Below are 114,153 nucleotides of genomic sequence, written 5' to 3'. Positions count from 1 at the left end.
GCCGGTCACCGGCACGACGCCCGGGCGGTGGATCACGGTCCAACGCGCGCCGCGGTAGTGGACACTGCCCGTGCCGTCGGGCAACCAGGCCTCCACCATCACGGTCTCGCCGATGTCCATGTTCACGTTGCGGTTGGCGCGCGCCGGCGGGCCATTGGCGCGGCGTCCGCGCAGCAGGTGCCAACCCAGCACCGCGCCGCCGCCGACGGCCGCGGCTACCACGGTCTGTTGCACGGTCCCGGCACCCAGGTGGGCTGCGATGGCCGCAGCGGCGAAGCCCAGCGCCAGCATCAGCAGGTAGAAGGTGCCGGTGAGCAGTTCGGCGACGATGGCGCCGCCGGCGACAAGCCACCAGATCGTTGCATCGGCCATGGAGTCTCCAGTCGGCGTGTTGTGTGGGCTACGCCACATTTTCGGGCAAAAGCGGGCCCTTCCGAAGAGCATTCACATTATTTCCTTACACTTCGCGCCTGTTTTGATCTTTTGACTTTTCTGGCCGGAGGCCGCCCATGAAGTTTCGTTTTCCCATCGTCATCATCGACGAGGACTTTCGCTCCGAGAACACCTCGGGCCTGGGCATCCGCGCCCTGGCCCAGGCCATCGAGAGCGAAGGTTTTGAAGTCCTGGGCGTGACCAGCTACGGCGACCTCTCGCAGTTCGCCCAGCAGCAAAGCCGTGCCAGCGCCTTCATCCTGTCGATCGACGACGAGGAGTTCTCGCCCGGGCCGGACCTCGACCCCGCGGTGCTGAACCTGCGCCACTTCATCGAGGAAGTGCGCCGCAAGAACCTGGATGTGCCGATCTACGTCTACGGCGAGACCAAGACCTCGCGCCACATCCCGAACGACATCCTGCGCGAGTTGCACGGCTTCATCCACATGTTCGAGGATACGCCGGAGTTCGTGGCGCGCCACATCATCCGCGAGGCCAAGAGCTACCTTGAAGGCGTGCAGCCACCGTTCTTCAAGGCACTGCTCGACTACGCCGAGGACGGTTCCTATTCCTGGCACTGCCCCGGCCACTCCGGCGGCGTGGCTTTCTTGAAGAGCCCCGTGGGCCAGATGTTCCACCAGTTCTTCGGCGAGAACATGCTGCGCGCCGACGTCTGCAACGCGGTGGAGGAATTGGGCCAGCTGCTGGACCACACCGGCCCGATCGCGGCCAGCGAACGCAATGCGGCGCGCATCTTCAACGCCGACCATTGTTTCTTCGTGACCAACGGCACGAGCACCAGCAACAAGATGGTTTGGCACCACACGGTGGCGCCGGGCGACGTGGTGGTGGTGGACCGCAACTGCCACAAGTCGAACCTGCACGCGATCATCATGACCGGCGCGATCCCGGTGTTCCTCAAGCCCACGCGCAACCACTTCGGTATCATCGGGCCGATCCCGAAGAGCGAATTCGAGCCCGCTGCCATCAAGGCCAAGATCCGTGCCAATCCGCTGCTGCAGCATGTCGATGCCGACACCGTGAAGCCGCGCATCCTGACGCTCACGCAAAGCACCTACGACGGCGTGCTGTACAACACCGAGACCATCAAAGGCATGCTCGACGGCTACGTGGAGAACCTGCATTTCGACGAAGCGTGGCTGCCGCACGCGGCCTTCCATCCGTTCTACGGCACCTACCACTCGATGGGCAAGAAACGTATCCGGCCCAAACACGCCGTGGTGTATTCGACGCAGTCGATCCACAAGCTGCTGGCCGGCATCAGCCAGGCCAGCCATGTGCTGATCCAGGACTCGCAGAACGTGAAGCTCGACCGGCACCTGTTCAACGAAGCCTACCTGATGCACACCAGCACCAGCCCGCAGTACAGCATCATCGCCAGCTGCGACGTGGCCGCGGCCATGATGGAGCCGCCCGGCGGCACCGCGCTGGTGGAGGAAAGCATCGCCGAGGCACTCGATTTCCGCCGCGCCATGCGCAAGGTCGACGAGGAATACGGCGACGACTGGTGGTTCAAGGTCTGGGGGCCGGACAAGCTGGTGGAGGAGGGCATCGGTCGCGCCACCGACTGGATCATCAAGGGTGAATCCAAGTCCAACGCCAAGGCCAACTGGCACGGCTTCGGCAAGATGGCCACCGGCTTCAACATGCTCGACCCGATCAAGTCGACCATCGTCACGCCCGGCCTGGATTTGAACGGCAAGTTCGCCAAGACCGGCATTCCGGCCAGCATCGTCACCAAGTTCCTGGCCGAGCACGGCGTGGTGGTGGAGAAGACGGGCCTCTACAGCTTCTTCATCATGTTCACCATCGGCATCACCAAGGGCCGCTGGAACAGCATGCTCACGGCGCTGCAGCAGTTCAAGGACGACTATGCCAAGAACCAGCCGATGTGGCGCATCCTGCCCGAGTTCTGCCAGCAGCACCCGCGCTACGAGAAGATGGGCCTGGCCGACCTGTGCCAGCACGTGCACAACTTGTATGCGAAGTACGACATTGCGCGGCTGACCACCGACATGTACCTGAGTGACCTCACGCCGGCCATGAAGCCGAGCGACGCCTACGCGCACATCGCACTGCGCAAGACCGAGCGCGTGGAGATCGACCACCTGGAGGGCCGCATCACCGTGGGCCTGGTCACGCCGTACCCGCCGGGCATCCCGTTGCTCATCCCGGGCGAGGTCTTCAACAAGAAGATCGTCGACTACCTGAAGTTCTCGCGCGAATTCAACAGCCAATGCCCAGGCTTCGAGACCGATATCCACGGCCTGGTCGAGGAGCACGGCGAGGACGGTCGGCTGCGTTATTACGCCGACTGCGTGCGGGCGTGATCACCCCGTCGTGTGGATCGATGCAGGTTTGCACCGACGAAGGTATTTGTAATCAATAGTAAAGTAGCCGCTTGAATCCCCGATAAACCGGAAGGGTCGCGCAGCAGTCCGAAGGCGGGTCGCTGGCGCGCCGACACTGAAAGGGCAGTGGATGACGGAAGCGGTCCCGCCGGCGCGGTTGCGGTGGCGGATGTTGGTTCAGATTGCCACGGTCGTTGCCAGTGGGTTGATCATCCTTGCGCTGGCGTTCCTGCAGCGGTCGCAGAGCGAGGTCTTCACCAGCAACCTGACCAAGGTGCGCGACTTCCGCGCGGCGCGCATCGAACTCGGGAGCAGCCTGCTGCGTCTTGGCTGGAATGCCCCATCCCCCGGGGCGATCACCGATGGCGCTGAGGGTGCCGGCGTCCTGCAGGCCCTGTCGCGCATCGAAGACAGCCTGCGGCGGTTCGACGCCGATCCCGACGGCATGACCCGACTGGTCGAAATGCGGGTCGACGAGCTACGCCGCGAGCTGCCGATCGGCAACGCTGCGGCCTCCGCCATCGATGCGGTCCAGCTGAAGACTGGCTACGTGGCGCTTGAACAGGCCATGGGGCGGCTGGACAGCTACAACTCCGGCCAGTTGCGCGCGTTGATGGACAGACAGAAGCTGCAATCCAACCTCGGTGTCGGCGCTGCGCTGGTGTTGCTGGCCTCGGTCGGCATCTTCGTGCTGCGCAACCATGGCCGGCTTAACCGCGTGGAATCCGATCTGCGCGAAAGCGAGAACCAGTTGCGCCAGATGGTGGAGCTGATGCCGCAAATGGTCTGGAGTTGCGACGCACAGGGCCAGTGCGACTACCTCAGCAGCCGCTGGGCCGGCTTCGCCGGGTCACCGGTGGAACACTACCTTGGCGAAGGCTGGCTGGAACTGATCCACCCCGACGATCGCGACCGTGTCTACCAATACTGGAAGGCGATCGTGGCGGCGGGCAGCAACTCCCAGCAGGAATTCCGGCTGCGGCGGCACGACGGCGTGTACCGTTGGTTCGACGTGCGCGGCGGCCTGGTGTTCGACGTGAACGGCCAGCCCTACAAATGGTTCGGCTCCTGTACCGACATCACCGAGCGCAAGATGTTCGAGACCGAGTTGACCCAGCACCGCGACAAACTGGAGGAAGAAGTCGAGCAGCGTACGGCCGCGCTGGTGTCGGCGCTGGAAGAGCGCAGCAAGACGCAGCAGCGCATGCACGAACTCATCGTCAAGCTGCGCGAGGCCGAGATCTTCGTGCGCATGGTGGCCGACAACGTGCCCGGCCGTATCGCCTACTGGGACCAGTCCATGCGCTGCCGCTTCGTGAATCGCCGCTACGCGATGTGGTTCGGCCTGGCGCCCGAAGCCTTGGTCGACCGAACCATGACCGAGGTGCGGGGTGCCGAATATTTCGATCGCTACGAGGCGCGCATCCGGGCTGCGCTGGCCGGCGAGTCGCAGGACTACGAACGCGAGGAATACAGCGTCGACGGGGAACACGCCGTGACGCGCGTGCAGTACCTGCCCGACCTGCGCGACGGCCAGGTGCTCGGCTTCTTCGTGCTGACGACCGACATCACGCGGCACAAGCATGCCGAACAGCTACTGCAACTGAGCAATCAGCAACTCGCCGAGGCCCGTGACCGCGCCGATTCGGCCAACCGCGCCAAGAGCAACTTCCTGGCCAACATGAGCCATGAAATCCGCACGCCGATGAACGCCATCCTGGGCCTGACGCACCTGCTGCGCCGTGACATCCAGGATCCGACCCACCAGGCGCGCCTGGCCAAGGTCTCCAGTGTGGCCAATCACCTGCTGCAGGTCATCAACGACATCCTCGACCTGTCGAAGATCGAGGCCGGCAAGCTGTCGCTGGAGAACGTCGATTTCTCGCTGGACGCGCTGCTCACCCGCACCTGCAGCATGGTGCTGGACGTCGCCCGCGAGAAGGGGCTCGAGGTGGTGCTCGACACGGGGCATATCCCGGACCGCCTCAACGGCGACCCGACGCGGCTGATGCAGGCCTTGCTCAACGTGCTCAGCAATGCCGTCAAGTTCACCGAGCGCGGCTCGGTGTTGCTGCGTGCCGAACTGCTGAGCCAGGAGGACACCAGCCTGCTGATCCGCTTCGAGGTGCGCGACACCGGCATCGGCATCGACCCGGCCATGCTGCCGCTGTTGTTCACGCCCTTCGTGCAGGCCGACGGCTCGAGCACGCGGCGTCATGGCGGCACGGGCCTGGGGCTGACCATCACCCGGCACATCGCCGAACTCATGGAGGGACAGGCCGGCGGGGAAAGCCTGCCCGGCAAGGGCAGCCGATTCTGGATCAGTGTGCGGCTGCGTCCTGCCCAGCAGGCTCAAGCGCAGGCGGCGCCGGTCCTCAAGGGCCTGCGCTGCCTGCTGGTCGACGATCTGCCCGATGCGCGGGCCGCCATGGCCGAAATGTTGCGCGGCCTCGGCCTGCGCACCGATGTCGCGGGCAGCGGCGAGGAAGCCTTGCACCTGGTGGGCGCTGCACGGGCGGCCGACGACCCCTATGCCGTGGTGGTGCTGGATTGGGCCATGCCTGGCATGGATGGCATCGAGACAGCCAGGCGTTTGCAGGCGGACGCGCCTCTTGCGCCCGCGCTGGTCTTGGTCTCGGCGCAGGACCGCGACGAACTCCAGCAGCAAGCGCGCGACGCCGGCTTCGGCGCGGTGCTGCTCAAGCCAGTCACGCCTTCCATGCTGCTCGATGGCCTGATGCGGCTCTTGAAAAGCGATGCGCAGGCGCCGGCCGCGCTGCGCAGCGTTGAGGCCATGGAAGCCCTGCTGCGCCAGACGCATCGCGGCGCACGTGTGCTGCTGGCCGAGGACAATCCGGTGAACCAGGAGGTCGCCGCCGACCTGCTGCAGGCCGCCGGCCTGGTGGTGGACATCGCCGGCGATGGCGAACAGGCCGTGCGCATGGCCCGCCGCGGCCGCTACGACCTGGTGCTGATGGACGTGCAGATGCCGCGCATGGACGGCCTGGAGGCGACCCGGCGTCTGCGCCAGAACCCGATGATGGTCGATCTGCCCATCATCGCCATGACCGCCAATGCCTTCGTCGAAGACCGGCAGGCCTGCCTGGATGCCGGCATGAACGAGCACCTCGCCAAACCTGTCGACCCCCGGGTGCTGCATGAGGTGCTGCTGCGCTGGCTGCCGTTACGCCCGCGACTGGCTCCGGCCGTGGCGCCGCCCGATGCAGCGGCCGCAGAAATCGGCCCGGAGCAGATGCTCGCCGGCATCCGTGGCCTCGATCTGGCCGTCACCTACGAGCAATGCGCCAACAAGCCCGCACTGGCGGTGCGCGTGCTGCGTCAGTTCCTCGGGCACTATCGCAATACCGGCGCAGCGTTGATGGACTACCTGCACGCCGGCGAGCTCGAAGAGCCGCGCAAGAAACTGCATTCGCTGCGCGGTGCAGCCGGTGCGGTGGGCGCGGTGAAAGTGCTCGACGGAGTGGTGAAAACGCAGGCCGCGATGAAGGCCGAAGCGCCGCTGGCGGAACTGCTGCCGTTGGCGCAGGCGCTGAGCGACGACCTGGATGCGTTGATCGCCGAACTGGCGGCGCGGCTCGAAGCCTAGTTCGGACCGGAGACGCGGTCGAAGCGGTAGCCGAAGCCGTAGACGGGGGCAAGTTTCCAGCCACGGCTGCCGTCCAGCGACAGTTTGCGACGCAAACGGCTCACATGGGTGTCGACGGTGCGCACGTCCACATCGGCGGTCTTGCCCCACACCCTGTCGAGCAGGAAGTCGCGCGACAGGATCTTGCCAAGATTCTGGAAGAGCACCACCGACAGGTCGAATTCCTTCTGCGTCATCGCCATCGGCTCGCCGGCCAGGCTGACCCGTTCGCGCTGGATGTCGATCTCGTATTCGCCCACGCGCAGGATGGCCAGCGCATTGGGCCTGGCGCGGCGCAGCGCCGAGCTCACGCGGGCCAGCAGTTCGAGCGGCTTGGGCGGTTTCACGATGTAGTCGTCGGCCCCGGCCTGCAGGGCGGCAACCACGGTTTCCTCGTCCTCCTGGGCGGTGACCACGATCACCGGCAGGTGCCAGCCGATGTTGGCGCGAATCCACTCGATCACCTGCCCGCCCGTGCCGTCGGGCAGCACCCAGTCGACCAGCACCAGATCAAAGGTTTCACGCTTCAAGGCTTCCTGGAAGGTCTGCGCCAGGCCGAAACCGCGGCTCGTGTGCTGGCCTTCCTCGATCAGGACCATGATCAACTCGCGCTGGGACGGATCGTCTTCGAGTACGCCGATATGCATGGGAACTCCGAGCTTTGAAAGGGCGGCGGTTTCAAGTTGTCAGACCATTCTAGAGGTGTCCGTGATGGACGTCGCCATGGTTCGATCACATTCTGCAACCGCGTGGCTGTTTCAATCGCCACATCATGCCGAGGATTCCCTTCACGCCAGTCCGTTCCGTACCCCCCAGGCTGGATGACGGCCGCACCTCGGCCGGATCGGGCCGCCTGGCATGTCTTCTGCAAAGCCTGTGCGTGCGCTGGTTGGGTAAAGGGTTGCAACCCTGGGCCACGCAGCTGCCGCGTCGCCAGGCGCCGACCGGCATCTCGCCGGCCCCGCAGGTGCCCGCGCAGGACCAGATCGACCGCCAACTGGCGGCGCTGGTCTACGCCCACAGCACCGAGGCCATGATGGTGACCGACAAGGACAACTGCATCGTCGCGGTGAACCCCGCCTTCGTCCAGATGACGGGCTACGCGGCCGAAGAGGTGATCGGCCAGGATCCCAGCCTGCTGAACTCCCCGCACCACGACCAGTCGTTCTACAAGAAGCTGCGCCGCACGCTGCTCGACACGGGGCAGTGGCGGGGAGAGATCTGGAGCCAGCGCAAGTGCGGCGACTCCTTTCCCGGTTGGCTCAGCATCAGCACGGTGTACGGCCGGTTTGGTGAAGTTCAGCGCCGCGTGACGCTGTTCTCGGACCTGACCCGTACCAAGGCTTCGGAGGCGTTGATCTGGCGTCAGGCCAATTTCGATACGCTGACGCAGTTGCCGAACCGCAGCATGCTGAAGGATCGCCTTGCCGAGGAGATCAAGAAGGCCATGCGCGACGACCGCGCCGTGGCGCTGCTGGCGATCCATCTGGACAACTTTGCCGGCATCAACGAAAGCCACGACCAGGATTGGGCCGACCGGTTGCTGGTCGAGGCCTCGCGGCGCATCGTCGGCTGCGTGCGCACCACCGACTCGGTGGCGCGCACCGCCAGCGACGGCTTCGTGGCGCTGCTGACCGGCCTGCACAGCGCCGACCGCGCCGGCCAGGTCGCACAGAACATCCTGCACCGCCTGGCCCAGCCCTTCGAGCTCGACACGGCATTGGTCGCCTTGTCGGGCAGCGTGGGCATCACGGTCTATCCCGGCGATGCGGCACCGGTGGACACCATGCTGCACAACGCGCAGCAGGCCATGGTGGCGGCCCGTCAGCAGGGCGGCAACCAGTACAGTTTTTTCACACCCAGCCTGCAGGAGGCGGCACAACAGAAGTTGCAGCTCACGCGCGAACTGCGGGCGGCCGTGGCCGGGCAGCAGTTCTGCCTGCATTTCCAGCCCATCGTCGAACTGGGCACCGGGCGGGTCTGCAAGGCCGAAGCCCTGGTGCGCTGGCAACACCCGGAACGCGGCCTGGTGGGTCCCGGCGAGTTCATCGCGCTGGCCGAGGAGAACCGGCTCATCGGCGAGATCGGCGACTGGGTCTTCAAGGAAGCGGCCCGCTGGACGCTGCGCTGGCGCGAGACCTACTGCCCGCAATTCCAGGTCAGCGTGAACAAGTCACCGGCCCAGTTCGGCCGCACGCAGAACCACGCCGCGGGCTGGATCGCGCACCTGCGCCAGCTTGGCTTGCCGGGTCGTGCGGTGGCGCTGGAGATCACCGAAGGCCTGCTGCTGAACGCCACGCCGGCGATCGGGGATTGCCTGAGGAGTTACCGCGAGGCCGGGATGCAGGTGGCCATCGACGATTTCGGCACGGGTTATTCCTCGCTGTCCTACCTGAAGAACCTGGAGCTCGACTACCTGAAGATCGACCGCTCCTTCACCAGCAACCTGGCGCCCGGCGCCAGCGAACTCGCGCTGTGCGAGGCCATCGTGGTGATGGCGCACAAGCTCGGGCTGAAGGTGGTGGCCGAAGGCATCGAAACCGCGCAACAGCGCGACCTGCTCGTGGCCATGGGCTGCGACTACGGCCAGGGCTACCTCTTCAGCCGGCCGCTCGCACCAGAAGCCTTCGAGCACACGCTGATGTCCACCCACCATCGGGAAGCCGGTGCGGAAATGAAAAAGTGAATTCCACTTCCTCCGTTTCTCTTTGCGTCTCGCACCTCTATATTCCGCCTGCACGCCGATGTGTGCCATGGCAGAAAACAGAGGAGACCAGATGTCGGAACAAGAGTCGAACACCAGGGGCGCAGGCGGCGATGCAAGCATCGCCGAATTATTTTCGTTGAAGGGCCGGGTTGCGCTGGTCACCGGCGCCAGGCGCGGCATCGGATGGGCCGTGGCGCTGATGCTGGCCAAGGCCGGCGCGCACGTCGTGCTGAACGATGTGGTGGAACAGGAGTTGGCGGCCAGGGTGGCGGATCTCGAAGGCATGGGTTGCAAGGCCTCTGGCAGCGTCTTCGATGTGACCGATCACGCCGCCGTGAAGCAGGCCATCGACGCCATCGTGGCGGCGCACGGCGCGCTGGACATCGTGGTCAACAACGCTGGGAACCAGAACCGCAAGCCCTTCACCGATTACACCCCCGAAGAATGGGCGTCGATCCAGCAGGTGCATGTGACGGGCACGTTCAACGTGACCCAGGCCGCGGCGCGGCACATGATCGAACGGGCGTTCGGCCGCATCATCATGATGAGTTCGCTGTCGGTCGCGGCCAGCCGCTCCACGCTTGCGCCCTATGCCACCGCCAAGGGCGCCGTGACCACGCTGATGCGCGAACTGGCTTTCGAACTCGGCCCGAAGGGCATCACCTGCAATGCGGTGGCACCGGGTTTCCTCGACACCGAATTCACCACCGCGCTGGTTCAGGATCCCGCGTTCTCGGCTTGGGTGAAGCAGCGTGTGCCGCTCGGCCGATGGGGCCGGCCCGAGGACATCGCACCGGCGGTCCTGTTCCTCACTTCGCCCGCGGGCAGCTATGTGAACGGCGCCCTGCTGAACATCGACGGCGGTGTGCTCTGCGGCCTTTGAGCCCGAAGGCTCCTAGAAACTGACATCCACCACCACGCTGTCGGTGTAGACAGCGGCCGCCGGCGTGGCCTGGTCCTGGTAGACGCGGGCGGTGTAGGGGATGGTCTGCACGGTGCTGCCGTCGCTCGGGGCCGGGCCGTTGGCGCGCGCGGTGGTCAGGCTGCCCCAGACGGTGTTGTCGGCCTTGTAGATGTCGTAGGACAGGCGGTTGCTGCCGCTGGCCATCTGGCGGCGTCCGCTGGCGAAGTTGTTACCCGCGCTGAGGCCGACCGTGTAGGTCATGTTCTTGGAGCACAGGAGCGAGATGTTCTGCGACACGGTGGGAAAGCCGCTCACCAGCGGCGCGCTGCCGAAGCTCACCGGCGGCGCCGTGATGGTGCAGTCGTTGCTCACCGTCAGGGTCACCAGCAAGGAGCGCGTCACGGACGCGTTGGTCGAAACGCCGACGCAGGCCCCGAGCACGCCCAGCAGGCCTTCGCAGATGTTCTGGTAGTTCCAGGTGACCTGCAGCGTGTCGGTGTAGGTGCCGGCGGGCACGTTGGCGCCCGGCGCGGTGCTGATGAAGATCGGCACGTTGAGCCCGCTGCCGCCCAGCACGGTGAGCAGGTTCGTGCCCGAAAGATTGACCACCACCAGCCCACCGGTGTAGCTCGTGCTCATGCCCGCATTGCTGTAGACCTGGTAGGGGATGGCGTTGGCGCCGTTCTTGAGCGTGAGACCCGTCACCGACGGCTGGATCGTCGCCGTGATGGCGGGTGTTCCCAAGGCCGACAGCACGACGCCGGAGCAACCGGCGGCGAAGTTGGCCGAACTGGTGATCGCGGCGCCGCTCTTGACGCGGAATGTGGTGACCGAGCCGAGATTGCCCCCGGTTTCGTTCATGGTGCAAGCCAATGCGGCCGGCGCCAGTCCGCCAAGGGCCAGCCAGCAGAGCAGGGCGCGCGCGCCGTGGGTGATCTGGTGCAGCATGTGTCTGTCTCAGTGACGCCAAATGGGCAGTGCGCCCGGCAGGCGTTTGAAATCGGCCAGTGCCGTCTGCGCAACGGCGTCCGGCCGACAGGTCAGCGGGCCGATGCGCAGCACTTGCGGCTGGTCCGCCACGATCGGGAAATTCACGCGGCAGGCGATGTTGCCCGGGCCGCGCACCAGCAGTTCATTGTGTGCCTTCAAGCCCTCGAAATACACCAGGCCATCCCAGCCCACCACGGCGTTCTGCCCGCTCTGCACATGCTGCACCTGCCAGCCTACCGGCAAGGGCCGCCCCTGGCCGTCGACCAGTGTGATGCGCGCAGCCAGCGTTTTCTGGATGTCGAAGCGCAGCAGCGCGCCACTGCCCGAGCGCACGGTGAGACGCTGGGACGATTGCACGATCTGCATGTGGTCGGGCAGTTCGAGCACGTCGACGTCGATCCGCGCCGGATAGAAGCCCGGCACGCCCGGAACCAGCATGTGGCCGGCTGCATCGGTGCGGCCGATGACCTGGTTCTCGTAGCGGATCGGCACGTTCGGCACGCCGTTGGTGGAGACCAGCACGAAGGCGTCGTTGATGCGGTTGGCGGGGAAGACACGGCCGTCCATGAGCACCACCGAGCCATTTGCGCCGAACCAGGTCGCGCTGGCCCGTCCCTGGGCGTACGCGCCGGCGTGCAGTTGCGTGACCGCGGTCCGCCAGGTCCCGCTGGCCTGGCTGTAGTTGCCGCTGCTGCCGTTGTTCGCGTACGCCAGGTTCCATCCGAATCCGCCATCGGTGGGCGGCGTGCGGCTGTAATTGACCTGCGCAGTCGTATTGTCGCGGTCGCGCACCGTGGTGAGGCTGACCATGCTGCGGTCGTCGAGCGCGAAGGTCAGCTGGAACTGCAGGCTCAGGTCGCGCTGGCCGACGGCCTTGTTGAGGTTGACCGAGAAAAAGGCCTGACGTCCCACAGGCTTGCTGTACGACATGCTGACAAGCCGCGTGCGTTGCCGGTCCGCGCCCTGTACATCGAAGTAACCAGCGGCGATCGCCCCCGCGTCGCCCATCGAGAAGCTGGTGTTGACCTGGCTGCTGTGGCGGCTCAATCGCAGGCCGGCGGTGTCGTAGTTGGTGAGGTCGGCATAGGCGCCACTGCGGGCCGTGTGCTGCGCGCCGAACCCGAAATGGCGGCCGTTGTACTGGTAACCCAGATTGAGCCGGCTGCCCGATGCGCCGTGCATCTGGCTGCGGCTCAGGGCCGCGTTCAGCACCCCGGCGGCGCCCAGCGCCCGAAGCGCGCCGGCGCCGACCACGGCCAGCGATGGTGCGGCCTCGGCCCGACCTTCGAGCGTGAGCGCATCGCTGAAGCCGAAGCGGTAAGCACCGCTGGTGGCTGGCGGGCCGTAGTCGAAATTCTTTCGGCCGTAGCTGCGCCGCAGCGCGCCCAGCGACAGGCTGTAATCGTCGATCCCTTTCTTGAGGAGCGTGTTGGCGACGTAGAACGGCACCGTGGTGACCACCTGCCGGCCCAGCGCGTCGGTGGTGACGACCGACGCTTCGCCGGCGCCATTGATATAGGGCACGGTGTTCAGCGTGAACGGGCCGGGCTCGACCGATTCGCTGCCGGCCCTGTAGCCGTTGATGAACAGGTCCACCGCAGAAGGCACGGCGGCCTGGCCCGAGAAGCGCGGCAGCGGGTAGGTGACCAGGTCCGGCCGGACCCCGAAGTTGCGTGCGACCTGCAGTCCTCCCAGGCGTACCGCGCTGCCCCAGGACAGCGGCGCGGCGATCAGGTCGCCCGCGGTGGTGCTGCGCACGCGATCGGTGTCCGCATGCGTGAAGCGCGTGTCGTAGCGCAGGTAGCCCTGTTCGTCGCCTCGCGACGCATGGCGGTACACGCCGGTGTTGGAGAGCGAGCCCCAAGGACCGAAGACCCGCTGCTCGGTCAGCAGCGACGTCTGCGCCGCGCCGTGGTCGGCGCGATTGGCGTAAAGGTCGTAGTTGAGCAGTGCGCCGGTGCTGCTCATGGCGGTGAACGGCCTTTGCAGCTCGTCCGCCCCGAGCGTCTGCGCGGGCAGCCAATCCGGCGGCACCGTGATCCTGAGCCGCTGGCCGATGCTGTCGTAGACCATCGTCACGCCGGCAATCTGGTCCACGGCGACGTCGGCCTCCGGCGCCGTGCCGGTACGCACGCCGAGCGCCTGCAGCGCCGCGGCGCCGACGTAATAGTGTCCGCCCCGCAGCAGCACCTGCACGATCTGGCCGCTGGCGCGCTCGTTCACCACGAGTTCCAGGAACAGCACGGTCTGCAGCGGCGCGCCGCGGCTTGGCGGAGGGGGGAGCGGTTGCGCGCGCAGCGGCGGCTGGGTCGCCAGCAAGGCGGCCAGTACCGAGGCCGGCAGCGCCACCGCGCCAGGCCCGGCGCGCGTTCCCGTGTACCGGGAACGAGCAAAAGAGAGGTGTCCATGCGGCACGGTGCGGTTGAGCTTCAGCCAAAGGTCGATGGCCAATCGGGCTACTGCGGGCGCAATTTCTGCGGCGTCTCGCCACCATTGACCCTGGCCTCGGGCACATGGCCCATCGGCGGCGGCGCGGTGAGCGGCCAGCGCATCTCCGAATCGGCGAGCACATAACCCAACAGGCCGGGATTGATGACCACCGCGGCGCCGGACACGGCGGGATTCGTGCCGACCCACTGCACGCCCGTGAGCCGCGCATGGGCGGCGCCGCTGTTGCGCACGGCCAGAAACAGTTCGCCGCCTTCTCGCACGGTGCGCCAGGCCAACACCGGGACCGCCTGGGTGGCCGGGTCGCGCGGCTTGCCGGGTACGGCTTTGGTCCACAGGCCCTTGCCGTTCACGAACAGCGGGATCGAATACCGGATCTGCAGCTTCACGCCGATGGCACTGTTGGCGGGATCCGCCGGCCTGCCTGTGCCGCCATCGCTGTCGGGCAGTTCGTCGACGAGCACGCGGTAGGCGATCTCCTTGCCGTCGGGGACGGGCACGGTGTTCATCAAGCGGATCAACTGGCGCTGCCCAGGCGGAATCACGGCCAGGGGCGGGCTGGCGATGAGCTGCTCCTGGTTCACGAAGTTTTCCTGTCCGCCGGACTGGCCCCAGCCGAAGACGCGCACCTGCAGCGAAACCGGTTCGGTGCCACGGTTTTCGAGCCACAGCGCGGTGGCGCGCTGGTCTTCCTCGATCACCGGATCCACCGGCCAGATCATCACCGAGCTGGCCGCGTGAGCGGTGTGCTGCATCAGCGCGGCCTGCAGCAACGCGAAGACGAAGCCGGTCAAGACGAGCCCGCGGTGCAAGCCACCAGGGATACGGTTCATGCGTGGGGCTCCTTTCATGGGCATCACCAACTGAAGACCACCTGCACCGTGTCGCTGTACTGGCCGGCGGGCAGGCCCGAGCGGGGGGGCGTGGCGACGCCATAGACCGGAAGGCTCATCGCGGCTGAGCCGGTGGCGATCGGCACGGCCACGCCGGGGTGGTAGGTGGTGGTCATCGCCGCGGACAGATAGAGCTGGTAGGGCAGGTAGTTGTTGCCCATCCGCAGGCGTCGTTGCGCACCGAGCGCGTTGAGCCCGCCATCGAGCGTGACCGAGACGGCGGCACCCGGTGTGCATTGCACCAAGGCCATGCTGCCGCCGCTGGCGCTGAGCGAAGCCGTGCTCACCGTGCCGGCGACCGCAGACTGGGTGCCGAAATCCAGCATGCCGAAACTGACGCCGCTGGACTGGGTGGGACTGCCGACCACCAGGCAGCCGGACTGTACCGTGGCGTTGACGGCAAAGGTCGCGGTGGTGGGAATCGGCGTGGCCGCCATCACCGGCGCGGAGGCCACCCCTGCCGTGAGAAGAGGCACCAGTCCCGCGCGCACAAACCAACGGTGCATCGTCTCCTCCTGCTATTGTTTTGGAAGCAACTCGCGCGGAACTTTGCCACAGTTTTCCCGAGTCGGAAACTGGAAGTAACACGCATGTGGGGTCTTTCTGGCGCCCACAGAAGCGCGGTCACCAGGTCAGCGTGACCTGCAGTACGTCGACATAGCTGCCGGCGGGCATGGCATTGAGGCTGGTCTTGTTGATGCGGCCATACACCGGCAGGTTGACTGCCGCGCCGGTGCCGGGCAGGGGCACCCCGATGGCGGTGGCATTGACCGGGAAGGCGGTGGTCAGACCTGCGTCGCTGTAGACCTCGTAGGGCAGGTAGCTGGTGCCAAACTTCAGCGCCCGCGAGCCCGTGCCGACACCGCTGCCCTGGCCGGGGTTGTTGCCGCCGCTCACCGACACGGTGATGGCCGTCACGTCCGGCGAGCAGGTGATCTGGGTGGCTCCCGCGCCGCCCGCGCCGCCGGTGGCGGTGGCGGTCAGCACCCCGGTGAAGGTGCTGGGTTGTGAGCCGAAGTCCAGCGTGCCGAAGTTCACGCCGGAGTTGCCGGCGCTGGCTGCGCCGCTGATGGAACAGCCGGCCTGCAGGACCATTTGCGCGTTCAGCGTGCCGGACATGTTGCCCGCAGCCTGGGCGCTGATGCCGGCCAGTCCGAGGCCCAGTGCAACGGCGGAGGCGGCGATGGTTTTGCTGATCGTCATGGTCTTCATTCCTTGGTTTGAGCCGGTGTCACCCGGCGAAGTGCCGGTGTGTCGATGGAATGAATTGTGTTGGCGCGCAGCCGAAAGATCGTGACGCAACTGTGAACCGTGCGCAAGGCCGCTCAGGGTGGCAGGTCCTCGCGCGTTCGCAGGAAGCTCGCGAAACGCGGCACGCCGCTGGGGTTGACGTCCCTGAAGCGGTAGGTGATCCAGCTGCCGATGGCGGGTGGATCGCGCCGCTGCGCCGCGCTGAAACCGGTGCCGAGCCTGAAGCGCTGCCCCTGCGGGGTTTCCACCAGCAGCGCGCCCATGGCACCTTCGTACCGGCCCTTGCCCGGTAGGTGGGCGACGACACGGGCCTCGGCGTCGTCGAAGGGCTTGAGCTTGACCAGGTCGTCGCTGCGCGTTCCCCGGTAGAGCGAGGCACCTCGGTGCAGCACCAGGCCCTCGCCGCCGGCACCGACCGTCTTGCGCATCAAAGCCATCAGCGCGGCATGGCTGGCGACCCTGGTCTGCGCCACCGCGCGCACCCAGGGCCGGTTCATTCGCATCACGAGCTTGTCGAGGGCGGTCAGGCGTTCGTCGAAAGTGCCGCCATGCGCCGGCAGGTCGAACACCATGAAAGCCATACGGCGCCAGGTCGCATCTGCCGGGATCTGCTGGCGCACGGTGGACACGGCCTGAGCGAACGCGCCATGGCCGGCCCAGAGTTCGCCATCCATCGGCACCGCGGGCCAATCCGCCGTGAACCAGCCGGGCGCGGCGACGTGTTCACCGCCGCGCGTGCGCAGTTGCCGGCCGTCCCAGTAGCCGCGCACGCCATCGTATTTCTCGCTGACCCAGTAGTCGGCCAGCGGCATGCCCTGCCGGTAGACGTTGGCGAGCAGCAGAGCCGGGGCTTCGGCACCGGCCCGCGCCGGCACCAGGGCGGCAAGCGCCATCCACTGCAGCACGCCACGTCGTCCGAAAATCAGGGTCTCGAGGTGTGGCATGGTGCATCTCCGCTGGTCCCGCTGCGTTGATTCTAGGGAGCGCGCACCAGGTTTCAAGCACCATCCACGGCGAGGCCGCAGACGGCCGGAATCAGCGCGAATCAACGCGCGATGACTTGGCGTTTCGCGCGCTACCCGAAACGAAGCAGCATCACACCGGCCAGGATGACCAGTGTGCCGGCCGCGCGTTGCCAGCCGAAGCGTTCGCCAAGGAACGCCGCGCCGATCAGCGCCGCGAACAGCACCGAGGTTTCGCGCAGCGCGGCCACCGAGGCCACGGGCGCGCGCGTCATGGCCCACAGCGCGATGCCGTAGCTGCCGATCGAGGCCATCGTGCCGACGGTGGCGATCTTCCAGCGGCCGGCCATGTAGCGAAGGGCCGCCCGCCGGCCCGCGCCACGCTGCCACATGACGAGCATCATGTAGGGGATGCCGTCGAGCAGGAACAGCGCGGCCACGTAGGCCGTGGCGTTGCCCGAGGCGCGTACGCCCAGGCCGTCGACCACCGTGTAGATGGCGATGATGCAGGCGTTGGTAAGTGCGAACCGCAAGGCCTTGCGGCGCCTCGCTTCATCGCCATGGACGACGTGCAGGGCGTTGCGGGACAGGCCCAGCGTGAGCACGCCGGCGCAGATGGCAGCCACGCCAAGCCATGCCGCGAACGAGATGCCTTCGCCGATGAAGGTGAAGCTCGCCATGGCCACCAGCAGCGGCGCGGTGCCGCGCATCACCGGATAGGTGAGCCCGAGGTCGCCGTGCTTGTAGGCGCCGGCCAGCGCGATGTAGTAGCCCAGATGGATGACGGTGGTGAGCCCGATGTACGGCCAGGCGGCGGGATCGGGCAGGCCGGTGTAGAACACCAGGGGCAGGGCGAAGACAACGCCGATGCTGTGGATCAGCGCGGTGTCGAGCTGCTTGTCCCGGCCGGACTTGATGAGTGCGTTCCAGGACGCGTGCAGCACCGCGCCGAGCAGCACTGCCGCCACGACGGGGCCGGTGAGTCCCAGGATCGGCTCAGCCACCGAGGACGCAGCGCTCGGCGCGGGCCAGATAGTGCGACAAGGCGGGTGTGGGCAGCGCCTCTTCCTTGGCCAGGTCGTCCCAGAGCCGCAACTGCACGGCGTCCTGCGCGTGCGGCCGGGCGATGAAGGCCTGGGCCTGCTCGGGCGAGAACACGCCGCCCTGCAGCGCCAGGCTGCGCCGGGAGTCGGCCGACAGGGCCTCCAGGTAACCGGGCCGGGTGGCGCACAGGTAACGCTTTGCATCCACGTGCCATTGCACGGCATCGATGAGCCGCTGGCCGAACACGCCACGCAGGAAGGGCACGGCGACAAACTGGTGCAGGTCGTCGACGCCGCGCAGGGTCGGCGTTTCGCCCCGGTCGGCCAGCAGATGGCCCAGGTCGTGCAGCAGGGCGGCGGTGACGAGTTCGTCGTCGGCACCGCCCTGCTCGGCCAGCAACGCGGTCTGCAGCGCATGCTGCAGCTGGGTCACGGGTTCGCCGCTGTACTGGCTGTGGCCATGGCGCAGGAACAGGGACTCGATGTCGGTCAGGCTCAGGGGCATGGGCTCAGGCGTGGGTGTTTTCAAGTGACGTGGAACTGGCCGCATTCGCGGGGCGGCCCGCGGCCTGACGCTGCCGATGGTTCTGCAGCGTGCGCTCCCGGCTGTTCATGACGTGCTGGAACATCGCCAGGCCCGCGGCATCGGCGTCGCGCGCGGCGATCGCCTTGACGATCTGGCGGTGTTCGCGCGAATACACGGTCATCGATTCCCCGGTGAGGTTCTGCCGGCGAAACAGCGAAAGCTCGTTGACCAGCTTGCGGTAGGTGGCGGTGAACTTGGCATTGCCGGTAAGGGCAAGCAGCCGGTCATGGAAGTCGAGGTTGAGCCGGTGGTAGGCCTGGGCATCGCCAGCCTTGGCGGCCTGTTCCATGGATTCGACGAACTGGCGCAACGACTTGACTTCGGCCGGGCTGATGGTCTGCGCGAGCTTGCGACCGACGTATTGGTCCATCGCCGCGCGCAGCTCGAAGATCTCGAGGGCCTCCTCGATCGGCACGTCGCGCACGAACACGCCGCGGTTCTTTTCGGTGCGCACCAGGCCGGCTTCCTCGAGCATGCGGAAGGCCTCGCGCACCGGGCCGCGCGAAACGCCGAGCCGGTCGGCGAGGGTGGATTCGGTGAGCTTGGCGCCAGAGGCCAATTCGCCGTCCAGAATCAGGCGTTCGATCTCGGTCTGCACCAAACTCGCGAGCGAACTGCGCTGAAGCAGTGCGATCGCGGAGTGGCTTGCACTCCTGGGTGCCTCGGTCTTCGGGTCGTGCATCGTCGTGGCCATGGGCTGAATCGTAGTCGGTCTATTGGAGATTGTCTACGATTTACAAACTGTGAAATACAGAGTGGTGAATATTGGCATTGATTTTGCAAGCGCCGGATGTCATCAGGATGACATAGGTCTTGATCACAGTCTGCCTTTTTTGCACGAGGAACCTTCCCATGAAATTCTGGAAACCCATGTTGACCGGTGTCTTCGGTCTGGTCGGTGCCGTCGGCGCGGCTTATGCACAGAAGACGCAGCTCACGGTCTACACCGCGCTTGAGACGGATCAGCTCAAGGCTTATCAGGAAGCCTTCAACAAGGTCGAGCCAAACGTGGAAATCAAGTGGGTGCGTGACTCCACCGGCGTCATCACCGCCAAGCTGCTGGCCGAAAAAGCCAACCCGCAGGCCGATGCGATCTGGGGCGTGGCCGCCACCAGCCTGGCATTGTTCAAGAAGGAAGGCATGCTGCAGCCGTATGCGCCGCTGAACCTGGACGGCATCATGCCGCAGTACCGCGACAAGGCGAGCCCGCCGGCCTGGTGGGGCATGGACGTGTTCGGTGCCGTGGTGTGTTTCAACACCATCGAAGCCAAGAAGAAGAACCTGCCGGTTCCCACCAGCTGGAAAGACCTGACGAACCCCATCTACAAGGGCCAGGTGGTGATGCCGAATCCGGCGTCGTCCGGCACGGGCTACCTCGACGTCGTGTCCTGGCTGCAGCTGTGGGGCGACAACGCGGAAAAAGGGGGTAGGAGTGGCGGTGGCTGGAAGTTCATGGACGCGCTGCACGAGAACATTGGCCAGTACACGCATTCCGGCTCCAAGCCCTGCACCATGGCCTCCGCCGGTGAATACGTGGCCGGCATCTCGTTCGAATACCGCGCCCACGTGAACAAGACCAAGGGCGCGCCGATCGAGCTGGTGTTCCCGAAGGAAGGCCTGGGCTGGGACCTGGAAGGCTTCGCCATCTACAAGGACACCAAGAAGTTCGAAGCCGCCAAGAAGCTGGCCGACTTCGCTTCGTCGAAAGACGCGATGATCCTCTACGGCAAGGGCTTCGCCATCACCGCCATGCCTGGCGTCGCGCCCAAGCTGGCCAACATTCCCGACGACTACGAGTCGCGCCTGATCAAGCTCGACTTCGACAAGGCCGCCGCGAGCCGTGCCGAAACGCTGGCCGAATGGTCCAAGCGGTACGACGCCAAGTCCGAGAAGAAGTAAGGCTCGGACGCTGCCATGGTCAGGATTGCCCCACCCGATTCCCAGGCCGACGGGTACCTGCAGCTGTCGGGCATTCGGAAAAGCTTCGGCAGCTTCACCGCGCTGGAGAACATCGAGCTGTCGATCCGGCGCGGCGAGTTCGTGTGTTTCCTCGGCCCCTCGGGCTGCGGCAAGACCACGCTGCTGCGCATCGTCGCCGGCCTGGAGACCCAGACGGCCGGGCGCATCGTGCAGGCCGGGCGCGACATCTCGGTCGAGCCGCCCGCCGGGCGCGACTACGGCATCATGTTCCAGTCCTACGCGCTGTTCCCCAATCTCACCGTGGCGCAGAACGTGGCCTATGGGCTGGTGAACCGCAAGCGGCCCAGGGCGGAAATCGCGGCCCGTGTCGAGGAGCTGTTGAAGCTCGTCGGCCTGCCGGGCAGCGGCGTCAAGTACCCGGCGCAGCTCTCCGGTGGGCAGCAGCAGCGCATCGCGCTGGCGCGGGCGCTGGCTACGTCGCCCGGCCTGCTGCTGCTCGATGAACCGCTGTCCGCGCTGGACGCGATCGTGCGCGTGCACCTGCGCAACGAGATCCGCGCGCTGCAGCGCGAGCTTGGGGTGACCACCATCATGGTCACGCACGACCAGGAGGAGGCCTTGTCGGTGGCCGACCGCATCGTGGTGATGAACCACGGCGTCATCGAGCAGGTCGGCACGCCGCTCGAGGTGTACCGCGAGCCGGCTTCCCCCTTCGTCGCCGATTTCGTGGGCAAGGTGAACCGGTTGAGCGCGGTCGCCGAGGGCGATCACTGGTTCCGCTGCGGCGACAAGAGGCTGCGGTGCCCGCCGGCCGGTGGCGCCGACTTCCGGCCCGGCCGAGAGGTGGCCTTGTACCTGCGGCCCGAAGACCGGGTGATCGGCCCGCTGCGCGAGGACGACCCGATGCGCTGCTCGGGCACGGTGCGCCACATCGAGTTCCTCGGCGGCAATTGCCTGGCCGAGGTCGACGTCGACGGCTTGCCCGGTCAGCCCGTGCAACTGCAGTATTCGCTGAACCAGATGGACGAATTCGGGGTGGCCGAAGGCGCCGCGGTGTCGTTCGCCCTGCGTGCCGATCGGTTGCGCGTGTTTCCGGTGGCCGCATGAGCTTGGCCGCCGCGACCCACGCCGGGCCTTCCGCCACGGCCGCCCCCGCCGTCGTTGCGCCGGCGCTGAAGCAGCGCGTGCACTGGGTCGACCGGCTGGCCAACCGGGCGCTGCTCGGCACGGTGGCGCTGTTGGCGATCGGCCTGGTGGCGCCGCTGCTGGCCATCCTGTCCAAGGCGCTGGAGGCGCCCGAAGGCGCGGCAGGCCACAGCGCCTTCGCCGCCTACCTGGCCTCGCCCGCGCTGCTGCAAAGCCTGTGGCACAGCACCTGGGTCTCGCTGTTGACGACGGCCATCGTGGTGCCGCTGGCCTTCACCTTCGCCTATGCGCTCACGCGCAGCTGCATGCCCTTCAAGCCGCTGTTTCGCACGGTCACGCTGCTGCCGCTGCTGGCGCCCTCGCTGCTGTCCGCCATCTCGCTGATCTACTGGTTCGGCAACCAGGGCATGGCCAAGTCGCTGTGGCTGGGCCTGGGCTTCGACGGCATCTATGGTGCTTCCGGCATTGTGCTGGCCGAATGCTTCGCGGTCTTCCCGCATGTGCTGATGATCCTGGTCACCGCACTCACGCTGGCCGACGCGCGGCTCTACGAAGCCGCCGACGCGCTGGGCACAAGCACACTGCGCAAGTTCTTCACCATCACGCTGCCCGGTGCGAAATACGGGCTGATTTCGGCCGCCCTGGTGAGCTTCACCCTGGTGATGACGGACTTCGGCATTCCCAAGGTGGTTGGGGGCAACTTCAATGTGCTGGCCACCGACGTGTTCAAGCTCGTGATCGGCCAGCAGGACTTCCAGCGCGGCGCGGTGGTGGCGCTGTTCCTGCTGACGCCGGCGGCACTCACCTTCGCCATCGACTACTTCGTGCAGCGCCGGCAGGTGTCGGCCCTGTCGGCCCGCGCCGTGGCCCTGCAACCCCGGCCCTCGCGCCGCTTCGATGCCGGAATGACGGCCTATTGCCTCGTCATCGTGGCGCTGATGCTGGCCATGTTCGGCATGGCGGTGTTCGCTTCGTTCGCCAGGATGTGGCCCTACAACCTCACGCCGAGCCTTGCGCACTACGTGTCGGGTCTGGTCGATGCGGAACTCGGCGCGGCCATGGTCAACAGCCTGAAACTCGCGGCCTGCACCGCGGTGATCGGCACGGTAGTGGTGTTCATCGGCGCCTATCTGCTGGAGAAGACGCATGGCCTGGCCGGGGTGCGGCCGCTGATCCGCCTGATGGCCATGTTGCCGATGGCCGTGCCCGGCCTGGTGCTGGGCCTGGGCTACATCTTCTTCTTCAACGCGCCGGCCAATCCGCTCAACGGTATGTACCAGACCCTGGCGATCCTGGTGCTTTGCACCATCATCCACTTCTACACCACCGGTCACCTGACCATGGTCACCGCGCTCAAGGCCATCGACCCGGAGTTCGAATCGGTGTCGGCCTCGCTGAAGGTCCCGTTCTACAAGACCTTCTGGCGGGTCACGCTGCCGATCTGCCTGCCCACGCTGCTCGACGTGTCGCGCTACTTCTTCATCAACGCCATGACCACGATCTCGGCCGTGGTGTTCCTGTATTCGCCCGACACCAAGCTGGCCTCGGTGGCCATCCTGAACCTCGACGAAGCCGGCGACACCGGCCCGGCCGCGGCCATGGCGGTGTTGATCGCCGGTACCTCCCTGGTCGTGACGCTGCTCTACATGGCGCTGGGCAAGTTCGTCGAACGGCGCACGCAACGCTGGCGCAACCCGTCCCGATGAGCACGATGCATTCCTCCACCGCCACCTTGCCGCGCCTTGCGCTGTTCGACCTCGACAACACCTTGCTCACCGGCGATTCCGAGGTGTTGTGGGGGGAGTTCCTCGTGGCGCGCGGGCTGGCCGGCGCCGACTTCGCCGTGCGCAATGCCGAGATGGACCGGCGCTACCACGCAGGAGAGGCCGCGCCGGGCGAATTCTGCGAATTCTTCGCCAGCACGCTGGTCGGCCGGACGCCGGCCGAATGGCAGCCGTTGCGCGAGGCCTTCATGGCCGAGGTGATCCGCCCGCGCATCCCGGCCTCGGCCGTGGCGCTGGTGCAGCAGTACCGCGCGCGCGGCGACCTGCTGGTGTTGACCACGGCCACCAGCCGCTTCCTGGTGGAACTCACCGCAGCCGAACTCGGCTTCGAGCACCTGATCGCCACGGAGCTGCGGCTGCGCGACGACGGGTGTTTCGCGGGTGCCACCACCGGCACGCTGAACATGCGCGAAGGCAAGGTGTCGCGGCTCAAGGCCTGGCTCGAAGGTCGCGATCTGGCAGCCGATGCGGCCTTGCCGCGCGCGAGCTTCCACAGCGATTCGATCAACGACCTGCCGCTGCTGATGGCCGTCGGCCAGCCGGTGGTGGTCGACCCGGATGCCAAGCTCGAAAACGAGGCCATTGCCCGTGGCTGGCCCGTGCTGCGGCTGCCGCGCTAATTTTTCTTGGTCATTCCAGTCATGCAGAACCCTCAACATTTCGATCTCATCGTGGTCGGTGCCGGCATCGTCGGCCTGGCCCATGCCTACACCGCCGCCAGCCGCGGCCTCAAGGTCTGCGTGGTAGAGCGCGACGCGGCCTGCGTCGGTGCCTCCATCCGCAACTTCGGCTTCATCACCGTGACCGGGCAGGGCGCCGGCGACACCTGGCGCCGTGCCCGGCGTGCGCGCGAGGTCTGGGGCGATGTCGCGCCCAAGGCCGGCATCGCCGCGGTGCACCACGGCCTTTGGCTCACGGCCTTCCGGCCCAAGGCGCTGGCCGTGCTCGAGGAATTCATGGCGACGCCGATGGCCGAAGGCTGCGCATTGCTCGACGTGGGCGATGCCGCGAGCCGTGCGCCCGCGCTGCAACTGCAGGGTGCGCAAGGCGTGCTCTACAGTCCGCACGAGATGCGCGTCGAGTCGCGCACCGCCATCGGCCAGCTCACACGCTGGCTCACCGAGGCCCTGGGCGTCACCTTCCGCTTCAGCGAGGCCGTGCTGGAGGTGGCCACGCCCAAGGTACGCACCTCGCGCGCCGTGCTGCATGCCGAGCGCGTGGCCGTCTGCACCAACACCGACCTGAACGGGCTGTTCGCCGAACGCCTCTCGCCGCACGAGCTGCGCCTGTGCCAGCTGCAGATGCTGCGCGTGCAACCCGAGCCCGGCTTTGAACTGCCCGGCTCGGTGATGATGGACCTGAGTCTGGTGCGCTATCATGGTTATAGCAAGCTACGCACTGCGGGTGCGCTACGTACGCAGTTGGAAGCGGAGGAGGGCGAGTCGCTGGCCCACGGCATCCACCTCATCGTGGTGCAGAGCGCCGACGGCTCGCTGGTGGTGGGTGATTCGCACCACTATGGCCCGGTGCTCGAACCTTTCGCCGACCAGCGCGTGGACGAGTTGATCCTGCAGCACCTGCGGCACACCCTCAGGCTCAAGCAGGCGCATGTCACGGAGCGTTGGGTCGGCACCTATCCCTCTTCGGCCAGCACCGACTGCCTGATCGACCGGCCCGACGAGGCCACGCGCCTGGTGCTCGTGACCAGCGGTACCGGTGCCAGCACCGCATTCGGCATTGCCGAAGATGTCTTCAGCGCCTGGTAACAACATGACAAACGCTTCCAACCCCCGACTCGCCGCCGTCGTCTTCGACTGGGCCGGCACCATCATCGATTTCGGCTCCTGCGCGCCGATGGGCGCCTTCGTGCGGCTGTTCGAGCAATTCGGCGTGCAACTCACCATCGACGAGGCCCGCGGCCCGATGGGCATGGCCAAGTGGGACCACATCCAGGCACTTGGCCAACTGCCCCGCATCGCCGCGCAGTGGGCCGAGGTGCACGGCCAACCGTTCACCGATGCCGACGTGGACCACCTGTATGAAGTGTTCACGCCGATGAACGCCGCCGTCGTCGCCGATTTCGCCGATTTCATTCCCGGCGCGATCGAGGTGGTGAACACGCTGCGCGCGCGCGGCCTGAAGATCGGCTCCACCACCGGCTACAACCGACCGATCATGGACATCGTGACGCCGATCGCCGCCCGCGGCGGCTATCTGCCCGACAACCTGGTCTGCGCCGGCGACCTCGCCGCCGGCCGGCCTTCGCCGCTGATGATGTACCGGACCTTCGCCGACCTCGGCGTCTGGCCGCCGTGCACGGTGGTGAAGGTGGACGACACCGGCGTGGGCATCGAGGAGGGCTTGAACGCCGGCACCTGGACCGTCGGCCTGGCGGTCAGCGGCAACGCGGTCGGCCTGCCGCTGGCCGAGTGGCAGACGCTGGGCCCAGCACAGCAGCAGGCCTTGCGGGAAAGCGCGACGGCCAAGCTCAAGGCCTCGGGCGCGCACTACGTGATCGATTCCGTGGCCGAGCTGCTGCCCGTCCTTGGCGAAATCGAAGCCCGGCTGCTGCGCGGAGATCGTCCTTAGCGCAGAAACGCAGAACGGGCATTCGCGTACGGGCTGGGCATCCTACTGGTGCGCGGCCCGTTTCTTTTTGGGGCGATACCTCCTCGGAACGGTGGAAAAACGGCGATGCGGCCTGGTACGGTCTGTGCTTATACGAGTGGGATACCACTGGCATGCTTCTGGTTTGCCTGTTCCCACCCTTTTTGCCGGATCGCTGATGCCCCCATCTCCCATTCCACTGCCGATCGAGCCGCTGACGCCGGAAGCCTTCCGGCCGTTCGGCGAGGTCGTGTCCCTGGCCAGCAGTGCACGGCGCAACCAGGTGTCCACCGCCTTCGATCGCACGTCCGAGGCGGTGGAGCCGAGGCTCTGGGTGGCCACCGTCACCCAGGCGGTGCAGTTGCCGCTGGAACTCAAGGCCCTGGAGCGCCATCCGTTTTCCACCCAGACCTTCCTGCCGGTCAATGGCTGCGGCTTCCTGGTGGTGGTGTGCCACGCCGATGCCGACGGCGAGCCCGACCTGGCCACCCTGCGGGCCTTCGAGGCAGCGCCCGACCAGGGCGTGACCTATGCGCGCAATGTCTGGCACCACGGCCTCACGGTGCTGCAGGCACCCGCCAAGTTCGTGGTGTGCATGAGTTTTACGGCCAGCGGCGGCGACGACATCTTCGTGCCCATGCGTGCGCCGGTCCTGCTTCTGGCCAGGGAGAACCGCAATGCCTGATCTGCACCCCCGCGATTTCGCCGGATACGGCGCGCATCCTCCGCACCCGCGTTGGCCCGGCGACGCGCGCCTGGCACTCAATATCTGCATCAACTACGAGGAAGGCTCCGAGCCTGCCGTGCCCGATGGCGACGCGGCCAGCGAATCCGGTCTGACCGAAGGCGGTGCCGGCGCGTTCGACGGGCGCGATCTGGCGGCGGAGTCGATGTTCGAATACGGCAGCCGGGTCGGTTTCTGGCGCCTCACCCGCTTGCTGGCCCAGCGAAGTCTGACGGCCACGGTCTTTGGCTGCGCCCTCGCGCTGGAGCGCAATCCCGAGGTGTGCGCCGCCATCCGCGATCTGCAATACGACGTCTGCGCGCACGGCTGGCGTTGGGAGCGGCACCAGTTGCTCAGTGAAGCCGAGGAACGCGAGCGCATCCGTCGCACGGTGGAGAGCATCACCCGCACCGTCGGCAACCGGCCGCTCGGCTGGTACTGCCGCTATGGCCCCGGCCTGAACACGCGCCGGCTGATCCGCGAGGAGGGCGGTTTCCTCTACGACTCCGACGCCTACAACGACGAGCTTCCCTATTGGCTGCATCGGGACGAAAAGCCGCATCTGGTCGTGCCCTACAGCCTGGCCCACAACGACGCGAAGTTCATGCGCGGCGGCATGAGCACCGGGCAGCAGTTCTTCGAATACCTAAGGGACAGCTTCGACATGTTGTACCGCGAGGGCCGCACCGCGCCCAAGATGATGTCCGTCGGCCTGCATCTGCGTGTGGCCGGTCACCCGGGCCGCGCCGCGGGCTTCGAGCGTTTCCTCGACCACGTGAAGCAACACCAGGACGTATGGGTCTGCGGCCGTGCCGACATCGCGCGGCATTGGCACGCCGAACACGCGGCCGACTGATCCGAATCCCTTTCCCGAACTTTCATCTTCCACAGGAGTAATGCCATGGCCTTCTCGTCTTCCGTTCGCAAATTCGTTCTTTCCAGCGTCGCGCTGGCCCTGCTCGCCACATTGCCATTGGCCAACGCCCAGGAAGCCGATCATCCGGGCGACAAGCCGCTGGTCGTCGGCAGCGATTTCGGCGTGGCGCCGTGGATCGTGCGCGGCGTGAACGGCCCCGAAGGTTTCGGCGTGGACCTGATCAACGAAGTCGCCAAGCGCCTGAAGCGCCCGAGCGTGGAGATCGTGGACGTGAACTTCTCGGCGCTGTTCGCCGCCCTGTTCGCCAAACGCATCGAGTTCACCGTGAACCCGCTGAACATCACGGCCGAACGCGCCGAACGCATGGTGTTCACGCAACCCATCATGTCCACCGGCAACGGCTTCCTGGTGAAGGCCGCCAACGACATGAAGGGCTTCGATGACCTGAAGGGCAAGGCCGTGGCGGTGAACCGCGGCACGCTGTCCGACACCTGGGCCACGGCGAATGCCGCCACCTACGGCTTCGAGGTGCAGCGCTACGACACCTTCCCCGACAGCGTGCAGGCCGTGCTGACCAACCGCGCCTTCGCCACCATCAATGAAGTGCCGACCACGATCTATGCCGCGAGCAAGAACAAGGCGATCAAGGTGGCCTACAAGGATTTCAGCGCCAGCCGCAACTTCGGTTATGCGTTCCGTCCGGAAAGCGTGGAGTACCGCAACAAGGTCGACGACGTGCTCAAGTGCATGAAGATGGATGGCACGGTGGCCAAGCTGCACGAAAAATGGTACGGCTCGGTGCCGGAAGCCGGCTCGGCCCTGGTCACCACCTACCCCGGCTACGGTGCGCCCAACTTCAAGGGCTACGTGCCGACGGCGCCCGCGCCGGTCTGCAAGTAATCGAACGATCCCCCACGAGCACGGCATCGCATGGACAGGCTTCTTGAAAACTTCCTGAACCTTTCAGTCATGGCGCAGGCCTGGCCGACGGTGCTGCAGGGCTTCGGCCTGACCGTGCTGGTGTCGGTGCTGGTGATCGTGTTCGGGCTGGCCCTGGGCCTGGGCCTGGCCGTGCTGCGCTCCATGAAGAAACGCGTGTTCGACCTGCTGATCGTGGCCTGGGTCGATCTGTTTCGCACGCTGCCGCAGTTGGTGATCATCATCTTCCTGTACTTCGGCATGCCCTATATCGGGCTCACGCTGTCGCCTTTCGTCACCACGGTGATCGCGCTCGGCGCGGTGCTGTCGGCCTTTGCGTGCGAGATCTTCTGGTCGGCGATCCAGGCCCTGCCGCGTGGCCAGTGGGATGCCGCCAAGGCACTCGGCTTCGGCCCGATGCGGATGCTGTTCAAGATCATCCTGCCGCAGGCATGGCGCCTCGCGATCCCGATGCTGACCAACCGCGCCATCTCCATCAGCAAGGGCACGGCGCTGGGCACGGCCGTGTCGCTGCCCGAGACGCTGGGCCAGGCGCAGAGCTTCATGTCGCTGGTGGCGAACCCGTCGCCGCTCACCCTGGCCGCGGCGCTTTACCTGGTGCTGTTCCTGCCGCTGGTGGTTGCCAGCCGCTGGATCGAGCACGCGAGTTCGAAGGGACGCTGAGATGGATCTGTTTTTAGAGAACTTCGCCAACCTGGATTCGTTCCTGACCATCTGGCCGCTGCTGCTGCAAGGCGTGCAGTTGTCCTTCCTGTTGGCCATCGTGGCGCTGCCGCTGGCCTGCCTGACCGGGTTGCTCATCGCCGTGCTGTACAGCTTCGAGCACCGCTGGCTGCGCGCGCTGCTGCTGGTCTACATCGACCTGTTCCGCTCGTTCCCGGTGGTCGTGCTGCTGGTGCTGATCTACTTCGGCCTGCCGTTCTTCGGCCTCAAGCTCAGCGGCTTCACGGCCGTGGTGCTGGCACTGGTGCTCAACAACTCGGGCTACTACGGCGAGATCTTCCGCGCCGGCATCAATTCGGTGCCCAAGGGCCAGCGCGAGGCCGCGCGTGCGCTCGGCTTCAAGCCGTTGCGCCTGGTGCTGGTGATCGTGCTGCCGCAGGCGATCCGCAATGTGCTCGCGCCGCTGGCCAGCAATTCGCTGGAGCTGATCAAGACCACCTCCATTGCCTCCATGGTGGCCTTGCCCGAGCTGCTGCGTTCGGCCCGCGTGGCCCAGGAGCAGACCTACAACCCGACGCCGCTGATGGCGGCCGCCGTGGTGTTCTTCGTGTTGCTGTGGCCGCTGGCGCGCTGGGTGGCGCGGCTCGAGCGCCGCATGATCGTTTCGCGCTAGGAGGCAGCATGACACCCCCACGCTCTTCACTTCCTTTCACTTCCTGTGTCGCTGCCCCCCGAGGGGGCGCTCCAGTGCCTACGGACGGCCGGGCGGCACTGACATGACCACGCTGATCACCGGCGGTGCGGGCTTCGTGGGCCTGGCTCTGGCCGAGCGGCTGCGGGCCGACGGCGAGCCCGTGGTGCTGTTCGACCGCGCCGCGCCGCGCGCCGACATGCTGGCGCGCCTGGGCCGCGAGAGCCTGAGTATCCTGCTGGGCGACATCCGCTGCCCGGTCGACGTGGATGCGGCGCTGAAGTCCGCCAACATCGACCGCGTGGTGCACTGCGCCGCCGTCACGCCGGACGCCGACCGCGAGGCGCGAGATCCGATGGCCGTGCTCGACGTGAACGTGGGCGGCACGGCCAACCTGCTCCAGCGCTGCGCCGTCGGCCGCAGCGGCATCCGCCGCATCCTCGTGCTGAGTTCGGTGGCGGTCTACGGCGTCAAGCCGCCGGCCGGCGAAACCTATGAAGAAGAGGGCTCGGCACCCGCGCCGGCGGCGCTGTACGGCATCGGCAAGCTCGCCTCCGAGCAGGCCGCGCTGCGGCTGGCCGAGCTGTACCGGCTCGACGTGCGCGTGGCGCGGCTCGGCCCCGTCTACGGTCCGTGGGAATACGCCACCGGTGTACGTGACGCGCTCAGCCCGCATGCCCAGGTGCTCGCCGCCGCGATGGCAGGGCAGGGTGTGGTGCTGCCGCGCAGCCTGCGGGCGGACTGGATCTATTCGCGCGATGCGGCAAAAGCGCTGGCCGCGTTGGCTGATGCGACCCAACTGCGCCACACAATCTACAACGTCGGGGGGGCGGTGATGAGCGATCTCGTGCAATGGTGCGCGTTGCTGGCCGTGTCTTACCCCGGCTGGTCCTGGCGCCTCGCCGCGCCCGGCGAACAGGGCACGCTGCGCTACAACCTGCCGGTCGATCGCGCGGCCCTGTCCATCGCGCGCCTGCAGGCCGACACTGGCTGGGCGCCCGCCACCGCCCTGGACGCCGCCGCGCGCGACCACCTCGCCTGGCAGGCCTCTCTCTGAATCCAAGCCCATGAAACGACTCGAACGCAAATCCATCCTCATCAGCGGCGCCGCCTCCGGCATCGGTAGGGCCATCGCGCTGCGCTTTGCGGCCGAAGGCGCACGGCTGGTGCTGGCCGACCTCACCACCACGGTGCGCGAAGGCGGCGTGCCCACCATCGACCTGCTGCGGGTGCAGGGCTGCGAGGCCGAATTCCTGCAGACCGACGTGGCGGACGAGGCCCAGGTGCAGGCCGCGGTCGATCTGGCGGAAAAGACCTACGGCCGGCTCGACGTGCAGGTCAACAACGCCGCCATCGGCAACGGCAAGCCACTCACGGAAACCACGCTCGAGGAATGGAACCGGGTGATGGCGGTGAACCTCACCAGTGTGTTCCTCATGGCGCGTGCGGGCGTGCGCGCCATGCTGCGGCAGGAGCCGCTGCCAGGTGCCCAGGGGGTGCGCGGCCGACTGGTCAACATCTCCTCGCAGCATGGCATGGTGGCCTGCCCGGAGGACGTGGCCTATGGCACCTCGAAGTCGGGCGTGGTCTACATCACGCGGCAGATCGCGGTCGATTACGCGTCCGACGGCATCGTCTGCAACGCGGTGGCGCCCGGCAAGATCCTCACCGGCAAGACCGGCCGCGCCGTCGAGCCCCGGTGGCTGGACTATTCGCGCGCGCGCACGCCCATCCGGCGGCTCGGCGCACCCGAGGACGTGGCCAGCGCCGCGTTGTTCCTGGCTTCCGACGAAGCCACTTTCATCACCGGCGAAAACCTGCTCGTCGACGGCGGCTGGATGGCCGGCTGAGCCGCAAGATCGGAGAAAAATGATGGCCAAGCAAGACACCTCCCCCATGATCCAGTTCAGCGGCGTGAGCAAATGGTATGGCGACTTCCAGGTGCTGACGGACATCGACTTCACGGTCGGACGCGGCGAGCGGATCGTCGTCTGCGGGCCTTCGGGCTCGGGCAAATCGACCATGATCCGCTGCATCAACCGGCTCGAGGAACACCAGAAGGGCCGCATCGTCGTCGACGGCACCGAACTCGACCACAACGCGCGCCATGTCGACGTGGTGCGGCGCGAGGTCGGCATGGTGTTCCAGCAGTTCAACCTGTTCCCGCACCTCACCGTGCTGCAGAACCTGATGATCGCCCCGGTACAGATCCGCGGCGTGCCCAAGCGGGAGGCCGAGGAAACCGCGCGTTATTTCCTCGACCGCGTGCACATCGCGCACAAGGCGGACGACTATCCGGCGAACCTGTCGGGCGGCCAGCAGCAGCGCGTGGCGATCGCACGCGCCCTGTGCATGAAGCCCAAGGTGATGCTGTTCGACGAGCCGACCTCGGCGCTCGATCCGGAGATGATCAAGGAAGTGCTCGATGTGATGGTCAAGCTGGCCGAGGAGGGCATGACCATGGTCTGCGTGACGCACGAGATGGGTTTTGCGCGCACGGTGGCGGATCGCGTGGTGTTCATGGACGCGGGCCGCATCGTGGAAGAGGCCGCGCCGGAAGCGTTTTTCAGCGCCCCGAAAAGCCCGCGTGCGCGCGCGTTCCTCGGCCAGATCATGCATTAGCGGTGTCTTCCTACAATGCATAACCGCCCGAGACACAACCAGGAAATCGCCCGAGCCATGGCCCTTGAAGCCCTTCCCGACAGTTCGGCCGCCGTGGTCGCCAAGGCCGCGGCCGGGCCGATGCGCCGGCCGACCGAAAGCGTGTCCGAACAGACCTATCAGGCCTTGCTCGAACTCGTCACGACACGCCAGATCGAACCTGGCGACGTGATCGAGGAGCGCCGCCTCGCGGAGCGCTTCGAGGTGTCGCGCACACCGATGCGCGCGGCCATCAGTCGGCTGCTCGGCGAAGGTGTACTGCAGCAGTTGTCCAACGGCGCGATCGTGGTGCGCGAGGTCGGTTTGACCGAGTACCTCGAGTTGCTCGCCATCCGCCTGCTGCTCGAGAGCGAGGCCGCTTCACTGGCCGCGGCGCGCGCGCCCCTGCCGGTGCTGGCGAAGATCGAGCAACGACTCGAGGCCGCGCTGGCCGAGGTGCTCGCGGCCGAGGCGGAGGGCGAGCCGGCGGCGGACCGGCAGCTCGACGACGAAATCCACGAGGTGGTGGTGGCGTATTGCGGCAACCAGTCGCTGGCCAAGTTCATTGCCGAAATCCACAAACGCATTCGCATGCGCGGACTCGAGCGGGCACCCGAGCGGCTGGTACCGGCCTGCCACGAGCACCTGGCGCTGGTGCGGGCCCTGCTGGCGCGTGATGCGGCGGCGGCGCGGCAGGCGATGGTGGATCACCTGGAAAATGTGCGCAGCAGTTATCTGCGGCTGGCGGGGATCCTGCCCCGCTGACCAGAACCGAGGGTCAAGCCGCGGCAACCGGCTCCGCAATGCCACCCACCACGTGGCTGAAGCCGCCGTCCACATAGGTGATCTCCGCGCTGACGCCGCCCGCCAGGTCGCTCAGCAGAAACGCGGCAACATTGCCCACGTCCTCGATCGTCACGTTGCGGCGGATCGGGGAGGCCTCGGCCACCACGCTCAGGATCTTGCCGAAACCCTTGATGCCGCTGGCGGCCAGGGTCTTGATCGGCCCGGCGCTGATGCCGTTGACGCGCATGCCCTTGGGGCCGAGCGACTCGGCCAGGTAACGCACGCTGGCTTCCAGCGAGGCCTTGGCCAGGCCCATGGTGTTGTAGTTGGGCACGGTGCGCACGGCGCCGAGGTAGGTCAGGGTCAGCAGCGCCGACTTGTCGTTCAGGTACGGCAGGGCCGCCTTGGCCATGGCCGGGAAGCTGTAGGCGCTGATGTCGTGCGCCACCTTGAAGGCGTCGCGGCTCAGGCCGTCGAGGAAGTCGCCGGCGATGGCCTCGCGCGGCGCGTAGCCGATGCTGTGCACGAAGCCGTCGAATTTGGGCCAGGTTTGCGCCAGGTCGGCGAACAGTTTGTCGATCTGCGCGTCGTCGCCCACGTCGCAATCGAAGATGAGCTTGGAGTCGAAGTCGGCCGCGAATTCGGTGATGCGGTCCTTGAAACGCTCGCCCACGTAGCTGAAGGCCAGCTCGGCGCCCTGGGCGTGGCAGGCCTTGGCGATGCCGTAGGCGATGGAGCGGTTGGACAGGACGCCGGTGATCAGCAGTTTTTTGCCGGTAAGAAATCCCATGATTCTCGACTTTCGTGAATTCCGTCGCCGGGTGCGGACTTGACGGAACGGGTGGACAGATGGTGCAGAATTGTCGCATGCGATTTTTTGCGGCTGTAGGGAGTGTGATGGTCCTGTTTGCGGGTTTGCCCGCATGGGCGGCGCACGGCTATGCCCTCTGGGGCGACCTCAAATACCCGCCGAACTTCCCCCATTTCGAATATGTGAACCCGAACGCGCCCAAGGGTGGCCAATTGCGGCTGGTGAGCAACCTGCGCACCTCCACGTTCGACAAATACAACCCCTTCACCATCAAGGGCAGTGCGCCGGCCTACCTGAGCGAGATGCTGTTCGACACGCTGCTGACCGGCGCGATGGACGAGAACGGTTCCGGCTACGGCCTCCTGGCGCAGGACGTGAGCGTGCCGCCCGACGGCATGAGCGCCACCTTCGTGCTGCGTGGCGAGGCACGCTTCCACAATGGTGACCCGGTGCGTGCCTCCGACGTGAAGTTCAGCTACGACACGCTGATGGGCCCCTACACCTCGCCCGGTTACAAGACCGCGCTGGAGGACGTGGCCGGCATCGACGTGCTGGACGCGCGCACCGTGCGCTACCGCTTCAGGAAACCCAACCGTGAACTCCCGCTCACGGTGGGCGGCCTGCCCGTGTTCAGCCAGAAATGGGGTGTGGAGCATGGCAAGGCCAAACGCTTCGACGAGGTGGTGATGGACATTCCCATCGGCAGCGGCCCCTACCGCATCGGTCCGGTCAACTTCGGCAAGGACATCACCTATGTGCGCGACCCCGACTATTGGGCCCGCAACCTGAACGTGAAGCGCGGCATGGAGAACTTCGACCGCATCGAGGTCAAGATCTACAAGGACAACACCGCGCGGCTCGAGGCGCTGAAGGCCGGCGAATTCGACCTGATGCGTTTCTTCTCGGCCGGCGACTGGGCGCGCCGCGTGACCGGCAAGCGCTTCGACACCGGTGAGCTCGTGAAGGGCGAATTCAGGCACCGTCTGCCGTCGGGTTTCCAGAGCTACGTGATCAACGTGCGCCGCGACAAGTTCAAGGACGTGCGCGTGCGGGAGGCGCTGGGCCTGGCGATGGACTTCGAATACATGAACCGGCAGATGTTCTACGGCGCCTACCAGCGGGTGAACGGCCTGTTCGGCAACACCGACTGCCAGGCCACTGGCACGCCGAGCCCGCAGGAACTGGCGCTGATGACGCCGCTGAAGAAGGACATACCGCCCGCCGCCTTCGGCCCGATGGCCGTGGCGCCGCGCACCGATGGCGACTCTTCGCTGCGCAGCAACCTGCGCCGTGCCCGGGCGCTGCTGCACGACGCGGGCTGGGACGTGAAGGACGGCGTGCTGCGCAATGCCAAGGGCGACGTCTTCACCATCGAATACCTGGACAGCAGCGAGAGCGGGGCCCGCGTCGTGAGCCCCTGGGCGCGCAACCTCGAGAAGCTGGGCATCCGGCTGGACTACCGGGCGGTCGATTTCGCGCTGTACCAGCAGCGGCTGTCGAAGTTCGAATTCGACATCATGAGCATCAACTACGCCGGCACCAACAGTCCGGGCCAGGAATTTGCGGACATGTTCGGCAGCAAGGCCGCCGACACCGAGGATTCGGGCAACTACACCGGCCTCAAGAACCCGGCGGTGGACGCGCTGATCACCCGCATGACCGGCGCCAAGAGCAAGGCCGAACTGCTGCCCGCCTGCCGCGCGCTGGAGCGGGTGATCGCCCACAGCCACGTGCTGATCCCACAGTGGACGGCCGGCACGCACCGCATGGCGTTCAACGCCTGGCGCCTGGCGCGGCCCGCCGAGGTGCCGCCCTATGTGCCCGGCGAAGGCTGGCCGATCCACGTCTGGTGGTCTCTGCAGGCCGGTGGCAAGGACAACGCCGCCACAGCCAACGGATCGAACTGAGCGGGAAAAAACACATGTTGGCCTATGTCCTGAAACGCCTGCTGCTGATGGTGCCCACGCTGCTGGGCGTGCTGCTGATCACCTTCGCCGTGGTGCAGTTCGTGCCCGGCGGGCCGGTGGAGCAGTATCTGGCCGAGGCGCGGGCCGGCACCGGGGGCGGCTCCGCCGAGGGTGGCGGTTTCAGCTACCGGGGCGGGCAGGGCGTGGATCCGAAACGCATCGAGCAGATCAAGGCGCTGTACGGTTTCGACAAGCCGGCGCACGAGCGCTTCTTCCAGATGCTGGGGCAATTCGCGCGTTTCGACCTGGGCAAGAGTTTCTTCCAGAACAAGCCCGTGTCGCAGCTCATCATCGAGAAGCTGCCGGTGTCGATCAGCCTCGGCCTGTGGACCTTCTTCATCAGCTACCTGGTGGCCGTGCCGCTCGGCGTGGCCAAGGCCGTGCGCGCCGGCTCGCGCTTCGATCTGCTGACGACGCTGCTGGTGCTGGTCGGTTATGCGATCCCGGGCTTCGTCCTGGGCGTGGTGCTGCTGGTGGTGTTCGGCGGCCAGCTGCAGTGGTTCCCGCTGCGCGGGCTCACCTCCGGGAACTGGGATGAACTGAGCTGGGGTGCGCGCATCGTCGACTACCTGTGGCACATCACGCTGCCGGTCACGGCCATGGTGCTGGGCAGTTTCGCCGTCACGGCCATGCTGACCAAGAACGCGTTTCTGGAGGAAATCCGCAAGCAATACGTGGTGACCGCGCGCGCCAAGGGCCTGGGTGAGCGGCAGGTTCTGTGGAAACACGTGTTCCGCAACGCGCTGATCCCGATCATCACGGGATTTCCCGCCGCTTTCATCGGCGCGTTCTTCACCGGTTCTTTGCTCATCGAAACCCTGTTTTCGCTCGACGGGCTGGGCTTGCTCAGCTATGAAAGTGTGATCCGCCGGGACTACCCGGTGGTGCTGGGTACGCTGTACCTGTTCACGCTGATCGGGCTGGTGACCAAACTGATCAGCGATCTTTGTTATGTGTGGGTGGACCCGAGGGTGAAGTTTGACTAGGTGGACATGTTTGTTGGACAATATGTCTATATTAATGACCCAGAGGAGCGGCCATGACCTGGAACATCGCCAATGCCAAGCAGCAGTTTTCGGAGGTCGTACGGCTGACGGCCGAAGAGCCGCAGGCCATCTACAACCGCGACAAGCAGGTTGCCGTGCTGATCTCGTCCGACGACTTCGAGGAGTTTCAACAGTTGCGGAAGCAGCGCGACAAGCCGACGTTGCTCGAGTTGTTTGCTGACATCCGTGCCGCGCTGATCGCCGATGGCGCAGAGGACGGTATCGAAATTGCGCCGCGTACCGACCGCTACAACCCGATGGTGGACGATCCCCACTACTGGGATGAGCCGGGCGTGCCGGACGAAACAAAGCGAGGCTGAGAGCGGTGTACCTTGTCGACACCAATGTCATCAGCGAACTGATGCGGCCCGCGCCGCGCGACGACGTGCTGCGTTGGCTGGCTCGGGTCGAGGAGGTAGAGGGACTGGCTAGTTCGGCGATTTCGATCCATGAAATCGTATTCGGCCTGGCGCACAAGCCGCGACCGCGCGCGCTGGAGCGCTTTCAGGCGATGGTCGCGAACTACAAGGTGTTGGACGTGACGGAGACCATCGCGCGTCGGGCGGGCGAAATGCGCGGCCTGCTTGCTGCGCGTGGTCAGGTTCGCCATATGGCCGACATGCTGATCGCCGCCACCGCCCAGGTCCACGCGCTCACCCTCGTCACGCGCAATGTGCGTGACTTCGACGGCTGCGGCATCGCCGTGCTGAATCCATTTCTGGATTGACCAGGAAGCAACTCAAGATGCAGAGTCTTTCCCCCGGCCGCCGCGCCTGGTTGCGCTTCAAGCGCAACCGCCTGGGCTTCTGGAGCCTGGTGCTGTTCTCGCTGCTGGTGCTGGCCAGCCTGTGCGCCGAGGTGCTGTCGAACGACCGCCCGCTGGTCGTCAAATACGAGGGGCAATACTATTTTCCGATCGTGCGCCACTACCCCGAGAAAGTGTTCGGTGGCGACTTCGACACCGAGACCGATTACCTCGACCCCTTCATCCGCGACCAGCTCGCCAAGGGCGGCAACTGGGCCGTGTTCGCACCCAACCCGTATGGGCCGAAGACGCTGAACTACTTCGCCAAGGCGCCCAACCCGGCCGCACCGACGCGTGACAACTGGCTCGGCACCGACGACCGCGGCCGCGACCTGCTGGCGCAGCTGATCTACGGCTTTCGCGTGAGCGTGTTGTTCGCCCTCGCGCTGACCTTCACCGGCGTGGTGCTGGGGGTGGTGACAGGGGCGATCCAGGGCTTCTTCGGCGGGAAGGTCGATCTGGCGTTCCAGCGTTTCATGGAGATCTGGGGTTCGATGCCCGAGCTGTACCTGCTGATCATCTTCAGTGCGGTGTTCGCGCCGAGCATCAGCCTGTTGCTGATCCTGCTGAGCCTGTTCGGCTGGCTGGGACTGTCCGACTACGTGCGCGCCGAATTCCTGCGCAACCGCCAGCTCGACTATGTGCGTGCGGCGCGTGCGCTGGGCCTGAGCAACTGGCAGATCATCACGCGCCACGTGCTGCCCAACAGCATGACGCCGGTCGTCACCTTCCTGCCGTTTCGCATGAGCGCGGCCATCCTGGCGCTGACCTCGCTCGACTTTCTCGGCGTGGGCGTGCCGCCGGGCACGCCGTCGCTGGGCGAACTGCTGTCGCAGGGCAAGAACAACATCGACGCCTGGTGGATTTCGCTGTCCACCTTTGCGGTGCTGGTGGTCACGCTGCTGCTGTTGACCTTCATGGGTGATGCTTTGCGCGATGCGCTCGATCCCAGGAAGGCGGACCAGAATCCGATCGCGCCGAAGCCTGTTGCAGAAGTTGCGCCAGTCCCGCTGCCACTGGAGGCCGGCCGATGACCGCGGAAGCCATCGCTCGCGTGCAGGGCATGGCCCGGCCGCTCCTCGACGTGCAGAACCTGCGCATCGGCTTCAACGGCCATGACGTGGTGCACGGCATCAACCTGCAGGTGGCGGCGGGCGAAAAGCTCGCGCTGGTCGGCGAGTCCGGCTCGGGCAAGACCATCACCGCGCTCAGCCTGCTGCGGCTGGTGCAGAACGCCGACGTGCGCGGGCAGGCGCTGTTCCAGGCGGCGGAGGGCCTGGTCGACCTGTGCGGGCTGGACGAACACACGTTGCGCGGCATCCGCGGGCAGGACGTCGCGATGATCTTCCAGGAGCCGATGACGGCGCTGAACCCGCTGTTCACCGTGGGCGATCAGATCGCCGAGGTTCTGGAGCTGAAACAAGGGCTGAGCCGCTCGGATGCGGCGCAGGAAGCTATCAAACTGCTAGCGGATACCGGCATCCCCGAGCCGGCGCGGCGCGCGCGCGCCTATCCGCACCAGCTCTCGGGTGGCCAGCGCCAGCGCGCGATGATCGCCATGGCCCTGGCCTGCAAGCCGCGGCTGCTGCTGGCGGACGAGCCGACCACCGCACTCGACGTGACGGTGCGCGGCCAGATCCTGCAGCTCCTGTCCGATCTGCAGAAGAAGAACGGCATGGCCGTGCTGCTGATCACCCACGACCTGAACCTCGTGCGCAAGTTCGCCGACCGCGTGGCGGTGATGGAGGCCGGCCACATCGTCGAGCATGGCCCGGTGGCCAGGGTGTTCGCCCAGCCGCAGCATGCCTACACCAAGAAGCTGATCCATAGCCGGCCGACGCGCGACGTGGCACCGGCGGTGCACGACCGGCAGGTGGCGCCGGTACTGCAGGCCAGCAATATCCGCGTCGGCTACGCCGTGCCCCGGCCCGGCATCGAGGGCTGGTTCAAGAAGGGCGAGTTCGTCGCCGTGCAGGACGCCACCTTTTCGATCCGTCCGGGTCAGACCATGGGTGTGGTCGGCGAGTCGGGTTCGGGCAAATCCACGCTGGCGCTGGCCGCGCTCGGCCTGGTGCCGTACAGCGGGGGGCTGCAACTCGCAGGCGGCACCTGGAGCCGGGACGCGGCCGCCAACAAGCGGCTGCGCTCGGCGGTGCAGGTGGTGTTCCAGGACCCGTTCTCCTCGCTTTCGCCGCGCATGACGGTGGAGGAGATCGTCGGCGAGGGCCTGTGGGTGCACGCGCCGCACCACACGGCGGGATCGCGGCGCGAGCAGGTGCTCGACGCGCTGGCCGACGTGGGCATGACCGAGGCGCAATTTCCCGGCCTGCTGCAGCGCTATCCGCACGAATTCTCCGGCGGGCAGCGCCAGCGCCTGGCGATCGCGCGCGCGCTGATCGTCGGGCCGAAGCTGCTGGTGCTCGACGAGCCGACCAGCGCCCTGGACGTGACGATCCAGAAACAGGTGCTGCAACTGCTGCAGAAGCTGCAGCGCGAGCGCGGCCTGGCCTACCTGCTGATCACGCACGACATGGACGTCATCCGCGCCATGGCGCACCAGGTGATCGTGATGAAGGAGGGTGAAATCGTCGAATACGGCCCGGTGCAGCAGGTGCTGGAGACGCCCAGCCACCCGTATACACAAATCCTGGTCGCGGCGACTAGCTGAATTCACCTTACAAAGCGCTGCAATATTGCTGGTTTTGGGATAGAATGCGGGCTCACGACCAAACGGGCGGGTACCTACCGGCCCGTTTTTTTTGGTCGATTGTTTTTCGTGCTCTTGAAAACCGTCGTTTTCGGAGCCATTTTTCGCACCTTATACAGAACACGTGGCGCTACAGGACATCGTTGAAAAAACCGTGACCGGATTCGGTTATGACCTCGTGGAGATCGAACGCTCCGCCGGGGGCCTGTTGCGCGTCACCATCGATATCCCATGGCAGCCGGGCGTCGAGCAGTTCGTCACTGTCGAGGATTGCGAGAAGGTAACTCGCCAGCTCCAGTTCGTGCTGGAGGTGGACGGCATCGAATACAAGCGGCTCGAGGTGTCCTCGCCCGGTATCGATCGGCCCCTCAGGCACCAGCGCGACTTTGAACGTTTCGAGGGTTCGGTGATCGACATCACGCTCAAGGCGCCCATGGGCGCGGCGGGCCAGGGCCAGGTCAACGCCAACCGCAAGAAATTCCGCGGCACGCTGGAGCGTGTGGCGCCGGTTGTCGCACCGGCCGAGGGCGCCCAAGCGTCGGCTGCCGGCTGGCAGATCGTCTGGAGCGACGAGCCCGCACCCAAGCCGGGGCAAAGAGTGAGCAAGAAGAGGGTGCCGGCACCGCTGCAGGCGCTGGGTTTCACCTTGGACGAATTGCGCGATGCGCGCCTCGCGCCGATCGTGAGTTTCAAAGGCCGCAGTACCAAGGGTCTCACCGAAGACGATGGTGGTGCGGAGAGCTGATGTTCGGTGCGCGAAGGGTGACTTCAACACCCGATGGCCGGATTGATTTGTTGATTTGAGTGTTCAGGAGATTCGTGACATGAATCGCGAAATGTTGATGTTGGTCGATGCCATCTCCCGTGAGAAAAACGTGGAGCGTGACGTCGTGTTCGGCGCCGTCGAGGCGGCCCTGGCGCAAGCCACCAAGAAGCTCTACCAGGGCGAGGTGGATATCCGCGTCGCGGTGGACCGCGACAACGGCAATTACGAAACCTTCCGCCGCTGGCTGGTGGTGCCGGACGCTGCCGGCCTGCAGAATCCTGACGCCGAAGAACTGGTCTCCGACGTGCGCGACGACATCGCCGACATCGAGGAAGGCGACTACATCGAGAAGCCCGTCGATTCCGTGCCGATCGGCCGCATCGGCGCCATGGCCGCCAAGCAGGTGATCCTGCAGAAGATCCGCGACGCCGAGCGCGAAATGCTGCTCAACGACTTCATGTCGCGCGGCGACAAGATCTTCGTGGGCACCGTCAAGCGCATGGACAAGGGCGACATCATCGTCGAGAGCGGCCGTGTCGAAGGGCGCCTGCGCCGCAGCGAGATGATCCCCAAGGAAAACCTGCGCACCGGCGACCGCGTGCGCGCCATGATCATGGAAGTCGACCTGACCCTGCGGGGCGCGCCGATCATCCTGTCGCGCAGCGCACCGGAATACATGATCGAGCTGTTCCGCCAGGAAGTGCCCGAAATCGAACAAGGCCTGCTCGAGATCAAGACCTGCGCCCGCGACCCCGGTTCGCGCGCCAAGATCGCCGTGCTCTCGCACGACAAGCGTGTCGACCCGATCGGCACCTGCGTCGGCGTGCGCGGTACGCGTGTCAACGGCGTGACCAACGAACTCGCCGGCGAACGCGTCGACATCGTGCTGTGGAGCGAAGACCCGGCGCAGTTCGTGATCGGCGCTTTGGCCCCGGCCAACGTCTCGTCCATCGTGGTGGACGAAGAGCGCCATGCCATGGACGTGGTGGTCGACGAGGAAAACCTCGCCATCGCCATCGGCCGCGGCGGGCAAAACGTGCGCCTGGCCTCCGAGCTCACCGGCTGGAAGATCAACATCATGGACGCCGCCGAATCGGCGCAGAAGCAGGCCACGGAAACCGATTCCAGCCGCAAGCTGTTCATGGAAAAGCTCGATGTGGACGAGGAAATCGCCGACATCCTGATCCAGGAAGGCTTCACCAGCCTCGAAGAAGTGGCCTATGTGCCGCTGCAGGAAATGCTGGAAATCGAAAGCTTCGACGAAGACACGGTCAACGAACTCCGGGCTCGCGCCAAGGATGTGCTGCTGACCATGGAGATCGCCAAGGAAGAGCGCGCCGAAGCGGTGTCGCAGGACCTGCGCGATCTCGAGGGGCTCACACCCGAACTGATCGCCAAGCTCAACGAAGCTGGCGTGCACACCCGCGACGATCTGGCCGACCTGGCTGGCGACGAGCTCACTGAAATCACCAGCCTGTCTGCGGACGAGGCAACGACGTTGATCATGAAGGCGCGCGAACATTGGTTTGCCAATGACGCCGCTTCTCAAGAGTAACGGTCATGAAAGGTCACACAATACATGTCCAATTCCACCGTCGCCGAGTTTGCTGCTGAACTCAAGAAATCAGCAGACACCTTGCTTGAACAACTCAGAGGGGCGGGCGTTGCCAAGTCCGCGTCGTCCGACGTCCTGAGCGAGTCCGACAAGCAGAAACTGCTGGGCTATCTGCAGGCCAGCCACGGCACCGCCAGTGCCGAACGCAAGAAGATCACGCTGGTGAAGAAGTCCACGACCGAAATCAAGCAGGCCGACGCCACCGGCCGGGCCCGCACCATCCAGGTGGAAGTGCGCAAGAAGCGCACCTTCATCAAGCGTGACGACGAGCAGGGTTCGTCCGACGTGCTGGCGCCCGAGGCCGAAGTGGCCGAGGTGCCTGCCGGCCCGAGCGCCGAGGATCTCGAGCTCGCGCGCCGCGAGGAAGAGGCGCGTCGCCAGGCCGAGCTGATCCGCCGCCAGGAAGAAGAACTCATCGAAAAACGCCGCCAGCGCGAAGAGCAGGAAGCGCGCGAGCGTGCGGCCGCCGAACGCGCTGCCGCCTATGCCGCCCAGACCGAGGCCCAGCAGGCCGGCAAGGCCCAGGCCCAGCAATCCGAGCTGGCCGACCAGACCGCTGCGCGCGAAGCCGCCGCCAAGGCGCAGGCCGAGGAACGCGAGAAGCTTGCCGCCGCTTCCAAGGCGCGTGCCGAAGAGGAAGCCGCGCGTGCGGTCGATCTGGGGGACCGCCGCCGCAAGGCCGAGGCCGAGGCCGCTGCGATCCGCCAGATGATGGCCACGCCGAAGAAGGTGCTGGTCGCCAAGAAGCCCGAAGAAGTCAAGCCGGTTGCCAAGCCGGCCGCGGCCGACGCCGCCAAGGCCGGCATGAAGGGCACGCTGCACAAGCCGGCCGCGGGCACGACCGCGGCCCGCCCGGCCGTGGCCGGGGCCAATGCCGCGCCCGGCGCGAACAAGGAAGTCAAGTCCGCCAAGCTGTCGAGCAGCTGGGCCGATCCGGCCAAGAAGAAGCCGCTGCCCACGCGCGGCGACACCGGTGCCGGCGCAGGCCGCGGCAGCTGGCGCGGAGGTCCGCGTGGTCGCCGTGGCAACGATCGCGATCACCGCGAAGACCAGCAGCAACAGGCGCCGGTGGAAAACCGCGTCATCGAAGTGCACGTGCCCGAGACCATCACCGTGGCCGAACTCGCCCACAAGATGGCGGTCAAGGCCTCCGAGGTCATCAAGCACCTGATGAAGCTGGGCCAGATGGTCACCATCAACCAGCCGCTCGACCAGGACACGGCGATGATCGTGGTGGAAGAAATGGGCCACAAGGCCGTGGTGGCGGCGCTGGACGATCCGGAAGCCTTCACCGACGAGGAAGTGTCGGCGCAGGCGGCCGAGTCGCTGCCGCGCGCACCGGTCGTGACCGTCATGGGCCACGTCGACCACGGCAAGACCTCGCTGCTGGATTACATCCGCCGCGCCAAGGTCGCTTCCGGCGAAGCCGGCGGCATCACCCAGCACATCGGTGCCTACCACGTGGAAACGCCGCGCGGCGTGATCTCGTTCCTGGATACCCCGGGCCACGAGGCGTTCACCGCCATGCGTGCCCGTGGCGCACAGGCCACCGACATCGTGATCCTGGTGGTGGCGGCCGACGACGGTGTGATGCCGCAGACCAAGGAAGCCATCAAGCATGCGAAAGCCGCTGGTGTGCCGATCGTGGTCGCGATCAACAAAATCGACAAGCCCGATTCGAACCCCGAGCGCGTGAAGAACGAACTCGTGATCGAGGACGTGATTCCCGAAGACTTCGGCGGCAGCTCGCCGTTCGTCGCGGTGTCGGCCAAGACCGGCCAGGGCATCGACGAACTGCTCGAACAAGTGTTGCTGCAAGCCGAAGTGCTGGAACTGAAGGCACCGGTCGATGCCATGGCCAAGGGCCTGGTGATCGAAGCGCGCCTGGACAAGGGCAAGGGCCCGGTCGCCACCGTGCTGGTGCAGTCCGGTACGCTGAAGACCGGCGACATCGTGCTGGCCGGCTCCACCTATGGCCGCGTGCGCGCCATGCTCGACGAGAACGGCAAGCCCACCAAGGAAGCCGGTCCGTCCATTCCGGTGGAAATCCAGGGTCTGACCGAAGTGCCGCAGGCTGGCGACGAGTTCATGGTGCTGCCCGACGAGCGCCGCGCCCGCGAAATCGCCACCTACCGTGCGGGCAAGTTCCGCAACACCAAGCTGGCGCGCCAGCAGGCGGCCAAGCTGGAGAACATGTTCTCCGACATGGCGGCCGGCGAAGTCAAGACGCTGCCGGTCATCGTCAAGGCCGACGTGCAGGGTTCGCAGGAAGCGCTCAGCGCCTCGCTGCTCAAGCTGTCGACCGACGAAGTCAAGGTGCAGATGGTGTACGCCGCGGTGGGTGCCATCAGCGAGTCCGACATCAACCTGGCCATCGCTTCGAAGGCGGTAGTGATCGGCTTCAACGTGCGTGCCGATGCCGGTGCGCGCAAGCTGGCCGAGAACAACGGTGTCGACGTGCATTACTACGACATCATCTACGACGCGGTGGACGAGCTGAAGGCCGCCATGGCCGGCATGCTGGCGCCTGAACAGCGTGAGGAAGTCATCGGCACGGCCGAGATCCGCACCGTGTTCGTGGCCTCGAAGATCGGTACCGTGGCCGGCAGCATGATCACCTCGGGTTTCGTGACCCGCAGTGCACGCTTCCGCCTGCTGCGCGAGAACATCGTCGTCTACACCGGCGAGATCGAATCCCTCAAGCGCCTCAAGGACGATGTCCGCGAAGTGCGCGAAGGCTTCGAATGCGGTATCAAGCTCAAGAACTACAACGACATCCAGGTCAACGATCAACTCGAGTTCTTCGAGATCAAAGAGATCGCCCGGACGCTGTAATGGTCAGACGCAAGGCCGCTGCGCCGAACCGCAGTCTCAAGGTGGCCGATCAGATCCAGCGCGATCTGACCGAGCTGATCGCCCGCGAGTTGAAGGACCCGCGGGTGGGCATGGTCACGATCCAGGCGGTCGAGGTCACGCCCGACTACGCGCATGCGAAGGTGTTCTTCAGCGTGCTCACCGGCGATCCGGCAGAGTGCACCGAAGGCCTGAACCAGGCCGCGGGTTTCCTGCGCGCCGGCCTGTTCAAGCGGCTGCACATTCACACCGTGCCGACGTTGCATTTCCTGTTCGACCGCACGACGGAGCAGGCTTCCGACATGAACGCGCTGATCGCGCGTGCCGTGGCTTCGCGTTCGAAAGACGAGTAGCCCATGCACGCGCCACGCACCAGGGTGCAGCGGCGCCCTGTGCACGGGGTGTTGCTGCTCGACAAACCGCTGGGACTCTCCAGCAACGATGCGCTGCAGAAGGCCAAATGGCTGCTGCGGGCGGAAAAGGCCGGCCATACCGGCACGCTCGACCCGCTGGCCACCGGCGTGTTGCCGCTGTGCTTCGGCGCCGCCACCAAGTTCAGCCAGCTGCATCTCGACGCCGACAAGACCTACCTGGCCACGGCCCGCCTGGGCGAACGCACCAGCACCGGCGATGCCGAGGGCGAGGTGATCGAAACGCGCCCCGTGGACGTGACGGATGGGAAGCTGCAGGCGGTGGTGCGCCAGTTCACCGGCGCGATCCGCCAGGTGCCGCCGATGCACAGCGCCCTGAAAAAGGACGGCAAGGCGCTGTACGAATATGCGCGTGCCGGCATCGAGGTCGAACGGCCTGCGCGCGACGTGCAGATTTTTGAATTGAAAGCAGTCCTGACGCAGGAAGAATCTGCGCAGACTGCTCTGGAAATCGTAGCAAAATGCAGCAAGGGCACCTACATCCGCACACTGGGCGAGGACATTGGTGAAGCGCTGGGCTGCGGTGCGCATCTGCGGGCCCTGCGCCGCATCGCCACCGGCGACTTCGGCATCGCGCAATGCGTGACGCTGGCCGCGCTCGAAGCGATGACGGAAGAAGAGCGTCTGGCCTGCCTGTTGCCGGTCGACGCGCTGCTGCCGCATCACACCCGCGTCACCCTCGAAGGCGAGAATGCCGCACGTTTTCTCAACGGCGTGCGCCGCCGCGGTGACTGGCCGGACGCGGCGCAGGCCGCCGTGTACCAGGCCGAACCGCCTGCCCTGCTGGGCGTGGCGCAGATCGAAAATGGTGAACTGATCCCCGGGCGCCTGCTGAGCCCACTTGAAATCGGCCAGATTCTGGCGCCCATCGCGGCCCGGAATGTGCAAGTGCCGACAGCAGACGGTCAATGAATTTAGGGAATTTAGGAGTAGTCAATATGAGCAACAAACAGATCCGCAACATCGCCATCATCGCCCACGTCGACCATGGCAAAACCACCATGGTCGACCAACTGCTGCGCCAGTCGGGCACTTTCGCCGAACACGAAAAAGTGGTCGACACCGTGATGGACAACAACGCGATCGAAAAGGAACGCGGCATCACCATCCTGGCCAAGAACTGCGCCGTGACCTGGAAGGGCACCCACATCAACATCGTCGACACCCCGGGCCACGCGGACTTCGGCGGCGAGGTGGAACGCGCGCTGTCCATGGTCGACGGCGTGGTGCTGCTGATCGACGCGCAGGAAGGCCCGATGCCGCAGACGCGTTTCGTGACCAAGAAGGCGCTGGCCCTGGGCCTGAAGCCGATCCTGGTGGTGAACAAGGTCGACAAGCCGGGCGCACGCCCGCAGCACGTGGTCAACGCCGCGTTCGACCTGTTCGACAAGCTCGGCGCGACCGACGAACAGCTCGACTTCCCGGTGGTCTACGCCTCGGGCATCAACGGCTGGTCCTCGCTGGAGGAAGGTGCGCCTGGCGAACAGTGGGGCCCGGACATGTCGGCCCTGTTCGACACGGTGCTGAACCACGTGCCGGCCCAGACTGGCGACGCCGACGCACCGCTGCAACTGCAGATCTCGGCCCTCGACTTCTCGACCTTCGTCGGCCGCATCGGCGTGGGCCGCATCAGCCAGGGCACGATCAAGCCGATGATGGACGTGGTCGTCATGGAAGGCCCGGACGGCAAGGCCGTCAAGGGCCGCGTCAACCAGGTGCTGACCTTTCAGGGCCTGGAACGCGTGCAGGCCACCGAAGCCGGCCCGGGCGAAATCGTGCTGATCAACGGCCTGGGCGAGATCGGGATCGGCGTGACCATCACCGACCCGGCCAATCCGGCACCGCTGCCGATGCTGAAGGTGGACGAGCCGACGCTGACCATGAACTTCTGCGTCAACACCAGCCCGTTGGCCGGCCGCGAAGGCAAGTTCGTCACCAGCCGCCAGATCTGGGACCGCCTGCAGAAGGAACTGCAGCACAACGTGGCGCTGCGCGTCAACGAGACCGACGAGGAAGGCATCTTCGAAGTCATGGGCCGCGGCGAATTGCACCTGACCATCCTCTTGGAAAACATGCGCCGCGAAGGCTACGAGATGGCCGTCTCCAAGCCGCGCGTGGTGTTCCGCACCATCGACGGCGAAAAGCACGAGCCGATCGAACTCGTGACGGCCGACATCGAAGACGCCCACCAGGGCGGCGTGATGCAGGCGCTGGGCGAACGCAAGGGCGAGCTGGTGAACATGGAGCCGGACGGCCGTGGCCGCGTGCGCCTCGAATACCGCATCCCGGCGCGCGGCCTGATCGGCTTCACCAACGAATTCCTGAACCTGACGCGTGGCTCCGGCCTGATCAGCAACATCTTCGACAGCTACGAGCCGCACAAGGGCGAGATCGGCGGCCGCAAGAACGGCGTGCTGATCTCGATGGACGACGGCGAAATCTTCACCTACGCGCTGGGCAAGCTCGACGACCGTGGCCGCATGTTCGTGCGCGCCAACGACCCGGTGTACGAAGGCATGATCGTCGGCATCCACAGCCGCGACAACGACCTGGTGGTCAACGCCACGCGCACCAAGCAGCTGACCAACTTCCGCGTGTCCGGCAAGGAAGACGCGGTCAAGATCACGCCGCCGATCGACCTCACGCTGGAATACGGTGTCGAGTTCATCGAGGACGACGAACTGGTGGAGATCACGCCCAAGTCGATCCGCCTGCGCAAGCGCCACCTGAAGGAAAGCGACCGCAAGCGCGCTAGTCGCGAGTAACTGGGCTTACCCCAGCTTGGCTCACTTCCCCGGCATCGGCCCAACGGGCCGATAACGCATGTAGCCGCCCACCCCCTTGCAGGGGGAACAACAAGCGGCCTGGCAGAGGCTCTCCTGAGCTTGTCGAAGGGCCAGTTCCGCGGTTGTTCTGGAAGCTTGTCCGTCAGCGCTGCGCTGGCCGGCACCTGCCTTACCCCCTCGCCCCTCCGGGGAGAGGGCTAGGGTGAGGGGCAGGGCGGAACAGCCGAAAGCCAATGAAAAAGCCGCCGCACCCTTGCAGGTGTCGGCGGCTTTTCTATTTTTACTGGTTTACTTGATGACGTTGAAGCTGCTGTTCGGATGCGTGATCCGGTCTTCCAGTTCACCGATGTAAGCCGCCAGCGTGTTTCCCGAAGCTTCGATCTGCGCCTTGATCTCCAGCTTGTGCTGTGCGAGTGCGGCATTCAGCGCGGCGGCTGCGGCGGCTTCGCGTTGCTGTGTGGCGATGGTTTGCTGGTCCAGGTAGTTGCGCAGTTCGGTGAAGCGCGAGGCCTCGGCCTTGTCGGCGAGTTCGCGTTGCGCGGTGATCTCGCGTGCCTGCTTGCGCGATTCGATGAGGTTGGCCGTCTGCTCGAACGCGGAGGCGGCGAGGAACACCACCAGCGCGAGCGCCAGCAGGCCGAGCATCACCAGGCCGAGCGGGGCCTCGACGAGCTTGAAGCCGAAGCTGAGTTCGGCCGGCCGCATGAATTCGGACCAGTTGAAGGCCACGAAGGCGGCCACGAGGAGGATGAAGGCGATGAGGGAAATGGTGCGTGCGCGCATGGGTGGGCTCCGGTTGAATCGTGTACAGCGTCTGCCGCCATTATCGGTGCCATACAGCCTTGTCGGCCGCGGCACCTTGTAGGAGACCGGCTCAAAAGACGGTCGGGCCGCGCCCGCCGCCGGTTCACTTCTTCCGGTAGAACGCGTACCAGAAGGCGACCAGCGTGAAAGTCGCCACGATCAGCCCGATCTTCAGGAAGCCATGCTCGTCCTGCGCCAGCGGAATGCCGCCCACGTTCATGCCGAGCAGGCCGGCGATGATGTTGATCGGCAGCGCCAGCACCGTGACCACGGTCAGCGTGAACACGCTGCGGTTCGTCTGCTCGCCGATCTGCGCGGCCATCTCCTCCTGCAGCAGCTTGATGCGCTCCTGCAGCGCCTGCAGGTCCTGGATCACGAGGGCGAATTCCTCGGTCGATTGCCGCAGTTCGTCGACATCGTCCTCCGTCACCCATTCGGGTGGCTGGCGCAGCAGGCGGAACAGCGCGGCCGGCTCGGGCACCAGCAGCCGTTGCAGCCGCACCAGCACCCGGCGCAACTGGCCGAGCGCGGCGCGTTGCGGCGCGAGGCGTTCGGACAACATGCCGTCTTCCACGCGGTCCACCTTGAGCGTGGTCTCGCGCACGATGTGCACCAGCACGTCGCCCTGGTCGCGCAGCAGGTGGTTCAGCAGCGCCACCGAGGAATCGAAACAGGCGCCCAGCTTGACGGCCTGGCGCAGCCGGTCGATGGAGCGCAGCGGGTGCAGCCGCGCGCTGACCATGGCGCGCGCATGCACGTTGACCCACAGCGACGCAATCTCCGAGGGCTCGAATGCGAATTCGTAGGCCACGTCGTTGACCACCGCGACCAGGTTGTCGTCGATGTTTTCCAGCCGCGTCGATCGCGTGCCATCGCGCAGGTTGTCGAAATAGGCCTCGGGCAGCGGCAGGTGGCCACGCATCCATTTCTCGGCCGTGGCATCGGTGAGGTTGAAGTGCAGCCAGACGAAGCCCGCCGCGGCTTCCTGGCCTGGTGCCGTGGGCCGGGCCAGCCAAGTGGCTGCATCGGACAGCGCAATCGGCCGTCCGGGCCGACCCGGCTCGAACACGAAGCCGCAGATCAGCCCGTGTTGGTCGGAGCCATAGGTGTTCGTCAACGGATGGGCAGCAGGCATGAAGGTGCGTCGGTCAGGAGATTCGCGTCCTGTTCCGGTGCCCCGCGCACCATGCGAGGGCAAACCACGGTGCGACGGTGCGGCGCTTGCGCGACAATCGAGGACTTTCCGATCGTATGACGCCTCGATGGCATTTTTGTGACATGAAACTCTCCCACCCCCGCGCGCTGATGATGATGGTCCTGGTCACGATGATGTGGTCCATCGCCGGCGTGACCGCGCGCCATCTCGAATCGGCCAAGAGCTTCGAGATCACCTTCTGGCGCAGCCTGTTCACGCTGTTGTCGCTGCTGGTGATCCTGCCGCTGTTCCAGGGCCGGGAGGTGTTCGCCAAGGTGCGCAATGGCGGCGCCATGTTGTGGATCTCTGGCGTGTGCTGGAGCGTGATGTTCACCGCCTTCATGGTCGCTCTCACGCTGACCTCGGTGGCCAACGTGCTCGTCACCATGGCGCTCGGGCCCTTGCTCACGGCGCTGATGGCGCGCGCGCTGATCGGCCACCGACTGGCCGCGCGCACCTGGGCCGCGATCGGCGTGGCGGGCCTGGGCATCGCCTACATGTATGGCGCGCAGTTCAGCCTGGGCGGCGACGAGATGGTCGGCACGCTGGTGGCCCTGTGCGTGCCGTTCGCCGGGGCGCTGAACTGGACGGTCGTGCAGCGCAGCCAGGCCCAGGGCCGCAACATCGATCTGGTGCCGGCCGTCATGGTCGGTGCGCTGCTGTCGGCGCTGGCCACTTTGCCGCTGGCCTATCCCTTCCAGGCCACACCGCACGACCTGCGGCTGCTGGCCGGCCTGGGCCTGGTGCAACTGGCGATTCCATGCGCACTGTCGGTCGTCTGCGCGCGCGTGCTGAAGGCGCCCGAGGTGTCGCTGCTGGCGCTGCTCGAAGTCATCTTCGGCATTGCGCTGGCCTGGTGGGGCGCGAACGAGGCGCCGCAGGCCACGGTGTTGACCGGCGGTGCGCTGGTCATCGGCGCCCTGGTGATGAATGAGTTGCTCGGGTGGAAGCAGCAGGCTTTGCAGCGTTCTTCAAGCCGCTCGGCCTGACCGCCCGATGCGCGACGCCGACAGGCGTTGCAGCAGCCAGGTGAGCGCCAGCGCGGCCACGGTCAAACCCACGGCCAACGCCGTCCAGAAGCCTTGCGCGGCCATCGGCACGGCCGGGCGCCACGGCAGCCAGGCCGGCGCCAGGCCAAGCACGCAGCCCAGCGGCAAACAGATGCCCCAGAACGCGCCGAGGTGGATCAGCATCGGCAGCCGGGTGACCTTGTAGGCGCGCACGGCATTGGCCACGGCGACCTGGGTGCCGTCGGACATCTGGAACACGGCGGCGAACAGCAGCAGCTGCGCGGCCAGCGTGGCGACCTGGACGTCGCTGGTGTAGGCACCGGCGATCTGCTGCGCCAGCAGCGCCGTGCCCACGGCGGTGAACAGCGCGCAGGCCAATGCCACGCCGACGCCCACCCAGGCGCGCTGCCGCGCCAGCACCGGGTCGCCCGCGCCCAGGGCCTGTGCCACGCGGCTCAAAAGCGCCACGCCGATGCTCAGCGGCAGCATGAACAGCAGCGAGACGAAATTCAGCGCGATCTGGTGCGCCGCCACCACCGTGGTGCCGAAGCCGGCCACGAGCAGCGCGATCAGGCTGAAGGCCGAGCTCTCGGCGAAGAAGGTCACGCCGATGGGCAGGCCGAGCCGCAGCAGCTTGCGGATCCCGGGCCCGTTCGGACCTTCGAAACGGCCAAACGGCCAGGTGGCGCGGTAGGCGGGCGAGCGGTGCATCCACCAGACGATGGTGGCCAGTTCGAACCAGAGGCAGGCCACGGTGGCGTAGGCGCAGCCCAGGCCACCGAGCCGAGGCAAGCCGAACAGGCCGAACACGAGCAGCGCATTCAGCAGCACGTTCAGCGCCAGCGCGAGCAGGGCGATGACCATCATCGGCTTGGTCTGGTTGATGCTGGTGCTGTAGCCGTACAGCACGCGGTAGGCGCAGAAGGCCGGCAGCGCGAAGCTGATCACGTGCAGGAAGTCCTTTGCCAGCGCCCGCACGACGGGCTCGATGGCCATGTGGTCGAACACCACGGTGGCGCCGTTGGCCAGCGCCATGGCGACCAGGCCGATGCCGAGCGATTTCCACAGCGCCTGGCGTACCACCTGCGGAATGCGCGAGAGTTCGCCCGCGCCCATGTGATGGGACACCGTGGGGTTGACCGACATCATCACGCCCATGATGGTCACCATGAGGATGTGGAAGATCGAGACGCCGAGCGACACGCCGGCCAGGTCCTCGGCCGACGCATGGCCGGCCATGGCGACGTCGACCGCGTTCATTCCTACGGTGGCGAGTTGGCCGACCAGGATCGGCCAGGCCAGTTGCCACAGCGAGGCGATTTCAAGGCGGACGAGCGGGGAGCGAAGGCGCTGCAAGGGCATCGGGCAAAAGGCGAACGGAAGGGCCCCGAAATGTACGCGAACCGGCTCAGCGGTCCGGGGGCAGCTTTTTCAGCGCCGCCTTGAGCGCGGCCTTCTCCGCCTGCCGCAGCGCTGAAGGTGACTTGCGATGCGCGCCCGCCTTGCGCTGCACCGCAGCCGCCACCAAGGGGTTGCGTGGCTTGGGGGCGGTGAGCTGGAGCTTGAACTTGCGCGCGGAACTCATTTGGCCGTTTTCAAGCCAGGCAGCTTCAAGAGACCGGTGGACAGCGCCGTGCCGCACACGATCACCAGGCCGCAGCCGATCATCCAAGGTGTGAGGCTTTCGCCGAGGAACACCGCGCCGTAGAACACCGCGAACACCGGCACGGCGAAGGTCACGGTCAGCGTCTTGGCCGGGCCCACGTTGGCGATCAGCCGGAAGTACAGCACGTAGGCCACGGCGGTGCAGACCACGCCCACGGCCAGCACCGCCAGCCAGGCGTGCAGGCCGGGCATGCGCGCGGGCCAGAGCCACAAGGCCGGCAAGGCCAGGCCGAGCGTGGCGCCGACCTGGCTGCCGGTGGCCGTGACCAGCGGCGGAACGCCCGTCAGGTAGCGCTTGGTGTAGCTGGCCGCGATGCCGTAGCAGAGGCAGGCGAGCAGGCAGGCCAGCACGGCCAGGCCCGATGACGCGCCGCTGGCATCGGGCTTGAAGCTGGCCTTGTTCCACGCCAGCAGGGCCACGCCCAGAAAGCCGATGGCCAGGCCCAGGCTGCGCGAGGCGTTCGGCCGGTCGCGCAGCCAGAGCCAGGCGATCACCGCGCCGAACAGGGGTACGGTGGCGTTGAGGATGGACGACAGGCCGGTGGTGATCGACAACACCGCATACGAGAAACAGGCGAACGGAATGCCCGAGTTCAGCAGGCCGACGAACAGCACGGGTTTCCAGTGCCGTGCCAGATCCGGCGCCTGGCCGCGCAGCCAGAGCAACGGCAGCAGGACCGCCGAGGCGATCGCCACGCGCACGGCGGCCGTGGGCAACGCGCCGAATTCCACGGCGGCGGTGCGCATGAACAGGAAGGACGAGCCCCAGATCGCCGCGAGCAGGAAGAAGTCGAGCAGCCAGGGTTTGGCGACGACCGGTTTGTCGAGCACGGCACTCATCGGGAAACCTCCGTGCGGCGCACTGCGGTGCGAGCTAGTTTGGGACGGCCCGGCGCGGCGCTCATGCGAACAGTCCTTCGGTTTCGGCCAGCGCCTTCTCGAGTTTCAGCAGCGCCGCCTTGCGTTCCAGCCCGCCGGCATAGCCCGTGAGGCTGCCGTTGCCGCCGACCACGCGATGGCACGGCACGACGATGCTCACCGGGTTGCGGCCCACGGCCGCGCCCACGGCACGCACAGCGGCGGGATTGCCGACGCGCTGGCTCAACAGGCCGTAACTCACGGTTTCGCCGCGCGGGATCTGCAGCAGCGCGCGCCACACGGCCTGCTGGAAGGCGGTCCCGCCGTGCAGGTCGAGCGGCAGGTCGAAATCATCCGCCTCGCCTTCGAAATAGGCGGTGAGCGCCTGCGCGGCCTGATGCAGCAGCGGGTGGTTGGCGGCTTCGGGCCAGCGCGCCATCACTTCGGCATCCGGCTGGTGGCGCTGGCCGTCGAACCACAGGCCGCACAAGCCGCGGTCGGTGGCGGCGGCGATGATGTCGCCCAGCGGGCTGGGCAGGCGGACCCGCACGGTGGAGGAAGGGAAGTTCATGGTGAATCAGTCCTTGGTCGGTTGATTGTCTTCGTTCGGCACGGTCTTTCTGCCTCTCGTCTTGCCGGTGTCCTTCGGCACGGCCACGGGCAGTTCGGCCCAGGCGCGCAGCACCGCATAACTGCGCCAGGGCTGCCAGGCCCTGGAGGCGGCCTCGGCGGCGCGCGCCGGCTGTCCGTCGCCCTGTACGCCGAGCGCCTTGTGCAGCGCCACGTCGCCCGCGGGAAATGCGTCGGGCCAGCGCAGCGCGCGCATGGCGATGTATTGCGCGGTCCAGTCGCCGATGCCGGGCAGGCTATTCAGCAGGTCGACGGTGGCCGCGAGGTCCGCTCCAGCGTGAATGCGCAGCCGGCCCTGGTGCACGGCCTGGGCCAGTGCGACGATGGCGGCCTGGCGCTGGCGCACGATGCCGAGTTGGCCCAGTGCGTCACCGGCGGCGGCGCCAAGTTCGGCCAGCGCTGCAGGCGTGGGGAACAGGCGGCACAGGTGCGGCCACGGCGTTTCGATCGGCGTGCCGAAACGATCGACCAGGCGCTGCGCCAGCGTGCGTGCCGCGGCCACGGTGATCTGCTGGCCCAGCACGGCGCGCACGGCCAGCTCGAAGCCGTCCACCGTGCCCGGCACGCGCAGGCCGGCGCCATCGGGAAAGCGGTCGTGCAGCACGGCGTGGATGGCCTCGGGGTCGGCGTCCAGGTCGAGCAGGGCGCGTACGCGCCGGATCACCTGCGGCAGCGCCACGCGCAGCGATTCGCTGGTGCGCAGCAGCACCTGGTGGCGTGTCTCGTCGAAATCCAGGCGCAGCCAGCCCGTCAAGCTGGTGCCGCCGACATCGAGCCGAAGCGTGCGTGCGATCGCCGGCGCCGCGGTTTCGTCCGCCACCCATTCCACCTGCGCGACGCGGCGCTTGCGAAAGAAGGCCATCATCGCGGCCACGTCGTACGGCGGGCGGTAGCCGAGCTTCACGGCGTTGCCGATGGCGCCCTGGCCGCCGCTGCCTTCGCTGGCGCCCGCGCGGCGCAGTTGCGTGGGGTTGAGCCGGTAGTGCGCGAGAAACGCCGCGTTGAAGCGCCGCACGCTGGCGAAGCCGCTGGCCAGCGCCACCAGCGGCATGCTGAGGTCGGTGTCGGCCAGCAATTGCTTGGCCGTGAGCAGCCGGCGCGTCTGCAAATATTGCAGCGGCGAGATGCCGAACTGCGCCTCGAAGATGCGCCGCAGGTGGCGGTCGCTGATGCCGATGCGCGCGGCCAGCGCTTCCACGGTGACCGCCTGTTCGGCCCAGGCCTCGGGCTCGTCGAGCAGCCGCGCGGCCTGTTGGGCGAGGATGCTCGATGCGTCCTGGATCGACCAGGTGCGCGTCTGTGGCGCGAGTTCGGGCCGGCAGCGCAGGCAGGGTCGAAAGCCGGCCGCCTCGGCCTGCGCCGCATGGTCGAAGAAGCGGCAGTTCTCGCGCTTGGGCGTCTTCACGCTGCACACCGGCCGGCAGTAGATGCCGGTGCTGGTCACGGCGGTGAAGAAGCGGCCGTCGAAACGCGCGTCGCGCGTCTTCAGCGCGAGGTACAAGGCGTCCCCGTCGTCATCGTGCCGGTCTTGCGTCGCAGTGAAGGGTGTGGCTGGCATGACTGGATGATACGTGGCGGGCCGGCCCGCGTTGGCCATTTCCGGACATGTCGCCCCTGGCGAAGGAACGCAGCAAAACTTGCGAAAATGACGGCATGCAAAACCCGATCGTCGAAGTGCCGGCCACGCAGTGGCACGGTCTGCAAGCCGACCCCCAACTGACCGCCGCGCTCGAGGACGGCGGCGTGATGTACTTCCCGGCGCTGCCGTTCAGCCTGTCGCCAGCCGAGGCCGCGCTGCTGCGCCCCGAGATCCGCGACCCGAAGTCGCGCAACATCAGCCAGCCCGCGGGCCAGCCCGACACGGTGAAAGGCGCGCTGGCCACGCCGGAGGAGCTGGCCACGCTGGCCGCGATGATGCTGCGGTACCGCAACCAGGCCGTCGGCCTGATCGGGGCCCTGTTCCCAGGCTACAGCCGCCACCTGCGCCTGGAGCCGACAAGTTACCGGCCAAGCGAGGTGGAAACGCGCCAGCAGTCCTGGCGCGCCGACGACAAGCGCCTGCACGTCGACGCGTTCCCGTCGCGGCCGAACCGCGGTGAGCGCATCCTGCGCGTCTTCAGCAACCTGAATCCGGCGGGCAAGCCGCGGCTGTGGCGTGTCGGCGAACCCTTCGAAACCATGGCCGCGCGTTTCCTGCCGCAGGTCAAGCCCTATCGCCCCTGGCAGGCCGCACTGCTGCGCCGCCTGCGCGTGACCAAATCCCTGCGCAGCGAATACGACCACCTGATGCTGCAGCTGCACGACCTCATGAAACAGGACCTGGCCTACCAGCGCGACGCCGACCAGCTGGAGATGCCGTTCGCCGCGGGCAGCACCTGGGTGTGCTTTTCCGACCAGACGCTGCATGCGGTCTACAGCGGCCAGTTCATGATGGAGCAGACCTTTTTCATGGCCCCGCAGCACCAGACCAGGCCGGAGCGCAGTCCCTTGGGCATCCTCACGCGCATGGCCGGGCGGCCGCTGGCGGGGGCACCGCTTTGACGCGGCAAAAGACAGCGATCTGTCCGTTTTTAGGAACAGTGTGCAGTGGTTGCAACCGCCACGAAAACATTTGTGCATGCACAATGGCGGGCATGGCTGCCCACAACCGACACGCACAGTTCACGCGCCAGCGCGGCTTCACCCTCATCGAGCTGCTGGTGACCATCGCCATCCTGGCGATCCTGGGCGCCCTGGCCGTGCCGTCGATGCGCTCGTTTTTCATCCGCAATGGTTTTGCCGGCATCGGTAACGAATTCAACGGCGGTGTGCTGCGGGCGCGCAACGAGGCGGTGAGCAAGAACATCTGCGTGACCATGTGCCTGAGCACGAATGCGGACAGCACCAGCTCGTCGGCTCCGCCGAGTTGTGCCGGTACCGGCACCGATTGGCAGCAAGGCTGGATCGTGTTCCTGAATCCCGAATGCGATGCAAGCCTGAACAAGCCGACGGAGAAGAACGCTGCCGGGACAGCTGTCGACAAGCCCGAGAACATGCTCATCGCGCGAACGGCTGGCAACACCAACTATCGGCTGACGGGCAATGTCAACAAGATACTTTTCAATGCCCGCGGCCAGACCGACATCGCCGCAAGTTCCAGCGGGTTGTTCATCCTGAGCTACGTGCCGAGCACCGACCTGACCACTTCGTATGGGTTCAACATTTGTGTGGACAGGCTGGGCCGCAGCCGCTCGGTGCCCGTGAGCGTAGCGGCCGTGGCGACATGCCTGAGCTATTAGGTCAAGGCAGGGGGCATCGGCGCCGGTTCGATACCGCCGCCGCCGGCTCCCATGGTCGCTACTTCGCCTGGTCCAAGTATGCCGCCACGAGTGCGTTGGCATGCCCATGGCCCAGGCCGTGGTCGGTCTTCAGGAGGGCGACGTACGCCATGTGTTTCCGCGGCCCCGCCGAGCGTAAAACTTCCATCCAGTGGCTGATGGGCTTGCCATAGTTGGTTTCGATCGACGGGAAATAAGAGGCAGGGCCTTTGACCGTGTTTGAAGTTGCCATGAACTGATCCTTTTTTTGAGCGTTCCAGAGGCGGGACGCAGTGCATCCCTCGCCTACGACGAACGAAGCGGCAAGGTATCGACATGCCCCGGCGGGGAGGCCAATGCGTGTTCACCCCAACAGATTCCGACCGAACAGCGCAAACATTTGCTTCCGACCCCATTCAGCCACCTTCTGATTACCAACGGCCCGCAGGAACGTGGCGGTAGAACAGATCGGGCAACAACACAAGATACCCAACCAACATCGGCCAGCCGCTGCGCCATGTTGACCGCCGCGGGACGTATGCCGCCGGCGCCCACGTAGAAGATGATCGCGGGCCAGGGTCCTGCGTGCGCTGTCTCGGTTGGCGACAGGACATGCGCCATGGATCTATCTCCGTTCAGCCCCGCCGGTACAAGCGCCCCAGCTGCGCCAGCTTCAGCGCATGTTCGGGCAGCACCTGGTCCCAGGTGAAGCGCCATTCCCAATACCCCGCGCCCACGCCGGGCAGGTTCATGCGGTCGCTGCCTGGCAGGCCCAGCACGTCCTGCAGTTGGGTGATGGCGGTGTCCGCCACGCTGGCCATGGCGGCGCGGATCAGGGACCAGTGGATGTCGGCATCGATCGCGGTGCCGTGCAGTCCGAGATAGTCGATCACGTGCAGGCGCTCGGCTTCGCTGGCTTCCGCCCACCAGCCGGGCGTGGTGTTGTTGTCGTGCGTGCCGGTGTAGACGACGGTGTTGGGCTCGTAGTTGTGCGGCAGGTAGGCGTTGCCGGCGTCACCGCCGAACGCGAAATGCAGGATGCGCATGCCGGGAAAGTCGAATTGCCGGCGCAGCGCCTCGACCTCGGGCGTGATGATGCCCAGATCCTCGGCAATGATGGGCAGCGAGCCCAGCGCGGACGCGATCGCGTCGAACAGCGCCGCGCCGGGACCCGGCAGCCAGCGACCGAAGATGGCCGTGGACTGGCTCGCCGGAATTTCCCAGTAGTCGGCGAAGCCGCGGAAATGGTCGATGCGCACGATGTCCACCATGGCGAAGGTGCGGCGGATGCGCGCGATCCACCAGGCGTAGCCCTCATCGGCGTGCGCGCTCCAGCGGTACAGCGGATTGCCCCAGCGCTGGCCCGTGGCGCTGAAATAGTCCGGCGGCACGCCGGCGATCACGGTCGGTTTGCCACTCGCGTCGAGTTCGAACAGTTCCTGCCGCGCCCAGACTTCGGCGCTCTGGTAGGCAATGAAGATCGGTGCATCGCCGACGATCAGGATGCCGCGCTCGTTGGCATAGTGCTTGAGCCGCAGCCATTGGCGGAAAAAACACCATTGGCAGAACTGCCAGAATCCGACGCGGGCCGACAGTTCCAGCCGGGCCGCCGCCAGCGCCGCCGGTTCGCGGCGCACCAGCGACGGCGCCCAGTCGCTCCATTCGCGCCATTCGTTGGCCTCAGCCAGCGCCATGAAGAGCGCGTAGTCGTCGAGCCAGTCCGCCTGCGCGGCGCAGAAGCCGTTGAAGTCTTCCACGTCGGCGGGAGACGCCGCCGAAGCGAACTGCGCCGCGGCGCGGGCCAGCCGGTCCATGCGCCAGGGCACGACCCGTGCGAAGTCGAGCCGGCCGGCCTCGAAGTCGGCGCCCTCCAGATCGGCGGACGCCAGCCAACCGTGCGTCTGCAGTTCGGCCAGGTCGATCAGCAGCACATTGCCCGCGAAAGCCGAACTGCTCATGTAGGGTGAATTGCCCGGGCCGATGCCGCCCAGCGGCAGGATCTGCCAGAGCTTCTGGCCGGCGCTGACCAGCCAGTCGACGAAGTGGTAGGCCGCGGGGCCGAAATCGCCCGAGCCGTTGGGGCCGGGCAGCGAAGTGGGGTGCAGCAGGATGCCGCTGGTGCGCGGGAGTCGCATTGGAGGTCTTCGCCAGGAGAGAAAGAGGTCAGGGTGGATCGAGGTCGGCGCCGGCCGCGGCCAGCACGACGAGGCTGTGTGCCCGCAACGGGAACCGGGTTTCCCCCTGACCATACCAGTCGGCGCGGCCCGTGGCTTGGCTGGTGTCGAGCATGGCCTGCCAGACGCCCGCGGGCAGCATGAAGCCGTGGTCCTCGGCGTCGGCGTTGACCAACAGCAACAGCGGGGCGCCGGCGCGGCCGGGCCGGCCGATGAGGCAGCCAAGCACCCGCTCGAGCGGATCGTCCCAGGCGCCGCCTTGCAGCGGCGCGCCGTCGCGCTGCATCCAGGCCAGGTCGTGAAGCCCGAGCGCATCGGTCAGGCCGCTGTACCAGCGGTTGCCGAACGGCAGCGCCTGGCGCCTCAGCCACAGCACCCGGGCGGTGAAGGCGATCAGGTCGTCGTCCGCCTTGGGCCAATCGATCCAGGTGGTGGGGTTGTCCTGGCAATACGGGTTGTTGTTGCCGCCTTGTGTATGGCCGAGTTCGTCGCCGGCGCACAGCATCGGCGTGCCCTGGGCCAGCAGCGCCGTCGCCAGCAACGCGCGCTGCAGACGGCCGCGCAGCGTGAGCACGGCCGGATCGTCGCTCGGACCTTCGACGCCGCAGTTGAAGCTCAGGTTGTGGCCGTGGCCGTCGCGGTTGTCCTCGCCATTGGCCAGGTTGTGGCGTTCGTTGTAGCTCAGCAAATCGGCGAGCGTGAAGCCGTCGTGCGAAACCACGTAATTCACCGATTCGGCCGGCGCGCGCTGGCGCGGCTGGTACAGGTCGGACGAAGCACACAGGCGCAGCGCGAACGCGCCGCGCGTGGCGCCATCCACCGGCTGGCTCGGATGGGCCGCGCTCTGCACCCAGAAGCTGCGCATGTGGTCGCGGAAATGGTCGTTCCATTCGAGCCAGCCGCGCGGGAAACCGCCGACCTGGTAGCCGCCGGGGCCGATGTCCCAGGGCTCGGCGATCATCTTCACGCGCGACAACACCGGGTCCTGTGCCACGGCGGTGAAAAACGCCGCATTCCGCTCGAAGCCGTTGTCGCCGCGGCCGAGCACAGAGGCCAGGTCGAAGCGGAAGCCGTCGACGTGCATCTCGCCGACCCAGTAACGCAGGCTGTCCATCACCAGTTGCAGTACACGCGGCTGGCGGATGTCCACGGTGTTGCCGCAGCCGGTGTGGTTCTCGTAGTGCGCGCGGTCGTCGGGCGGCAGGCGGTAATAACTGGCGTTGTCCAGGCCGCGAAAGCTCAGGTTCGGGCCGGTTTCGTCGGATTCGGCCGTGTGGTTGTAGACCACGTCGAGCAGCACCTCGATGCCGGCCGTATGCAATGCCTTGACCATCTGGCGGAACTCGTCGCGCGGCGACAAACCCTGGTGCCCACTCGCCAGGCGCGGATTCAAGGCGAAGAAAGCCAGCGTGTTGTAGCCCCAATAGTTGACGAGCCCCATGCGGTTCAACCGTTCCTCGTCCACCGGGAAGTGCACCGGCAACAGGCTCACGGTGGTGATGCCCAGGCGCTGCAGATGGGCGATCGACGCGGCGTGGCCCAGGCCGGCGTAGGTGCCGCGCAGTTCGGGCGGCAGCTTTTCGCTGAGCTTCGAAAAACCCTTGACGTGCAGTTCGTAGATCACCGTGTCGGCCAGCGGCGTGTGCGGCGGGGTGACGCCGGCCCAGTCGAAATCGCCCTCCCGGACCACACGCGCCTTCAAGGCGAAGGCCGCGTTGTCGTGGGTGTCCATGTGCAGCGGATGTTCGCGGTCGGCGGCGAAGTGTTCCTCGCGCCAGACGAAGTCGCCGACGACTTCGCGCGCGTACGGGTCCAGCAGCACCTTGGAGGCGTCGAAGCGCTGCCCGCGGTCCGGCCGCCAAGGGCCGTAGGCGCGAAGACCGTAAACCAGGCCGGGTGCAGCGCCGGGCAGGTAGCCGTGCCAGACGTCGCTGGTATGGGCCGGAAGCCGATAGCGCGCGACTTCCTGTGTGCCGTCTTCGTTGAACAGGCAGAGCTCCATGGCCTGGGCGTTGGCCGAGAACACCGCGAAGTTCACGCCTTGGCCGTCCCAGTGGGCGCCCATCGGCCAGGGCAATCCAGGCTGCAGGGCGGGATGCTCGTCCGATTGGTCGTCGGACAGGATGTAGCCGGCAAATCTTGAATTCATACGGCCGTCCATTCGAACATCAGCGTGGCCAGCGGTGGCAGCGTCAGCAGCAGGGACTGCGCGCGACCATGCCAGGCGACGGGCTCGCTGCTGGCCGCGCCGAGCGGCGTGCCGGTGTTGCTGCCGCCGTAGTGCTCGGAATCGGTGTTGAGCCGCTCGCGGTAGACGCCGGCTCCCGGCACGCCGACACGGTAGCCGTGGCGCACCTCGGGAGTGAAGTTGCAGACGACCAGGACGTGGCTGCCACGGGCCGATCCCTTGCGCACGAAGCTCAGGACCGAGTGCTGGGCGTCGTTGTGCTCGATCCATTCGAAACCCTCGGGCGAGCAGTCGAGTTCGTGCAGCGCGGGTGTGTCGCGGTAGAGGCGGTTCAGGTCGCGCACCAGGCGCTGCACGCCCGCATGTTCGGCGTTGGCCAGCAAATGCCAGTCGAGGCTCTGCGCGAAGTTCCATTCGCGTTCCTGTGCGAACTCGCAACCCATGAACAGCAGCTTCTTGCCCGGATGGCCGAACATGAAACCCAGGTAGGCACGCAGGTTGGCAAACTGCTGCCAGCGGTCGCCGGGCATCCTGGCCAGCAGCGAGCCCTTGCCGTGCACCACCTCGTCGTGCGAGATCGGCAACACGAAGTTTTCGTCGAAGGCATAGACCAGGCCGAAGCTCAGTTCGTTGTGGTGGTACTTGCGGTACAGCGGGTCGCGCTGCATGTAGGCGAGCGTGTCGTGCATCCAGCCCATGTTCCATTTGTAATGGAAGCCCAGGCCGCCGGCGTAGGTGGGTCGCGAGACACCGGGGAACGAGGTCGATTCCTCGGCCAGCGTCGTCGCCTCCGGGCGTTCCGCGCCGACGACCTCGTTCATGCGCTTGAGAAAGTCGATGGCTTCGAGGTTCTCGCGGCCGCCATGCACGTTCGGGATCCACTCGCCATGCTTGCGGCTGTAGTCGCGGTACAGCATCGAGGCCACGGCATCCACGCGCAGGCCGTCCACGCCGAAGCGTTCCAGCCAGTACAGCGCATTGCCGACCAGGAAGTTGCGTACCTCCGTGCGGCCGAGGTTGTAGATCAGGGTATTCCAGTCGTTGTGGAAGCCCTCGCGCGGATCGGCGTATTCGTACAGCGGCGTGCCGTCGAAGCGGCCCAGGCCGTGCGCGTCGGTGGGAAAGTGCGCCGGCACCCAATCGAGCAAAACCCCGATGCCGGCGGCATGGCAGCTCGCGACGAAACGCTGGAAGCCGGCCGGATCTCCGAAGCGCGCGGTGGGCGCGTACAGGCCGATCGGCTGGTAGCCCCAGGAGCCGTCGAACGGGTGTTCGCTGATCGGCATGAGCTCGAGATGGGTGAAACCCATGTCCGCGGCGTAGGGGACGAGGCTGGCCGCGAGTTCGTCCCAGCTCAGCCAGCGGTCGCCGTCCTCGGTGACGCGCCGCCACGAGGCCAGGTGCACCTCGTAGATGCTCATCGGCGCATTCAGCGCGTTCGCCGCGCGCCGTGCCGGTTCGGCGGCCTGCAGACCAGGCATCTCGGCCACCACGCTGGCGGTGGCCGGGCGCAGTTCGGCCTGCAGCGCGTAGGGGTCGGCCTTGTCGGGCAGGACATCGCCTTCGCGCGAATGGATGCGGTATTTGTAGCGGGCGCCGGCCTCCACGCCGGGAACGAACAGTTCCCACACGCCGCATTCGCGGCGCAGACGCATCGGGTGGCGGCGGCCGTCCCAGAAGTTGAAGTCGCCGATCACGCTCACGCGCGAGGCGTTGGGCGCCCACACGGCGAAGCTGGTGCCGGCCACGCCGTCGATGCTGCGCGGGCTGGCCCCGAGCACCTCGTGCGGTCGCAGGTGGGAGCCTTCGCCGAGCAGCCAGATGTCGAGGTCGCTCAGCACCAGGCCGAACCGGTACGGGTCGTCCTCCAGCGTGTGGTGGCCGTCGCGCCAGAAGATGCGGAAGCAGTACGAGGACGGGCCCGGCGCCGCACCCGTGCCCTCGAAGAAACCCTCGTCGTGGAGCCGGGTGAGGTTGGCCAGCAGGCGGCCGCTGCCGATGTCGAGCACCTCGACCGCCGAAGCGCCGGGCAGGAAGGCACGCACCGACACCCGGCCCTCCGGATCGCCGGGCAGCGGATGCGGGCCGAGCACCGCGAAGGCGTCGCCATGGCGGCCGTGGACGATGGCGTCGATGTCGTGGTGGTTCAGCATGGCGCTCAGGTCTTGATGGCGTCGGCTTCGATGTGCCAGATCTGGCGCGCGTATTCGCGGATGGTGCGGTCGGAGGAGAACACGCCCATGCCGGCGACGTTGGTGATGGCGCGCGCGCACCATTCGTCAGGCCGGCGGTACAGGTCGTCGACACGCGACTGCGCCGCCACGTAGGACGCGTAGTCGGCCAGCAGCAGGTAGTGGTCGCCGCCCCAGAGCAGCGAGTCGACCAGCGCGCGGTAGCGGCCCGGCTCGGTCGGCGTGAACTGTCCGCCGGCAATGGCGTCGAGCACCGCCTTGAGTTCGGGGTTGTTGTCGTAGTAGCGCATCGGCTGGTAACCGCTCTGGCGCAGCGCCTGCACCTCCGGCGTGCGCAGGCCGAAGATGAAGATGTTGTCGTCGCCCACGTTCTGGCGGATCTCGATGTTGGCGCCGTCGTCGGTGCCGATGGTCAGCGCGCCGTTGAGGGCCAGTTTCATGTTGCCGGTGCCCGAGGCCTCGGTGCCGGCGGTGGAGATCTGCTCGGAGAGGTCGGCGCCGGGCATGATCACCTCGGCCACCGAAACGCCGTAGTTGGGCACGAACACCAGCTTCAATTTGTCGCCGATGCGCGGGTCGGCATTGATCACCGCGCCCACGTCGTGGATCAGCCGGATGATGGACTTGGCCGTGACGTAGCTCGACGCGGCCTTGCCGGCGAAAACCACCGTGCGCGGCACCCAGGGCTGGCCGTTCACGCCCTCCGGATGGGCCAGGATCGCCTGGTAGCGTGTCACCACGTGCAGCACGTTGAGCAACTGGCGCTTGTATTCGTGGATGCGCTTGACCTGGACGTCGAACAGGCTGTCGGGGCTGACCTTCACACCCGTGGTGCGCTCGATGAGCGCGGCCAGCCGGACCTTGTTGGCGCGCTTGATGGCCATGAAGGCGTTCTGGAACGAGGGGTCGTGCTTGTGTTCGCGCAGGCGCTGCAACTGGTCGAGGTCCAGCCGCCAGTTGCCGCCGAGGGTTCGGTCGAGCAGGCTGGAAAGATCGGGGTTGGCCTGCGCCAGCCAGCGGCGCGGGGTGACGCCGTTGGTCATGTTGGTGAAGCGGTCGGGCCAGATGCTCGCGAAATCGGCAAAGATGGTCTGCACCAGCAGGTCGGAATGCAGCGCCGACACGCCGTTGACCTTGTGGCTGCCGACGATGGACAGGTGGGCCATGCGCACGCGGCGCTCACCGTGTTCGTCGATCAGCGACAGCCGCGCCAGGAACTGGTTGTCGCCGGGCCGGTGCGCCGCGGCCTCGTCGAGGAATTCCTTGTTGATGCGGAAGATGATTTCCATGTGCCGCGGCAGCACGTGCTGGATCAGGGCGACCGGCCAGGTCTCGAGCGCCTCGGGCATCAGCGTGTGGTTGGTGTACGAGAAGGTCTTGCGGCAGATGGCCCAGGCCGTGCCCCAGGCCAGGTTGTGCTCGTCGTGCAGCACGCGCATCAACTCGGCCACACCGATCGCCGGATGCGTGTCGTTGAGGTGGATCGCCACCTTCTCGGCCAGGTTCAGCAGCGTCGGGTGTTCGGCGAGGTGGCGCTGGATCAGGTCCTGCACCGAGGCGGCGACGAAGAAGTATTCCTGCTTCAGCCGCAGTTCGCGGCCGGCCGGCGTGCTGTCGTTGGGGTACAGCACCCAGGAAATGTTCTCGTATTCGTTCTTGGCGCTGGCCGCGCGGGCGTAGTCGCCGGTGTTGAAGGCGTTGAGGTCGATGTGCGCGGGCGCCACGGCCTTCCACAGCCGCAAGGTGCTGACCTTGTCCGTGCCGTGGCCCGGCACCACCATGTCGTAGGCCTTGGCCGCGACCTCGCCCGCGTGGCGCCACACGGATTTGCCGTCCACCGGCTCGACCCAGCCGCCGAAGCGCACGGGGTAGGTGATGTTGGCGCGCGGGAACTCCCAGGGCGTGCCGTTCTCCAGCCAGGGGTCGGGGTATTCCATCTGCGCGCCGTTCTGGATGTCCTGGGCGAACATGCCGTATTCGTAGCGGATGCCGTAACCGAAGGAGGGCAGCCCGACGGTGGCCATCGAGTCCAAGAAACACGCGGCCAGCCGGCCCAGGCCGCCGTTGCCGAGCGCGGCGTCGGGCTCGCGGTCGCAGATGTCCTCCAGCGTCTGCGCGTAGTGGGACAGGCCGGCGGCCGCCGGGCCGCGCAGGTTGAGCGCGCCGAGCGCGTTGGACAGGGTGCGGCCCATGAGGAATTCCATCGACAGGTAGACCACGCGGCGCGCCTTGCTTTCGCGGTCGCGCGCCTGTGCGGCGACCCAGCGCTGCGAGAGCTGCTGGCGCGCGACCTGGGAGACGGCCTGCATCAGGTCGGTCGGCGTGGCCTCGGAGGACTCGACACCGACGGTGTCCAGCAGGTGCTGGTCGATGCCGGCCTGGAGATCGGCGGGCGCGGGTGGGCGAGTGGTCGGGGTCGCGGAGGTGCTCGAAGAGGGCTGGGTCACCATGGAGTCCTTTGCAGAGGGCCACCGGCGGGGCCGGTTTGGCAGTTCATCGAAATGGCTGAGGGGTGCTGCGCCGCGGGCGAGGCCGCGGGCGGACACCTTCAAAATCATTCTCGCACGGGGTAACTGCAAGGTAACTTCACAGTCGCGTTCGCGCAACCATGGCCGGCCGCCCGAACCCTGACAATCTTCCCCGGTGTCAAGCCTGTCCTTTAAGATGACCGGGCGAACGAAAAAAACTGTGCACACCTGTGAAACCGGAGGCATCCATGAAAACAACCGACCTGGCCCAAAGTCTCGATCTGCCCAAGCGCGCCATCGCGCTGGTACTTGCCGGGGGGCGCGGCAGCCGCCTCATGAACATGACCGACAAGCGGGCCAAGCCGGCGGTTTATTTCGGCGGCAAATTCCGCATCATCGACTTCGCGTTGTCCAATTGCCTGAATTCCGGCATCCGGCGCATCGGTGTCATCACCCAATACAAGTCACACAGTCTTTTACGCCATCTGCAACGTGGCTGGGCGTTCCTGAAGACCGAAATGAACGAATTCGTCGATCTTCTGCCCGCCCAGCAGCGCAATGACAATGAACATTGGTACCGCGGCACGGCCGATGCGGTGCAGCAGAACCGCGACATCCTCGAGAGTTACGGCGCCGACTACATCGTGGTGCTGGCCGGCGACCACATCTACAAGATGAACTACGCGCTGATGCTGGCCGACCACGTGGCCAAGGGCCGCGACTGCACCGTGGCCTGCATCGCCGTCCCGCGCAAGGAAGCCTCGGCCTTCGGCGTGATGGCGGTGGACGAAAACAGCATGATCACCGACTTCCTCGAGAAGCCGGCCGACCCACCGGCCATGCCCGGCCATCCCGACATGGCGCTGGCGAGCATGGGCATCTACATCTTCAACGCCAAATACCTGTACGAGGAACTCGAGCGCGACATGGCCGACGCGGAGTCGAGCCACGACTTCGGCAAGGACATCATCCCGCGCGCGGTGCGCGAGGGCAATGCCGCGGCGCATCCGTTCGGCCTGAGCAGCGTGCCCAACAAGGAGGGCGACGAACCCTACTGGCGCGACGTCGGCACCATCGATGCCTATTGGGACGCGAACATCGACCTCACGGCCACCGACCCGCTGCTCAACATGTACGACACGCACTGGCCGATCTGGACCTACCAGGCGCAGTTGCCGCCGGCCAAGTTCGTGCACAACCAGGAAGACCGGCGCGGCATGGCCATCGAATCGCTGGTCTCGGGCGGCTGCATCGTCTCGGGCAGCGTCTTCCGCTCGGTGCTGTTCTCCAATGTGCGTGTGCACTCCTATGCCACGGTCGGCTGGGCGGTGCTGCTGCCCGACGTGCAGATCGGCCGCGGCGCGCGCATCCACCGCGCGGTGATCGACCGCGGCTGCGCCATTCCCGACGGCATGGTCATCGGCGAGGACGCCGAAGCCGACGCCCGTCGCTTCTACCGCAGCGAAAGCGGCATCACCCTGGTGACGCCACCCATGCTCGAAAAACTCGCGAAGACGCCTGAATGAAGATATTGCAAGTCGCCGCGGAAATCTTTCCGCTGGTCAAGACCGGCGGGCTCGCCGACGTGGTGGGTGCGCTGCCGCAGGCGCTGATCGCCGAAGGGGCCGATGTGCGGCTGGTGCTGCCGGGCCTGCCCGCCATCCTGGCCGGGCTCGAGCAGTCCGCGGTGGTGTGCGAGATCGGCGCGGCCTTCGGCGCGGCCCGCGTCACGCTGCGCCGCGGTGTCGTCAAGGGCAGCGGCGTGCCGGCCTATGTGGTCGATGCGCCTTATCTCTACAAGCGCCCGGGCAACCCGTACCAGGCGCCCGACAACAGCGAATGGCCCGACAACGCCCAACGCTTTGCCTTGCTCGGCTGGGTGGCCGCGCACATCGCCGCCGGCGAGCTCGATCCCGACTGGCAGGCCGACGTGCTGCATGCGCACGATTGGCATGCCGCCATGGCCTGTGCCTACGTCTCCGCCCATCCGGCTTCCACCGCGGCCACCGTGTTCACCGTGCACAACCTGGCCTACCAGGGCCTGTTCGATCCGGGCGACTTCCCGCTGCTGGGTCTGCCGTCGCGCTTCATGATGCCGGCCAGCCTTGAATTCCATGGCCAGCTGTCGTTCATGAAGGCCGGCCTCAAATACGCGCAGCGCGTGACCACGGTGAGCCCGACCTATGCGGCCGAGATCGCCACGCCCGAATTCGGCTGCGGGCTGGACGGCGTGATCCGCGCGCGCGGGCGCGATGTCTCGGGCATTCTCAACGGCGTGGACGACGACATCTGGAATCCGTCCGACGACCCTGTGATCGCCGCGCCGTATGCGGCCAGCAGCCTGGCCGGCAAGGCCGTGTGCAAGGCCGCGCTGCAACGCGCGCTGGGCCTGCGGGTCGAGCCGGGCACGCCGCTCTTTGGTGTCGTCAGCCGCCTGACGTCGCAAAAAGGCCTGGACCTGGTGCTGGCGGCCTTGCCGAACCTGCTGGCCCAGGGCGCGCAACTCGCGGTGCAGGGCAGTGGCGATCTGCCGCTCGAGGCCGCCTTCAGCGCCGCCGCCGCCGCGCATCCGGGCATGGTGGCGGTGCGGCTCGGTTACGACGAGGCCTTCGCGCACGAGATGGTGGCCGGTTGCGATGCCATGCTCGTGCCTTCGCGGTTCGAGCCCTGCGGCCTCACGCAGATGTATGCGCTGCGCTATGGCACGGTGCCGGTGGTGCGGCATGTGGGTGGATTGGTCGACACGGTGGTCGATGCCGGAGGTGACGCCGATGGTGCCGCCGCGCCCAATCCGCTGGCCACCGGCTTCATGTTCGGCCCGGCGCTGCCCGCCGCGCTGTCGGTGGCGCTGGAGCGCACCGTTGCCGCCTACCGCCAGCCCGAGGTCTGGGCGGCCCTGCAGCAGCGCGGCATGGCACAGAATTTTTCCTGGGCCACGGCGGCCCGGCAGTACCTGGCCATGTACCAGGGCTTGAACCCGAACTGGGGACAGGGGCCGAGGGCCGGGTCGCCAACACCGACAGCGCCCACCGCCAAGTCGGGCGGTGCCTCCCGCCTGCCGGCCTGATCGCGCCGGCATCCTGCATGCCATCCACGGCCTGGCCGTGGATGCGCACGCATCTTGCAACCCTACAATCCGGCACGCTGAACCCAGCCGCCGAACCCACTTCCGGAGAGAAACCCTTCCATGCAGATCGCAGCTTCCATCTTCAAGGCCTACGACATCCGCGGCATCGTGCCATCCACCGTGACCGCCGAGGTGGCGGAGGGCATCGGCCGTGCCTTCGGCACCATCGCCCTGGCCGAGGGTGAAACCACGGTGGCGGTGGGCCGCGACGGGCGGCTGAGCGGGCCGGACCTGAGCGCGGCGCTGATGCGCGGCCTGGCCGCGGTCGGCATCGAAGTGATCGACGTCGGCCTGGTCACCACGCCGATGCTGTATTTCGCGGCGGCCACGCTGTGCAAGAGCGGCATCCAGGTCACCGGCAGCCACAACCCGAAGGACTACAACGGCTTCAAGATGGTGATGGGCGGCCGCGCAATCTACGGCGAGGAAATCCAGGCCATCCGCAAGATGATGGAGGCCGAGAACTGGGCGCTGAAGGACGGCGGCAAGATCCGCCAGGCCGACGTGCTCGAGGCGTACACCGCGCGCATCGTCTCCGACATCCAGTTGGCCCGGCCGATGAAGATCGTCGTCGATTCGGGCAACGGCGTGGCCGGCGCGTCGGCACCGGCCATCCTGCGCGCGATCGGCTGCGAAGTCATCGAACTCTTCAGCGAGGTCGACGGCAACTTCCCCAACCACCATCCCGATCCGAGCAAGCCCGAGAACTTGCGGGACCTGATCGCCGCACTCAAGACCTCGGGCGCCGAGCTCGGCCTGGCCTTCGACGGCGACGGCGACCGCCTGGGCATCGTTACCCGCGAAGGCGTGAACATCTATCCCGACCGCCAGATGATGCTGTTCGCACGCGACGTGCTCAAGCGCGTGCCCGGCGGCACCATCCTGTTCGACGTGAAGTGCACCCAGCGCCTGGCGCCGGCGATTGCCGAAGCCGGCGGCCAGCCGCTGATGTACAAGACCGGCCATTCGCTGATCAAGGCCAAGATGCGCGAGATCGAGGCCGGCGGTGGCCAGGCGCCGCTGGGCGGCGAGATGAGCGGCCACATCTTCTTCAAGGAGCGCTGGTTCGGCTTCGACGACGGCACCTATGCCGGCACGCGCCTGCTGGAGATCGTCAGCCAGTCGCCCGACGCCAGCGCCGTGCTCAACGCCTTGCCCACGAGTTTCTCCACGCCCGAGCTCAACGTGGCCTGCAAGGAGGGCGAGCCGCCGAAGCTTGTCGCCGACGCCGTGGCCCTGGCCAACTTCCCGGCCCCGGCCACGATCAACACCATCGACGGCCTGCGTGTCGACTGGCCCGACGGCTTCGGTCTCTTGCGCGCCTCCAACACCACGCCGGTGCTGGTGCTGCGTTTCGAAGGCCATACCGAGGAAGCCCTGCATCGCATCGAGGCCGACATGCTGAAACTGCTGCGTCAGGTCAAGCCGGACGCCAGCTTTGCCGAAGCCGCGCATTGACGAACCGGGCGGGCAGGGCATGCGCCTCCTGATCGTCAAGCTCTCGTCGCTCGGCGATGTGATCCAGACCCTGCCGGCGCTGCACGACATGCGCCAGGCCCTGCCGTCCGGCACCGTTTTCGACTGGGTGGTGGAGGAGGCCTTTGCGCCGCTGCTGCAGGCCACGGTACCCGGGCTGGCGCGCGTCATCCCGGTGGCGCAGCGGCGCTGGCGCAAGACACCGTTCAGCCCGGCCGTACGGGCCGAGCGCGCCCGTTTCACGCAGGCCCTGCGGGCCGAGGCCTACGACGCGGTCATCGATTTCCAGGGGCTGATCAAGTCGGCGCTGATCGCGCGCCGTGCCCGGCTCGCGCCCGGCGGCTGGCGTGCCACCTACGGCAACGGCAGCGAAGACTGCGGCTATGAATGGCCGGTGCGCTTCATGGTCGAGCAGCCGCAGCCGATGCCGCCGCGCATCCATTCGCTGCAGCGTTACAGACGGCTGGCCGCGCTGGCCCTGGGTTACGCGCCGCGCGAAGACGGCATCTGCTACGACGAACTGCAGGTCGTGCCGGTCGACCCGGACGGCAGCGTGATGCTGGTGCACGGCACGACGCGCGCCGACAACGAATGGCCTCTGGCGCAGTGGGCCGAGATCGGCCGCCGCCTGGCGGCGCAGGGTTTGCCGGTGAGCGTGCCGCAGGCCAGCAACGCCGAGGCCGAGTTCGCGCGGCAACTGTGCGCGGCCATCGGCCCCGGCGCGAGCGTGCTGCCGCGCATGGGCCTGCCGGCGCTGGCCGCGCGCATGGCCGGCTGTGTGGGCGTGATCGGCGTGGATTCGGGCCTGAGCCATCTGGCCGTGGCGCTGGATTTGCCGCACGTGCAGATCTTCAGCCAGCCGCGCATCTGGCGCGCCGGGCCGTTGGGCATTAATTACCAGGTGGCCGTGGGCGGGGCGAGGGCACCGGAGGTGGACACCGTGTGGCAGGCGTGGCAATCTGTATGGCGCAGCTTCCATGCGGCGCGGGATCGACCCGTGCCCGCGTGAAACGGCGCGATCGCCTTCCATGAACATCCTGATCGTCAAATTGTCCCCGCTGACCGACGTGGTGCATGCCATGCCGGCGGTGCGCGACATCCAGTCGGAACTGCCCGGCACGCAGATCGACTGGGTGGTCGAGCCCGGCTTCGCCCCGCTGGTGCGGCGCTGCGACGCCGTGCACCGCGTCATCGAATGCGACCTGCGGCGCTGGCGCAAGACGGTGTTCACCGCCGACACGCGCACGGCCTGGCGCGCCTTCATGGCCGACCTGCAGTACGAAAGCTACGACGCGGTGATCGACCTGCAGGGGGAGAGCAAATCCCAGTTGGTGGCCAAGATGGCCCGGCTCAACCCGAACGGCCTGCGCTACACGCTCACCGACCAGGCCGAGGGGTCGGGTTTCGAGCCGCCCACGCGCCGGGTGGCCGATGTGGCCACGCCGGTGGAGGCGCACCTGCACGTCGTGGAGCGCATGCGTGTGATGTGCGCCCGAGCCCTGGTGTATGCGCTGCCGCCGACCCTTGGCTACGGCATCAAGGTGCGCGCCACGGATGCGTCGCAGGCCATCAAGAACATTGCGCAGGACTTCTTCGATTCCGGCTCGAGCATTCCGGCGCCGGTGGTGGTGTTCATCCACGGCAGTTCGCGGCCCGAGAACCAATGGCCCGAAAGCCACTGGCTCGAGCTCGGCCACCGGCTCAACGGCCTGGGCTACACCGTGGCCTTCGTGCATGGCAGCGACGACGAGCAGTGGCGCAGCGAAAGCATCGCGGGGCGACTCAAGCAGGCCGTGGTCTGGCCGCGCATGGGCAGCGATGCCATCGTCGATGCGCTCACCCACGGCATCGGCGTGATCGGCGTGGACAGCGGCCTGTGCCACATCGCCATGGCGCTGGACCTGCCCCTGGTCCAGATCTACAACACCGACACCATCTGGCGCACCGGCCCGCTCGATACCGACCACCAGATCGCCGTGTTCGCCGAGCCCACGCCCAGCGTGGACCAGGTCTGGCAGGCCTGGATGCAGGCGTCGGCTTTAGCCTCGCTCCGGGAATGATAGGGGCACACCCCCAGGTTGCGCACTTCGTGTCGCGCCCACCCCCTTGCAGGGAGCAACACCTGCAGCCCGGCGAAGCCGGTTCTGCGGTGTTCTGGAAGCGGCACTGGTTGACATTGGTCTTGTTGCGCCGTTTCTGGTGTTAAGGTCGCACCCCGATACCGTCCACCGCCCCCGTTCGTGCTGAGCCTGTCGAAGTAGACGCCGATCGGCATGAGCCCGTCGAAGGACCTCCCCGGTATTTTTAAGGCCAAGACTTGATCCTTCGTTTCTATTCCTTCCTCATGTGGCTCAGCCAGCCGCTGCTGCGGCGCAAGATGCGCCGGCGCGGCGTGGCCGAACCGGGTTACCTGCTCAAAGTGGAGGAGCGCTTCGGCCATTACGACCTGCCCCCCGAGACCGGCACCGGCTTCGTCTGGATCCACGCGGTGTCGCTCGGCGAAACCCGCACTTCGGCGATCCTGCTGGCCGCCCTGCGCGAGGCGCTGCCGGGCATGCGCCTGCTGCTGACCCACGGCACGGCCACCGGGCAGGCCGAAGGCAAGGCCCTGCTGCGGCCCGGCGACGTGCAGGTCTGGCAACCCTGGGACTCGGCCGGCGCGACACGCCGGTTCCTCGCGCAGTTCAAGCCGCGCATCGGCCTGCTCATGGAAACCGAGATCTGGCCCAATCTGGTGGCGCACTGTGCCGCGGCGGGCGTGCCGCTGGTGTTGGTGAACGCGCGGCTCAGCGCCAAGTCGCTGCACCAGGCCGAGCAATTCGCCGCGCTCGCCCGGCCGGCCTACGGCGGCCTGGCGGCGGTGTGGGCACAAAGCGAAGACGACGCGATGCGACTGCGTGCACTCGGCGCGCCGGTCAAGGGGGTGCTCGGCAACCTCAAGTTCGACGCCTCGCCCGATCCGGCCAAGCTGCAGACCGGCCGCGATTGGTGCCGCACCTGGCGCGAGGCCACGGGACGGCCCGTCGTGCTGTTCGCCAGCGCGCGCGAAGGCGAGGAAATCCAGCTGCTGCAGAGTTTGAAGCGTTTTCGGCTCCTGAAGCAGAAGGATCCTGCGGTGGGTGCTATGAAATTGGGAGTGAACGAGGTGCAATGGCTGATCGTGCCACGCCATCCGCAACGCTTTGACCAAGTCGCGGCACTGATCGAGGCCGAGGGCTTCAGCCTGTCGCGGCGCAGCCATTGGCGCGACAGCCCCGCGCCGGCGGAGGTGTGGCTCGGCGATTCGCTCGGCGAGATGGCGCTGTATTACGGCCTGGGCGAGGTCGCGCTGCTCGGCGGCAGCTTCGAACCCCTCGGCGGGCAGAACCTGATCGAGGCCGCCGCCTGTGGCTGCCCGGTGCTGATGGGCCCGTCCACCTTCAATTTCTCCGAAGCCGCGGCGCTGGCCGAAGCCGCCGGCGCGGCCCGGCGCGTGGCCGACATGGACGCGGCGGTACAGGCTGCGCTGGATCTGCTGAACGACCCAGCCGCCTTGGCCGAGGCCGCCGCGGCCGGCCCGCGTTTCGCCGGGGCGCACAAGGGGGCGGCGCGCAAGACGGCGGCGGCGGTGGCGGCTTTGGTGCAGGAATAAGCCTGCAACCCAGCCAGCATCTTGCTCTAGTGGCGGGAGGATGGGGGGCTTTTCGCACTTACTGCTAAGCAACATCGCTGGGCCAATGAGACGTTGCGGTGTCTACTGTCGGCGGAGGGACGAAGTGGGCAGCCAACGGCAACAAAATGGCCTATTTGCCGCACGTGCCAGGCTGGGCTAAACCTAGTTTCGCGATGTCCGCCTTAGCCTGCTCTTCTGGTATCTGCTCCAGATCCGCGCCCCCGACGAAAGCTCCGAGCTTTATGAACTGCCGTATGAAGTAGTTTTTGCCGCTTTCCATGAACACTTCCAACGCATTCGGTGAGAACTCGGATTCGGTTTCGATCTTGTGCTTCTTGTCACCTTCAATCTGCGCATAGAAGAAGACATCGGATGCGCTTTCTCCCAGGCATTTACCATCCACAAAAATGTCCTTTTTCAGCGCCTTGCCGACGAAGCTGTTTCGATAGACGTACAAACCCGACACCCCTGCGCTTGGGGCGGTGAATTGCTTGGCCGCGTCAGACTCCTTCGTGGTGGCCATGTTGACTGAGGCGCATCCGGTCAACAGTAGTGCAGATAGTGCAAGGGAGATGGTATTTTGATTGATGGTCATCTGTAAGTTTGGAAACGGGTATGAATTGACTTTGCCATGCAGGCCTATATGCCATTTAAGACCGCGGCAAATGATGTGCGAACAAGTCGCTACCCAAATGATTCGAATTGAAACATTGACTACTCAATGATAAAACCGGGGCAAGTTTACCGGCGGCCCGATTCATTGCCCGGACGACCGTTGACCTCTCCCACGAAGTCGCACGTGCTCGTTCCTGCGTTTAGACTGGACACGCACGTCGAGTCAGGGATTGGATGAGGTCAGCGGACCGCATCGGTGCGAATGAACGCATCGATCTTCGCCTTCTCCTGCAAATAGGGTTCGAAACGTGGCCTCAAAGCAATAGCCGCCGCGTATTCCCCGCTGGCGGCCTCGGCCAGGGCCATGGTCTGGCCGTCCTCCGACCGCTGTGCCATCAGATAAAAGGTCTTCCCCAGGTTTGCCGCCGCGTGGCAGTTGCCGGGTACGACGGCGCGGGCCCAGGACAGCAGCTGCCGCGCGAGTTCGAGTTCACCCGTGCCCATGAAGAACAGCCCGGCGTTGATGATGAAACTCGCGCCGAAGATGGCGCTGCCGAGCAGGGTTTCGGGTGCCAGGCCGGGGTAGTGCGGATGCGCCTGGATGGCCACGGCGTAGGTGTAGGCGAGGCGTTTCTCGAGTTCGGCATCGCGCGCGTCATCCTCGCCCTGGGGCCGGCTATACCACTCGGCCATGTCGATGTCAGCCAGCGCGCCGATCTGGGCGCTGGCCATGAGGCGGCGCAGGTCGTCGTCGGGGTTGCCCGCGCCGATGCCCAGCGCCAGCGCGCCGGCCAGGAGCGGCGTCGCAAAGCTGCTGCCCAGCACGCCCGCGGGCTGCATCAGCGTCGCGTCGGTGAGCTGCGATTGGGCGTAGTCCGGCGCGGCCGACCAGGCGGCCTCGTGCAGGGCCACGCGTTCGCGACGGTCGAGCTGGAAGCCCACGGCGATGGCACCGGCCGCGCTGGCCGGGCAGAAGGCCTGGCCGGGGCTGTTGCCCACGGCCGCCAGCACCCGTTTGCCCGATGGCCGCAGGCCGTCCACCGCCCGGCACAGGCAGACCTCGGCGCGGCAAGCGGTGATCTGGTGCTTCGGCCAGCCGGGGCGCGCCACGACGGCGTCGAGCACGCCGGGCAGGCCCCGGCTGCCGGCGTGCGCGTGCACCCAGGCCGTCGCCGCGTCGAGGTTGTAGTCCTGCGGCATGCCCAGGCTCATGCAGACGATGCTCGCCTCCGACGCGGCGATCTGTGCCAGGGCTTCGGCGATGCGCGCCAGGCTCGGCTGGCCGTCCTGCGTGATTTCGTAGAGGTCGAGTGCGGCCTCCGGCGCCACCGTGGCCACCAGCAGCGCCACCGCGGTACCGTGTGCGGTCGGCTCGCCGGGGGCGCTGGCCAGGACGGCGCGGCCGCCGCTGGCACGGGCGAGCAGCGGAATGCCCAGGTCGCAGGCGGTATCGACGATGGCCATGCGGGCGCCGGCGCCGCGTTGGCCACGCGCGTGGGCGGCGCGCACCGCGTCCCAGAAGTCGCCGGCCTGGGGAAAGGCCCAGTGGCCGGTGGCCGGATCGAAGGCGTCGCGCAGTTCGGCGGCGGCATCGGCCGACTCGAGGGCGACAGGTGCAACGGCGGGCGCCGGGGAAAGGGGTGGTGAAGCATCCATCGGAAACTCCCGGTTGGGACCGGACGACGGGCCGGCCGGCAGGCTGCGACTGCAGGCGTCACTCTCACGTGTGGCAGCCGGCGTGTCAACCTGTTTCGGAAGGACTGCCGGGATGCGGCCGCTTGGAGGACTCAGGGCGCGAGCAGCGCGTTCACGGCCTGCAGGTCTTCGGGCCTGAGGGTGCCGTTGGCCTGGCGCAGGCGCAGGCTGCCGACGAGCACGTCGTAGCGCGCGCGGGCCAGGTCGCGCTTGGTCTGGTAGAGCTGGCTCTGGGCATTGAGCACGTCGATGTTGATGCGCACACCCACGCGGTAGCCGAGCTGGTTGGCTTCGAGCGCGCTCTGGCTGGAGGCCTCTGCGGCTTCGAGCGCCTTGATCTGGCCCAGGCCCGACAACACGCCGTAGAACGCGGTGCGCGTGGCCTGGGAGACGACGCGGCGCGTGGCCTCGAGGTCGGCCACGGCCTTGTCCTCGAGCGACAGGGTTTCGCGGATGCGGTTCTGGACCGAGAAGCCGGCAAAGAGCGGCAGACTCAGCTGCACGCCGATGTTGGCCGCGTTGTAGCGCGAATTCAGCGTGGAGGTGGAGGTGCCGTTCGGGTTGCGCGTGACGTTGTAGCCCGCGGTGAGGTCGATGGTGGGCTTGTTCCCCGCCTTGGCCTTGGTGGTTTCCAGCCGGGCCACGTCGAGCGCGGTCAGCGCCTGCAGCACCGATGGATGGCTGGTTTCGGCGATCGTGACCCAGCCGTTCAGGTCCTGCGGCTGAAGGTTGGGCAGCACGATGGGTGCGAGCACCGGTTTCGGCGTGGCGTCGACGCGGCTCACGATCTGGTCGAGTGCGAGCTTCTTGACACGCAGGTCGTTGTCGGCCGCGATCTCCTGGGCGACCACCAGATCGTAGCGGGCCTGGGCTTCGCGCGAATCGGTGATGGTGGACGTGCCCACCTCGAAGTTGCGCTTGGCCGACGCAAGCTGCTCGGCGACGGCGGCCTTCTGGGCGCGCACGAAGGTCAGGCTGTCGCTGGCGGCCAGCACATCGAAATAGGCCTGGCTCACGCGGAGCACCAAATCCTGTTCGGCAGCAGCGAGCTGCGCCTGGGCCAGGTCGATGAGCTTCTTGCCTTGCTCGTAACTGGCCCAGTTGGCCGGCCGGTACAGCGGCTGCGAGGCGCTGACCGTGGCCGACTGCGTGGTGTAGGCCCGCTGGTAGTCGGGATTGGTGTTGTCGAAGAGGTTGCGCGTCACGCCGACATCGAGGTTGGCCGCAGGCAGGATGGCGGCCTTGGCTTGGTCGGACTTGGCGAGGTTGGCGTCGTATTGCGCCTTGGCCGATTGGTAGGTGGCGTCGGTGGCGCGGGCCGCATCGTAGAGTTCGATCAGGCTTTGCGCCTGGGCCGAGGCGCACAGCGCCCATTGCACGGCGGCGAGAAGCAGGACGGGACGGAAGCTTCGCATGGGCATCCTTGGGGCTCAGTACCTGGGCACGGCGGCGTCGCGTTGCAGGGACCAGGCGTCGATGCCGCCGGCCAGGTTGACGACGTTGTCGAAGCCGTGCTGCACCAGGAAGGCTGCCACACGCTGGCTGCGTGCGCCGTGGTGGCACAGGCAGGCGAGCGGTTGCTGCGGATCGAGCTCGGCCAGGCGCGCGGGAATTTCGTTCATCGGTATCGCGACCAGGGTGAAACCCTCGGGCGTGACGCTGGCTGTCTGAAGCTCCCAAGGTTCGCGCACGTCGAGTACCACCGGCTGGCCTTGTGCCACGGCGCCCTCCAACCAGGATGAAAGTTCTGCAGGAGGGACTTGGGCGATCATGTCGGCTTTATAGGGTGTGAAACACTGTGGATTTCGTGAACAAGTGTAATTTGCGCCTGGGCCGCACGCAAATCAAAAGCGGAAGGCGGAAGGCGCGGGGAAATTGACCAGCCGCGGCGCCTCCGTGTCCCAGGGCTGCTGCGTGCCATAAGCCGCTTCGCCGGTGCGGGTGATGAAGGTGGCGCGCATCACGGGATCGCCGCCGACCACGGCGAACAGCCGGCCGCCGATCTTGAGCTGCGACAGGATGGCAGGCGGCACTTCGGCCACCGAGCCGCTCAGCACGATCACGTCGAACGGACCGTCGGCCGCGGCACCCTGCGATCCATCGGCCAGGCGCACCTCGACGTTGTTGATGCCGGCCCTGCGCAGGTTGGCGCGGGCGAGTTCCACGAGTTCGGGCACGATTTCGAGCGACAGCACCTGCTTGGCGCGGTAGGCCAGCAGCGCGGCCATGTAGCCGGAGCCGGCACCGATCTCAAGCACTTTCTCGTGCTTCTGTACGTGCAGGTCCTGCAGGGCACGGGCTTCGACGCGCGGCGACAGCATGGCCTGGCCGGCGGGCAATGGGGTTTCCATGTCGACGAAGGCGAAGGCCTCCAGCGCGGGCGGCAGAAACTGCTCGCGCTTGACCGCCACCAGTTGCTCCAGCACCGACTGCTCCAGCACGTCCCAGGGACGGATCTGCTGTTCGATCATGTTGAAGCGGGATTGTTCGAGTGGAGAGAGGGTGGTCATGGTCATGGATTGGCGAGGAGACAAACTCGGCTATTTTAGGGTGCGCGCATGGACCTGGTGCACCCCGGCGCGCGGGCGTCGCCAAATTGGCACAGCCGGCCGCAGCGCTTTCAAAGCCGGGCGACCCACAGGCCGAGCCATTCGCGCAACACCCGCTGTGAACCGAGCAGGCCGTGCAGCGACGGCAGCCACTCCAGCAGCGGGCGCTGCTGCGCCACGGCAAAGGCGGTGGGCGCCGGCAGCACCGCGAAGCCGGCACGCTCGAAGGCCAGCACCGAGCGCGGCATGTGCCAGCTGCTGGTGACCAGGGCGATGCGGGTCACGCCGGCCTTGGACAGCAGTTCGAACATCTGGCGCGCGTTCTCGCTGGTGTCGCGCGACTGGTCGTCGACCCAGCGCAGTTCGATGCCGTAGTCGCCCGAGACGAAGTGGCGCGAAACCTCTCCCTCGGACGGCATGGCCTCACCCTGCGCCGCCCAGCCGATGCCGCCAGCGAAAGCCAGCGGCAGCCGGCTTTGCCGCGCGAGCCATGCGCCGTAACGCAGCCGGGCGGCGGCGTCGGCCGTGGGTTGGGCCTGGCCGTATTCGGGCGCCTGCGGCAGGATGCCGCTGCCCAGCACCACAATAGCCTGGGTCTGCCGCGCCTGCAGCGTGGCCGCCGTGGTGGCGGGTGCCAGCGGCTGGCTCTGCGGCAGGAGATGCGCCGCGAGGCCGATTGCCACGGCATTGCAGCTCAGCAACCACAGGGCGGCGAGCGCGGAAACGATCAGGAGATGCCCGCTGCGGCGACGGCGCAGCACGAGCAGCCAGCCGAGCGCGGCCAGCAGCAAGGGCCCGGCGGGTGGCAGGACCAAGGTGGTCAGGATCGGCTTGAGTTCGGCGAGTTGCAAGGGCGAGGCAGCGGGGTGGGTGGTCGGCGCTTGATTTGACGGCACGCGGGCCCATCTGGGAGACTGTGCGGCTTTCGAGTGTACAAGCCGCCGAAACACAGTAAAGGTCAACACCATGTCCGTGCCTCCAGCTCCCGCATCCTCCACCTCCGGCGCCAGTCGGCAGCCTGCCCTCGAGACCATCACGCTCGGTGGAGGCTGCTTCTGGTGCACAGAGGCCGTGTTCGTCAACGTTCGGGGCATCGTCGACGTGGAGAGCGGCTACAGCAACGGCCATGTGCTCAACCCGAGCTACGAGCAGGTCTGCACCGGCACCACCGGCCACAACGAAGTGGTGCAGCTGAAGTTCGACCCTGAAGAGATCAGCCTGGAGGAAATCCTGCAGATCTTCTTCGTGATCCACGACCCGACCACGCTGAACCGCCAGGGCAACGACGTGGGCACCCAATACCGCAGCGGCATCTACACCTCGACGCCGGACCAGGCCGAGGTGGCCCGCCGCGTGCTGGCCGAGATCGCCGAGAGCAAGACCTACAGCCAGCCGGTGGTGACCGAAGTGCTGCCACGCAGCAACTATTCGGCCGCCGAGGAATACCACCAGGATTTCTTCGCCAAGAACCCCCACCAGGGCTATTGCATGATGGTGGCGGCGCCCAAGGTGGCGAAGTTCCGCAAGACCTTCGCGCGCCTGGCCAAATAAGCGGTTCGAGCGGCTCGCGCCGTCAAGCGGCGGCGAAATCCTCGACCTGCATCGCCCCCTTGGGCGCGGCCACGTTGAGGCCGAAGCCTTTCTGTTCCCATACGGGGCCTTCCGCCAGGCGCCACCGGTAGTTGGGCAGCAGCCAGATGCACAGCAGCTTCATGAGTTCCACCGACACGTCCTTCCCCGGGCAGGTGCGGTCGGTGGCCGTGGCGGCTTCGTCCTGCCGGCCGCGCGGCCAGATCAGGCCGCGGCGGTCCGCCGGATCGTCGAACCGTGACGGCTTGAAAAGCGCCGGCTCGGGGAACAGGGCAGCGTCGCGCATGGCCAGCGGCAACACCCCCATCACCAGTTCGCCCTTGCGCACCGGATAGCTGCGGCCGTCGCTGACGTTGATCTGCTGGTCTTGCGTGGCGCGGCCGAAGATCAGCGAGACCGGCGGATGCAGGCGCACCGTTTCCCGCAGGAATTGGCTCAACAGGGGCAGCTTCGCATCCGACAACTCGCGCAGCGAGGTGGGAAAGGCCGGGCCAAGCGTGCTCTGTATTTCCTCGCGCAATTGCGCGCACAACTCCGTCCGCTGGCTCAACTCGGCGATCACCGATTTCGACAGGTTCTGCATGCCGAGAAAGGAGTTCATGCCCGCGACGAACAGCAATTGCTTGGCGGTCGCGTCGTCGTCTTCGAGGCCGATTTCGTGCGCCTGCGTCAGCAGCTCGCCGAGGCCCTGGGAGGCCTTCACCTGCGCCAGCAGGCGCGCGTAGATGGCGAGCGTCGTGTTGAAGGGCGAGCCAGGGATGAAGCGCTGGAGCCGCCACAGCAACATGCGCGGCGAAAACATGCCGAAGTACAGCCGGCGCACGTCGGCGGCATCGGCGTCGAGGCCGAAGTACCACTTGAACAGGAATTCCGCCGAGAAGTTCTCCAGTTCCAGCTGGAAGCCGAAGCGGCGTGCCATCGCCCACTTCTGGCCGAAACGGCGCGCCGTCGCCTCGAACACGGGCAGCAACTTACCGCGGCGCGCAGCCAGCATCGCCATGTACAGCTGTTTCGGTCTGTCGTGTGCTTCACCCGATTCGAAGAGGCTCGGCACCACGCCACCGACCAGGGGCAGCGGCGGCACGGCCCAGCCGAAGCCGTAGTCCTGCCGGTACTTCTTCGCGGCAAACAGCGGCTCGATGCCCTGGTGGTCCAGCACCACCGTGATCGGCTGGAGCAGGTGCACGCGGAACACGCTGCTGCCGGTGGCCGAGCGCCGGCGTGTGAAAAAGCGGTACCAGTCGCAGAAGAAGAACTCCAGCGGGTCGAAGACGCGGTCGAGCCACGGCCAGGCGCGCAGGCGCGGCACGGCGGGCACCTCGAAGGACGCCGTCGCGCCTTTCATGGCGGTGTTGCGTTGCACGACCTGGTCGAGCGTGGAAGTGGCTTCGAGGCAAGACAGGCCAGCCTTCGAGAATGTCTTTTCGCCAAAGACCGCCTGGGCAAGCAGTGGGTTCGTCAGTGCCTGCGAAAACGCGTCGGAGCCCACCATGCGTGTCATCAGCGCGCCGAAGACCACGTCGTTGGCCCGTTTCTCGGCGAGCAGCCCCACCATGAGTTCCACCTGGTCGATGTCGCCGTAGAGCGCCTCCAGCCGCTGCGCCATCGCCTTGTCGCCCGTGAGGTCTTCGAACGACTTCGCGGGCGGCAGGCTGAAGCATTGGCGGTATTCGTTGTAGGAACGCAGCTGCCAGGCGCGGGATTTGTCCACCGCGGCCATTTCCGCGTCCACCAGGAAGAACGCCGTGTTTTGCAGGCGGATGTTGCCGGCCTGCTGCTGCGAGGCCGAGCCGAGCAGGCTGGCCAGGCCCTTGTCGATCAGGAACTGGTTGTTGAAGCGGAAATCCTGGTTGGCGACGGTCTGCGCGTCCACCACGCATTCGTTGGGCACCAGCGCGTGCCAGCGGTACAGGAGGTCGAATTCCGCCGCGATGCGGTTCGTGCGGTACCAGGTCTCGCGTTCGGCCGTGCCAACGTCGACGAACAGCTTGAAGGCCGACGACGAGATGTGGTTGATGTAGTCCTGGATGATGATCTTCAGCAGTTGCGCGATGTTGGTGTTGCGCGCGGTCTCGAAGATGCGGTCGTCGCCCCACGTCGGGTTCGTGCGGGCGATCTCGTCGCACAGCCGGTTGTGTTCGCGCAGGAAGATCGTGCTGATGGCCGTGTAGAAGGCGCTGGAATTGCCGCGTTCCAGGCCGGTGGCGAAGAAGCTGCGGTACCGGTGGGGTGTGTCGAAGCCGGCCGGCACCGCCGCGGTGGCGAAGTCGCGTTTCTTCGCGTCGATGTACGAGAGCCCCAGGAACTGCTGGCGCACGAAGATGCCGTTGCGCTCGAACAGGAACTCGGGGTATTCCTCGCCGCCGATGCGTTGGCTCTTGAGCTTGCCGCCAACCCCGCTGCGCAGCAGCCGGGTGTCGCTTGCGCAGATGCCGTAGATCTGGCAGAGGTCGATTTCATGGTTCGAGGTATTGCGCAGCGGCTCGGTCGGATGCGTGCGCAGGAAACTGTCCGTGAACCATTGTGCGAAGAAGCAGAACAACGTGCTGCTGCGGGGGCAGGCCGCGAATTGCTCGCGGACGAAAAGCGCGCGGAGTTGATCGCGTGCCGGTAGCGCAGCCGTCCACGCGGGGTCGGCCGGCGGCAGATGGCGCCCCGTGAAGCTGCGGTCGGTCAGGCCGGTCCACGAGGTGTAGTCGGCCGGCGAGGACGTGGCCGGCCCCGGGCTCCACAGCGAAAACGGGTGCGGGCGCGCCAGGGTGGAACTGACGGTCAGCCGGATGAACAGGCCGTTGAGCCAACGGTACAACGGCCGGATGGAAGACACACGTTCCCAGAAGAAATCCGCGTGGTTCAGGGCCTCGCAAAAGCATCGACGCCACAAATTCACTGGGAATCCTCTCGTTCTTGGTTGAAACAACTGTTTCGTTAATTTACCTCCTTATCGAGAGTCAAATCCTTCGCGCATCCGCTCATTGGTGTACGCCATCCGGCGCAGGAAGATCGATTCAGTTCTGCTGCATGCCCGTGGTCAGCTGCGTGATGTTGTGGCGCATCATCTGCAGGTAGGTGGCGCCCGGCTGGCCGGCGGGCGACAAGGCGTCGGCGTAAAGCTCCGCGCCCAGCGTGACCCCGGCGTCCTTGCTCAGCTGCGCCAGCAGCTTCGGGTTGCTCATGTTCTCGAAGAACACGGCCTTGATCTTCTCGCGTCTGATCTGGCGGATCAGCTCGGCCACTTCCTTGGCGCTGGGCTCGGCTTCGGTGGACACGCCCTGTGGCGCGAGGAAGGTCAGGCCGTAGTGGGCGGCGAAGTAGCCGAAGGCGTCGTGCGAGGTGATGACCTTACGCTTGTCCGCCGGCAGCGCGGCGATTTGTTGCCGGGCCCAAGCGTCGAGCGCTTCGAGTTCCTTGACGTAGGCGTCGGTGTTGCGCTGGAAGGTTTCGGCCCCGGCAGGATCGAGCTGCGTGAGCGCGGTGGCGATGTTGCGCACATAGAGGATGGTGTTGGTCGGGTCCTGCCAGGCATGGGGATCGGTCTCGGCATGGTGGTGCCCCTTCTCCGCGGGCAGCGTGCGGGCCTTGACGCCCTTGGACGCGACCACGGTCGCGCCCTTGTAGTTGGCCGAACGCGCCAGCTTCTGCGCCCAGGGTTCGAAACCCAGGCCGTTGGTGACGAGCAGCCTGGATTGCAGGATGGCCTTGGCGTCGCCGGGCTTGGGTTCGAAGACATGGGCGTCCTCGTCGGGGCCGACCAGGGTGGTCACGTTCACGCGTTCCCCGCCGACGACCTTGACCAGGTCACCGAGGATGCTGAAGCTGGCCGTGACGGGCAAGGGATCGGCGAGGGCGGCTGTGCCCGCCATCAAAAGGGTCGCGGCCGCCAGCGGCGCGAGAAGTTTGCGGATCAGTGGGTGCATGAAGGCTCCTGGAGCGAAGTGAATGAACGATTCAGGCCACGCGGTGTTCGCGCGAGAGGCGCGGCAGCCATCCGCCGGGGGCGAACAGCAGCGAGGCCAGGTACAGTGCGCCCGCGCAGCCGATGATGGTCGGCCCCGAAGGTGTGTCGAGGTGGTAGGACAGCAGCAGGCCGGCGGTGCCGGCGAGCATCGCCTGCGCACTGGCATGGACGAGCTGGGCGGGCAGGGTGTCGTGCCAGAGCCGGGCGGAGACGGCGGGAATCATCATCAATCCCACGGCCATCAGGGTGCCGAGCGTCTGGAAGCCGGCCACGAGGTTGACCACCACCAGCATCAGGAAGCCTTGCTGCCAGATCCACGGCGCGGGCCGACGCGGGCCGGCCGAGGCCAGGAACACCGGGTCGAAACTCTCGAGCACCAGGCCTCGGTAGGCCGCGGCCAGCAGCAACACGCTGACGCTGGCCACGGAGGCCACGAGCCGCAGCCCCGGGCCGTCGACGCCGAGCGCGCTGCCGAACAGGATGTGCAGCAGGTCGAGCTGGGTGCCGTGGCCGGAGATCAGCGTCACGCCGAGCGCTAACGCCATCAGGTAGATCGCGGCCAGGCTCGCGTCTTCCTTGAGCGTCGTGGCGCGGCTGATGAACCCCGCCAGCGCCGCCACCAGCATGCCGGCGAGCACGCCGCCGAGCGCCATCGCGGTGAGCGACAGCCCGAACAACATGAAGCCGATGGCCACGCCGGGCAGGATGGCATGGCTCAGCGCGTCGCCGATCAGGCTCATGCGGCGCAGGGTCAGGAACACGCCGAGCGGCGCGGCGCTCAGCGACAGGGCCATGGTCGCGACGAGCGCGCGGCGCATGAAGGCGAATTCGGCGAATGGCGCGATGCAAAGCGCCCAGAAGTTGTGCCAGGCCTGCATCAGACGGCCGCCTCGAGGGTATTGCGCGCCGGGGCGGGCTGATCGACGGTGCAGATCTCCGCCTGTTCGTCCCAGGCTTCGGCCATGTTGCGTGCCTTTGACAAGAGCGGTTCAGTCAGTACTTGGGAGGTGGGGCCCCAGGCGATGCATTCGCGAGCCAATAACATCGTCTGCGGAAAAAACGCACGCACCTGCGCGTCGTCGTGCAACACGGCAATCACCGTGCGGCCCTCGGCGTGCCAGCGTTGGACGAGTGCCAGCAGCGTGGCCGTGGTCTTGCTGTCCATCGCGGTGAAGGGTTCGTCGAGCAGGATCAGCTCGGCATCCTGCACCAGCAGGCGCGCGAACATCACGCGCTGCAACTGGCCGCTCGACAGGCTGCCGATGGTGCGGGTGGCGAAACCGGCCAGGCCGACCGCCTCGAGGGCTTCGTCCACACGGCGCAGTGCCGCCTCGTCCACGCCGCCCCAGGCGCCCTGGCGCGGCCAGCCGCCGAGCGACACGCAGTCGCGCACGGCCATTGGAAAGGTGCGGTCGATCTCGGTGAGTTGCGGCAGGTAAGCGATGCGCTCGCGCGGCGCCGCCACGTGGATCTGACCAGGCCCGCAACGCAGCAGGCCCATGGTGCTCTTGAGCAGGGTGCTTTTGCCGGAGCCGTTCGGCCCGACGACCGCCGTGAGCGAACCGCGCGCGAACTGGCCGCTCACGTGGTGCAGCGCGGGATGCCGGCGGTAACTTACCGTCAGGTTGTCGAGCCTCACCATGGCGCGGCCTCCAGTCCGGCCCAGGCAACGGCCAGCCACAGCAGGAGAACGGCCGGCAACACGGCCAGCACCCGCAGCCAGGCCGGCCAGGCCAGGACGCTGCGACGCGGGGATTCGGGTTTGAAATCAGGGGACACGGAAGACGATCTTTACGAAGGGAAGGGCTGTAACGGGTTCGAACGGCGCGATAATGCAACCGGATTGCAATAGAGTTTAATGCAACTTTGTTGCGTTAAATGTCGATTGCGCTCGAAGTCTTTGTAAATCTCTCAAGACCATGGCCACCAGACCCTCCAGGAAAAACGCCGAAGCCGAGAGCGTCGACCCGATCGACGCGCTGTTGTCCGCCCACGGCCTGCGCCGCACCGCAGCCGCGCGGACCGTGCTCGGCTGGCTGCTGGCGCATCCCGACACGAGCTACACCCATGCGCAACTGCAGATGGCGTTGTCGGGCGAAGGCACCGAAGCCGATGGCGCCGCCGTGGCACTCGACCGCGTGACGCTGTACCGGCTGATCGACCGGCTGACGCAGGTCGGCCTGCTGCTGTGCCGCGTGGACGCCAGCCGGGTACGGCGCTACCAGGCGATGCCGACCAGCGTGCATGCCATTCCGCATTTCGAATGCCAGAGCTGCCACCGCGACAGCCCGCTGGCCGGTGCACTGCAGGCCAATGCCAACGACCTGGAACGCGCCGCGCAGTCGGCACTGGCCGCGCTGCAGGCGCTGGGCTACCAGGGCATGAGCATGGATTTCGCCGTGCGCGGCGTGTGCGTGGACTGCGCAACTTCGGCCCCCGACACGGCCGGCGTCGCCGCGTGATCCAGACCGCCGGGCTGGCCTACCGCCATGACGGGGGCGCCGAGATTCTTTTTCCCGACATCGAAGTCGCCCAGGGCGGCGTGCTGCTGCTCAAGGGGCCTTCCGGCGCGGGCAAATCCACCTGGCTGGCGCTGGCAGCGGCGCTGTTGCGGCCGAGCGCCGGGCAGATTCGCGTGGCCGGGCAGGACCTGGCCTCGTTGCCGAAGATCGCCGGCGACGCCTGGCGTGCGCGCAGCATCGGTTTCCTGCCGCAGAAGCTGCACCTGAGCGAGGCGCTGACGGTGGCCGGCAACCTGGCGATGGCGCAATGGGCCGCAGGGGCCGCCGACGACAGCCGGCGGGTGCGCGACACCCTGGATGCGCTCGGGCTGGCCGAATTCGCCGAGCGCCGGCCGAGCCAGCTCTCCGGTGGGCAGGCGCAGCGCGTGGCCCTGGCGCGGGCGCTGCTGTTGAAACCTCAGGTGATCCTGGCCGACGAGCCGACGGCGAGCCTGGACGACGACGCCGCCGAGGCGGCGCTGGCGCTGCTGTCGACCTCAGCGCGGCGCGCAGGCGCCACCTTGGTGGTCGCCACGCACGACAGCCGCGTGGCGGCGGCGCTGCCAGGCGCTGTCACGTGCCAAATCATGCCCGCGCGCAGGCGGAACAAGCGGGAGTCGCTATGCAAATCATAGCCATCGCTATCCGTTACCTGTGGTCGCGTCCTCTCGCGGCCACGCTGAACCTGCTGCTGCTGGCGCTCGGCCTGGCCTCGATCACCTTCGTCTGGTTGGCCAGTACGCAGATGGACCGTTCGTTCGAACGCGACCTGGCCGGCATCGACGCGGTGGTCGGCGCCAAGGGCAGCGCCATGCAACTGATCCTGGCCGGTGTGTTCCACATCGACGTGCCGACCGGCAACATTCCGCTGGCCGCCGTGCGGGAACTCGAGAAGGATCCCCGCGTGGCCAAGCTCATTCCGATCAGCCTCGGCGACACCTTCCAGGGTTTCCGCATCGCCGGCACCACCACCGCCTACGTGGCGCACTACGGCGCGCAACTCGCGCAGGGCGCCTTGTGGACGCAGCCCATGCAGGCCGTGATCGGCGCGCAGGTGGCGCAGAACACCGGCCTGGCCGTCGGCAACACCTTTTACGGATCCCACGGCCTGGGCGGCAGCGGCCACGTCCACGGCGACTTCCCGTATCTCGTCTCCGGCGTGCTCGCGCCTTGCGGCTGTGTGCTCGACCGGCTGGTGCTGACCGCCACCGAATCGGTGTGGCGCGTGCACGAAAAGGCCACGGCACTCGACGCCGAAGACCAGAAGATCATGGAAGAGGAGCGCGAGGTCACGCTGGCGCTCATCACCTACAGGAGCCCGCTGGCCGCGGTGAGTTTTCCGCGTTTCGTCAACACCACCACCGAGATGCAGGCGGCCGCGCCGGCGGTGGAAATCACGCGGCTGCTGCGCATGGTGGGCGTGGGCACGGATGTCTTGCGCGGCTTCGGCGCCGTGCTGCTGCTGACCGCCGGACTGAGCGTTTTCATCGCGTTGTGGAATGCTGTGCGCGAACGCCGCGCCGACCTGGCGATGCTGCGCATGCTGGGCGCGCCGCCGGCCAAGGTGGCCGGCTTGGTGCTGGCCGAGGCGCTGCTGCTGGCGGCGATGGCGACCGTGCTCGGCCTGTTCGTCGGGCATCTGCTGGCGGAGGTCGTCGGCCACTGGCTCCAGGCCGAACGCTCGCTGCCGCTGACCGGCTGGATCTGGCTGCCGGTCGAATGGTGGCTGCCGGCGCTGGGCGCTGCGGTGGCCGTGCTGGCTGCGGCGCTGCCGGCCATCGAGGCCTATCGCCTGGACGTGACCACGCTTCTGAACACCCGCTGAATCTCAACTTCTGGAATCCCAACATGACCAAGACCATCGCCGCACTGCTGATTTCCGCGTGCTTCGCCGCCGGCGCCTCGGCCGCGGAAACCGACAAGGAAACCAAGGAAGACATCGCCCGCCACCGGGCCATGGCCGCCGCGCATGAAAACGCCGCAAAATGCCGGGAATCGGGCAAGTCCGAAGAGATTTGTCTCAAGGAACTTCAGGCCGCGTGCAAGGGTCTGGCCATCGGCAAGTTCTGCGGCATGAAACACGAACACTGAAGCATGAAACCACTCTTGATGGCGTTGACGTTGGGGCTCGCGGCCCATGCCGCGATGGGTCAGGGCAAGTCCGCGCCGCCCGCCGCGCCACCGGTGCAGACCAACGGCTTCGACCTGCCCATGGGCAGCGGCCCGGGCATGCACAGCCCCAACAGCCCGTTCGCGCCGCTGAAGGAGCGCGCGGACATCGTGCCGTGGTCGGTGCTCACCGGCGTGAAGACGCGCAACGACAAGAACCGCCTGCTGCCGGCCTTCGGTGCGGGCCAACTCACGCTGCACCAGAAGATCCAGCGCGTGCAGGGCTTCATGGTGCCGCTGGACGCCAACGAAAAGCAGACCCACTTCCTGCTGACCTCCGTGCCGCTGACCTGCGCCTTCTGCATCCCGGGCGGGCCGGAAAGCATGATCGAGGTCAAGGCGAAAACACCGGTGAAATACACCCTGGAGCCGGTCATCGTCGAAGGCAGGTTCACCGTGCTGCCCGACGACCAATACGGCCTGTACTACCGCGTGGTGGACGCCGTCGGCGTCCAGTGAGGGCGCGCCCGATCCTGCGCCGATAATCGTTCCCTCTCGAAGGGAACCAAAACATGGCAACGCAAGGATTTACCACCGGCATCGTGCATTCCGACAAGGCCTTCGGCGTGGAGCACGGCGGCGTGCACAAGCCGATCCACACCTCGGTGCAATACGGCTTCGACAAGGTCGAAGACCTGATCGGCGTGTTCCAGGGCACGCTCAAGGGCGGCTTCAACTACGCGCGCCAGGGCACGCCGACCACGGCCGCACTGGAAGCCAAGGTCACGCGCATGGAAGACGGCCTGGGCACGATCTGCTTCGCCACCGGCATGGCGGCGATCAGCGCCGTCTTCCTCACGCTGTTGCGCGCTGGCGACCATCTTGTCGCCAGCAAGTTCGTGTTCGGCAACACCAACAGCATCTTCGGCACGCTGCGCGACCTGGGCATCGAAGTCACCACGGTGGACGCGACCGATGCCGCCAACGTGGCCGCGGCCGTCAAGGCCAACACCCGCATGGTGTTCGTCGAGACCATCGCCAATCCCGGCACCCAGGTACCCGACCTCGGCGCGATCGGCGACCTGTGTCGCGACAAGGGCCTGGTTTACGTGGTCGACAACACCATCACCTCGCCGCTGCTGTTCCGCCCGAAGACGGTGGGGGCGAGCCTGGTGGTCAACTCGCTCACCAAGACCATCGCCGGCCACGGCGACGCCCTCGGAGGGGCGGTCACGGACACTGGCGTGTTCGACTGGAACCGGCATCCCAACATCTTCGCGGCCTACCGCAAGGGCGATGCGCGCCAGTGGGGCCTGACCCAGATCCGCAAGAAGGGCCTGCGCGACATGGGCGGCTCGCTGTCGTCGGAACACGCGCACAACATCGCCGTCGGTGCCGAGACGCTGGCGCTGCGCGTGACGCAGAGCAGCGCCACGGCGCTCGAACTCGCGCGGTTCCTCGAACAACATCCGGCGGTCGTCAAGGTGCACTACCCGATGCTCGAATCCCATCCGCAACATGCGTTGGCGCGGAAACATTTCTCGGCCGGCTCGTGGCTGCTGTCCTTCGAGCTGCGCGACGCCAGCACCTGTCTGGACTTCGTGAACCGGCTGCAGATTCCAGTGAAGGCCACCGGCCTGGGCGACACACGCACGCTGATCATTCCCGTGGCGCCGACCATCTTCTGGGAAGCCGGCGCCGAGGTGCGGGCGGCCATGGGCATCGCGGACGGCCTGATCCGCCTGTCGGTCGGACTCGAAGAGTCGGCAGACTTGCTGGCGGACTTTGCGCAGGCGTTGGCCTGAGGTCATCCGAAGTTGCATTGCCTCCTGCCACGGAGGCGGGGGGCGCTCGTCCCCGACAAATAAAAGTCTTGAAAAAGGCAGCGAACCTCTATAGTGATCGTGGGTGTAATAAAGCGTTATTAAAGCAATTTAATGACGTTTTTTGAAACAATTCCACCGTTTCAGTAGAGGTGTTCGCATGAATTTTGCAAATATGAAAATGCGCACTCGCCTGTATGGCGGGTTCCTGGTCATCCTGGCCCTGATGGTGGCCAGCACCCTGTTCGGGCTGAACCGCATGGCGGACATCAACCAGCGCATGGTCGAAATCACCGATGTCAATAACGTGGAGGCCGATTTCCTGACCGCCATGCAGTTGTCGGTGGAGGACCGGATGATTGCGTTGGCCAATGTGGCCCTGTTGACCGAAGACGCCGCCATGCAGCGCGAGATGGACCGCATCAAGGCCCAGGAAAAGATCTACAGCGACGCGGAGACCAAACTCAACCAGATGTTCGCGACGATTCCGAGTACGCAGCCGCAGGAATTGGCCGGCATGGTCAAGATCAAGAAGCTGGAGGCGGCCGCGCTTCCGGCCATGGCCAAGGCGGCCAAGGCGGGTCTGGCGAACCAGGCAGAGGCATCGACCAGGGCGATGCTGGACGACGTCAGGCCAGCCCACGACGCCTGGTTTGCCGCGCTATCGGAAATGGTGACGCTGGAGGCCAGGCTGAACGACGAAGCCACCACCGAAGCCAAGGCCTCCTATGCCAGTGCGCGAACGGGCATGCTGGCGCTGGGCGCCGTGGCCCTGGTCCTTGGCCTGGCGATCGCGTTCCTGATCACCCGTCAGCTGACGCGGCAGCTCGGCGGAGAGCCGCAGGACGTGGCCGGCATCGCCGAGCGCATTGCCGCGGGCGACCTGAGCCGGGAGGTGGCCACGGCGCCGGGCGACCAGGCCAGTGTGCTGTTTGCCATGCGCACCATGCGCGACAACCTGGTGGGCATCGTCAGCGGGGTGCGCCGCAATGCCGAGGGCGTGGCCACCGCGAGCGCGCAGATCGCCCAGGGCAACAGCGACCTCAGCGGCCGCACGGAAGAGCAGGCCAGTGCGCTGCAGCAGACGGCGTCGTCGATGGAGGAGTTGAGCTCCACCGTGACGCAGAACGCAGAAAACGCGCGCCAGGCCAACCAGCTTGCGATGAACGCATCGAGAGTGGCGGTGGAGGGCGGCGAGGTGGTGGCCCAGGTGGTGGACACCATGAAGGGCATCAACGACTCCTCCCGCAAGATCGGCGACATCATCGGCGTGATCGACGGCATCGCCTTCCAGACCAACATCCTGGCGCTGAACGCGGCGGTCGAGGCCGCGCGCGCGGGCGAACAGGGGCGTGGCTTTGCCGTGGTGGCCAGCGAGGTGCGCGGCCTGGCCGGGCGCAGCGCCGAAGCGGCCAAGGAGATCAAGCTGCTGATCTCGGCCAGTGTCGACCGGGTGGCACAAGGCACGGCGCTGGTCGACAAGGCCGGCGTGACCATGACCGAGGTGGTGCAGTCGATCCGCCGCGTGACCGACATCATGGGCGAGATCAGCGCGGCCAGCACGGAGCAGAGCCAGGGCGTGGGCCAGGTCGGCGAGGCGGTGGCGCAGATGGATCAGGCCACGCAGCAGAACGCCGCGTTGGTGGAAGAGTCGGCCGCCGCTGCGGGCAGCCTCAACACCCAGGCGAGTGAACTGGTGCAGGCGGTGGCCGTCTTCAAGCTGCCGGGGGACACACCAGGTGGCCGCGACGTCCGCCCTTCGCCGGCAGCACCGAAGGCGGCGCCAATACAGCCGAAGCCCACGAAACCGCCAACGGTTCCCAACAACGTGGTCGGGAAACCCAAGCTGGTCGTCGTGCCGCCGGCGGTAGGACCCGCGCAACCGGCGAAACCACCTGCCCGGATACAGGCGCAGCCGCGGCCATCCGCACCGCCCACGGCCAACGCGGACGGGGACTGGGAAAGTTTCTAGCCCGCGGCTCTGAAGGGGTTGCGCTGCTCCAGCGCTTCCATGTATTCCGAGATGCCCTGGCCTTCGCGCTCCAGGAAGCGTTCCACCGCATCTGCGAAGGCGGGATGGGCGAGCCAGTGGGCGCTGGTGGTCTTCACTGGCAGCAGGGCCCGCGCCATCTTGTGTTCGCCTTGCGCACCACCTTCGAAGCGGTGAAAGCCGTGTTCGATGCACCAAGCCAGCGGCTGGTAATAGCAGGCCTCGAAATGCAGGCAATCCACGCGCTCCAGCGCGCCCCAATAGCGGCCATACGCGACCTGCGTGGTGCCTGAATCCGCGCCGCCGGCTGCAGGTTCGCTGCCAAGCGCGACCAGGCTCGTGGCGATGGCGACCGGGCCGCGCGCCGACGGCCGTTCGGCGACGAACAGCAACCAGTTCTCGGGCATCGTGGCCGCCATGCGCCGGAAAAAGTCGCGGCTCAGGTAGGGCGCGTTACCGTGTTCGAGGTAGGTGCGCTCGTAGCAGCGGTAGAAGAAATCCCAGTCGCCAGCGGCGATGTCGGCGCCACGCGCCCAACGGAACGTGACACCGGCCTCGGCCACCTTGCGTCGTTCCTGGCGGATCTTCTTGCGTTTCTCCTGGTTCAGGCTGGTGAGGAAATCATCGAAGCTGGTGAATTGGCGAGACGAGGGCGCGGCGTTCTTCCAGTGGAACTGCACGGTGTGCCTGAGCATCATCCCGGCCTGGCTGGCCGCGGCCACGTCCGCATCGCCCGCAAACAACATGTGCAGCGAAGAGAGGCCTTCGTCCCCGCACAAGGCGATGACCGCCTGGACCAGCGCCGCACGCGCCGCCTCGTCGCGCGCGAGCAGCCGCGTGCCCGGCACGGGCGTGAAAGGCGCCGCGATCAGGCCCTTGGGGTAGTACGGCACGCGGTGCTGCTGGTAGGCGTTGGCCCAGGCCCAGTCGAAGACGTATTCGCCGTAGGAATGCGCCTTGAGGTACAGCGCGCACGCCGCCTGCAGCACGTCGCCGCGCCACAGCGTGACGAAGCGCGGTGTCCAGCCGGTTTCGGGCATGGCACTGCCGCTCTCGTGCATCGCGGCCAGGTACTCGTGGCGCATGAAGGGGCTCGGTTCGGCCTGCAGCGCGAGCAGGGCGTTCCACTGCGCGGCGGCGATCTCGCCCGGCGCATTCAGCACCCGGGTGACATAATCAAGCGCAGGCATGACGCGCCCTCCTCGTGCCGACGGCCGAGGCCGTGGATGGTGGTGTTGGCATGAATCTCAAACGTCTAAGGTCTCTTCGTTCTGTCCCTGATGATGCCGCGAAACCAGTGGCCCGCGGGGTGAACGGGGTTAAGGGCAGACTCCCAACCTCTTTTCGGTGACGGCAGCGCAACCAGCATGAAGAACGATTTCAATTTCCACAACCTCTACAGCCACGATTTCGCGCGGGTGGCCGTCGGCATCCCGCGCTGCCTGGTCGCCGATCCCAAGGCCAATGCGGCCGAGACGATCCGCCTGACGCTCGAGGCCGAAGCACGCGGTGCCGGGCTGATCGCGTTTCCCGAGCTGGGGTTGTCGGCCTACAGTTGCGACGACCTGTTCCACCAGCGCGCGCTGCTCGATGCCTGTGAAGAGGCCTTGGCCGCGGTGCTCCAAGCCTCGCGAGAGCTGGCCATCGTGATGGTGGTGGGCGTGCCGTTGCGGGTCGACCACCGGCTTTTCAATTGCGCGGTGGTGGTGCAGCGCGGGCGCTTGCTCGGCATCGTGCCCAAGACCTACCTGCCGAACTACGGCGAGTTCTACGAGGCGCGGCAATTCAATTCGGCCGACCAGGCGACTTCGACCGAGATCAGCCTGCTCGGACAAACCGTGCCATTCGGTGCGCAGCAGATCTTCTCGGCCGCCGACATGCCGTTTTTCCGCTTCCACGTGGAGATCTGCGAAGACGTGTGGACGCCGATCCCGCCATCCTGCTACGGCGCGCTCGCCGGTGCGACGGTGCTGGTGAACCTGTCGGCCTCGAACGTCACGGTCGGCAAGTCGCGTTACCGCCACCAGCTCGTGGCTCAGCAGTCGGCACGCTGCCTCGCGGCCTACGTCTATTCGTCGGCGGGCCAGGGGGAATCGACGACCGACCTGGCGTGGGACGGCCAGGCCCTGATCTACGAGAACGGCGAATTCATCGCCGAGTCCGCGCGGTTCGCGATGGACTCCCACATCGTGTATGGCGACATCGACCTCGAGCGCGTGTCGCGCGAACGCATGCGCCAGACCAGCTTCGGCCAGTCGGCCCAGCTGCATGCGGTGCAACTGCGCGGTTTTCGGGACAACACCTTCATCGCCGGGATCGGCCGGGCGAAGGCATTGCCCCTGGAGCGAAGGGTCGAGCGATTTCCCTATGTGCCCGCAGACCACAGCCGGCGCGACGAGCGCTGCGAGGAGGTCTACAGCATCCAGGTGCAGGCCCTGGTCCAGCGGCTGGTGTCCAGCGGCATCAAGAAGCTGGTCATCGGCGTGTCCGGCGGGCTGGACTCGACCCATGCGCTGCTGGTGTGCGCGAAAGCCATGGACCGGCTCGGCCTGCCGCGCGCCAACATCCTGGCCTACACCATGCCCGGCTTTGCCACCAGCGCGCGCACGCTCGACCAGGCCCGGCACCTGATGGACGCCGTGGGCTGCACGGCACGCGAGATCGACATCCGGCCGAGCTGCGAGCAGATGCTCAAGGACCTCGGCCATCCCTATGCCGAAGGCAAGCCGGTCTACGACGTCACGTTCGAGAATGTGCAGGCCGGCGAACGCACCAACCACCTGTTCCGGCTGGCCAACCACCAGGCCGCGCTGGTGGTGGGCACGGGTGACCTCAGCGAACTCGCGCTGGGCTGGTGCACCTATGGCGTGGGCGACCACATGTCGCATTACAACGTGAACGCCAGCGTGCCCAAGACGCTGATCCGGTACCTGGTGCGCTGGGTTGCGGAGACGGGGCAGATCGGCCAGGCCGGCGATGGCGGCCGCGAGGTGATGCTGGCGATCCTGGACACGGAGATCAGCCCCGAACTGGTGCCGGCCTCGGCAACGACTGGCGCGATCCAGAGCACCGAGTCAACCATCGGCCCCTACGAATTGCAGGATTTCAACCTCTACTACGTGCTGCGTTATGGCTTCGCGCCGTCGAAGATCGCCTTCCTCGCGCAGTCCGCCTGGTCCGATCGCACCAAGGGTGAGTGGCCCGACGATGAGAAGGTGACCCGCAACGAGTACCCGCTGGCTGCGCTGCGGGCCACACTGCGCATCTTCGTGCAGCGATTCTTCAAGGGCAGCCAGTTCAAGCGAAGTTGCGTCCCGAATGCGCCTAAGGTGGGCAATGGCGGCTCACTGTCGCCGCGCGGCGACTGGCGTGCGCCCAGCGATTCCGATGCCACGGTGTGGCTCGAAGAACTGGAGCGGGTGCCGCAGGCCTGATCGGGCATCGAAAGCCAGGCTGGCTGCGCGCTGGAATTCGATGCAACCCGGCCGAGGGACCGTGATTGTTGCTATCCTATGACGAGAACGTTTTTTCGCATCGATATTTGAGATTTACCAGGACCCACCATGAAACAGATCACCGCCGTCGTCAAACCGTTCAAGCTCGAAGAAGTCCGTGAAGCCCTGGCGCAATGTGGCGTGACCGGCCTCACGGTGACCGAAGTCAAGGGTTTCGGCCGGCAGAAAGGGCATACCGAGCTCTACCGCGGCGCCGAATACGTGGTCGACTTCCTGCCCAAGGTGAAGGTCGAGGTGGTGGTCAATACCGACGACGTGGACCGCTGCGTCGAGGCCATCGTGCGTGCCGCGCGCACCGGCAAGATCGGCGACGGCAAGATTTTCGTGACCGCCGTGGAACGCGTGGTGCGCATCCGCACCGGCGAGCAGGACGAAGCCGCGGTATAGGTTCGATTGCGGGTTGGCTTGTCGCCAGGTGATCGGCCCACAAGGCCGATCACTCACCTTGCCGCCCGTCTGCTTTTTCTTTAAATCACGTCGCGCAGCTGTTCAGCCGGGCTGGTTGTGCCGGCGGACTGCACCAGTTGCTGCAGCAGCGCGGGGGTGTCGACGCCGCTGGTGACCAGATCCATCTGCCAATCGTTCATGAAGCCCGACGAAACGGCCGAGTTCAGGAAGGCCAGCAGGCTGTCGTAGAAACCGGCCGTGTTCAAGAGGCCGACCGGTTTGTCGTGGTAGCCGAGCTGGCGCCAGGTCCAGACCTCGAAGAACTCTTCCATGGTGCCGATGCCGCCAGGCAGCGCCAGGAACGCGTCGGCACGCTCGGCCATCATCGCCTTGCGCTGGTGCATGTTGTCGACGATGTGCAGTTCGGTGCAGCCGCGGTGCGCCCATTCCTTCTCGACCAGTGCTTTCGGAATCACGCCAACGACACGCCCACCCGCCGCCAGCGTCGCGTCGGCCAGCAGGCCCATCAAGCCGTTGTGGCCGCCGCCGTAGACCAGTTGGCCGCCGCGTTCGCCGATCCATCGGCCGACTTGGCGCGCTACCTCGGCGAATTCGGGCTGATGGCCGGTGCGCGAGCCGCAGTAGACGCAAAGGGAAAAGGCAGGAGCGGACAGGTTCATGACAGGAATTTATGGAGGAGGGCGCCGGCCCAGGTCAGGCCGCACAGCAATAGACTCAACAGGACGGCGGCGCTGCCCATGTCCTTGGCGCGCTTGGACAGATCGTGCCACTCCGGCCCGATCCGGTCGATGGCGGTCTCGATGCCTGTGTTGAGCAGTTCGACGATCATCACCAGCAGCACGGAGCCGGCCAGCAGCGAGAATTCGACCCATCCCGAAGCCAGCCAGACCGCCGCGGGCAGCAATACGACGGCGGCAATGACTTCCTGGCGGAAGGCGGTCTCGCCCCAGCCGGCGCGGAGTCCGGCCCAGGAATAACCGGCCGCATGCCAGACACGATCGAGCCCGGTACGGGATTTCTGGGCGTTGGTTTCGGGGTTCAGTGGAGGGGAAGACATCGCAGGATTGTCGCCGAGCTTCATGACCGAAACGCCGCGCGCGAAGCCGCGCGCGCGGGATTCAGCGACTCAGTGGCGGGGACGTCACTAGGCGGGTGCCCGCCAGCGCGTCGTGCCAGAACTGGCGCTGCGGATGGAAGCGGCTCAGCAGCGCCCAGACTGCGACCCAGCCCAGCATGATCACCACCGTTTCCCCGGCGCTGAGCGTGAAGGGCGCCATCGCCGCCAGCGGCGGAAGGAACCACAGCCAGCTCAGTGCGTAGCGCAACAATGCCCGCGGCTGTGTGACGGGGCGGCCGAGCCGATCGAGCACCCGGATGTCCCAGGTCTTCATCGCCAAGGTCTGTCCCTTGGCCCAGAACCAGGTGAAGTAGATGCCGAAGATCACGAACAGAAAGGCCTGCAGGCCATGCCGGTTGTCCAGCGCATTGCGGGTCTGGCTCAATGCGCCGAACAGGTAGCCCGCAATGAACACCACACCGAACATCAGCAGACCCTCGTAGGTCCAGCAGGCCATGCGTCGGCGCAGGCCGGGGGCGACCAGCGCGGGCGGTGAAAGGGCGTCGCCGTTGTCGGGCGCACTGGATGCAAAAACCATGAGAGGGGACTGCGGCGGTGAAAACCCGAGAGCTTACCGCGGCCGCCGCCGGCTGGGCTCAAGGTTGCTGAGGCAGCAGCGTATTGCGATCGACCTTGCGCAAGGGCTCGACCGGCAGCACATGCGGCGCGGAGGCCTTGGTCGCGGCATTCGGGGCCGGATTGGCCGTTGCCGTGACGAGTTTTTGCTTGGGCGCAGGTTTGATGGTGGTCGCCGCGCCGACGCGCGGCTTGATCGCTTGGCCAGCGAGTTTTTCTTTTTCTTCCTTGCTCAAGGCCTGGTAGGCCTCCCACTTGGCCTGTTTTTCTTTCAAGGAAAGCTGTTTTGTCTCGGCGAAATTCAGCCGCGCCAGGTTGCGCTGGGCGGGACTCAGCAACACCCATTCGCGCATGCGCTCCTGCAGCTTGGTCTGTTCGGCAGGGGGCAACTTCTCGAAATTGGCCGAGATGGCCAGCCACTTGCGTTTTTGGGTTTCACTCAGCGGGTTCCAGATGGCTGCCAGCGGCTGCAGCGCGCGCTGCTGCGCCGGATGCACGTCTTTCCATTCGGGCTTGGCGACGGTGACTGGACGGCTGGTCTGCCCGGGAATGGGCGTGGATGCCGCAGGCCGGACGGGTGGAGGCGGCGCCACGCGAAAGGTCGAGTCCGAATCGAGGGTCTGTGCCTTGACTGCACTGCCTGCGAGAGCCGTAATGGCGGCCAGGCACAACGCGATCAAAGCACTCGGCCCATGTGGACTCGGCACAAAAATGGGCATCCGGAACGCGCGCTGGGTCACTGTGTTTTCTGATTCGCGTCGAAACTCGACTTGAGATACTGGAGGAAGCCGGGATCGGTATAGGCCGCCGTCGGCAGGTCATCGGTGAGCAGCGCTGAGTCCACTTCGGCAAGATCCCGGATGCGGTTGTCGTCCTGCACGAACTGGATGACCAGCAACCCGGCGACCAGCGCAAACAGCGGCAGGAACGACGCCAGGCGATTGAGCCAACCGGTTTCCTCTTCGTCGCCGAACGTCAAGGCTGCGGCGCCGCCCTGGGCCACCGCGCTGGACGCCGTGCGCACGCTCACCGCCACCTTGCGCTTGGCCACGGCCTGCATGCGCGCGGCGCGCAGCCGTTCGGAAATGTCGTAGGGCAATTCGGCCGCACCATCGGACAGCCGTGCCGTGAGCTCGGCCGCGAAGCGGTCCTGCCGGGCCATCGCCCTGGATTCGTCTGTGTTGGTCATAAATGTATTCCTCGTGCCTTCAGTGCCTTGCTGAGAGCGTGCACGGCCCTGGAGCAGTGCGTCTTGACGCTGCCTTCGGAGCAGCCCATGGCCGTCGCCGTCTCGGCCACGTCCATTTCCTCCCAGTAACGCATCAAAAACGCTTCCCGTTGACGTCCGGGCAATTCCTGGATCTGCGCCTCGATTTCACGCAAGATCTGCGCCCGCCTCGTGGTGTCTTCGGCGCTCTCCGTTCGCTCGGAGTCGTCGAGCACCCGCAAGGTTTCAAGCAGGTCGAAATCGCCGTCCTCGCCGGCCGACTCGAAATCGCTCATGTTGGAGAACAGCGCATTGCGTGTTTTCTGCCGGCGGAACCAGTCGAGCGTGCAGTTGGACAGGATGCGCTGGAACAGCATCGGCAACTCTTCGGCGGGCTTGTCGCCGTAGTGTTCCGCAAGCTTCATCATGCTGTCCTGGACGATATCCAGCGCCGATTCTTCGTTGCGTACGTGATACACCGAGCGTTTGAACGCACGTTTTTCGACGCTTTTCAGGAAGTCTGAGAGTTCTCGTTCGGTGGCCAAGAGGTGCAATCCGCAGGGGCTGGTCGGTGTGGGGGCGGCCGGATTATGGCACCCCTGCGCAATTTTTTACGCATCGCGGACGCGGGCGACTGCGCAGTAATGCCATAATGCGCGCTGCAAGTCAAAAGGCAAACGGGTCAAGGTCCGGCGATGCAAGCAGCGCGCTCATGGCCTCTGGTCTCAAGTTCTGACACAACTCCACAAGAGTCCTGTGAAAGAGCACCCAAGGTATTTCGTTAGAGAAATTCACAAAGGTTCATCATGGAAATCTCCAAAGCCGAAATCGCTTCGGCCGCCGCTGCGTCCTCCGCAGCTCAAAATGCTTCCCGTTCGAACGCCGCTTCTGCATCTACGCAGCAGGAACTGATGGGCGCCGAAATCCTGGTGAAGTGCCTGCAGGCCGAAAACGTCAAGCACATCTGGGGTTATCCCGGTGGCGCGGTGCTCTACATCTACGACGCCCTGTACAAGCAGGACACCATGCAACACGTGCTGGTGCGCCACGAGCAGGCCGCGGTGCACGCTGCCGACGGTTATGCACGCGCCACCGGCGACGTTGGCGTGGCCCTGGTCACCTCCGGCCCGGGGCTCACGAATGCCGTGACCGGCATCGCCACGGCCTACATGGACAGCATCCCGATGGTGATCGTGAGCGGCCAGGTGCCGACGCATGCGATCGGCCTGGATGCCTTCCAGGAATGCGACACCGTCGGCATCACCCGCCCCATCGTCAAGCACAACTTCCTGGTGAAGGACGTGCGCGATCTGGCCGCGACGATGAAGAAGGCCTTCCACATCGCGCGCACCGGCCGTCCGGGCCCTGTGGTGGTCGACATTCCGAAGGACGTTTCCTTCAAGAAGACGGCTTTCCATGGTTACCCCGAAACCCTGGAAATGCGTTCGTACAACCCCGTGCGCAAGGGCCACGGCGGCCAGATCCGCAAGGCGCTGCAGTTGTTGATGTCGGCCAAGCGGCCCTACATCTACACCGGCGGTGGCGTGATCCTCAGCAATGCATCGCAGGAATTGCGCACGCTGGTCGACCTGCTCGGCTACCCGTGCACCAATACGCTGATGGGCCTGGGTGCCTATCCCGCGTCCGATCCGAAGTTCCTCGGCATGCTCGGCATGCACGGCACGATCGAGGCCAACAACGCGATGCAGCACTGCGACGTGCTGCTGGCCGTCGGCGCGCGTTTCGACGACCGCGTGATCGGCAACCCCAAGCATTTCGCGCAGAACGAACGCAAGATCATCCACATCGACATCGATCCGTCGAGCATCTCCAAGCGTGTGCGCGTGGACATCCCGATCGTCGGCGACGTCAAGGACGTGCTCACCGAACTCATCGGCATGATCCGTGAATCCGGCCTGAAGCCCGATGCCGGTGCGCTCGGCGGCTGGTGGGAAACGATCGATGGCTGGCGCAAGCGCGACTGCATGAAATACAGCCTGGGCAAGGGCGACGTGATCAAGCCGCAGCGTGTGATCGAGACGCTGTGGAACATGACCAAGGATTCGGACACCTACATCACGTCCGACGTCGGCCAGCACCAGATGTGGGCCGCGCAGTACTACAAGTTCGACGAGCCACGCCGCTGGATCAACTCCGGCGGCCTGGGCACCATGGGTGTGGGCATTCCCTATGCCATGGGCATCAAGCTCGCCAAGCCCGACAGCGAGGTCTTCTGCGTGACGGGCGAGGGCTCGGTGCAGATGTGCATCCAGGAACTCTCCACCTGCCTGCAGTACAACACGCCGATCAAGATCGTCTCGCTGAACAACCGCTACCTCGGCATGGTGCGCCAGTGGCAAGAGGTGGAATACGCCGGCCGCTACAGCAGCAGCTACATGGACGCACTGCCGAATTTTGTGAAGCTGGCCGAGGCCTATGGCCACGTCGGCCTGTTGATCGAACGCCCTGAAGATGTGGAGCCCGCGCTGCGCGAGGCACGCCGCCTGAAGGACCGCACGGTGTTCATGGACTTCCGCACCGACCCCACCGAGAACGTGTTCCCGATGGTGCAGGCCGGCAAGGGCATCACCGAAATGCTGCTGGGCAGCGAAGACCTTTAAGCGAATCATGGCTGCGACGCAGATCTGATCTGCGTCAGCTGCTATCGATTCGATAGTCGATCAACTTTTTTGACGAATCTATTGCCTGCCGAGCCCGCACATTACCGTGTGCGGGGGAGGGCAGCGAAAAGAGGAATCACACACCATGAAACACATCATTGCAGTTCTGCTGGAAAACGAGCCCGGCGCTCTTTCCCGCGTCGTCGGCCTGTTCTCGGCGCGCGGCTACAACATCGAATCGCTGACCGTCGCGCCCACCGAGGACGCCACCCTGTCGCGCATGACCATCCAGACCTCTGGCTCGGACGACGTCATCGAGCAGATCACCAAGCATCTGAACCGGCTCATCGAGGTCGTCAAGGTGGTCGACCTGAGCGAAGGCGCCTATACCGAACGTGAGCTGATGATGGTGAAGGTGCGCGCCGTCGGCAAGGAGCGCGAGGAGATGAAGCGCATGGCCGACATCTTCCGCGGCCGCATCATCGACGTCACCGAGAAGAGCTACACCATCGAGCTCACCGGCGACCAGTCCAAGAACGACGCCTTCCTCGAAGCCATCGACCGCAGCGCCATCCTGGAGACGGTGCGGACCGGCTCCAGCGGCATCGGCCGCGGCGAACGCATCCTGCGCGTCTAGGTTCAAGAATCGTCCACGCGTGGGTTGACGGGCTCGGCGCGAACGGATTGTGGATGAGGCGATACCGGTCAACGTTCGCCCTGAGCCTGTCGTAACGGCACTTTCGCCAACTTATCTCTGGAGCAAAAAATGAAGGTTTTCTACGACAAAGACTGTGACCTCAGCCTGATCAAGGGCAAGACCGTCACCATCATCGGCTACGGCAGCCAAGGCCATGCCCACGCGCAGAACCTGAACGACAGCGGCGTCAAGGTGCTGGTCGGCCTGCGCAAGGGCGGCGCTTCGTGGTCCAAGGTCGAGAAGGCCGGCCTGAAGGTCGCGGAAGTTTCGGAAGCCGTGAAGGCCGCCGACGTGGTCATGATCCTGCTGCCCGACGAGCAGATCGCCCAGGTCTACAAGAACGATGTGGCCCCGTACATCAAGCAAGGCGCGTCCCTGGTGTTCGCGCACGGTTTCAACGTGCACTATGGCTTCGTGCAGCCGCGCGAAGACCTCGATGTGTGGATGGTCGCGCCCAAGGCCCCTGGCCACACCGTGCGCGGCACCTTCACGCAAGGTGGCGGCGTACCCCACCTCGTGGCCGTGCACCAGGACAAGAGCGGCAAGGCCCGTGACCTGGCCCTGAGCTACGCCATGGCCAACGGTGGCGGCAAGGCCGGCATCATCGAGACCAACTTCCGCGAAGAAACCGAAACCGACCTGTTCGGCGAACAGGCTGTGCTGTGCGGCGGTACCGTCGAACTCATCAAGGCCGGTTTCGAAACCCTGGTGGAAGCCGGCTACGCGCCGGAGATGGCCTACTTCGAATGCCTGCACGAATTGAAGCTGATCGTCGACCTGATCTATGAAGGCGGCATCGCCAACATGAACTACTCGATCTCGAACAACGCCGAATATGGCGAGTACGTGACTGGCCCGCGCATCGTCACCGACGAGACCAAGAAGGCCATGAAGAAGGTGCTGCAGGACATCCAGACCGGTGAATACGCCAAGAGCTTCGTGCTCGAAGCCACGGCCGGCCAGCCCGTGCTGATCAGCCGCCGCCGCCTGAACGCCGAACACCAGATCGAAGTGGTCGGCGAACAGCTGCGCGCCATGATGCCCTGGATCAAGGCCAACAAGCTGGTCGACAAGTCGCGCAACTGATCCCGCCCGGGTTCTTGCGAAAGGCCACCTCGGTGGCCTTTTTTTCGCCCCTCTTTCGGGTGCTCTTTCGCAGGGGATGTTTTGCCGATACCGCGGATGCACTGGCTTACACTAAACGCCCACTTTCTAGGACAGATTTCCAATGCATGACGGTAACGACGCAGACGATGCGCATGACAGCGAAGTCGTGGTGCGCAAGCGGCGCAAGGGCATCTACATCCTGCCCAACCTGTTCACCCTGGCGGCGCTGTTCGGCGGCTTCTACGCGGTGGTGATGGCGGTGAATGGCCGCTTCGACCTGGCCGCCGCGGGTGTATTCTGTGCCATGGTGCTCGACAGCCTGGATGGCCGCATCGCGCGCATGACCAACACCCAGAGCGCGTTCGGCGAACAGATGGATTCGCTGTCCGACATGGTGTCCTTCGGCGCCGCGCCGGCGCTGATTGCCTACGTCTGGTCGCTCAAGGAACTGGGCCGCTGGGGCTGGATCGCGGCCTTCGTCTATTGCGCCTGCGCGGCGTTGCGGCTGGCGCGTTTCAACGTCAATACGGCGGTGGTCGACAAACGCTATTTCCAGGGCTTGCCGTCGCCGGCGGCCGCCGCGCTCGTGGCCGGCTTCATCTGGCTCATGAACGAGTACGAGGTCAGCGGCAGCCAGGTCAAATGGGAAATGTTCGCCCTGGCGCTGTATGCGGGCCTGACCATGGTCACCAACGTGCCGTTCTACAGTTTCAAGGACATCCAGATGAAGAAGAGCGTGCCCTTCGTCGTGATCGTGCTGATCGCGCTCGGCATCGCCGTGATCAACATTCATCCGCCCACCGTGATGTTCAGCATCTTCGTGATCTACGGCTTGAGCGGTTATGCCGTGTACGCCTGGCGCAAGACCAAGGGCCAGCAGACGAGCGTGATCAGCACCTCGACCGACGAGCCCGACGAACGCGGCCTGCACAAATGAGTGTGCGTCCAGGGTGCTTTGCGTGAAAAACTTGTGTTAGAGTCTCGCGCATGAACCAGATTTCGCTAACCCTACTGCTAATCCCCCACGGGCGGAGACAGTAGAGCGCGCGCGCGAAACCTGTACAACGGCCCGTCTGCACCAGCAACGGGCCGTTTTTCATTGGGTTGCTGGTTTTGAAACCGAACATCGAGAGACCACCATGTTGAAGCAGCCAATCACCAAATACCGCGCCTTCGCGCCGATCCGCCTCGCCGACCGCACCTGGCCCGACGCCGTGCTCGACCGGGCACCGATCTGGCTGAGCACCGACCTGCGCGACGGCAACCAGGCGCTGATCGAGCCGATGGACATGGCGCGCAAGCTCAAGATGTTCGAGATGCTGGTGAAGATCGGTTTCAAGGAAATCGAGGTCGGCTTTCCCTCGGCATCACAGGTCGAATTCGACTTCGTGCGCAAGCTCATCGAGGACGACATGATTCCCGACGACGTGACGATCCAGGTGCTGACGCAGGCCCGCGAGCCCTTGATCCGCCGCACCTTCGAATCGCTGGCCGGCGCGCCGCGCGCCATCGTCCACCTCTACAACGCGGTGGCGCCGATCATGCGCCGCGTGGTGCTCGGCATGGACGAGGACGGCATCGTCGCCCTTGCCACCGCCAACGCACAGCTGTTCAAGGACATCGCCGCCGAACACCCAAAGACGAAGTGGACATTCCAGTATTCGCCCGAGATGTTCTCCGGTACCGAGCTCGCTTTTTCCAAACGTGTCGTCGACGCGGTCACGGCGGTCTGGCAACCCACGCCCGAGCACAAGTGCATCATCAACCTGCCCTCGACGGTGGAGCATTCAACGCCGAACATCTTCGCCGACATGATGGAATGGATGCACCGCAACCTCGCGCGCCGTGAGGCGATCGTGTTGTCCGTGCACCCGCACAACGACCGCGGCACGGGCACGGCCGCGGGTGAGTTCGCCTTGATGGCCGGTGCCGACCGCATCGAAGGCTGCCTGTTCGGCAACGGCGAGCGCACCGGCAACCTCGACCTGGTCAACGTGGCGCTGAACCTCTACACGCAGGGCATTTCGCCCGGCCTCGACTTCTCGGAAATCGACGAGATCCGCCGCACGGTGGAGTTCTGCAACCAGTTGCCAGTGCATCCGCGCCATCCTTATGCGGGCGACCTGGTCTACACCTCGTTTTCGGGTTCCCACCAGGACGCGATCAAGAAGGCCTTCAGCGCGCGCAAGGCCGACGACATCTGGGACATTCCGTACCTGCCTGTCGATCCCAAGGATCTCGGCCGCAGCTACGAGGCGGTGATCCGCGTCAACAGCCAGTCCGGCAAGGGCGGGATCTCGTACCTGCTCGAGAGCGAATACGGCCTGGAATTGCCGCGCCGCCTGCAGATCGAATTCAGCCAGGTGGTGCAGGGCGTGATGGACGAGGACGGCAAGGAGCTCACGGCGAAGGACCTGTGGGCTTTGTTCGAACGCGAATACGGCCTGACCCGCATCGCCGTGCCGCAGGTGCCGGCAGGCGAGCAGGGCGTGGGCCCGATCGATGCCTTCGTCAACCACTGGAACGCAAGCTCCGCCACCCAGGTCCGGGTGCTGGACTACCACGAACACGCGCTGAGCGGCGGTGCCAATGCCCAGGCCGTGGCCTACCTGGAATTGCGCATCGACGAGCAGCACACGGTGTTCGGCGTGGGCATCGACGCGAACATCGTCTCCGCCTCGCTCAAGGCCATCGTCAGCGGCCTGCAGCGTGCCGAAGCCCATGCCGGCAAGCGCGACAATGCGCCATCGGCCGAACCTGCTGAATCTGGCGAACCGGCCCGTATCTGAAAATCCAAGGAGCGCCCCATGACCGACAAACTCATCATTTTCGACACCACCTTGCGCGATGGCGAGCAGTCACCGGGCGCGTCCATGACGCGTGACGAAAAGCTGCGCATCGCGCGCCAACTCGAGAGGCTCAAGGTCGACGTGATCGAGGCCGGTTTCGCCGCCAGTTCCAACGGCGACTTCGAATGCGTGCAGGCCATCGCACGTGCGGTGCGCGAATCGACGATCTGCTCGCTGTCGCGCGCCAACGACCGCGACATCTCGCGCTCGGCCGAGGCGCTGAAGGACGCGGAACGCGCGCGCATCCATGTGTTCATCGCGACCTCGGCGCTGCACATGGAGAAGAAGCTGCGCATGACGCCCGACCAGGTGTTCGAGCAGGCCAAGCAGTCGGTGCGTTTCGCGCGCAACCTCGTCGGCGACATCGAATTCAGCCCCGAGGACGGCTACCGCAGCGACGAAGACTTCCTCTGCCGCGTGCTCGAGACCGTGATTGCCGAGGGTGCCACCACCATCAACGTGCCCGACACCGTGGGCTATGCGATTCCCGAGCTGTACGGCAACTTCATCCTGAACCTGCGCCAGCGCATCCCGAACAGCGACAAGGCCGTGTGGTCCGTGCATTGCCACAACGACCTCGGCATGGCCGTGGCCAATTCGCTGGCCGGCGTGAAGATCGGCGGCGCGCGCCAGGTGGAATGCACCATCAACGGCCTGGGCGAGCGTGCGGGCAACTGCTCGCTCGAAGAGATCGTGATGGCGGTGAAGACGCGCAAGGACTATTTCGGGCTGGAGCTCGGCATCGACGCACGCCACATCCTGGCGACGAGCCGCATGGTGAGCCAGACCACGGGCTTCGTGGTGCAGCCGAACAAGGCGGTGGTCGGCGCGAATGCGTTCGCGCACGCTTCGGGCATCCACCAGGATGGCGTGCTCAAGGCACGCGACACCTACGAGATCATGCGCGCCGAAGACGTGGGCTGGAGCCACAACAAGATCGTGCTCGGCAAGCTCAGTGGCCGCAACGCCTTCAAGCAGCGGCTGCAGGAACTCGGTGTGGCCATGGAAAGCGAGGCCGACATCAATGCCGCGTTCGCCCGCTTCAAGGAGCTCGCCGACCGCAAGAGCGAGATCTTCGACGAGGACATCCTGGCCCTGGTCAGCGATGAAAGCGTGGCGCATGACAACGAGCAATACAGCTTTGTGTCGCTGTCGCAGCACAGCGAAACCGGCGAGCGGCCGCGCGCCAGCATCGTGTTCTCGGTGAACGGCCAGGAAGTGCATGGCGAATCGGACGGCAACGGCCCGGTCGACGCCTCGCTCAAGGCCATCGAAACGCATGTGAAAAGCGGCGCCGAGATGGTGCTGTATTCGGTGAACGCGATCAGCGGCTCGACCGAGAGCCAGGGCGAAGTGACGGTGCGGCTGCAGAACAGTGGACGTGTGGTGAATGGCGTGGGCGCCGATCCGGACATCGTGGTGGCGTCCGCCAAGGCCTACCTGAGCGCGCTGAACAAACTCCAGAGCAAGGCCGACCGGGTTGCCGCCCAAGGCTGATCGGGTGACAGCCCTCCCGCAGCGCCTCGATGCGATCGATGCGTTGCGGGGTTTCGCCATGGTCTGGATGACGGTTTTCCATTTCTGCTTCGACCTGCAGACATCGGGCTACATCCGCCAGGATTTTTATGCCGATCCGTTCTGGACCTGGCAGCGCACCATCATCGTGAGCCTGTTCCTCTTCTGCGCCGGCCTGGGTCAGGGCATGGCGGTGGCGCAAGGGCAGGGCTGGGGCCGATTCTGGCGGCGCTGGCGGCTGGTGGCGGTCTGCGCGTTGCTGGTGACGGCCGGCTCGTACTGGATGTTCCCCAGGAGCTTCATCTACTTCGGCGTGCTGCACGGCCTGGCGGTGATGCTGATCGTGGCCCGGCTCACGGCCGGCTGGGGGCGCTGGCTGTGGCTCGCGGGCCTGCTGGCGATTGCTTCCAAATTCATAGCTGAATCCGCACTATCTACCAGCGTCATCGCCGTATTCTTCGATGCAAAACCGTTGAACTGGCTGGGCTGGATCACCCGCAAGCCCGTCACCGAGGACTATGTGCCCGTGTTCCCCTGGCTCGGCGTGGTGTGGTGGGGCGTGGCGGCGGCGCAGTGGCTGCAGCGCACCGGGCCCGCTTGGCTGTCCAAGCCCTTGCCACGGCCAGCGGCCGCGCTGGCCCCACTCGGCCGCTGGAGCCTGTCGTATTACATGCTGCACCAGCCGGTGCTGATCGGCCTGCTCGCCGCCTTCGCCTGGCTGAGGGCGTAAAAAAACGGCCGAAGCCGAACAGATAAGCCTTCCAGAACACCGCAGAACCGGCTTTGCCGGGCTGCTGGTGTTGCCCCCTGCAAGGGGGACTTCAGAGCTCTGCTCTGAAGCTGGGGGTGTGCCAGTTACTCGATCTTCGCTTTGGCGCGCAGTTCCTGCTGGAACGCGGCGAGCTTCTGCTGCTGCATCTGCTGGGCGATCTGCGGCTTGACTTCCTCGAACTTCGGCAGTTGCGCGGTGCGTTCGTCGTCCAGGCGGATGATGTGGTAGCCGAACTGGGTCTTCACCGGCGTGTCGGTGGTCTGGCCCTTCTTCAGCGTGAGCAGGGCGTCGGTGAATTCCTTCACATAGCTGCCGGGCGCGGCCCAGTCGAGGTCGCCGCCATTGGCGCCGGAGCCTGGGTCCTTGGACTGCTTCTTGGCGATCTCTTCGAAGCTGTTGCCTTTGCCACCCTTCTTCAACTGGGCGATGATGGCCTTGGCCTGGTCTTCCTTCTCGACCAGGATGTGGTGGACCTTGAATTCCTTGCCGGAATTGGCGGCCACGTACTTGTCGTATTCGGCCTGGAGGTCGGCGTCGGTCACCGGGTTGGACTTCTGGTAGTCGGCGAACAATTCGCGAATCAGGATGGTCTGGCGGGCCAGTTCCATCTGCTGTTTGAAGTCGTCGGTCACGTCGAGGCCGCGCTTTTGCGCTTCCTGCATGAAGATTTCGCGGGCGATCACTTCTTCCTTGATCTGGCCTTCGATTTCAGGCGTGACCGGCCGGCCGGACTTGGCAACCTGCTGGGACAGCGCATCGGCGCGCGCCTTGGGCACGGCCTTGCCGTTGACGATGGCCAGGTTCTGCGCCATCGCGGGCAGGGCCAGCGAGCCGAGCAGGGTGGCCGCCACCAAGGCGGAGATCAGATTCTTTTTCATGGGTGAATGGTCCTTGGAGAAGGTGGGAAAGGCGTCGCTCGACGAACAACACCGAAATCGGGATGAAAGGAATGAAGGTGCGCCGTGCTCAAAGCACTTCAATGGCAACGGCGTGCAGGCCCTGGTCCATAAAATCTTGCAGCGCATCATACACAAGCCGATGGCGCGCCACGCGAGGCCGTCCATCGAACAGCGGGGAGGCGATGCGGACCCTGAAATGCGTGCCGTAGCCGGTGCCGTTGGCTCCGGCGTGGCCCGCATGGGCGGCGCTTTCGTCGAGCACTTCGAGGGCCGTCGGCGACAGCCTGGCGCGCAGCCGCGCGTCGAGCTCGGCGGCGGTGGGTGTGGTGTGGGTCATGGCCTCAGGCTCCGGGCTCTTGCTGCTTTTCGTCCTCGCCCTTGATGTGGCGCGACACATAGATGCCCTGGCCGACGATGAACGCCAGCGGGAACACATAACCCCAGAGCTTGAAGTTGACCCATTGCTCGGTGGAGTAATAGGCGGCCACGTAGGCGTTGACGATGGCCATGAACACGCAATAGCTGATCCACACCAGGTTGAGCCGCATCCACACCGCATCGGGCAGCTCGAGCTGGCTGCCGAGCATGAGCTTGAGGAAGTTCTTCTTCAGGCCCCAGACGGCGAACGCCAGGCCGAGCGCCATGGCCGCGTACAGCACCGTGGGTTTCCACTTGATGAAGTTCTCGTCGTGCAGCAGCAGCGTGAGCGCGCCGAACACCAGCACCAGCGCCAGCGTGGCCTTCTGCATGGTCTGCAGCTTGCGGTCGAGCGCGTAGGTGATGCCCATCTGGACGACCGTGGCGGCCATCAGCACACCGGTGGCCACAAAGATGTTGTAGAGCTTGAAGGCGCCGAAGAACAACAGGATGGGCAAAAAATCGAGCAGAAGTTTCATGGAGGAAGGGTTGCGCGGCGGTTGGCGCGGAGTGGCGAGCGCCGCTTGGGTTGCGAGGGCGGTTCGCCAAAATGGGCGAACCGCTCCCGATTTTCGGCGATTTTGCCGTCAGCCTTGCTTGGCCGGCTCGAAACCGAGCGATGCCGAATTCATGCAATACCGCAGGCCCGTCTCGCTCGGGCCGTCGTCGAACACATGGCCCAGGTGGGCGCCGCACTTGGCGCACACCGTCTCCACGCGACGCATGCCATGGCTGGTGTCGATGATCTCGCGGATCGCGCCAGGGTCGGCGGCTTCCGAAAAACTCGGCCAGCCGCAGCCCGCGTCGAACTTGGTGGCCGAGTCGAACAGCTTGGCGCCGCAGCAGATGCAGTTGTAGCTGCCGTTGGCCCAATGCGCGTTGAACTTGCCGGTGTGTGGCCTTTCGGTGGCCGCATGGCGCGTGACCTGAAAGGCCGCTGGCTCGGCGCCTTTTTCAGCCAGGATGGCCTTCCATTCGGCGTCGGTTTTCTCGATGGTGTTTTGGCTCATGATGAACAGCTGATCTCGATCGATGATGCCCAGTCGGGCGGGAAGCCGGCGTATGTCTCATACCCCGGATGTTCGTCAAATGGGGCCCGCAGCAGCTTTAACAACGTATGGACTCCGGAAAAGTCCTTTAGTTTCGCCTGCCGGATCGCTTCTTCGCCCAGATGGTTGCGCAGCACGAATTTCGGATTCGTCTTGCGCATCGAATCGCCCGCCAGCGCCCTGTCGGCGGGCGCGAGCCGCTCCGAATAACGTAGCAGCCAGGCGTCGAAGGCCGCGCGGTCGAGGAACAGGTCGCGCACGGCGTCGGCATCCTGGTCCAGGGTGCCCGCCACCCAGTGGCCGAGTCGGCGCCAGAAGATGGTGTGGTCCACGCGCGCGGCGGCCAGCAGTTGCAGCGTGGCCTCGACGAAGGCCGCGTCTTCGGACTGCGCGTCCGGCAGGCCCAGCTTGGCGCGCATCTCGCGCATCAGCAGTTCGGGAAACAGCGTCTTGTAGGTTTCCAGCGCGGCCAGGGCCTGCGCCTGGTCGTCGATCAGCGGCAGCAGCGACTGGCCCAGGCAGAACAGGTTCCAGTAGGCCACGTTGGGCTGGCGGTTGAAGGCGTAGCGGCCCTGCGTGTCGCTGTGGTTGCAGATGTGGCCCGGGTCGAAGCCGTCGAGGAACTGGAACGGGCCGTAGTCGATGGTCAGGCCCAGGATGCTCATGTTGTCGGTGTTCATCACCCCGTGGCAGAAACCCACGGCCTGCCAGCGCGCCACCATCTGCGCGGTGCGTTCGCTCACCGCCTGCAGCAGCGCCGCGTAGGGACTGTCGGGGAAGGCCTTCGAGCGGCGGCATTCGGGGTAGAAGCTGTCGATCACGAAGTCGGCGAGCTGGCGCAGTTCGCCGAACTGCTCGCGCGAGGAAAAATGTTCGAAATGGCCGAAGCGGATGAAACTCGGCGCCAGGCGTGTCACGACGGACGCGGTCTCGATCTCCTCGCGCCGCACCGGCGCATCGGAGCCGGTGATGCACAGCGCGCGGGTGGTGGCCACGCCCAGGCCGTGCATGGCCTCGCTGCACAGGAATTCGCGGATGCTC

Annotated in this window: 104 protein-coding genes (2 of these 104 cut by a window edge); 57 read left to right on the top strand and 47 right to left on the bottom strand. The window is 66.2% G+C overall.

Going from position 1 to position 114,153, the window contains the following annotated elements; all coding sequences use genetic code 11:
* Nucleotides 1–372: the 5' portion of an NfeD family protein gene (locus tag RD110_RS14660; protein ID WP_076200159.1), read on the bottom strand. It extends 54 nt beyond the left edge of the window; only the first 372 of its 426 coding nucleotides appear in the window; the start codon lies at nt 370–372; its stop codon lies off the left edge, out of view.
* Nucleotides 373–509: 137 nt separating this feature from the next.
* Here RD110_RS14660 and RD110_RS14655 point away from each other — a divergent pair, with 137 nt between their 5' ends.
* Complete coding sequence (locus RD110_RS14655) at nt 510–2,783, top strand: arginine/lysine/ornithine decarboxylase (protein WP_076200158.1); 2,274 nt, start codon at nt 510–512, stop codon at nt 2,781–2,783.
* A 190-nt stretch (nt 2,784–2,973) separates the two neighbouring features.
* Nucleotides 2,974–6,411 carry a response regulator gene (locus RD110_RS14650; protein WP_162277363.1) on the top strand — a complete coding sequence of 1,146 codons (3,438 nt, stop codon included), beginning with the start codon at nt 2,974–2,976 and terminating at the stop codon, nt 6,409–6,411.
* On the opposite strand, the gene RD110_RS14645 is transcribed toward RD110_RS14650, so the two are convergent.
* Nucleotides 6,408–7,097 carry a response regulator transcription factor gene (locus RD110_RS14645; RefSeq protein WP_076200156.1) on the bottom strand — a complete coding sequence of 230 codons (690 nt, stop codon included), beginning with the start codon at nt 7,095–7,097 and terminating at the stop codon, nt 6,408–6,410. The genes RD110_RS14650 and RD110_RS14645 overlap by 4 nt on opposite strands.
* Before the next feature lie 125 nt (nt 7,098–7,222).
* On the opposite strand from RD110_RS14645, the gene RD110_RS14640 reads away from it, so the two are divergent.
* Together RD110_RS14640 and RD110_RS14635 are read left to right on the top strand one after the other, a co-directional pair.
* On the top strand, nt 7,223–9,136 hold the full coding sequence (locus RD110_RS14640) for a putative bifunctional diguanylate cyclase/phosphodiesterase (RefSeq protein ID WP_083686282.1): 1,914 nt from the start codon (nt 7,223–7,225) through the stop codon (nt 9,134–9,136).
* A gap of 91 nt (nt 9,137–9,227) precedes the next feature.
* The gene (locus RD110_RS14635) at nt 9,228–10,040 is read left to right on the top strand and encodes an SDR family NAD(P)-dependent oxidoreductase (protein ID WP_076200154.1); all 813 of its coding nucleotides are present in this window, start codon (nt 9,228–9,230) and stop codon (nt 10,038–10,040) included.
* A gap of 12 nt (nt 10,041–10,052) precedes the next feature.
* Here RD110_RS14635 and RD110_RS14630 read toward each other — a convergent pair whose 3' ends face one another.
* The 9 genes from RD110_RS14630 to RD110_RS14590 all read right to left on the bottom strand — a co-directional run bounded on the left by RD110_RS14630 (nt 10,053) and on the right by RD110_RS14590 (nt 18,928).
* Nucleotides 10,053–11,009 carry a Csu type fimbrial protein gene (locus RD110_RS14630; protein WP_076200153.1) on the bottom strand — a complete coding sequence of 319 codons (957 nt, stop codon included), beginning with the start codon at nt 11,007–11,009 and terminating at the stop codon, nt 10,053–10,055.
* 9 nt (nt 11,010–11,018) lie between these two features.
* A complete protein-coding gene (locus RD110_RS14625; protein WP_076200152.1) occupies nt 11,019–13,502 on the bottom strand; it encodes a fimbria/pilus outer membrane usher protein in 2,484 nt (827 codons plus the stop codon).
* 5 nt (nt 13,503–13,507) lie between these two features.
* On the bottom strand, nt 13,508–14,332 hold the full coding sequence (locus RD110_RS14620; protein ID WP_083686281.1) for a fimbrial biogenesis chaperone: 825 nt from the start codon (nt 14,330–14,332) through the stop codon (nt 13,508–13,510).
* A gap of 23 nt (nt 14,333–14,355) precedes the next feature.
* Nucleotides 14,356–14,898 (bottom strand): Csu type fimbrial protein, encoded by a 543-nt coding sequence (locus tag RD110_RS14615; protein ID WP_076200151.1) that lies wholly within the window; start codon nt 14,896–14,898, stop codon nt 14,356–14,358.
* Between the two features lie 118 nt (nt 14,899–15,016).
* On the bottom strand, nt 15,017–15,595 hold the full coding sequence (locus RD110_RS14610) for a Csu type fimbrial protein (RefSeq protein WP_076205040.1): 579 nt from the start codon (nt 15,593–15,595) through the stop codon (nt 15,017–15,019).
* Nucleotides 15,596–15,717: 122 nt separating this feature from the next.
* The gene (locus RD110_RS14605) at nt 15,718–16,587 is read right to left on the bottom strand and encodes a DNA ligase (RefSeq protein ID WP_083686280.1); all 870 of its coding nucleotides are present in this window, start codon (nt 16,585–16,587) and stop codon (nt 15,718–15,720) included.
* A 131-nt stretch (nt 16,588–16,718) separates the two neighbouring features.
* Nucleotides 16,719–17,609 (bottom strand): EamA family transporter, encoded by an 891-nt coding sequence (locus RD110_RS14600; RefSeq protein ID WP_157900190.1) that lies wholly within the window; start codon nt 17,607–17,609, stop codon nt 16,719–16,721.
* On the bottom strand, nt 17,602–18,153 hold the full coding sequence (locus RD110_RS14595) for a phosphonate degradation HD-domain oxygenase (RefSeq protein ID WP_076200150.1): 552 nt from the start codon (nt 18,151–18,153) through the stop codon (nt 17,602–17,604). The genes RD110_RS14600 and RD110_RS14595 overlap by 8 nt, the downstream gene beginning before the upstream one ends.
* 4 nt (nt 18,154–18,157) lie before the next feature.
* Nucleotides 18,158–18,928 carry a phosphonate utilization associated transcriptional regulator gene (locus RD110_RS14590; RefSeq protein WP_239467041.1) on the bottom strand — a complete coding sequence of 257 codons (771 nt, stop codon included), beginning with the start codon at nt 18,926–18,928 and terminating at the stop codon, nt 18,158–18,160.
* 176 nt (nt 18,929–19,104) lie between these two features.
* On the opposite strand from RD110_RS14590, the gene RD110_RS14585 reads away from it, so the two are divergent.
* The 15 genes from RD110_RS14585 to RD110_RS14515 all read left to right on the top strand — a co-directional run bounded on the left by RD110_RS14585 (nt 19,105) and on the right by RD110_RS14515 (nt 32,990).
* Nucleotides 19,105–20,133 carry a putative 2-aminoethylphosphonate ABC transporter substrate-binding protein gene (locus RD110_RS14585; protein WP_239467290.1) on the top strand — a complete coding sequence of 343 codons (1,029 nt, stop codon included), beginning with the start codon at nt 19,105–19,107 and terminating at the stop codon, nt 20,131–20,133.
* A gap of 15 nt (nt 20,134–20,148) precedes the next feature.
* A complete protein-coding gene (locus tag RD110_RS14580; RefSeq protein ID WP_076200148.1) occupies nt 20,149–21,261 on the top strand; it encodes a putative 2-aminoethylphosphonate ABC transporter ATP-binding protein in 1,113 nt (370 codons plus the stop codon).
* Nucleotides 21,258–23,006, top strand: a complete 1,749-nt coding sequence (locus RD110_RS14575; RefSeq protein ID WP_076200147.1) for a putative 2-aminoethylphosphonate ABC transporter permease subunit — start codon at nt 21,258–21,260, stop codon at nt 23,004–23,006. Before RD110_RS14580 ends, RD110_RS14575 begins: the two co-directional genes overlap by 4 nt.
* 5 nt (nt 23,007–23,011) lie before the next feature.
* Nucleotides 23,012–23,704 carry an HAD family hydrolase gene (locus RD110_RS14570; protein ID WP_076205029.1) on the top strand — a complete coding sequence of 231 codons (693 nt, stop codon included), beginning with the start codon at nt 23,012–23,014 and terminating at the stop codon, nt 23,702–23,704.
* A 21-nt stretch (nt 23,705–23,725) separates the two neighbouring features.
* Nucleotides 23,726–24,850 carry a TIGR03364 family FAD-dependent oxidoreductase gene (locus tag RD110_RS14565; protein ID WP_076200146.1) on the top strand — a complete coding sequence of 375 codons (1,125 nt, stop codon included), beginning with the start codon at nt 23,726–23,728 and terminating at the stop codon, nt 24,848–24,850.
* Between the two features lie 4 nt (nt 24,851–24,854).
* Nucleotides 24,855–25,673, top strand: coding sequence for a phosphonoacetaldehyde hydrolase (gene phnX, locus RD110_RS14560; protein ID WP_076200145.1), 819 nt, complete (start codon nt 24,855–24,857; stop codon nt 25,671–25,673).
* Between the two features lie 196 nt (nt 25,674–25,869).
* Complete coding sequence (locus RD110_RS14555; RefSeq protein ID WP_076200144.1) at nt 25,870–26,376, top strand: ureidoglycolate lyase; 507 nt, start codon at nt 25,870–25,872, stop codon at nt 26,374–26,376.
* Nucleotides 26,369–27,271 carry a polysaccharide deacetylase family protein gene (locus RD110_RS14550; protein WP_076200143.1) on the top strand — a complete coding sequence of 301 codons (903 nt, stop codon included), beginning with the start codon at nt 26,369–26,371 and terminating at the stop codon, nt 27,269–27,271. The genes RD110_RS14555 and RD110_RS14550 overlap by 8 nt, the downstream gene beginning before the upstream one ends.
* A 45-nt stretch (nt 27,272–27,316) precedes the next feature.
* The gene (locus RD110_RS14545) at nt 27,317–28,192 is read left to right on the top strand and encodes a substrate-binding periplasmic protein (protein ID WP_076200142.1); all 876 of its coding nucleotides are present in this window, start codon (nt 27,317–27,319) and stop codon (nt 28,190–28,192) included.
* A 30-nt stretch (nt 28,193–28,222) separates the two neighbouring features.
* Nucleotides 28,223–28,894 carry an amino acid ABC transporter permease gene (locus RD110_RS14540; RefSeq protein WP_076200141.1) on the top strand — a complete coding sequence of 224 codons (672 nt, stop codon included), beginning with the start codon at nt 28,223–28,225 and terminating at the stop codon, nt 28,892–28,894.
* A 1-nt stretch (nt 28,895) separates the two neighbouring features.
* A complete protein-coding gene (locus RD110_RS14535; protein WP_076200140.1) occupies nt 28,896–29,567 on the top strand; it encodes an amino acid ABC transporter permease in 672 nt (223 codons plus the stop codon).
* 103 nt (nt 29,568–29,670) lie between these two features.
* Nucleotides 29,671–30,642 carry an NAD-dependent epimerase/dehydratase family protein gene (locus RD110_RS14530; protein ID WP_076200139.1) on the top strand — a complete coding sequence of 324 codons (972 nt, stop codon included), beginning with the start codon at nt 29,671–29,673 and terminating at the stop codon, nt 30,640–30,642.
* 10 nt (nt 30,643–30,652) lie between these two features.
* On the top strand, nt 30,653–31,435 hold the full coding sequence (locus tag RD110_RS14525) for an SDR family NAD(P)-dependent oxidoreductase (protein WP_076200138.1): 783 nt from the start codon (nt 30,653–30,655) through the stop codon (nt 31,433–31,435).
* A 19-nt stretch (nt 31,436–31,454) separates the two neighbouring features.
* Nucleotides 31,455–32,207, top strand: a complete 753-nt coding sequence (locus RD110_RS14520) for an amino acid ABC transporter ATP-binding protein (RefSeq protein ID WP_394329415.1) — start codon at nt 31,455–31,457, stop codon at nt 32,205–32,207.
* Nucleotides 32,208–32,264: 57 nt separating this feature from the next.
* A complete protein-coding gene (locus tag RD110_RS14515) occupies nt 32,265–32,990 on the top strand; it encodes a GntR family transcriptional regulator (protein ID WP_239467040.1) in 726 nt (241 codons plus the stop codon).
* 13 nt (nt 32,991–33,003) lie between these two features.
* On the opposite strand, the gene fabI is transcribed toward RD110_RS14515, so the two are convergent.
* Entirely contained in the window at nt 33,004–33,801 is a 798-nt protein-coding gene (gene fabI / locus RD110_RS14510; protein ID WP_076200137.1) for an enoyl-ACP reductase FabI, read from the bottom strand.
* A 77-nt stretch (nt 33,802–33,878) separates the two neighbouring features.
* Here fabI and RD110_RS14505 point away from each other — a divergent pair, with 77 nt between their 5' ends.
* From RD110_RS14505 to typA, 12 genes are all read left to right on the top strand, one after another.
* Complete coding sequence (locus RD110_RS14505; protein WP_076200136.1) at nt 33,879–35,729, top strand: extracellular solute-binding protein; 1,851 nt, start codon at nt 33,879–33,881, stop codon at nt 35,727–35,729.
* Nucleotides 35,730–35,743: 14 nt separating this feature from the next.
* The gene (locus RD110_RS14500) at nt 35,744–36,775 is read left to right on the top strand and encodes a microcin C ABC transporter permease YejB (protein ID WP_076200135.1); all 1,032 of its coding nucleotides are present in this window, start codon (nt 35,744–35,746) and stop codon (nt 36,773–36,775) included.
* 53 nt (nt 36,776–36,828) lie between these two features.
* Nucleotides 36,829–37,155 (top strand): type II toxin-antitoxin system prevent-host-death family antitoxin, encoded by a 327-nt coding sequence (locus tag RD110_RS14495; RefSeq protein ID WP_076200134.1) that lies wholly within the window; start codon nt 36,829–36,831, stop codon nt 37,153–37,155.
* Nucleotides 37,156–37,160: 5 nt separating this feature from the next.
* Nucleotides 37,161–37,562, top strand: coding sequence for a type II toxin-antitoxin system VapC family toxin (locus tag RD110_RS14490; RefSeq protein ID WP_204249973.1), 402 nt, complete (start codon nt 37,161–37,163; stop codon nt 37,560–37,562).
* Between the two features lie 17 nt (nt 37,563–37,579).
* Nucleotides 37,580–38,674, top strand: a complete 1,095-nt coding sequence (locus RD110_RS14485; protein WP_083686673.1) for an ABC transporter permease — start codon at nt 37,580–37,582, stop codon at nt 38,672–38,674.
* Complete coding sequence (locus tag RD110_RS14480) at nt 38,671–40,308, top strand: ABC transporter ATP-binding protein (protein WP_239467039.1); 1,638 nt, start codon at nt 38,671–38,673, stop codon at nt 40,306–40,308. Before RD110_RS14485 ends, RD110_RS14480 begins: the two co-directional genes overlap by 4 nt.
* 163 nt (nt 40,309–40,471) lie before the next feature.
* Nucleotides 40,472–41,092, top strand: a complete 621-nt coding sequence (gene rimP / locus RD110_RS14475; protein WP_076200132.1) for a ribosome maturation factor RimP — start codon at nt 40,472–40,474, stop codon at nt 41,090–41,092.
* Between the two features lie 79 nt (nt 41,093–41,171).
* The gene (nusA, locus tag RD110_RS14470) at nt 41,172–42,668 is read left to right on the top strand and encodes a transcription termination factor NusA (protein WP_076200131.1); all 1,497 of its coding nucleotides are present in this window, start codon (nt 41,172–41,174) and stop codon (nt 42,666–42,668) included.
* Between the two features lie 24 nt (nt 42,669–42,692).
* Nucleotides 42,693–45,563, top strand: a complete 2,871-nt coding sequence (gene infB, locus RD110_RS14465; RefSeq protein WP_076200130.1) for a translation initiation factor IF-2 — start codon at nt 42,693–42,695, stop codon at nt 45,561–45,563.
* Nucleotides 45,563–45,934 (top strand): 30S ribosome-binding factor RbfA, encoded by a 372-nt coding sequence (gene rbfA / locus RD110_RS14460; RefSeq protein WP_076200129.1) that lies wholly within the window; start codon nt 45,563–45,565, stop codon nt 45,932–45,934. The genes infB and rbfA overlap by 1 nt, the downstream gene beginning before the upstream one ends.
* Nucleotides 45,935–45,937: 3 nt before the next feature.
* Nucleotides 45,938–46,924 (top strand): tRNA pseudouridine(55) synthase TruB, encoded by a 987-nt coding sequence (gene truB / locus RD110_RS14455; RefSeq protein ID WP_076200128.1) that lies wholly within the window; start codon nt 45,938–45,940, stop codon nt 46,922–46,924.
* A 26-nt stretch (nt 46,925–46,950) separates the two neighbouring features.
* Complete coding sequence (gene typA / locus RD110_RS14450) at nt 46,951–48,777, top strand: translational GTPase TypA (RefSeq protein WP_076200127.1); 1,827 nt, start codon at nt 46,951–46,953, stop codon at nt 48,775–48,777.
* A 309-nt stretch (nt 48,778–49,086) separates the two neighbouring features.
* On the opposite strand, the gene RD110_RS14445 is transcribed toward typA, so the two are convergent.
* Both RD110_RS14445 and RD110_RS14440 read right to left on the bottom strand, forming a co-directional pair.
* Nucleotides 49,087–49,581 carry a hypothetical protein gene (locus RD110_RS14445; protein ID WP_076200126.1) on the bottom strand — a complete coding sequence of 165 codons (495 nt, stop codon included), beginning with the start codon at nt 49,579–49,581 and terminating at the stop codon, nt 49,087–49,089.
* A gap of 124 nt (nt 49,582–49,705) precedes the next feature.
* Entirely contained in the window at nt 49,706–50,737 is a 1,032-nt protein-coding gene (locus tag RD110_RS14440; RefSeq protein ID WP_076200125.1) for a transporter, read from the bottom strand.
* Nucleotides 50,738–50,880: 143 nt separating this feature from the next.
* On the opposite strand from RD110_RS14440, the gene RD110_RS14435 reads away from it, so the two are divergent.
* The gene (locus RD110_RS14435) at nt 50,881–51,786 is read left to right on the top strand and encodes a DMT family transporter (RefSeq protein WP_076200124.1); all 906 of its coding nucleotides are present in this window, start codon (nt 50,881–50,883) and stop codon (nt 51,784–51,786) included.
* Here RD110_RS14435 and RD110_RS14430 read toward each other — a convergent pair.
* From RD110_RS14430 to RD110_RS14415, 5 genes are all read right to left on the bottom strand, one after another.
* The gene (locus RD110_RS14430; protein ID WP_076200123.1) at nt 51,769–53,169 is read right to left on the bottom strand and encodes an MATE family efflux transporter; all 1,401 of its coding nucleotides are present in this window, start codon (nt 53,167–53,169) and stop codon (nt 51,769–51,771) included. The genes RD110_RS14435 and RD110_RS14430 overlap by 18 nt on opposite strands.
* Before the next feature lie 46 nt (nt 53,170–53,215).
* Nucleotides 53,216–53,392, bottom strand: coding sequence for a hypothetical protein (locus RD110_RS28360; RefSeq protein ID WP_204249972.1), 177 nt, complete (start codon nt 53,390–53,392; stop codon nt 53,216–53,218).
* Nucleotides 53,389–54,312, bottom strand: a complete 924-nt coding sequence (locus RD110_RS14425) for a DMT family transporter (protein ID WP_076200122.1) — start codon at nt 54,310–54,312, stop codon at nt 53,389–53,391. Before RD110_RS14425 ends, RD110_RS28360 begins: the two co-directional genes overlap by 4 nt.
* Nucleotides 54,313–54,373: 61 nt before the next feature.
* Nucleotides 54,374–54,901 carry a methylated-DNA--[protein]-cysteine S-methyltransferase gene (locus RD110_RS14420; RefSeq protein ID WP_076200121.1) on the bottom strand — a complete coding sequence of 176 codons (528 nt, stop codon included), beginning with the start codon at nt 54,899–54,901 and terminating at the stop codon, nt 54,374–54,376.
* A gap of 6 nt (nt 54,902–54,907) precedes the next feature.
* Nucleotides 54,908–56,518 carry a DNA-3-methyladenine glycosylase 2 family protein gene (locus tag RD110_RS14415; RefSeq protein WP_083686279.1) on the bottom strand — a complete coding sequence of 537 codons (1,611 nt, stop codon included), beginning with the start codon at nt 56,516–56,518 and terminating at the stop codon, nt 54,908–54,910.
* A 95-nt stretch (nt 56,519–56,613) separates the two neighbouring features.
* On the opposite strand from RD110_RS14415, the gene kdoO reads away from it, so the two are divergent.
* The gene (gene kdoO / locus RD110_RS14410; RefSeq protein WP_076205015.1) at nt 56,614–57,501 is read left to right on the top strand and encodes a Kdo hydroxylase KdoO; all 888 of its coding nucleotides are present in this window, start codon (nt 56,614–56,616) and stop codon (nt 57,499–57,501) included.
* 92 nt (nt 57,502–57,593) lie between these two features.
* A complete protein-coding gene (locus RD110_RS14405) occupies nt 57,594–58,238 on the top strand; it encodes a GspH/FimT family pseudopilin (protein WP_076205013.1) in 645 nt (214 codons plus the stop codon).
* A 58-nt stretch (nt 58,239–58,296) separates the two neighbouring features.
* Here the strand turns inward: RD110_RS14405 and RD110_RS14400 are convergent, their stop codons facing one another.
* The 5 genes from RD110_RS14400 to RD110_RS14380 all read right to left on the bottom strand — a co-directional run bounded on the left by RD110_RS14400 (nt 58,297) and on the right by RD110_RS14380 (nt 67,260).
* The gene (locus tag RD110_RS14400; protein ID WP_076200120.1) at nt 58,297–58,509 is read right to left on the bottom strand and encodes a DUF4287 domain-containing protein; all 213 of its coding nucleotides are present in this window, start codon (nt 58,507–58,509) and stop codon (nt 58,297–58,299) included.
* Between the two features lie 382 nt (nt 58,510–58,891).
* On the bottom strand, nt 58,892–60,391 hold the full coding sequence (gene malQ, locus RD110_RS14395) for a 4-alpha-glucanotransferase (protein WP_076200119.1): 1,500 nt from the start codon (nt 60,389–60,391) through the stop codon (nt 58,892–58,894).
* Nucleotides 60,392–60,419: 28 nt separating this feature from the next.
* On the bottom strand, nt 60,420–62,579 hold the full coding sequence (glgX, locus tag RD110_RS14390) for a glycogen debranching protein GlgX (protein WP_076200118.1): 2,160 nt from the start codon (nt 62,577–62,579) through the stop codon (nt 60,420–60,422).
* On the bottom strand, nt 62,576–64,771 hold the full coding sequence (gene glgB, locus RD110_RS14385) for a 1,4-alpha-glucan branching protein GlgB (RefSeq protein ID WP_076200117.1): 2,196 nt from the start codon (nt 64,769–64,771) through the stop codon (nt 62,576–62,578). Before glgB ends, glgX begins: the two co-directional genes overlap by 4 nt.
* A 5-nt stretch (nt 64,772–64,776) precedes the next feature.
* Nucleotides 64,777–67,260, bottom strand: coding sequence for a glycogen/starch/alpha-glucan phosphorylase (locus RD110_RS14380; RefSeq protein ID WP_076205010.1), 2,484 nt, complete (start codon nt 67,258–67,260; stop codon nt 64,777–64,779).
* 266 nt (nt 67,261–67,526) lie between these two features.
* Here RD110_RS14380 and glgC point away from each other — a divergent pair, with 266 nt between their 5' ends.
* From glgC to RD110_RS14350, 6 genes are all read left to right on the top strand, one after another.
* Entirely contained in the window at nt 67,527–68,804 is a 1,278-nt protein-coding gene (gene glgC, locus RD110_RS14375; RefSeq protein WP_076200116.1) for a glucose-1-phosphate adenylyltransferase, read from the top strand.
* Nucleotides 68,801–70,345, top strand: a complete 1,545-nt coding sequence (gene glgA / locus RD110_RS14370; protein WP_083686277.1) for a glycogen synthase GlgA — start codon at nt 68,801–68,803, stop codon at nt 70,343–70,345. Before glgC ends, glgA begins: the two co-directional genes overlap by 4 nt.
* Before the next feature lie 120 nt (nt 70,346–70,465).
* A complete protein-coding gene (locus RD110_RS14365) occupies nt 70,466–71,863 on the top strand; it encodes a phosphomannomutase/phosphoglucomutase (protein WP_076200115.1) in 1,398 nt (465 codons plus the stop codon).
* Nucleotides 71,864–71,882: 19 nt separating this feature from the next.
* Nucleotides 71,883–72,890 carry a lipopolysaccharide heptosyltransferase I gene (waaC, locus tag RD110_RS14360; protein WP_076200114.1) on the top strand — a complete coding sequence of 336 codons (1,008 nt, stop codon included), beginning with the start codon at nt 71,883–71,885 and terminating at the stop codon, nt 72,888–72,890.
* A gap of 19 nt (nt 72,891–72,909) precedes the next feature.
* Complete coding sequence (gene waaC, locus RD110_RS14355; RefSeq protein WP_076200113.1) at nt 72,910–73,941, top strand: lipopolysaccharide heptosyltransferase I; 1,032 nt, start codon at nt 72,910–72,912, stop codon at nt 73,939–73,941.
* Nucleotides 73,942–74,225: 284 nt separating this feature from the next.
* Nucleotides 74,226–75,512, top strand: coding sequence for a 3-deoxy-D-manno-octulosonic acid transferase (locus RD110_RS14350; protein ID WP_076205007.1), 1,287 nt, complete (start codon nt 74,226–74,228; stop codon nt 75,510–75,512).
* Between the two features lie 151 nt (nt 75,513–75,663).
* Here the strand turns inward: RD110_RS14350 and RD110_RS14345 are convergent, their stop codons facing one another.
* From RD110_RS14345 to RD110_RS14320, 6 genes are all read right to left on the bottom strand, one after another.
* Nucleotides 75,664–76,128, bottom strand: coding sequence for a DUF2846 domain-containing protein (locus tag RD110_RS14345; RefSeq protein WP_076200112.1), 465 nt, complete (start codon nt 76,126–76,128; stop codon nt 75,664–75,666).
* A gap of 260 nt (nt 76,129–76,388) precedes the next feature.
* Nucleotides 76,389–77,804 carry a S8 family serine peptidase gene (locus RD110_RS14340; RefSeq protein ID WP_076200111.1) on the bottom strand — a complete coding sequence of 472 codons (1,416 nt, stop codon included), beginning with the start codon at nt 77,802–77,804 and terminating at the stop codon, nt 76,389–76,391.
* 131 nt (nt 77,805–77,935) lie between these two features.
* Nucleotides 77,936–79,258, bottom strand: a complete 1,323-nt coding sequence (locus RD110_RS14335; protein WP_076200110.1) for a TolC family outer membrane protein — start codon at nt 79,256–79,258, stop codon at nt 77,936–77,938.
* Nucleotides 79,259–79,273: 15 nt separating this feature from the next.
* The gene (locus tag RD110_RS14330) at nt 79,274–79,615 is read right to left on the bottom strand and encodes a rhodanese-like domain-containing protein (protein ID WP_076200109.1); all 342 of its coding nucleotides are present in this window, start codon (nt 79,613–79,615) and stop codon (nt 79,274–79,276) included.
* Between the two features lie 72 nt (nt 79,616–79,687).
* On the bottom strand, nt 79,688–80,353 hold the full coding sequence (locus RD110_RS14325; protein ID WP_076205004.1) for a protein-L-isoaspartate O-methyltransferase family protein: 666 nt from the start codon (nt 80,351–80,353) through the stop codon (nt 79,688–79,690).
* Between the two features lie 110 nt (nt 80,354–80,463).
* On the bottom strand, nt 80,464–81,243 hold the full coding sequence (locus RD110_RS14320) for a YdcF family protein (protein ID WP_076200108.1): 780 nt from the start codon (nt 81,241–81,243) through the stop codon (nt 80,464–80,466).
* Between the two features lie 115 nt (nt 81,244–81,358).
* On the opposite strand from RD110_RS14320, the gene msrA reads away from it, so the two are divergent.
* Nucleotides 81,359–81,943: a peptide-methionine (S)-S-oxide reductase MsrA gene (msrA, locus tag RD110_RS14315; RefSeq protein WP_076200107.1), complete on the top strand. Its 585-nt coding sequence runs from the start codon at nt 81,359–81,361 to the stop codon at nt 81,941–81,943.
* 22 nt (nt 81,944–81,965) lie between these two features.
* Here the strand turns inward: msrA and RD110_RS14310 are convergent, their stop codons facing one another.
* From RD110_RS14310 to RD110_RS28355, 5 genes are all read right to left on the bottom strand, one after another.
* On the bottom strand, nt 81,966–84,872 hold the full coding sequence (locus RD110_RS14310) for a cytochrome P450 (protein WP_162277362.1): 2,907 nt from the start codon (nt 84,870–84,872) through the stop codon (nt 81,966–81,968).
* A gap of 118 nt (nt 84,873–84,990) precedes the next feature.
* The gene (locus tag RD110_RS14305) at nt 84,991–85,899 is read right to left on the bottom strand and encodes a metal ABC transporter substrate-binding protein (protein WP_076200105.1); all 909 of its coding nucleotides are present in this window, start codon (nt 85,897–85,899) and stop codon (nt 84,991–84,993) included.
* A gap of 31 nt (nt 85,900–85,930) precedes the next feature.
* Entirely contained in the window at nt 85,931–86,818 is an 888-nt protein-coding gene (locus RD110_RS14300; protein WP_076200104.1) for a metal ABC transporter permease, read from the bottom strand.
* Entirely contained in the window at nt 86,818–87,582 is a 765-nt protein-coding gene (locus RD110_RS14295) for a metal ABC transporter ATP-binding protein (RefSeq protein WP_076200103.1), read from the bottom strand. The genes RD110_RS14300 and RD110_RS14295 overlap by 1 nt, the downstream gene beginning before the upstream one ends.
* A complete protein-coding gene (locus RD110_RS28355; RefSeq protein ID WP_204249971.1) occupies nt 87,576–87,719 on the bottom strand; it encodes a hypothetical protein in 144 nt (47 codons plus the stop codon). Before RD110_RS28355 ends, RD110_RS14295 begins: the two co-directional genes overlap by 7 nt.
* Before the next feature lie 140 nt (nt 87,720–87,859).
* Between RD110_RS28355 and RD110_RS14290 the strand changes: the two genes are divergently transcribed.
* The 7 genes from RD110_RS14290 (at nt 87,860) to RD110_RS28855 (ending at nt 94,345) form a co-directional block, all read left to right on the top strand.
* On the top strand, nt 87,860–88,402 hold the full coding sequence (locus RD110_RS14290) for a Fur family transcriptional regulator (protein ID WP_076200102.1): 543 nt from the start codon (nt 87,860–87,862) through the stop codon (nt 88,400–88,402).
* Complete coding sequence (locus RD110_RS14285) at nt 88,399–89,076, top strand: ATP-binding cassette domain-containing protein (protein ID WP_076200101.1); 678 nt, start codon at nt 88,399–88,401, stop codon at nt 89,074–89,076. Before RD110_RS14290 ends, RD110_RS14285 begins: the two co-directional genes overlap by 4 nt.
* The gene (locus RD110_RS14280; protein WP_076200100.1) at nt 89,064–90,266 is read left to right on the top strand and encodes an FtsX-like permease family protein; all 1,203 of its coding nucleotides are present in this window, start codon (nt 89,064–89,066) and stop codon (nt 90,264–90,266) included. Before RD110_RS14285 ends, RD110_RS14280 begins: the two co-directional genes overlap by 13 nt.
* A gap of 23 nt (nt 90,267–90,289) precedes the next feature.
* Nucleotides 90,290–90,532 (top strand): hypothetical protein, encoded by a 243-nt coding sequence (locus tag RD110_RS14275; protein ID WP_157900188.1) that lies wholly within the window; start codon nt 90,290–90,292, stop codon nt 90,530–90,532.
* Between the two features lie 3 nt (nt 90,533–90,535).
* Nucleotides 90,536–91,069 carry a DUF3299 domain-containing protein gene (locus tag RD110_RS14270; protein ID WP_076200099.1) on the top strand — a complete coding sequence of 178 codons (534 nt, stop codon included), beginning with the start codon at nt 90,536–90,538 and terminating at the stop codon, nt 91,067–91,069.
* A 53-nt stretch (nt 91,070–91,122) separates the two neighbouring features.
* A complete protein-coding gene (locus RD110_RS14265) occupies nt 91,123–92,355 on the top strand; it encodes a cystathionine gamma-synthase family protein (RefSeq protein ID WP_076200098.1) in 1,233 nt (410 codons plus the stop codon).
* Nucleotides 92,356–92,548: 193 nt separating this feature from the next.
* Nucleotides 92,549–94,345: a methyl-accepting chemotaxis protein gene (locus RD110_RS28855; protein WP_076200097.1), complete on the top strand. Its 1,797-nt coding sequence runs from the start codon at nt 92,549–92,551 to the stop codon at nt 94,343–94,345.
* On the opposite strand, the gene RD110_RS14255 is transcribed toward RD110_RS28855, so the two are convergent.
* Nucleotides 94,342–95,553 carry a GNAT family N-acetyltransferase gene (locus RD110_RS14255; RefSeq protein ID WP_076200096.1) on the bottom strand — a complete coding sequence of 404 codons (1,212 nt, stop codon included), beginning with the start codon at nt 95,551–95,553 and terminating at the stop codon, nt 94,342–94,344. The two genes, RD110_RS28855 and RD110_RS14255, sit on opposite strands and share 4 nt — an antisense overlap.
* Nucleotides 95,554–95,730: 177 nt before the next feature.
* On the opposite strand from RD110_RS14255, the gene RD110_RS14250 reads away from it, so the two are divergent.
* Both RD110_RS14250 and RD110_RS14245 read left to right on the top strand, forming a co-directional pair.
* Nucleotides 95,731–97,797: an NAD(+) synthase gene (locus RD110_RS14250; RefSeq protein WP_076200095.1), complete on the top strand. Its 2,067-nt coding sequence runs from the start codon at nt 95,731–95,733 to the stop codon at nt 97,795–97,797.
* A gap of 129 nt (nt 97,798–97,926) precedes the next feature.
* Nucleotides 97,927–98,265 carry a P-II family nitrogen regulator gene (locus RD110_RS14245; protein ID WP_076200094.1) on the top strand — a complete coding sequence of 113 codons (339 nt, stop codon included), beginning with the start codon at nt 97,927–97,929 and terminating at the stop codon, nt 98,263–98,265.
* A gap of 80 nt (nt 98,266–98,345) precedes the next feature.
* Here RD110_RS14245 and RD110_RS14240 read toward each other — a convergent pair whose 3' ends face one another.
* The 6 genes from RD110_RS14240 to RD110_RS14215 all read right to left on the bottom strand — a co-directional run bounded on the left by RD110_RS14240 (nt 98,346) and on the right by RD110_RS14215 (nt 101,731).
* On the bottom strand, nt 98,346–98,939 hold the full coding sequence (locus RD110_RS14240; RefSeq protein ID WP_076204996.1) for an LOG family protein: 594 nt from the start codon (nt 98,937–98,939) through the stop codon (nt 98,346–98,348).
* A 2-nt stretch (nt 98,940–98,941) separates the two neighbouring features.
* The gene (locus RD110_RS14235) at nt 98,942–99,367 is read right to left on the bottom strand and encodes a diacylglycerol kinase (RefSeq protein WP_275425851.1); all 426 of its coding nucleotides are present in this window, start codon (nt 99,365–99,367) and stop codon (nt 98,942–98,944) included.
* Between the two features lie 37 nt (nt 99,368–99,404).
* Nucleotides 99,405–99,941, bottom strand: coding sequence for an RDD family protein (locus tag RD110_RS14230; protein WP_076200093.1), 537 nt, complete (start codon nt 99,939–99,941; stop codon nt 99,405–99,407).
* A gap of 58 nt (nt 99,942–99,999) precedes the next feature.
* Nucleotides 100,000–100,572 carry a DUF3106 domain-containing protein gene (locus RD110_RS14225; RefSeq protein WP_239467037.1) on the bottom strand — a complete coding sequence of 191 codons (573 nt, stop codon included), beginning with the start codon at nt 100,570–100,572 and terminating at the stop codon, nt 100,000–100,002.
* 143 nt (nt 100,573–100,715) lie between these two features.
* Nucleotides 100,716–101,168: a DUF3619 family protein gene (locus tag RD110_RS14220; protein WP_076200092.1), complete on the bottom strand. Its 453-nt coding sequence runs from the start codon at nt 101,166–101,168 to the stop codon at nt 100,716–100,718.
* Nucleotides 101,165–101,731: an RNA polymerase sigma factor gene (locus RD110_RS14215; protein WP_076204991.1), complete on the bottom strand. Its 567-nt coding sequence runs from the start codon at nt 101,729–101,731 to the stop codon at nt 101,165–101,167. Before RD110_RS14215 ends, RD110_RS14220 begins: the two co-directional genes overlap by 4 nt.
* 261 nt (nt 101,732–101,992) lie before the next feature.
* Between RD110_RS14215 and RD110_RS14210 the strand changes: the two genes are divergently transcribed.
* The 7 genes from RD110_RS14210 to RD110_RS14180 all read left to right on the top strand — a co-directional run bounded on the left by RD110_RS14210 (nt 101,993) and on the right by RD110_RS14180 (nt 110,705).
* On the top strand, nt 101,993–103,807 hold the full coding sequence (locus tag RD110_RS14210) for an acetolactate synthase 3 catalytic subunit (RefSeq protein WP_076200091.1): 1,815 nt from the start codon (nt 101,993–101,995) through the stop codon (nt 103,805–103,807).
* A 145-nt stretch (nt 103,808–103,952) separates the two neighbouring features.
* Nucleotides 103,953–104,444: an acetolactate synthase small subunit gene (gene ilvN, locus RD110_RS14205; RefSeq protein WP_076200090.1), complete on the top strand. Its 492-nt coding sequence runs from the start codon at nt 103,953–103,955 to the stop codon at nt 104,442–104,444.
* Nucleotides 104,445–104,573: 129 nt separating this feature from the next.
* A complete protein-coding gene (gene ilvC, locus RD110_RS14200) occupies nt 104,574–105,590 on the top strand; it encodes a ketol-acid reductoisomerase (protein ID WP_076200089.1) in 1,017 nt (338 codons plus the stop codon).
* A 142-nt stretch (nt 105,591–105,732) separates the two neighbouring features.
* Nucleotides 105,733–106,548 carry a CDP-diacylglycerol--serine O-phosphatidyltransferase gene (gene pssA / locus RD110_RS14195; protein WP_076200088.1) on the top strand — a complete coding sequence of 272 codons (816 nt, stop codon included), beginning with the start codon at nt 105,733–105,735 and terminating at the stop codon, nt 106,546–106,548.
* A 202-nt stretch (nt 106,549–106,750) separates the two neighbouring features.
* Complete coding sequence (locus tag RD110_RS14190) at nt 106,751–108,400, top strand: 2-isopropylmalate synthase (protein WP_083686273.1); 1,650 nt, start codon at nt 106,751–106,753, stop codon at nt 108,398–108,400.
* Nucleotides 108,401–108,418: 18 nt separating this feature from the next.
* The gene (locus tag RD110_RS14185; RefSeq protein WP_076200087.1) at nt 108,419–109,957 is read left to right on the top strand and encodes a 2-isopropylmalate synthase; all 1,539 of its coding nucleotides are present in this window, start codon (nt 108,419–108,421) and stop codon (nt 109,955–109,957) included.
* A 58-nt stretch (nt 109,958–110,015) separates the two neighbouring features.
* Nucleotides 110,016–110,705 carry an acetyltransferase domain-containing protein gene (locus tag RD110_RS14180; protein WP_239467289.1) on the top strand — a complete coding sequence of 230 codons (690 nt, stop codon included), beginning with the start codon at nt 110,016–110,018 and terminating at the stop codon, nt 110,703–110,705.
* Between the two features lie 125 nt (nt 110,706–110,830).
* Here the strand turns inward: RD110_RS14180 and RD110_RS14175 are convergent, their stop codons facing one another.
* The 5 genes from RD110_RS14175 to RD110_RS14155 form a co-directional block, all read right to left on the bottom strand.
* Entirely contained in the window at nt 110,831–111,625 is a 795-nt protein-coding gene (locus RD110_RS14175; RefSeq protein ID WP_076200085.1) for a peptidylprolyl isomerase, read from the bottom strand.
* Nucleotides 111,626–111,713: 88 nt separating this feature from the next.
* Nucleotides 111,714–111,983: a BolA family protein gene (locus tag RD110_RS14170; protein ID WP_076200084.1), complete on the bottom strand. Its 270-nt coding sequence runs from the start codon at nt 111,981–111,983 to the stop codon at nt 111,714–111,716.
* A gap of 4 nt (nt 111,984–111,987) precedes the next feature.
* Nucleotides 111,988–112,542 (bottom strand): septation protein A, encoded by a 555-nt coding sequence (locus RD110_RS14165; RefSeq protein WP_076200083.1) that lies wholly within the window; start codon nt 112,540–112,542, stop codon nt 111,988–111,990.
* A gap of 108 nt (nt 112,543–112,650) precedes the next feature.
* On the bottom strand, nt 112,651–113,073 hold the full coding sequence (msrB, locus tag RD110_RS14160) for a peptide-methionine (R)-S-oxide reductase MsrB (RefSeq protein WP_076200082.1): 423 nt from the start codon (nt 113,071–113,073) through the stop codon (nt 112,651–112,653).
* Nucleotides 113,070–114,153, bottom strand: partial view of a protein adenylyltransferase SelO gene (locus RD110_RS14155; RefSeq protein WP_076200081.1) — the 3' portion only. The gene runs 431 nt beyond the window's last position; 1,084 of the gene's 1,515 nt are visible here — the last part of the coding sequence; the start codon falls outside the window, past its right edge; its stop codon occupies nt 113,070–113,072. The genes msrB and RD110_RS14155 overlap by 4 nt, the downstream gene beginning before the upstream one ends.

This window comes from Rhodoferax koreense (genome assembly GCF_001955695.1).
Classification (GTDB): Bacteria; Pseudomonadota; Gammaproteobacteria; order Burkholderiales; family Burkholderiaceae_C; genus Rhodoferax_B; species Rhodoferax_B koreensis.
This window is presented reverse-complemented; position numbering and strand designations above follow the sequence as displayed.

Bases quoted from the DNA above. Each gene is read 5' to 3' on its own strand.
- msrA (WP_076200107.1), top strand. From the start codon at position 81,359: ATGTCCGTGCCTCCAGCTCCCGCATCCTCCACCTCCGGCGCCAGTCGG.
- RD110_RS14235 (WP_275425851.1), bottom strand. From the start codon at position 99,367: ATGAAGCTCGGCGACAATCCTGCGATGTCTTCCCCTCCACTGAACCCC.
- RD110_RS14380 (WP_076205010.1), bottom strand. From the start codon at position 67,260: ATGGTGACCCAGCCCTCTTCGAGCACCTCCGCGACCCCGACCACTCGC.
- RD110_RS14505 (WP_076200136.1), top strand. From the start codon at position 33,879: ATGCGATTTTTTGCGGCTGTAGGGAGTGTGATGGTCCTGTTTGCGGGT.
- RD110_RS14415 (WP_083686279.1), bottom strand. From the start codon at position 56,518: ATGCCAGCCACACCCTTCACTGCGACGCAAGACCGGCACGATGACGAC.
- RD110_RS14440 (WP_076200125.1), bottom strand. From the start codon at position 50,737: ATGCCTGCTGCCCATCCGTTGACGAACACCTATGGCTCCGACCAACAC.
- RD110_RS14190 (WP_083686273.1), top strand. From the start codon at position 106,751: ATGTTGAAGCAGCCAATCACCAAATACCGCGCCTTCGCGCCGATCCGC.
- RD110_RS14480 (WP_239467039.1), top strand. From the start codon at position 38,671: ATGACCGCGGAAGCCATCGCTCGCGTGCAGGGCATGGCCCGGCCGCTC.
- RD110_RS28360 (WP_204249972.1), bottom strand. From the start codon at position 53,392: ATGAGTTCCGCGCGCAAGTTCAAGCTCCAGCTCACCGCCCCCAAGCCA.
- malQ (WP_076200119.1), bottom strand. From the start codon at position 60,391: ATGCGACTCCCGCGCACCAGCGGCATCCTGCTGCACCCCACTTCGCTG.
- RD110_RS14605 (WP_083686280.1), bottom strand. From the start codon at position 16,587: ATGCCACACCTCGAGACCCTGATTTTCGGACGACGTGGCGTGCTGCAG.
- RD110_RS14655 (WP_076200158.1), top strand. From the start codon at position 510: ATGAAGTTTCGTTTTCCCATCGTCATCATCGACGAGGACTTTCGCTCC.
- RD110_RS14620 (WP_083686281.1), bottom strand. From the start codon at position 14,332: ATGAACCGTATCCCTGGTGGCTTGCACCGCGGGCTCGTCTTGACCGGC.
- RD110_RS14435 (WP_076200124.1), top strand. From the start codon at position 50,881: ATGAAACTCTCCCACCCCCGCGCGCTGATGATGATGGTCCTGGTCACG.
- RD110_RS14540 (WP_076200141.1), top strand. From the start codon at position 28,223: ATGGACAGGCTTCTTGAAAACTTCCTGAACCTTTCAGTCATGGCGCAG.
- RD110_RS14580 (WP_076200148.1), top strand. From the start codon at position 20,149: ATGGTCAGGATTGCCCCACCCGATTCCCAGGCCGACGGGTACCTGCAG.
- RD110_RS14565 (WP_076200146.1), top strand. From the start codon at position 23,726: ATGCAGAACCCTCAACATTTCGATCTCATCGTGGTCGGTGCCGGCATC.
- RD110_RS14615 (WP_076200151.1), bottom strand. From the start codon at position 14,898: ATGCACCGTTGGTTTGTGCGCGCGGGACTGGTGCCTCTTCTCACGGCA.
- RD110_RS14590 (WP_239467041.1), bottom strand. From the start codon at position 18,928: ATGGCCACGACGATGCACGACCCGAAGACCGAGGCACCCAGGAGTGCA.
- RD110_RS14275 (WP_157900188.1), top strand. From the start codon at position 90,290: ATGACCAAGACCATCGCCGCACTGCTGATTTCCGCGTGCTTCGCCGCC.
- RD110_RS14405 (WP_076205013.1), top strand. From the start codon at position 57,594: ATGGCTGCCCACAACCGACACGCACAGTTCACGCGCCAGCGCGGCTTC.
- RD110_RS14165 (WP_076200083.1), bottom strand. From the start codon at position 112,542: ATGAAACTTCTGCTCGATTTTTTGCCCATCCTGTTGTTCTTCGGCGCC.
- RD110_RS14650 (WP_162277363.1), top strand. From the start codon at position 2,974: ATGTTGGTTCAGATTGCCACGGTCGTTGCCAGTGGGTTGATCATCCTT.
- RD110_RS14420 (WP_076200121.1), bottom strand. From the start codon at position 54,901: ATGAACTTCCCTTCCTCCACCGTGCGGGTCCGCCTGCCCAGCCCGCTG.
- RD110_RS14175 (WP_076200085.1), bottom strand. From the start codon at position 111,625: ATGAAAAAGAATCTGATCTCCGCCTTGGTGGCGGCCACCCTGCTCGGC.
- msrB (WP_076200082.1), bottom strand. From the start codon at position 113,073: ATGAGCCAAAACACCATCGAGAAAACCGACGCCGAATGGAAGGCCATC.
- RD110_RS14500 (WP_076200135.1), top strand. From the start codon at position 35,744: ATGTTGGCCTATGTCCTGAAACGCCTGCTGCTGATGGTGCCCACGCTG.
- RD110_RS14595 (WP_076200150.1), bottom strand. From the start codon at position 18,153: ATGCCCCTGAGCCTGACCGACATCGAGTCCCTGTTCCTGCGCCATGGC.
- RD110_RS14250 (WP_076200095.1), top strand. From the start codon at position 95,731: ATGAAGAACGATTTCAATTTCCACAACCTCTACAGCCACGATTTCGCG.
- RD110_RS14400 (WP_076200120.1), bottom strand. From the start codon at position 58,509: ATGGCAACTTCAAACACGGTCAAAGGCCCTGCCTCTTATTTCCCGTCG.
- RD110_RS14645 (WP_076200156.1), bottom strand. From the start codon at position 7,097: ATGCATATCGGCGTACTCGAAGACGATCCGTCCCAGCGCGAGTTGATC.
- phnX (WP_076200145.1), top strand. From the start codon at position 24,855: ATGACAAACGCTTCCAACCCCCGACTCGCCGCCGTCGTCTTCGACTGG.
- RD110_RS14515 (WP_239467040.1), top strand. From the start codon at position 32,265: ATGGCCCTTGAAGCCCTTCCCGACAGTTCGGCCGCCGTGGTCGCCAAG.
- rbfA (WP_076200129.1), top strand. From the start codon at position 45,563: ATGGTCAGACGCAAGGCCGCTGCGCCGAACCGCAGTCTCAAGGTGGCC.
- infB (WP_076200130.1), top strand. From the start codon at position 42,693: ATGTCCAATTCCACCGTCGCCGAGTTTGCTGCTGAACTCAAGAAATCA.
- typA (WP_076200127.1), top strand. From the start codon at position 46,951: ATGAGCAACAAACAGATCCGCAACATCGCCATCATCGCCCACGTCGAC.
- RD110_RS14330 (WP_076200109.1), bottom strand. From the start codon at position 79,615: ATGATCGCCCAAGTCCCTCCTGCAGAACTTTCATCCTGGTTGGAGGGC.
- RD110_RS14255 (WP_076200096.1), bottom strand. From the start codon at position 95,553: ATGCCTGCGCTTGATTATGTCACCCGGGTGCTGAATGCGCCGGGCGAG.
- RD110_RS14570 (WP_076205029.1), top strand. From the start codon at position 23,012: ATGCATTCCTCCACCGCCACCTTGCCGCGCCTTGCGCTGTTCGACCTC.
- RD110_RS14495 (WP_076200134.1), top strand. From the start codon at position 36,829: ATGACCTGGAACATCGCCAATGCCAAGCAGCAGTTTTCGGAGGTCGTA.
- RD110_RS14185 (WP_076200087.1), top strand. From the start codon at position 108,419: ATGACCGACAAACTCATCATTTTCGACACCACCTTGCGCGATGGCGAG.
- RD110_RS14300 (WP_076200104.1), bottom strand. From the start codon at position 86,818: ATGCAGGCCTGGCACAACTTCTGGGCGCTTTGCATCGCGCCATTCGCC.
- glgB (WP_076200117.1), bottom strand. From the start codon at position 64,771: ATGCTGAACCACCACGACATCGACGCCATCGTCCACGGCCGCCATGGC.
- RD110_RS14345 (WP_076200112.1), bottom strand. From the start codon at position 76,128: ATGACCATCAATCAAAATACCATCTCCCTTGCACTATCTGCACTACTG.
- RD110_RS14425 (WP_076200122.1), bottom strand. From the start codon at position 54,312: ATGAGTGCCGTGCTCGACAAACCGGTCGTCGCCAAACCCTGGCTGCTC.
- RD110_RS14170 (WP_076200084.1), bottom strand. From the start codon at position 111,983: ATGACCCACACCACACCCACCGCCGCCGAGCTCGACGCGCGGCTGCGC.
- RD110_RS14280 (WP_076200100.1), top strand. From the start codon at position 89,064: ATGCAAATCATAGCCATCGCTATCCGTTACCTGTGGTCGCGTCCTCTC.
- RD110_RS14535 (WP_076200140.1), top strand. From the start codon at position 28,896: ATGGATCTGTTTTTAGAGAACTTCGCCAACCTGGATTCGTTCCTGACC.
- glgC (WP_076200116.1), top strand. From the start codon at position 67,527: ATGAAAACAACCGACCTGGCCCAAAGTCTCGATCTGCCCAAGCGCGCC.
- RD110_RS14365 (WP_076200115.1), top strand. From the start codon at position 70,466: ATGCAGATCGCAGCTTCCATCTTCAAGGCCTACGACATCCGCGGCATC.
- RD110_RS28855 (WP_076200097.1), top strand. From the start codon at position 92,549: ATGAAAATGCGCACTCGCCTGTATGGCGGGTTCCTGGTCATCCTGGCC.
- RD110_RS14545 (WP_076200142.1), top strand. From the start codon at position 27,317: ATGGCCTTCTCGTCTTCCGTTCGCAAATTCGTTCTTTCCAGCGTCGCG.
- RD110_RS14350 (WP_076205007.1), top strand. From the start codon at position 74,226: ATGTGGCTCAGCCAGCCGCTGCTGCGGCGCAAGATGCGCCGGCGCGGC.
- RD110_RS14220 (WP_076200092.1), bottom strand. From the start codon at position 101,168: ATGACCAACACAGACGAATCCAGGGCGATGGCCCGGCAGGACCGCTTC.
- RD110_RS14585 (WP_239467290.1), top strand. From the start codon at position 19,105: ATGTTGACCGGTGTCTTCGGTCTGGTCGGTGCCGTCGGCGCGGCTTAT.
- RD110_RS14265 (WP_076200098.1), top strand. From the start codon at position 91,123: ATGGCAACGCAAGGATTTACCACCGGCATCGTGCATTCCGACAAGGCC.
- RD110_RS14640 (WP_083686282.1), top strand. From the start codon at position 7,223: ATGCCGAGGATTCCCTTCACGCCAGTCCGTTCCGTACCCCCCAGGCTG.
- RD110_RS14445 (WP_076200126.1), bottom strand. From the start codon at position 49,581: ATGCGCGCACGCACCATTTCCCTCATCGCCTTCATCCTCCTCGTGGCC.
- RD110_RS14270 (WP_076200099.1), top strand. From the start codon at position 90,536: ATGAAACCACTCTTGATGGCGTTGACGTTGGGGCTCGCGGCCCATGCC.
- truB (WP_076200128.1), top strand. From the start codon at position 45,938: ATGCACGCGCCACGCACCAGGGTGCAGCGGCGCCCTGTGCACGGGGTG.
- RD110_RS14485 (WP_083686673.1), top strand. From the start codon at position 37,580: ATGCAGAGTCTTTCCCCCGGCCGCCGCGCCTGGTTGCGCTTCAAGCGC.
- nusA (WP_076200131.1), top strand. From the start codon at position 41,172: ATGAATCGCGAAATGTTGATGTTGGTCGATGCCATCTCCCGTGAGAAA.
- pssA (WP_076200088.1), top strand. From the start codon at position 105,733: ATGCATGACGGTAACGACGCAGACGATGCGCATGACAGCGAAGTCGTG.
- RD110_RS14230 (WP_076200093.1), bottom strand. From the start codon at position 99,941: ATGGTTTTTGCATCCAGTGCGCCCGACAACGGCGACGCCCTTTCACCG.
- RD110_RS14295 (WP_076200103.1), bottom strand. From the start codon at position 87,582: ATGGTGAGGCTCGACAACCTGACGGTAAGTTACCGCCGGCATCCCGCG.
- RD110_RS14610 (WP_076205040.1), bottom strand. From the start codon at position 15,595: ATGACGATCAGCAAAACCATCGCCGCCTCCGCCGTTGCACTGGGCCTC.
- glgX (WP_076200118.1), bottom strand. From the start codon at position 62,579: ATGAATTCAAGATTTGCCGGCTACATCCTGTCCGACGACCAATCGGAC.
- RD110_RS14180 (WP_239467289.1), top strand. From the start codon at position 110,016: ATGGTCTGGATGACGGTTTTCCATTTCTGCTTCGACCTGCAGACATCG.
- RD110_RS14575 (WP_076200147.1), top strand. From the start codon at position 21,258: ATGAGCTTGGCCGCCGCGACCCACGCCGGGCCTTCCGCCACGGCCGCC.
- kdoO (WP_076205015.1), top strand. From the start codon at position 56,614: ATGCAAAACCCGATCGTCGAAGTGCCGGCCACGCAGTGGCACGGTCTG.
- RD110_RS14290 (WP_076200102.1), top strand. From the start codon at position 87,860: ATGGCCACCAGACCCTCCAGGAAAAACGCCGAAGCCGAGAGCGTCGAC.
- ilvN (WP_076200090.1), top strand. From the start codon at position 103,953: ATGAAACACATCATTGCAGTTCTGCTGGAAAACGAGCCCGGCGCTCTT.
- RD110_RS14210 (WP_076200091.1), top strand. From the start codon at position 101,993: ATGGAAATCTCCAAAGCCGAAATCGCTTCGGCCGCCGCTGCGTCCTCC.
- glgA (WP_083686277.1), top strand. From the start codon at position 68,801: ATGAAGATATTGCAAGTCGCCGCGGAAATCTTTCCGCTGGTCAAGACC.
- ilvC (WP_076200089.1), top strand. From the start codon at position 104,574: ATGAAGGTTTTCTACGACAAAGACTGTGACCTCAGCCTGATCAAGGGC.
- fabI (WP_076200137.1), bottom strand. From the start codon at position 33,801: ATGGGATTTCTTACCGGCAAAAAACTGCTGATCACCGGCGTCCTGTCC.
- RD110_RS14325 (WP_076205004.1), bottom strand. From the start codon at position 80,353: ATGACCACCCTCTCTCCACTCGAACAATCCCGCTTCAACATGATCGAA.
- RD110_RS14635 (WP_076200154.1), top strand. From the start codon at position 9,228: ATGTCGGAACAAGAGTCGAACACCAGGGGCGCAGGCGGCGATGCAAGC.
- RD110_RS14555 (WP_076200144.1), top strand. From the start codon at position 25,870: ATGCCCCCATCTCCCATTCCACTGCCGATCGAGCCGCTGACGCCGGAA.
- waaC (WP_076200114.1), top strand. From the start codon at position 71,883: ATGCGCCTCCTGATCGTCAAGCTCTCGTCGCTCGGCGATGTGATCCAG.
- RD110_RS14525 (WP_076200138.1), top strand. From the start codon at position 30,653: ATGAAACGACTCGAACGCAAATCCATCCTCATCAGCGGCGCCGCCTCC.
- RD110_RS14530 (WP_076200139.1), top strand. From the start codon at position 29,671: ATGACCACGCTGATCACCGGCGGTGCGGGCTTCGTGGGCCTGGCTCTG.
- waaC (WP_076200113.1), top strand. From the start codon at position 72,910: ATGAACATCCTGATCGTCAAATTGTCCCCGCTGACCGACGTGGTGCAT.
- RD110_RS14630 (WP_076200153.1), bottom strand. From the start codon at position 11,009: ATGCTGCACCAGATCACCCACGGCGCGCGCGCCCTGCTCTGCTGGCTG.
- RD110_RS14520 (WP_394329415.1), top strand. From the start codon at position 31,455: ATGATGGCCAAGCAAGACACCTCCCCCATGATCCAGTTCAGCGGCGTG.
- RD110_RS14335 (WP_076200110.1), bottom strand. From the start codon at position 79,258: ATGCGAAGCTTCCGTCCCGTCCTGCTTCTCGCCGCCGTGCAATGGGCG.
- RD110_RS14245 (WP_076200094.1), top strand. From the start codon at position 97,927: ATGAAACAGATCACCGCCGTCGTCAAACCGTTCAAGCTCGAAGAAGTC.
- RD110_RS14340 (WP_076200111.1), bottom strand. From the start codon at position 77,804: ATGGATGCTTCACCACCCCTTTCCCCGGCGCCCGCCGTTGCACCTGTC.
- RD110_RS14430 (WP_076200123.1), bottom strand. From the start codon at position 53,169: ATGCCCTTGCAGCGCCTTCGCTCCCCGCTCGTCCGCCTTGAAATCGCC.
- RD110_RS14550 (WP_076200143.1), top strand. From the start codon at position 26,369: ATGCCTGATCTGCACCCCCGCGATTTCGCCGGATACGGCGCGCATCCT.
- RD110_RS14305 (WP_076200105.1), bottom strand. From the start codon at position 85,899: ATGCACCCACTGATCCGCAAACTTCTCGCGCCGCTGGCGGCCGCGACC.